This window comes from Polynucleobacter sp. AP-Kolm-20A-A1, from assembly GCF_018688315.1.
Classification (GTDB): domain Bacteria; phylum Pseudomonadota; class Gammaproteobacteria; order Burkholderiales; family Burkholderiaceae; genus Polynucleobacter.
The window spans coordinates 339,546-452,620 of the sequence record NZ_CP061315.1; the positions used below are offsets into that span (position 1 = coordinate 339,546).

Annotated in this window: 118 protein-coding genes, 2 tRNA genes and 1 pseudogene (2 of these 121 cut by a window edge); 74 read left to right on the forward strand and 47 right to left on the reverse strand. The window is 46.3% G+C overall.

The annotated features are described in order from the left end of the window. The 3 genes in view from C2745_RS01845 to C2745_RS01855 are tightly spaced (at most 30 nt apart) and all read left to right on the forward strand, a layout consistent with a single transcriptional unit that may run on beyond the window. Positions 1 to 65: the end of a branched-chain amino acid ABC transporter permease gene (locus tag C2745_RS01845; RefSeq protein ID WP_215384651.1), read on the forward strand. It extends 814 nt beyond the left edge of the window; the window shows 65 of its 879 coding nt (coding positions 815-879); the start codon falls outside the window, past its left edge; it ends in the stop codon at positions 63 to 65. Beyond that, positions 65 to 1,993 (forward strand): ATP-binding cassette domain-containing protein, encoded by a 1,929-nt coding sequence (locus C2745_RS01850; RefSeq protein WP_215384652.1) that lies wholly within the window; start codon positions 65 to 67, stop codon positions 1,991 to 1,993. The genes C2745_RS01845 and C2745_RS01850 overlap by 1 nt, the downstream gene beginning before the upstream one ends. A 30-nt stretch (positions 1,994 to 2,023) precedes the next feature. Beyond that, a complete protein-coding gene (locus tag C2745_RS01855) occupies positions 2,024 to 2,752 on the forward strand; it encodes an ABC transporter ATP-binding protein (RefSeq protein ID WP_215348454.1) in 729 nt (242 codons plus the stop codon). A gap of 64 nt (positions 2,753 to 2,816) precedes the next feature. Here C2745_RS01855 and C2745_RS01860 read toward each other — a convergent pair whose 3' ends face one another. The 3 genes from C2745_RS01860 to C2745_RS01870 all read right to left on the reverse strand — a co-directional run bounded on the left by C2745_RS01860 (position 2,817) and on the right by C2745_RS01870 (position 5,489). Continuing rightward, positions 2,817 to 3,317 (reverse strand): hypothetical protein, encoded by a 501-nt coding sequence (locus C2745_RS01860; RefSeq protein ID WP_215384653.1) that lies wholly within the window; start codon positions 3,315 to 3,317, stop codon positions 2,817 to 2,819. A 105-nt stretch (positions 3,318 to 3,422) separates the two neighbouring features. Then, complete coding sequence (locus C2745_RS01865) at positions 3,423 to 4,241, reverse strand: sulfite exporter TauE/SafE family protein (protein ID WP_215384654.1); 819 nt, start codon at positions 4,239 to 4,241, stop codon at positions 3,423 to 3,425. 3 nt (positions 4,242 to 4,244) lie between these two features. Next, a complete protein-coding gene (locus C2745_RS01870) occupies positions 4,245 to 5,489 on the reverse strand; it encodes an FAD/NAD(P)-binding oxidoreductase (RefSeq protein ID WP_215384655.1) in 1,245 nt (414 codons plus the stop codon). A 146-nt stretch (positions 5,490 to 5,635) separates the two neighbouring features. On the opposite strand from C2745_RS01870, the gene C2745_RS01875 reads away from it, so the two are divergent. Next, complete coding sequence (locus C2745_RS01875) at positions 5,636 to 6,496, forward strand: MBL fold metallo-hydrolase (protein WP_215384656.1); 861 nt, start codon at positions 5,636 to 5,638, stop codon at positions 6,494 to 6,496. Between the two features lie 5 nt (positions 6,497 to 6,501). Beyond that, positions 6,502 to 6,822: a metalloregulator ArsR/SmtB family transcription factor gene (locus C2745_RS01880; protein WP_251368350.1), complete on the forward strand. Its 321-nt coding sequence runs from the start codon at positions 6,502 to 6,504 to the stop codon at positions 6,820 to 6,822. Positions 6,823 to 6,857: 35 nt separating this feature from the next. Here the strand turns inward: C2745_RS01880 and C2745_RS01885 are convergent, their stop codons facing one another. From C2745_RS01885 to C2745_RS01900, 4 genes are all read right to left on the reverse strand, one after another. After that, positions 6,858 to 7,271 (reverse strand): hypothetical protein, encoded by a 414-nt coding sequence (locus C2745_RS01885; RefSeq protein WP_215384657.1) that lies wholly within the window; start codon positions 7,269 to 7,271, stop codon positions 6,858 to 6,860. Continuing rightward, on the reverse strand, positions 7,268 to 8,092 hold the full coding sequence (locus C2745_RS01890) for an FAD:protein FMN transferase (protein WP_215384658.1): 825 nt from the start codon (positions 8,090 to 8,092) through the stop codon (positions 7,268 to 7,270). Before C2745_RS01890 ends, C2745_RS01885 begins: the two co-directional genes overlap by 4 nt. Further along, positions 8,089 to 8,661: an FMN-binding protein gene (locus C2745_RS01895; protein WP_215384659.1), complete on the reverse strand. Its 573-nt coding sequence runs from the start codon at positions 8,659 to 8,661 to the stop codon at positions 8,089 to 8,091. The genes C2745_RS01890 and C2745_RS01895 overlap by 4 nt, the downstream gene beginning before the upstream one ends. 208 nt (positions 8,662 to 8,869) lie before the next feature. Beyond that, a complete protein-coding gene (locus C2745_RS01900; protein WP_215384660.1) occupies positions 8,870 to 9,784 on the reverse strand; it encodes a DUF6662 family protein in 915 nt (304 codons plus the stop codon). 148 nt (positions 9,785 to 9,932) lie between these two features. Between C2745_RS01900 and C2745_RS01905 the strand changes: the two genes are divergently transcribed. Continuing rightward, the gene (locus C2745_RS01905; protein WP_215384661.1) at positions 9,933 to 10,175 is read left to right on the forward strand and encodes a DUF3820 family protein; all 243 of its coding nucleotides are present in this window, start codon (positions 9,933 to 9,935) and stop codon (positions 10,173 to 10,175) included. Here C2745_RS01905 and C2745_RS01910 read toward each other — a convergent pair. Then, entirely contained in the window at positions 10,167 to 11,192 is a 1,026-nt protein-coding gene (locus tag C2745_RS01910; RefSeq protein WP_215384662.1) for a DNA/RNA non-specific endonuclease, read from the reverse strand. The genes C2745_RS01905 and C2745_RS01910 overlap by 9 nt on opposite strands. Before the next feature lie 540 nt (positions 11,193 to 11,732). Between C2745_RS01910 and C2745_RS01915 the strand changes: the two genes are divergently transcribed. Continuing rightward, positions 11,733 to 12,692, forward strand: a complete 960-nt coding sequence (locus C2745_RS01915) for a transglycosylase SLT domain-containing protein (RefSeq protein ID WP_251368417.1) — start codon at positions 11,733 to 11,735, stop codon at positions 12,690 to 12,692. Between the two features lie 79 nt (positions 12,693 to 12,771). On the opposite strand, the gene C2745_RS01920 is transcribed toward C2745_RS01915, so the two are convergent. After that, positions 12,772 to 13,119 (reverse strand): FKBP-type peptidyl-prolyl cis-trans isomerase, encoded by a 348-nt coding sequence (locus tag C2745_RS01920; RefSeq protein ID WP_215384664.1) that lies wholly within the window; start codon positions 13,117 to 13,119, stop codon positions 12,772 to 12,774. 85 nt (positions 13,120 to 13,204) lie between these two features. Between C2745_RS01920 and C2745_RS01925 the strand changes: the two genes are divergently transcribed. Continuing rightward, a complete protein-coding gene (locus C2745_RS01925; RefSeq protein WP_215384665.1) occupies positions 13,205 to 14,221 on the forward strand; it encodes a DUF6352 family protein in 1,017 nt (338 codons plus the stop codon). Here C2745_RS01925 and C2745_RS01930 read toward each other — a convergent pair. Beyond that, complete coding sequence (locus C2745_RS01930; RefSeq protein ID WP_215384666.1) at positions 14,218 to 15,414, reverse strand: MFS transporter; 1,197 nt, start codon at positions 15,412 to 15,414, stop codon at positions 14,218 to 14,220. The two genes, C2745_RS01925 and C2745_RS01930, sit on opposite strands and share 4 nt — an antisense overlap. A 236-nt stretch (positions 15,415 to 15,650) precedes the next feature. On the opposite strand from C2745_RS01930, the gene C2745_RS01935 reads away from it, so the two are divergent. The 6 genes from C2745_RS01935 (at position 15,651) to C2745_RS01960 (ending at position 21,749) form a co-directional block, all read left to right on the forward strand. Continuing rightward, positions 15,651 to 17,885 (forward strand): NADP-dependent isocitrate dehydrogenase, encoded by a 2,235-nt coding sequence (locus C2745_RS01935; RefSeq protein ID WP_215384667.1) that lies wholly within the window; start codon positions 15,651 to 15,653, stop codon positions 17,883 to 17,885. A gap of 109 nt (positions 17,886 to 17,994) precedes the next feature. Continuing rightward, positions 17,995 to 18,402, forward strand: a complete 408-nt coding sequence (locus tag C2745_RS01940) for a BLUF domain-containing protein (RefSeq protein ID WP_215384668.1) — start codon at positions 17,995 to 17,997, stop codon at positions 18,400 to 18,402. A gap of 75 nt (positions 18,403 to 18,477) precedes the next feature. Then, the gene (gene msrP, locus C2745_RS01945; protein WP_215384669.1) at positions 18,478 to 19,440 is read left to right on the forward strand and encodes a protein-methionine-sulfoxide reductase catalytic subunit MsrP; all 963 of its coding nucleotides are present in this window, start codon (positions 18,478 to 18,480) and stop codon (positions 19,438 to 19,440) included. A 13-nt stretch (positions 19,441 to 19,453) separates the two neighbouring features. Continuing rightward, the gene (locus C2745_RS01950) at positions 19,454 to 20,011 is read left to right on the forward strand and encodes a lipocalin family protein (RefSeq protein WP_215384670.1); all 558 of its coding nucleotides are present in this window, start codon (positions 19,454 to 19,456) and stop codon (positions 20,009 to 20,011) included. Positions 20,012 to 20,027: 16 nt separating this feature from the next. Beyond that, on the forward strand, positions 20,028 to 20,951 hold the full coding sequence (locus tag C2745_RS01955) for an MBL fold metallo-hydrolase (protein WP_251368352.1): 924 nt from the start codon (positions 20,028 to 20,030) through the stop codon (positions 20,949 to 20,951). Positions 20,952 to 20,978: 27 nt separating this feature from the next. Then, entirely contained in the window at positions 20,979 to 21,749 is a 771-nt protein-coding gene (locus C2745_RS01960) for an SDR family oxidoreductase (protein WP_215384671.1), read from the forward strand. Here the strand turns inward: C2745_RS01960 and C2745_RS01965 are convergent. Further along, positions 21,746 to 22,288 (reverse strand): DUF2889 domain-containing protein, encoded by a 543-nt coding sequence (locus tag C2745_RS01965; protein WP_215384672.1) that lies wholly within the window; start codon positions 22,286 to 22,288, stop codon positions 21,746 to 21,748. The two genes, C2745_RS01960 and C2745_RS01965, sit on opposite strands and share 4 nt — an antisense overlap. Before the next feature lie 83 nt (positions 22,289 to 22,371). Here C2745_RS01965 and C2745_RS01970 point away from each other — a divergent pair, with 83 nt between their 5' ends. Next, the gene (locus C2745_RS01970) at positions 22,372 to 23,097 is read left to right on the forward strand and encodes a pseudouridine synthase (RefSeq protein ID WP_215384673.1); all 726 of its coding nucleotides are present in this window, start codon (positions 22,372 to 22,374) and stop codon (positions 23,095 to 23,097) included. Beyond that, complete coding sequence (locus C2745_RS01975) at positions 23,098 to 23,397, forward strand: 4a-hydroxytetrahydrobiopterin dehydratase (protein WP_215384674.1); 300 nt, start codon at positions 23,098 to 23,100, stop codon at positions 23,395 to 23,397. A gap of 3 nt (positions 23,398 to 23,400) precedes the next feature. Here C2745_RS01975 and C2745_RS01980 read toward each other — a convergent pair whose 3' ends face one another. Further along, positions 23,401 to 23,616 carry a hypothetical protein gene (locus C2745_RS01980; protein WP_128113194.1) on the reverse strand — a complete coding sequence of 72 codons (216 nt, stop codon included), beginning with the start codon at positions 23,614 to 23,616 and terminating at the stop codon, positions 23,401 to 23,403. A 195-nt stretch (positions 23,617 to 23,811) separates the two neighbouring features. Here C2745_RS01980 and C2745_RS01985 point away from each other — a divergent pair, with 195 nt between their 5' ends. The 3 genes from C2745_RS01985 (at position 23,812) to msrQ (ending at position 27,233) form a co-directional block, all read left to right on the forward strand. Continuing rightward, positions 23,812 to 24,309: a (2Fe-2S)-binding protein gene (locus tag C2745_RS01985; RefSeq protein WP_215384675.1), complete on the forward strand. Its 498-nt coding sequence runs from the start codon at positions 23,812 to 23,814 to the stop codon at positions 24,307 to 24,309. A 10-nt stretch (positions 24,310 to 24,319) separates the two neighbouring features. Beyond that, entirely contained in the window at positions 24,320 to 26,527 is a 2,208-nt protein-coding gene (locus tag C2745_RS01990) for a xanthine dehydrogenase family protein molybdopterin-binding subunit (RefSeq protein ID WP_215384676.1), read from the forward strand. Between the two features lie 103 nt (positions 26,528 to 26,630). Beyond that, positions 26,631 to 27,233 carry a protein-methionine-sulfoxide reductase heme-binding subunit MsrQ gene (msrQ, locus tag C2745_RS01995; RefSeq protein WP_215384677.1) on the forward strand — a complete coding sequence of 201 codons (603 nt, stop codon included), beginning with the start codon at positions 26,631 to 26,633 and terminating at the stop codon, positions 27,231 to 27,233. A 23-nt stretch (positions 27,234 to 27,256) separates the two neighbouring features. Here the strand turns inward: msrQ and C2745_RS02000 are convergent, their stop codons facing one another. Beyond that, positions 27,257 to 28,147, reverse strand: coding sequence for a transporter (locus tag C2745_RS02000; RefSeq protein WP_215384678.1), 891 nt, complete (start codon positions 28,145 to 28,147; stop codon positions 27,257 to 27,259). A gap of 92 nt (positions 28,148 to 28,239) precedes the next feature. On the opposite strand from C2745_RS02000, the gene C2745_RS02005 reads away from it, so the two are divergent. Continuing rightward, on the forward strand, positions 28,240 to 28,563 hold the full coding sequence (locus tag C2745_RS02005; protein ID WP_251368353.1) for a hypothetical protein: 324 nt from the start codon (positions 28,240 to 28,242) through the stop codon (positions 28,561 to 28,563). 24 nt (positions 28,564 to 28,587) lie between these two features. Here C2745_RS02005 and C2745_RS02010 read toward each other — a convergent pair whose 3' ends face one another. Further along, complete coding sequence (locus tag C2745_RS02010; RefSeq protein WP_215384679.1) at positions 28,588 to 29,208, reverse strand: SOS response-associated peptidase; 621 nt, start codon at positions 29,206 to 29,208, stop codon at positions 28,588 to 28,590. Positions 29,209 to 29,289: 81 nt separating this feature from the next. Between C2745_RS02010 and C2745_RS02015 the strand changes: the two genes are divergently transcribed. Beyond that, positions 29,290 to 30,132, forward strand: coding sequence for a peptidyl-prolyl cis-trans isomerase (locus tag C2745_RS02015; RefSeq protein ID WP_215384680.1), 843 nt, complete (start codon positions 29,290 to 29,292; stop codon positions 30,130 to 30,132). Positions 30,133 to 30,198: 66 nt separating this feature from the next. Here the strand turns inward: C2745_RS02015 and C2745_RS02020 are convergent, their stop codons facing one another. From C2745_RS02020 to fdxA, 3 genes are all read right to left on the reverse strand, one after another. Next, positions 30,199 to 30,687, reverse strand: a complete 489-nt coding sequence (locus C2745_RS02020; RefSeq protein ID WP_215384681.1) for a dihydrofolate reductase — start codon at positions 30,685 to 30,687, stop codon at positions 30,199 to 30,201. A gap of 10 nt (positions 30,688 to 30,697) precedes the next feature. Then, entirely contained in the window at positions 30,698 to 31,492 is a 795-nt protein-coding gene (locus tag C2745_RS02025) for a thymidylate synthase (RefSeq protein WP_215384682.1), read from the reverse strand. Between the two features lie 100 nt (positions 31,493 to 31,592). After that, positions 31,593 to 31,916, reverse strand: a complete 324-nt coding sequence (gene fdxA / locus C2745_RS02030) for a ferredoxin FdxA (RefSeq protein ID WP_215384683.1) — start codon at positions 31,914 to 31,916, stop codon at positions 31,593 to 31,595. Positions 31,917 to 32,036: 120 nt separating this feature from the next. On the opposite strand from fdxA, the gene C2745_RS02035 reads away from it, so the two are divergent. Then, entirely contained in the window at positions 32,037 to 33,050 is a 1,014-nt protein-coding gene (locus C2745_RS02035) for a D-glycerate dehydrogenase (RefSeq protein WP_215384684.1), read from the forward strand. 68 nt (positions 33,051 to 33,118) lie between these two features. On the opposite strand, the gene C2745_RS02040 is transcribed toward C2745_RS02035, so the two are convergent. The 5 genes from C2745_RS02040 to C2745_RS02060 all read right to left on the reverse strand — a co-directional run bounded on the left by C2745_RS02040 (position 33,119) and on the right by C2745_RS02060 (position 39,212). Beyond that, complete coding sequence (locus tag C2745_RS02040; protein WP_215384686.1) at positions 33,119 to 33,412, reverse strand: hypothetical protein; 294 nt, start codon at positions 33,410 to 33,412, stop codon at positions 33,119 to 33,121. 12 nt (positions 33,413 to 33,424) lie between these two features. Then, a complete protein-coding gene (gene glp, locus C2745_RS02045) occupies positions 33,425 to 34,735 on the reverse strand; it encodes a gephyrin-like molybdotransferase Glp (protein WP_215384688.1) in 1,311 nt (436 codons plus the stop codon). Then, entirely contained in the window at positions 34,732 to 35,337 is a 606-nt protein-coding gene (mobA, locus tag C2745_RS02050) for a molybdenum cofactor guanylyltransferase MobA (RefSeq protein ID WP_215384690.1), read from the reverse strand. The genes glp (C2745_RS02045) and mobA overlap by 4 nt, the downstream gene beginning before the upstream one ends. After that, a complete protein-coding gene (moaA, locus tag C2745_RS02055) occupies positions 35,337 to 36,464 on the reverse strand; it encodes a GTP 3',8-cyclase MoaA (protein ID WP_215384692.1) in 1,128 nt (375 codons plus the stop codon). Before moaA ends, mobA begins: the two co-directional genes overlap by 1 nt. Positions 36,465 to 36,557: 93 nt before the next feature. Beyond that, a complete protein-coding gene (locus C2745_RS02060) occupies positions 36,558 to 39,212 on the reverse strand; it encodes an Rne/Rng family ribonuclease (RefSeq protein WP_215384694.1) in 2,655 nt (884 codons plus the stop codon). Positions 39,213 to 39,677: 465 nt separating this feature from the next. Here C2745_RS02060 and C2745_RS02065 point away from each other — a divergent pair, with 465 nt between their 5' ends. From C2745_RS02065 to sppA, 3 genes are read left to right on the forward strand one after another with little or no spacing between them, the layout of a single operon-like run. Continuing rightward, positions 39,678 to 40,709, forward strand: coding sequence for an RluA family pseudouridine synthase (locus tag C2745_RS02065; protein ID WP_215384696.1), 1,032 nt, complete (start codon positions 39,678 to 39,680; stop codon positions 40,707 to 40,709). After that, positions 40,693 to 41,367, forward strand: coding sequence for an HAD-IA family hydrolase (locus tag C2745_RS02070; protein ID WP_215384698.1), 675 nt, complete (start codon positions 40,693 to 40,695; stop codon positions 41,365 to 41,367). The genes C2745_RS02065 and C2745_RS02070 overlap by 17 nt, the downstream gene beginning before the upstream one ends. 56 nt (positions 41,368 to 41,423) lie before the next feature. After that, complete coding sequence (sppA, locus tag C2745_RS02075; protein WP_215384699.1) at positions 41,424 to 42,371, forward strand: signal peptide peptidase SppA; 948 nt, start codon at positions 41,424 to 41,426, stop codon at positions 42,369 to 42,371. Between the two features lie 36 nt (positions 42,372 to 42,407). On the opposite strand, the gene C2745_RS02080 is transcribed toward sppA, so the two are convergent. Together C2745_RS02080 and C2745_RS02085 are read right to left on the reverse strand one after the other, a co-directional pair. Further along, positions 42,408 to 43,178 (reverse strand): SAM-dependent methyltransferase, encoded by a 771-nt coding sequence (locus C2745_RS02080; RefSeq protein ID WP_215384701.1) that lies wholly within the window; start codon positions 43,176 to 43,178, stop codon positions 42,408 to 42,410. A gap of 27 nt (positions 43,179 to 43,205) precedes the next feature. Continuing rightward, entirely contained in the window at positions 43,206 to 43,823 is a 618-nt protein-coding gene (locus tag C2745_RS02085) for a Maf family nucleotide pyrophosphatase (RefSeq protein WP_215384702.1), read from the reverse strand. A gap of 43 nt (positions 43,824 to 43,866) precedes the next feature. Between C2745_RS02085 and C2745_RS02090 the strand changes: the two genes are divergently transcribed. The 17 genes from C2745_RS02090 to nagZ all read left to right on the forward strand — a co-directional run bounded on the left by C2745_RS02090 (position 43,867) and on the right by nagZ (position 59,188). Continuing rightward, positions 43,867 to 44,442, forward strand: coding sequence for a DUF177 domain-containing protein (locus C2745_RS02090; protein ID WP_215384704.1), 576 nt, complete (start codon positions 43,867 to 43,869; stop codon positions 44,440 to 44,442). Positions 44,443 to 44,547: 105 nt separating this feature from the next. Continuing rightward, positions 44,548 to 44,727 carry a 50S ribosomal protein L32 gene (rpmF, locus tag C2745_RS02095; RefSeq protein ID WP_011902241.1) on the forward strand — a complete coding sequence of 60 codons (180 nt, stop codon included), beginning with the start codon at positions 44,548 to 44,550 and terminating at the stop codon, positions 44,725 to 44,727. A gap of 83 nt (positions 44,728 to 44,810) precedes the next feature. Then, entirely contained in the window at positions 44,811 to 45,824 is a 1,014-nt protein-coding gene (gene plsX, locus C2745_RS02100) for a phosphate acyltransferase PlsX (protein WP_215385572.1), read from the forward strand. Further along, the gene (locus C2745_RS02105) at positions 45,821 to 46,807 is read left to right on the forward strand and encodes a beta-ketoacyl-ACP synthase III (RefSeq protein ID WP_215384706.1); all 987 of its coding nucleotides are present in this window, start codon (positions 45,821 to 45,823) and stop codon (positions 46,805 to 46,807) included. Before plsX ends, C2745_RS02105 begins: the two co-directional genes overlap by 4 nt. 55 nt (positions 46,808 to 46,862) lie before the next feature. Then, positions 46,863 to 47,798 (forward strand): ACP S-malonyltransferase, encoded by a 936-nt coding sequence (gene fabD, locus C2745_RS02110; protein WP_215384708.1) that lies wholly within the window; start codon positions 46,863 to 46,865, stop codon positions 47,796 to 47,798. Between the two features lie 51 nt (positions 47,799 to 47,849). Continuing rightward, positions 47,850 to 48,593, forward strand: coding sequence for a 3-oxoacyl-ACP reductase FabG (fabG, locus tag C2745_RS02115; RefSeq protein WP_215384710.1), 744 nt, complete (start codon positions 47,850 to 47,852; stop codon positions 48,591 to 48,593). Between the two features lie 102 nt (positions 48,594 to 48,695). Continuing rightward, positions 48,696 to 48,935: an acyl carrier protein gene (acpP, locus tag C2745_RS02120; RefSeq protein ID WP_062311190.1), complete on the forward strand. Its 240-nt coding sequence runs from the start codon at positions 48,696 to 48,698 to the stop codon at positions 48,933 to 48,935. Between the two features lie 21 nt (positions 48,936 to 48,956). Continuing rightward, a complete protein-coding gene (gene fabF, locus C2745_RS02125) occupies positions 48,957 to 50,204 on the forward strand; it encodes a beta-ketoacyl-ACP synthase II (protein ID WP_215384711.1) in 1,248 nt (415 codons plus the stop codon). A 50-nt stretch (positions 50,205 to 50,254) separates the two neighbouring features. Beyond that, on the forward strand, positions 50,255 to 51,703 hold the full coding sequence (locus C2745_RS02130; protein WP_215384713.1) for a DegQ family serine endoprotease: 1,449 nt from the start codon (positions 50,255 to 50,257) through the stop codon (positions 51,701 to 51,703). A gap of 136 nt (positions 51,704 to 51,839) precedes the next feature. After that, positions 51,840 to 53,645 (forward strand): translation elongation factor 4, encoded by a 1,806-nt coding sequence (lepA, locus tag C2745_RS02135; RefSeq protein WP_215384715.1) that lies wholly within the window; start codon positions 51,840 to 51,842, stop codon positions 53,643 to 53,645. Next, the gene (gene lepB, locus C2745_RS02140) at positions 53,645 to 54,451 is read left to right on the forward strand and encodes a signal peptidase I (RefSeq protein ID WP_215384717.1); all 807 of its coding nucleotides are present in this window, start codon (positions 53,645 to 53,647) and stop codon (positions 54,449 to 54,451) included. The genes lepA and lepB overlap by 1 nt, the downstream gene beginning before the upstream one ends. A gap of 5 nt (positions 54,452 to 54,456) precedes the next feature. Then, positions 54,457 to 55,248, forward strand: coding sequence for a ribonuclease III (gene rnc / locus C2745_RS02145; protein WP_215384719.1), 792 nt, complete (start codon positions 54,457 to 54,459; stop codon positions 55,246 to 55,248). Between the two features lie 44 nt (positions 55,249 to 55,292). Then, positions 55,293 to 56,186, forward strand: a complete 894-nt coding sequence (era, locus tag C2745_RS02150; protein WP_216861128.1) for a GTPase Era — start codon at positions 55,293 to 55,295, stop codon at positions 56,184 to 56,186. Positions 56,187 to 56,191: 5 nt separating this feature from the next. Next, complete coding sequence (gene recO, locus C2745_RS02155; protein ID WP_215384721.1) at positions 56,192 to 56,926, forward strand: DNA repair protein RecO; 735 nt, start codon at positions 56,192 to 56,194, stop codon at positions 56,924 to 56,926. Between the two features lie 12 nt (positions 56,927 to 56,938). Continuing rightward, the gene (pdxJ, locus tag C2745_RS02160; RefSeq protein ID WP_215384723.1) at positions 56,939 to 57,682 is read left to right on the forward strand and encodes a pyridoxine 5'-phosphate synthase; all 744 of its coding nucleotides are present in this window, start codon (positions 56,939 to 56,941) and stop codon (positions 57,680 to 57,682) included. 27 nt (positions 57,683 to 57,709) lie between these two features. Next, positions 57,710 to 58,102 (forward strand): holo-ACP synthase, encoded by a 393-nt coding sequence (acpS, locus tag C2745_RS02165; RefSeq protein ID WP_215384725.1) that lies wholly within the window; start codon positions 57,710 to 57,712, stop codon positions 58,100 to 58,102. 9 nt (positions 58,103 to 58,111) lie between these two features. Then, complete coding sequence (gene nagZ / locus C2745_RS02170; protein WP_215384727.1) at positions 58,112 to 59,188, forward strand: beta-N-acetylhexosaminidase; 1,077 nt, start codon at positions 58,112 to 58,114, stop codon at positions 59,186 to 59,188. Between the two features lie 63 nt (positions 59,189 to 59,251). On the opposite strand, the gene efp is transcribed toward nagZ, so the two are convergent. Next, entirely contained in the window at positions 59,252 to 59,812 is a 561-nt protein-coding gene (efp, locus tag C2745_RS02175) for an elongation factor P (protein WP_012357464.1), read from the reverse strand. 87 nt (positions 59,813 to 59,899) lie between these two features. Then, positions 59,900 to 60,970: an elongation factor P maturation arginine rhamnosyltransferase EarP gene (gene earP, locus C2745_RS02180; RefSeq protein WP_215384728.1), complete on the reverse strand. Its 1,071-nt coding sequence runs from the start codon at positions 60,968 to 60,970 to the stop codon at positions 59,900 to 59,902. On the opposite strand from earP, the gene uvrC reads away from it, so the two are divergent. The 5 genes from uvrC (at position 60,969) to C2745_RS02205 (ending at position 64,353) form a co-directional block, all read left to right on the forward strand. After that, positions 60,969 to 62,879, forward strand: a complete 1,911-nt coding sequence (uvrC, locus tag C2745_RS02185; protein WP_215384730.1) for an excinuclease ABC subunit UvrC — start codon at positions 60,969 to 60,971, stop codon at positions 62,877 to 62,879. The two genes, earP and uvrC, sit on opposite strands and share 2 nt — an antisense overlap. A 34-nt stretch (positions 62,880 to 62,913) precedes the next feature. After that, positions 62,914 to 63,489: a CDP-diacylglycerol--glycerol-3-phosphate 3-phosphatidyltransferase gene (gene pgsA / locus C2745_RS02190; RefSeq protein WP_215384732.1), complete on the forward strand. Its 576-nt coding sequence runs from the start codon at positions 62,914 to 62,916 to the stop codon at positions 63,487 to 63,489. A 118-nt stretch (positions 63,490 to 63,607) separates the two neighbouring features. Beyond that, positions 63,608 to 63,683, forward strand: a tRNA-Gly gene (locus C2745_RS02195). A 49-nt stretch (positions 63,684 to 63,732) separates the two neighbouring features. After that, positions 63,733 to 63,806, forward strand: a tRNA-Cys gene (locus C2745_RS02200). Positions 63,807 to 63,891: 85 nt separating this feature from the next. Continuing rightward, a complete protein-coding gene (locus C2745_RS02205) occupies positions 63,892 to 64,353 on the forward strand; it encodes a hypothetical protein (protein WP_215384734.1) in 462 nt (153 codons plus the stop codon). Between the two features lie 67 nt (positions 64,354 to 64,420). Here the strand turns inward: C2745_RS02205 and lexA are convergent, their stop codons facing one another. Beyond that, positions 64,421 to 65,140 (reverse strand): transcriptional repressor LexA, encoded by a 720-nt coding sequence (gene lexA / locus C2745_RS02210; protein ID WP_215384736.1) that lies wholly within the window; start codon positions 65,138 to 65,140, stop codon positions 64,421 to 64,423. 59 nt (positions 65,141 to 65,199) lie between these two features. Between lexA and C2745_RS02215 the strand changes: the two genes are divergently transcribed. From C2745_RS02215 to dnaB, 6 genes are all read left to right on the forward strand, one after another. Further along, positions 65,200 to 66,276, forward strand: a complete 1,077-nt coding sequence (locus C2745_RS02215) for an asparaginase (protein WP_215384738.1) — start codon at positions 65,200 to 65,202, stop codon at positions 66,274 to 66,276. A 125-nt stretch (positions 66,277 to 66,401) separates the two neighbouring features. Continuing rightward, positions 66,402 to 66,776 (forward strand): 30S ribosomal protein S6, encoded by a 375-nt coding sequence (gene rpsF / locus C2745_RS02220; RefSeq protein WP_068322189.1) that lies wholly within the window; start codon positions 66,402 to 66,404, stop codon positions 66,774 to 66,776. A gap of 59 nt (positions 66,777 to 66,835) precedes the next feature. Next, entirely contained in the window at positions 66,836 to 67,129 is a 294-nt protein-coding gene (priB, locus tag C2745_RS02225) for a primosomal replication protein N (RefSeq protein ID WP_072583120.1), read from the forward strand. Positions 67,130 to 67,142: 13 nt separating this feature from the next. Further along, positions 67,143 to 67,415 (forward strand): 30S ribosomal protein S18, encoded by a 273-nt coding sequence (rpsR, locus tag C2745_RS02230; protein ID WP_011902267.1) that lies wholly within the window; start codon positions 67,143 to 67,145, stop codon positions 67,413 to 67,415. A 13-nt stretch (positions 67,416 to 67,428) separates the two neighbouring features. Then, on the forward strand, positions 67,429 to 67,881 hold the full coding sequence (gene rplI, locus C2745_RS02235; RefSeq protein ID WP_215384740.1) for a 50S ribosomal protein L9: 453 nt from the start codon (positions 67,429 to 67,431) through the stop codon (positions 67,879 to 67,881). A 69-nt stretch (positions 67,882 to 67,950) separates the two neighbouring features. Beyond that, the gene (dnaB, locus tag C2745_RS02240; protein WP_371743001.1) at positions 67,951 to 70,401 is read left to right on the forward strand and encodes a replicative DNA helicase; all 2,451 of its coding nucleotides are present in this window, start codon (positions 67,951 to 67,953) and stop codon (positions 70,399 to 70,401) included. A gap of 87 nt (positions 70,402 to 70,488) precedes the next feature. Here the strand turns inward: dnaB and C2745_RS02245 are convergent, their stop codons facing one another. Beyond that, on the reverse strand, positions 70,489 to 70,752 hold the full coding sequence (locus C2745_RS02245; RefSeq protein ID WP_215384742.1) for a hypothetical protein: 264 nt from the start codon (positions 70,750 to 70,752) through the stop codon (positions 70,489 to 70,491). Between the two features lie 212 nt (positions 70,753 to 70,964). Here C2745_RS02245 and C2745_RS02250 point away from each other — a divergent pair, with 212 nt between their 5' ends. Next, positions 70,965 to 72,971 (forward strand): autotransporter domain-containing protein, encoded by a 2,007-nt coding sequence (locus tag C2745_RS02250; protein ID WP_215384744.1) that lies wholly within the window; start codon positions 70,965 to 70,967, stop codon positions 72,969 to 72,971. A gap of 11 nt (positions 72,972 to 72,982) precedes the next feature. Here the strand turns inward: C2745_RS02250 and C2745_RS02255 are convergent. The 10 genes and pseudogenes from C2745_RS02255 to C2745_RS02300 all read right to left on the reverse strand — a co-directional run. Then, positions 72,983 to 73,366: pseudogene (locus tag C2745_RS02255) on the reverse strand (C40 family peptidase); the annotation flags it as partial. Between the two features lie 127 nt (positions 73,367 to 73,493). Continuing rightward, positions 73,494 to 75,146: a PhoH family protein gene (locus tag C2745_RS02260; RefSeq protein WP_215384748.1), complete on the reverse strand. Its 1,653-nt coding sequence runs from the start codon at positions 75,144 to 75,146 to the stop codon at positions 73,494 to 73,496. Positions 75,147 to 75,378: 232 nt separating this feature from the next. Beyond that, on the reverse strand, positions 75,379 to 75,846 hold the full coding sequence (locus C2745_RS02265; RefSeq protein WP_215384750.1) for a peroxiredoxin: 468 nt from the start codon (positions 75,844 to 75,846) through the stop codon (positions 75,379 to 75,381). A gap of 41 nt (positions 75,847 to 75,887) precedes the next feature. After that, positions 75,888 to 76,805 carry a polysaccharide deacetylase family protein gene (locus C2745_RS02270; RefSeq protein WP_215384751.1) on the reverse strand — a complete coding sequence of 306 codons (918 nt, stop codon included), beginning with the start codon at positions 76,803 to 76,805 and terminating at the stop codon, positions 75,888 to 75,890. A gap of 22 nt (positions 76,806 to 76,827) precedes the next feature. Continuing rightward, positions 76,828 to 77,874: a bifunctional UDP-4-keto-pentose/UDP-xylose synthase gene (locus C2745_RS02275; protein ID WP_215384753.1), complete on the reverse strand. Its 1,047-nt coding sequence runs from the start codon at positions 77,872 to 77,874 to the stop codon at positions 76,828 to 76,830. Positions 77,875 to 77,899: 25 nt separating this feature from the next. Continuing rightward, positions 77,900 to 78,769, reverse strand: a complete 870-nt coding sequence (locus tag C2745_RS02280; RefSeq protein WP_215384755.1) for a formyltransferase — start codon at positions 78,767 to 78,769, stop codon at positions 77,900 to 77,902. Next, the gene (locus tag C2745_RS02285; RefSeq protein ID WP_215384757.1) at positions 78,770 to 79,732 is read right to left on the reverse strand and encodes a glycosyltransferase; all 963 of its coding nucleotides are present in this window, start codon (positions 79,730 to 79,732) and stop codon (positions 78,770 to 78,772) included. Positions 79,733 to 79,773: 41 nt separating this feature from the next. Beyond that, positions 79,774 to 80,937: a DegT/DnrJ/EryC1/StrS aminotransferase family protein gene (locus C2745_RS02290; protein WP_215384759.1), complete on the reverse strand. Its 1,164-nt coding sequence runs from the start codon at positions 80,935 to 80,937 to the stop codon at positions 79,774 to 79,776. A gap of 13 nt (positions 80,938 to 80,950) precedes the next feature. Next, positions 80,951 to 82,642 carry a glycosyltransferase family 39 protein gene (locus C2745_RS02295; protein ID WP_215384761.1) on the reverse strand — a complete coding sequence of 564 codons (1,692 nt, stop codon included), beginning with the start codon at positions 82,640 to 82,642 and terminating at the stop codon, positions 80,951 to 80,953. Continuing rightward, positions 82,642 to 83,019, reverse strand: a complete 378-nt coding sequence (locus C2745_RS02300) for an Mth938-like domain-containing protein (protein ID WP_215384763.1) — start codon at positions 83,017 to 83,019, stop codon at positions 82,642 to 82,644. Before C2745_RS02300 ends, C2745_RS02295 begins: the two co-directional genes overlap by 1 nt. A 79-nt stretch (positions 83,020 to 83,098) precedes the next feature. Here C2745_RS02300 and C2745_RS02305 point away from each other — a divergent pair, with 79 nt between their 5' ends. Genes C2745_RS02305 through moaE form a run of 6 tightly spaced genes read left to right on the forward strand, consistent with a single transcriptional unit; the run spans position 83,099 to position 89,134 of the window. Next, complete coding sequence (locus C2745_RS02305) at positions 83,099 to 84,355, forward strand: pyridoxal phosphate-dependent aminotransferase (protein WP_215384765.1); 1,257 nt, start codon at positions 83,099 to 83,101, stop codon at positions 84,353 to 84,355. Next, positions 84,352 to 85,662, forward strand: a complete 1,311-nt coding sequence (locus tag C2745_RS02310) for a homoserine dehydrogenase (RefSeq protein WP_215384767.1) — start codon at positions 84,352 to 84,354, stop codon at positions 85,660 to 85,662. The genes C2745_RS02305 and C2745_RS02310 overlap by 4 nt, the downstream gene beginning before the upstream one ends. A 19-nt stretch (positions 85,663 to 85,681) precedes the next feature. Further along, entirely contained in the window at positions 85,682 to 87,124 is a 1,443-nt protein-coding gene (thrC, locus tag C2745_RS02315; protein WP_215384769.1) for a threonine synthase, read from the forward strand. Positions 87,125 to 87,177: 53 nt separating this feature from the next. Next, complete coding sequence (glp, locus tag C2745_RS02320) at positions 87,178 to 88,401, forward strand: gephyrin-like molybdotransferase Glp (RefSeq protein WP_215385574.1); 1,224 nt, start codon at positions 87,178 to 87,180, stop codon at positions 88,399 to 88,401. 18 nt (positions 88,402 to 88,419) lie between these two features. Beyond that, a complete protein-coding gene (moaD, locus tag C2745_RS02325; RefSeq protein ID WP_215384771.1) occupies positions 88,420 to 88,677 on the forward strand; it encodes a molybdopterin converting factor subunit 1 in 258 nt (85 codons plus the stop codon). A gap of 1 nt (position 88,678) precedes the next feature. After that, on the forward strand, positions 88,679 to 89,134 hold the full coding sequence (gene moaE / locus C2745_RS02330; protein ID WP_215384773.1) for a molybdopterin synthase catalytic subunit MoaE: 456 nt from the start codon (positions 88,679 to 88,681) through the stop codon (positions 89,132 to 89,134). A 20-nt stretch (positions 89,135 to 89,154) separates the two neighbouring features. On the opposite strand, the gene C2745_RS02335 is transcribed toward moaE, so the two are convergent. Further along, entirely contained in the window at positions 89,155 to 89,400 is a 246-nt protein-coding gene (locus tag C2745_RS02335; protein ID WP_215384775.1) for a GIY-YIG nuclease family protein, read from the reverse strand. Between the two features lie 105 nt (positions 89,401 to 89,505). Between C2745_RS02335 and clpB the strand changes: the two genes are divergently transcribed. Further along, complete coding sequence (gene clpB / locus C2745_RS02340; protein ID WP_215384777.1) at positions 89,506 to 92,109, forward strand: ATP-dependent chaperone ClpB; 2,604 nt, start codon at positions 89,506 to 89,508, stop codon at positions 92,107 to 92,109. A 58-nt stretch (positions 92,110 to 92,167) separates the two neighbouring features. Continuing rightward, on the forward strand, positions 92,168 to 93,391 hold the full coding sequence (locus C2745_RS02345) for an MFS transporter (protein ID WP_215384779.1): 1,224 nt from the start codon (positions 92,168 to 92,170) through the stop codon (positions 93,389 to 93,391). Positions 93,392 to 93,396: 5 nt separating this feature from the next. On the opposite strand, the gene C2745_RS02350 is transcribed toward C2745_RS02345, so the two are convergent. Together C2745_RS02350 and C2745_RS02355 are read right to left on the reverse strand one after the other, a co-directional pair. Continuing rightward, positions 93,397 to 94,116 (reverse strand): 5-oxoprolinase subunit PxpA, encoded by a 720-nt coding sequence (locus C2745_RS02350; protein ID WP_215384781.1) that lies wholly within the window; start codon positions 94,114 to 94,116, stop codon positions 93,397 to 93,399. After that, positions 94,116 to 95,858 (reverse strand): 5-oxoprolinase/urea amidolyase family protein, encoded by a 1,743-nt coding sequence (locus tag C2745_RS02355; RefSeq protein WP_215384783.1) that lies wholly within the window; start codon positions 95,856 to 95,858, stop codon positions 94,116 to 94,118. The genes C2745_RS02350 and C2745_RS02355 overlap by 1 nt, the downstream gene beginning before the upstream one ends. Before the next feature lie 107 nt (positions 95,859 to 95,965). Between C2745_RS02355 and C2745_RS02360 the strand changes: the two genes are divergently transcribed. From C2745_RS02360 to C2745_RS02375, 4 genes are all read left to right on the forward strand, one after another. After that, positions 95,966 to 97,228: an MFS transporter gene (locus C2745_RS02360; RefSeq protein ID WP_215384784.1), complete on the forward strand. Its 1,263-nt coding sequence runs from the start codon at positions 95,966 to 95,968 to the stop codon at positions 97,226 to 97,228. Positions 97,229 to 97,237: 9 nt separating this feature from the next. After that, on the forward strand, positions 97,238 to 98,104 hold the full coding sequence (locus C2745_RS02365; protein ID WP_251368354.1) for an amidohydrolase: 867 nt from the start codon (positions 97,238 to 97,240) through the stop codon (positions 98,102 to 98,104). Positions 98,105 to 98,366: 262 nt separating this feature from the next. Continuing rightward, positions 98,367 to 99,665: an isocitrate lyase gene (aceA, locus tag C2745_RS02370; protein ID WP_215348597.1), complete on the forward strand. Its 1,299-nt coding sequence runs from the start codon at positions 98,367 to 98,369 to the stop codon at positions 99,663 to 99,665. A gap of 107 nt (positions 99,666 to 99,772) precedes the next feature. Beyond that, positions 99,773 to 100,213: an HIT family protein gene (locus C2745_RS02375; protein WP_215384785.1), complete on the forward strand. Its 441-nt coding sequence runs from the start codon at positions 99,773 to 99,775 to the stop codon at positions 100,211 to 100,213. Here C2745_RS02375 and C2745_RS02380 read toward each other — a convergent pair. Genes C2745_RS02380 through C2745_RS02400 form a run of 5 tightly spaced genes read right to left on the reverse strand, consistent with a single transcriptional unit; the run spans position 100,210 to position 104,536 of the window. Then, positions 100,210 to 100,635: a DUF1841 family protein gene (locus C2745_RS02380; protein WP_215385577.1), complete on the reverse strand. Its 426-nt coding sequence runs from the start codon at positions 100,633 to 100,635 to the stop codon at positions 100,210 to 100,212. The two genes, C2745_RS02375 and C2745_RS02380, sit on opposite strands and share 4 nt — an antisense overlap. Next, positions 100,628 to 101,284, reverse strand: coding sequence for an endonuclease III (nth, locus tag C2745_RS02385; protein WP_215385576.1), 657 nt, complete (start codon positions 101,282 to 101,284; stop codon positions 100,628 to 100,630). Before nth ends, C2745_RS02380 begins: the two co-directional genes overlap by 8 nt. Further along, a complete protein-coding gene (gene rsxB, locus C2745_RS02390) occupies positions 101,284 to 101,976 on the reverse strand; it encodes an electron transport complex subunit RsxB (protein WP_215384786.1) in 693 nt (230 codons plus the stop codon). Before rsxB ends, nth begins: the two co-directional genes overlap by 1 nt. A 48-nt stretch (positions 101,977 to 102,024) precedes the next feature. After that, complete coding sequence (locus tag C2745_RS02395) at positions 102,025 to 103,305, reverse strand: polyhydroxyalkanoate depolymerase (RefSeq protein ID WP_215384787.1); 1,281 nt, start codon at positions 103,303 to 103,305, stop codon at positions 102,025 to 102,027. 31 nt (positions 103,306 to 103,336) lie between these two features. Next, the gene (locus C2745_RS02400; RefSeq protein WP_215384788.1) at positions 103,337 to 104,536 is read right to left on the reverse strand and encodes an amino acid aminotransferase; all 1,200 of its coding nucleotides are present in this window, start codon (positions 104,534 to 104,536) and stop codon (positions 103,337 to 103,339) included. Positions 104,537 to 104,717: 181 nt separating this feature from the next. Here C2745_RS02400 and uvrB point away from each other — a divergent pair, with 181 nt between their 5' ends. The 8 genes from uvrB (at position 104,718) to fdx (ending at position 112,408) form a co-directional block, all read left to right on the forward strand. Further along, on the forward strand, positions 104,718 to 106,862 hold the full coding sequence (uvrB, locus tag C2745_RS02405; protein WP_371742993.1) for an excinuclease ABC subunit UvrB: 2,145 nt from the start codon (positions 104,718 to 104,720) through the stop codon (positions 106,860 to 106,862). Positions 106,863 to 106,999: 137 nt separating this feature from the next. Continuing rightward, positions 107,000 to 107,569, forward strand: a complete 570-nt coding sequence (locus C2745_RS02410; RefSeq protein WP_215384789.1) for a Fe-S cluster assembly transcription factor — start codon at positions 107,000 to 107,002, stop codon at positions 107,567 to 107,569. Positions 107,570 to 107,597: 28 nt separating this feature from the next. Next, entirely contained in the window at positions 107,598 to 108,857 is a 1,260-nt protein-coding gene (locus tag C2745_RS02415; protein ID WP_371742994.1) for an IscS subfamily cysteine desulfurase, read from the forward strand. Positions 108,858 to 108,889: 32 nt separating this feature from the next. Next, on the forward strand, positions 108,890 to 109,276 hold the full coding sequence (gene iscU / locus C2745_RS02420; protein WP_068322308.1) for a Fe-S cluster assembly scaffold IscU: 387 nt from the start codon (positions 108,890 to 108,892) through the stop codon (positions 109,274 to 109,276). Between the two features lie 32 nt (positions 109,277 to 109,308). After that, on the forward strand, positions 109,309 to 109,632 hold the full coding sequence (gene iscA, locus C2745_RS02425; protein ID WP_012357505.1) for an iron-sulfur cluster assembly protein IscA: 324 nt from the start codon (positions 109,309 to 109,311) through the stop codon (positions 109,630 to 109,632). Further along, positions 109,610 to 110,137, forward strand: a complete 528-nt coding sequence (gene hscB / locus C2745_RS02430) for a Fe-S protein assembly co-chaperone HscB (protein WP_371742995.1) — start codon at positions 109,610 to 109,612, stop codon at positions 110,135 to 110,137. The genes iscA and hscB overlap by 23 nt, the downstream gene beginning before the upstream one ends. A gap of 27 nt (positions 110,138 to 110,164) precedes the next feature. Beyond that, positions 110,165 to 112,030, forward strand: coding sequence for a Fe-S protein assembly chaperone HscA (gene hscA / locus C2745_RS02435; RefSeq protein WP_215384791.1), 1,866 nt, complete (start codon positions 110,165 to 110,167; stop codon positions 112,028 to 112,030). A 39-nt stretch (positions 112,031 to 112,069) separates the two neighbouring features. Further along, entirely contained in the window at positions 112,070 to 112,408 is a 339-nt protein-coding gene (gene fdx / locus C2745_RS02440; protein ID WP_215384793.1) for an ISC system 2Fe-2S type ferredoxin, read from the forward strand. Between the two features lie 152 nt (positions 112,409 to 112,560). Here fdx and C2745_RS02445 read toward each other — a convergent pair whose 3' ends face one another. Then, positions 112,561 to 113,075, reverse strand: partial view of a LysR substrate-binding domain-containing protein gene (locus C2745_RS02445; RefSeq protein ID WP_215384795.1) — the 3' portion only. It continues 373 nt past the right edge of the window; the window shows 515 of its 888 coding nt (coding positions 374-888); the start codon falls outside the window, past its right edge; its stop codon occupies positions 112,561 to 112,563.

A 113,075-nucleotide genomic window follows, 5' to 3' on the forward strand; every position in this document is an offset into this window, starting at 1 on the left:
TCTTGCTAGTGCTGGCATACAAACCATCAGGCCTCTTTGGTAAATCTGCAATTAAGAAAGTTTAATGATGAAGAAGTCTCTAATCCCTCTATTAATTGCAATTGCGGGGCTCTTTGTATTGCCCCTCTTTATTCACAATCCTTATTACATTCACTTGGTTGAAACCATTCTGATCTACACCATTCTGTTATTTGGTTTGGACATCGTGGTGGGTTATGTAGGTCAGGTTTCTTTAGGGCACGCAGCCCTATTTGGAATTGGTTCGTACACCGCTGGCGTTTTGTACTTCCACTTTGGATTGCCAATTTGGGTCAATATTCCGGCAGCTATTATTGTTACGGCAATCTTTGGCGGTATCTTGGCTTTGCCTGCTTTGAAGGTAATCGGACCATACCTGGCGATGGTGACTTTGGCATTTGGCACGATCGCACAGATTCTCATTAATGAGATGACTTGGTTGACTGAAGGCCCATTGGGCATCAAGATTCCAAAGCCTGAGTTGATGGGTGTTCCGATGACCAAGGCGGAGTACTTCTGGCTGGTTTCCGTTATCTTGATTCTTTCCATGATCGTTGTAGACCGTTTTGTAAAGTCACAAATTGGTCGCGCCTTTGAAGCCTTGCGTGATAGCCCGATTGCCTGTGACTGTATGGGCGTTTCCGTATATCGCTTTAAGGTGATCGCATTTGTGATCAGCGCTGCTTTTGCAGGTTTGGCTGGTTGCTTGTACGCCTACTCAGAGCAATATATTTCACCAAATACTTACAACAACGAACTTGCTGTTTTGTTCTTGCTCGGCATCATCATGGGTGGACGTAAGTCTCGCCTTGGTGCAGTCATTGGCGCCGCCATCATCGTATTGTTACCTAAGCTCTTGGACGATATTTTCTTGTTCCGTATTGTTGCTTCGATCATTGCGCTCGTAGTAGTAGCAGGTGCTGCAATGGCCTTGTCTAAGAAGGTGACTACTCCACGTCGTGTAGCGGTACCTATCGCTGGTGTGGTTGGTTTAGCTGCGTTCTCATTCTGGCTCAACAGCATCTCTGACTGGCGCTTGAGTATTTTCGGCTTCATGATTTTGTTGGTGGTGTACTACTTGCAAAACGGTATCGTTGGTTTTGCGAAAAGCTTCTACCAGTCAATTGTTGGTAAAGCTAAAACTACCCGCGGTGGTGATGCTGAAGCGGTGGATGATTCCATTAGCTTTATTAGCGCCGTTTCAAATACCAATACTGGCGCTGAGCTCTTGAAAGTTGACTCTGTATTGATGCAGTTCGGTGGCTTGAAGGCATTGAACAATGTTGATCTCAGTATCAAGCGCGGCACTATTCATGGTCTGATCGGCCCTAACGGTTCCGGTAAGAGCACGATGATGAACGTGTTGACGGGTATTTATGTGCCTACGGCAGGTAACGTGCTGTACGCTGGCGAAAGCGTTGTTGGTAAGACGTCTTCAGACATCGCTTTATCTGGTATTGCACGTACCTTCCAAAACGTTCAGCTTTTCGGTGAAATGACTGCTATCCAAAATATTTTGGTTGGTTTGCATCACACCTTCAAGTCAAACATGGTGGAAATTGCCTTGAATCTGCCACGCTATAAGCGTGAAGAGGCTGAAGCTCATGCTCGCGCAATGGCGCTCCTCAAGTTCGTTGGTTTGGATGACTTGGCGAATGAAGAAGCGCGCAACTTGCCATATGGTAAGCAGCGTTTGCTCGAGATTGCCCGTGCCTTGGCATTGGATCCTGAGTTGCTCTTGTTGGATGAGCCAGCAGCAGGCTTGACAGCTCCCGACATTAAAGAACTCTTGCGCATTATTCGTAAGATCCGCGATAGCGGTATTACCTTTATCCTGATTGAGCATCACATGGATGTGGTGATGTCAGTTTGCGATACCGTTTCTGTATTGGACTTCGGTCAGAAGATTGCAGAAGGTAAACCAGCTGAAGTTCAGGCAGACGAGAAGGTGATTCATGCCTACTTGGGTACTTAATCACTAGAACATATTGAATCGGTAAATACCATGCTATCTATTAAGAATCTTGAAGCAGGCTACGGCAAAGTCAAAGTCCTCCACGGCATCAATATTGATGTTCCAAAAGGACAAGTCATTACTTTGATTGGCTCAAACGGCGCCGGCAAAACAACAACGATGCGTGCCATCACTGGCATGATCAAACCAACAGCTGGTGAGGTCACTCTAGGCGGCGAAAAAATTGATGGTTACGACTCTCATAAGATCGCTCGCTTAGGTTTGGCTCACAGCCCTGAAGGTCGCCGTGTATTTACGACGATGTCAGTTACCGACAACTTATTGTTGGGCGCATTTCCACGCTTTACAGGTAGTCGTCCAAAAGGCGACATCAAGAATGACTTGGAAAAGTCTCTTGAAATGTTCCCGCGTTTGAAAGAGCGTCGCAATCAATTGGCTGGAACGCTATCTGGTGGTGAGCAACAAATGTTGGCCATGGCTCGTGCTGTGATGCTCAATCCAGAGATTATTCTCTTAGATGAGCCATCAATGGGTCTGGCACCAATTTTGGTTGAGGAAGTATTTAAGATCATTTCTAACTTGAAGTCACAGGGTGTGACCATGTTGTTGGTTGAGCAGTTTGCTGCTGCAGCCTTGAATGTGGCTGACTACGGTTATGTGCTTGAGAACGGTAAGATCGCTACTCACGGACCTGCTGCTAAGCTCAAGGATGATCCTGCTGTGAAAGCGGCTTACTTGGGTGGTGCTGGTGGCCACTAAGTAGCTAGTTAAATACCCAACTACCTCTAATAGAAAAGCCCTTAGTAATAAGGGCTTTTTCTTTTTAGTCAGCTAAGAGCTTTACCGCTTCCCGTATCAGCAGGGCGCGATAGCCCATATATATAGCAACTACAGTAAATCCAAACAAAAAGAGCTTGGGTATCAATGCGCCTTCAGCCACCAATTCACTATTGAGTAAGCCAATCGCTACGGCAAAAAAGAAGAGTGCTCCTAGTCCGAGGATGATCCAATTCTCATTGCTGCTGACTTGTTTGGTTTGGTTGCTATAAGCAAGAACCTGAAGAGACTCACCTTTTTGGTATCCAGCTACTCTGATTTGATCGCCATCAGCAATCTGCATTGGTGCGGAAAATTTGGCTTCGATTGTCTTATCTCCCAAATTAAATTTAGAGATAAAAAAGCGCTTGTAATAAACCGAAGAATGGTCGTGGGTAGGCTTTTCATGGTTTACGTATTCGAGCAATTCATTATTGAGATTGCTCACTGTGCCAGAAATCGAGCTAATAGAGCTTGAAAGCAAAGAGCTTGGTTTACTTGTGGACATCAGCAGGACTCCCAAAAGGCTAAAGCTGAGTATAAAGAGAAGAGATAGTAACGGTCTTTTGAGGTGCACTGAATGATTATTACTGCGATTGCCCAATTAGGGAGTTCAAATATGATTAATCGCCTTGATCATTAGACTTACGGCAATAATTAAAGTAAAGATCGCAAATATTTGCTGAATTCTGGGGCCACTTATCTTTCTTTCTAACGTTTTCCCTAAAAGAAGTCCCAATAATGAACCGCAGGCAAATGGAATGGCAATAGCCATGTTTAGGGTTCCGGATGCAAGTGAAATGAAGGCGCCTCCAGCAGAAACAATTGCAAGCACACCAAGTGATGTAGCCACAATTGATTTCATTGGTAGATCTGTAAATTTATTTAGTGCAGGCACCAAAATAAATCCTCCCCCAACCCCCAATAGACCCGATAGAAAGCCTGCTGTAGCACCAGAAATCATGAGTGCGCGTGCACATGGAGCCGTCCAAATTAGCTTGCCAATCGAAGAGTCTAATTGGCACGGTGGAGTTTTGGCTTGTTGATCTGACTTGCCGGAAAGGTTTTTTGCTACTTGCAGAAGCATGCGAACCGCAACATACATCAACACCAAACTAAATAGTATTGATAATGGAGTGTTAGGCACTTTCTGGGCTAGCCATAATCCAAGAGGGGAAAGTATTAAACCAAAGATTGCCATTAACATGGCCGCTTTATACCGAAGTGCCTTGGCTTTTAAGCCTATTGCTGCTCCTACAGCAGCGGATATGGTGATGGCTGTTAAGGCAATTGGACCTGCTTCAGAAATAGGCAGGTGTAGCAAAAAAACCAATAGCGGTACTGATAAGATGCCGCCACCAGCACCGGTGAGACCCATTAGGACGCCAACAAAGACGCCTATCGCTAAGGTTAGGTAGGGCAAAAAATCCATAAATTAGTTTTCAAATGGGCGAGCTAGCCACTCTTTCCCTTTAAGCATTGCATTCCAGTAAAGCCAAGGGAGAACATCTTTCTTCAGAATCCAGGCGAGTCTGGTTGCTTTGAGTGGATTAATGAGCCATGGGAAGGTTGGCAGGAGTTTTCCGCCAAAGCCAAACTCAGCTAAAACAATTTTTCCATTTTCTACCGTCAATGGGCAAGATCCATAGCCATCATATTTGGTTGGCAGTGGCTTGTTATGTTTTGCTGCGAGTAAATTTTCGGCAACCACCACAATTTGTTTTCTGGCTGCTGCTGCAGTTTTAGAATTTGGCGATGAACAACAATCTCCTAGTCCAAATATATTGGGGTAGCGAGTATGTTGAAGCGTAAATTGGTCTACCTCGACAAAGCCATCCGCATTGGAAACGGGACTTCCTTTGAGGCAATCTTGAGGTCCTTGTGGAGGCACGACATGCAGAATGTCAAAGGATTTTTCAACCTGTGTGACATTGCCATCCGCATCTTTCACTGCAAAGATAGCCTTTTTAGCTGGGCCATCCACCGAAATAAGGTTTGTGTTGAAATTGAGTTTGGCATTGTATTTTTTGACGTACTCCATGAGGGGTGGAACAAAGTCCGCCACGCCAAATAGGGCGGCTCCCGCATTATTTAATTCAACCTCAATATTGTTTAATCGACCTTGTTTTTGCCACTCATAGCAAGATAGATACATTGCTTTTTGAGGTGCGCCTGGGCACTTTATCGGCATTGGTGGTTGCGTGAAAATGGCTTTGCCAGACTTCAAGTTGCGCACCAGCTCCCAGGTGTATGGTGAGTAATCATAGCTGTAGTTGGAGGTCACCCCATTTTTGCCAAGCGTTTCTTTCAGCCCAGGAATCGCATCCCAGTTGGATTTAATGCCAGTTGCAATTGCCAACTGTTTGTATTTAACGGGAGCGCCATTGTGAACAAGAACTTCATTGGCATCTGGATTGAAGCCTGCAACCTTTTCCTTAATCCAACGAACACCTGACGGAATGAGGTCTTTGGTATGGCGACGACTTTTTTTGATATTAAATGCACCACCTCCTACAAGTGTCCAAGAGGGTTGGTAAAAATGCTCTTCAGAGGGTTCAATGATTGCAATGCTTAATGAGTGATCTCTGGCTTTAAGGCTGGCAGCCAGACCTATTCCGGCGGCGCCACCACCTGCAATTACCACGTCAAACACATCAGATTTTGAGCTTGCTAGAGTCATACTCCTTTTACCCCCATATTTTTTAGATTTAGATCATTAAAATAGCTCGAATTGACTCAATTGGCTATCAGGGTTTGTGATTAGTCTACAATTTTATATATTATTTATTATAAAATAAGCTATTCACAGCAAACTGGAATAAATACATGAAACCGATCGTTAAGGGCTTTTTTGACCCAGATACCTGGACCGTAACCTATGTGGTTTATGAAAAGCCAGGCTCACCATGCGTCATCATTGATTCGGTGCTGAATTATGACCACAAGTCAGGCCGTACCAATACGAAATCCGCTGATGAGGTAATCGAGTTTGTTAAGGCTAATAACCTGACTACGGAATGGATCTTAGAAACCCATGCCCACGCAGATCATGTTTCAGCGGCACCATATTTAAAAGCAAAGTTAGGTGGCAAGATTGCCATTGGTGACCATATTTCAGTGGTGCAAGGTGTCTTTAAGAAGGTCTTCAATTTAGAAGAGGCATTTCAGGTGGATGGCTCTCAGTTTGATTATTTGCTTAAAGATGGGGAAGAAATCCAGTTTGGAAACCTGAGCCTGAAATCTCTCTTTGTTCCTGGACATACTCCGGCCTGTATGGCATATCAAGTAGGTGATGCCGTTTTTGTAGGCGATACGATGTTTATGCCTGATGTCGGGACTGCGCGATGCGACTTTCCGGGCGGAGATGCGCACACACTCTATAAGTCTATGCAAAAGATTTTGAGTCTTCCCGGTGAGACTAGATTATTTATGTGTCACGACTATCCTCCAAATGGTCGTGCAGTAAATTATGAAACAACTGTGGCAGACCAAAAAAAATCTAATATACATATGCATGATGGCATTTCTGAAGATGAGTTCGTGCAAATGCGAAGCAAGCGAGATGCTACTTTGCAAATGCCGGTACTCATTCTGCCATCCATTCAAATGAACATCCGGGCTGGTGAAATGCCTCCCAAGGAAAGTAATGGCATCGCTTATCTAAAAATTCCACTGAACGCACTGTAATTCTGATGTTGAACGAAAAGAAGCGGGTTGCTGAGTTTAAAAAGATGCAGTCCTCTGCCTCCAAGGCTTGCGAGTTCTTAAAGGTGCTCTCAAACCCGAGTCGACTCATGCTGTTATGTGAAATCGCCGTTGAGGAGCGCTGTGTTGGGGATCTGGAGGAATCAACAGGAATACATCAGCCAACCTTATCGCAACAACTTACAGTGCTGCGAACTAAAAAGTTGGTTAAGACACGGCGAGAGGGTAAGCAAATTTACTACTCTCTTTCCAGCGATATAGCGCTATCAGTAATGAATTTGCTTTATAGCCATTACTGCAAAAAATAAGACTCCCTTGCTGCTCTAGGAATTTAAAGAATAATTTATTTTGACTTCCTCGGCACAAGTAGATGCAGCAGAAAGATGCCAATAAACATCAAGCCGATGATCCAATGAGTGCTAATCACTCCTTCGCGAAATTCTTCTGGTCCGTAATAAAGTAATGCTCCAGTAATTAATAGTGAAAATAGAAAGCTCAGCTGACTAAAGCCACTTAGCCACTTTCTTTTTGATAGGAAACCCGCCTTGATATGAAATGGCAGCACCGAACCAAGGGCTAAGGTTGCCAGCATAGCAGCAACACCATGGGCAGCTAGGATGCTATGAGTTCCAAGAGTGGTTCGCTGTATCTGAAATTGATGGCCTAGTAGATACATGAGGCCCGTAATAGAGCAAGTCATCATGCCGATAATCACAAACTTTCTTTGCCAGTTCGGCATTTTCCCAAGGCGGCTCATGCGGCAATTCTCAGGGCTTGCGCTGAAAAGCGGGTGAAACAGGGATGGTGCTCATTATTGGATAAGGCTAAGACTTTCGTGAGGGCGTCTGCATAGACGCACTCTTTAGCTAGAACTGAGAATGAGCCCAAAACCTCAGCGTGCACTTCAGAAAGGTTCTGGGCCAGGGGATTGATAATGTGACTTATCTGTTGATCTCTTTTTGCAAAGTAAAGACTGCTTGTTGCAATGGCGCCATCTTTCAAGGAGCCAATCTCAATCAGTTTTTCAGGAAGCCCTGGATCTCGGATCTGAATTGGCAGCGCAGTTTTACCAAATACCCGTAGGTCACCACCAGCATTTACAGATCCCGATGTTATTCCCTCGGAGATTAAAACTCTTACTGCCATATCAACCGCAAATCCTTTAGCAATGCCACCAAGGTCCAAACACACTGGTCGATCTGATTTGATGAGATCAGGCGCCAAAAACTGAATATCCTCAATGCCGCCAAGCTCATGGTTTGTGAAGGTGATGTGTCGCGGCAATAGGCCTGCAGCAACGAGGCGATGGCCAATGCCGCAATTGAATAGACCATCTGAAGCCAAATAAACTTCTTTAGCAATCTTGATTACTTGGGCTGTCCACGGATGAATTTCAACAGCTTCTTTATGGGCAAGTTGATTGATGAGGCTGAGCTCACTCTCAGGATTATGAAACCCCATGAGGTCGTGTACTTTCTGAATTGCATTGAAGGCGTTTTCAATCGCCTCTAATCCATCTTCATTTTCCCGAATGGAGATTTCCACAAAAGTACCCAGTAGGGGTTTGCAACGAATCATTTTGCTTTGATAGTTTGGGTTTGGGCGCCTGGCGAAGAGGTGTTCTTCAGGGCTAACTCATATAAAACGGCAACTCGCTTCACGCCATCAGTGAGATGCTTGCAAGAGAGGGTGGCTCCCCCAATATTTTGAATATCCTGATTAAGCTTAATGGGATCGCTTGCGGTCTTGCCCACAAATTGCTTGCGCCATTGCGCTTCCGCCACTTCATAACCATAAGACTCAACGTATTCCAAAACTTCAATACCGGCGATGCTGCCATTTGGATTGATAGCAACAGCATAGGTAATCATTTCATGTTTGCCTACCACTTCATCGATCACTAGCCAGCTTCCATCAGCGGCCTTCCATATCCTATCGCCCTGAAAGGGGTGGCGAATGCTGGAGGCAGAGCGCATTTTGTCTTGCAGGTCATCGGTAATGATGATGGGATTTTTTGTTAGCGTCTTATTGGGAAAGAGTATTTTCTGAGCTTGCTCTACAGAAACATAAATTTTTGCATGGGCAATGATCGGTGCACTAATCATCGCAATGCCAATAAGAGCTAAAGGGTTAGGTTTCCAAATCATTATTTCAATTTAAGCAGTAAGTAGTTCATTTGCTTCGTTACAAAGCGTTTGGATATCGTTGTTAATGCCTTTGAGATTGGAGAGTGTTTCAAACATCATTAGCGCTCTCTCCTTAGCTATTTGGCATTGGGTCGCTTGAAACTTCAACAAGTGAGTCAGAGCCGCAACTAATAGATTCTGAGTTTCCATAAGTTCTTTCGTTTGGTTTTTAGTTAAGAGGGAAGCCAACTTTGACAATGAATTCATTTACTGAGTGGCTATCCCAAACGCGGGCGTTAGAGCATTCAGCAGTACCGTCACCCATGCAGGTGTTGCCTTTCAGCTGGTAGCGCCAGGCACCAGTAATCCACCAGTCTTTGGCTGCATAGTGCACATTAGGGCCAACAAAAGTGGCTTTCTGAACCTGGTTTTGTAAGTTGTAGCTTGAGTAGTCATTATGGAAGCGCGCTTCTACGCCGGCTGACCATTTGGGGGCAAAACGATAGCTTGCACCCACTAAAAAATCCAGCATCGATTCTGGTACGTTGCCATTGCCAACAAATTTCAATTGCTCGTTTGCAACGACCACGTTTCCAGCCAGTATTAGGCGATCATCAATAAAATTTGATTGCAATAACAGACGAGCTTCAATTTCATTTTTATTGCGACCGAGTGTTGGCTCTAAGTAAAGTCCTACTCCAACTGGAGAGGTCACTGGATTAGTAATTCGATATATGGCCTCTAGAGAGCCGCCCTCAATACCGCTTTTGCGATATGGTGTCGCTGGATTGTGACTTTCAGGAACGGGTTGACCACCAGTACAGGTAGCCGCCTCACCGCATGCCTCTGGGTTTGTGTAGTTTTGGTTGGCATTTACGTAATACGCATTTAAATAGCCTGCGATTTGTAAATCATTAGTAAGGCCGTACTCAAGCTCTGTGCGTGATAGCCAGTTGTTATAAGAACCGCTTGCTTGTTGTTTGTTGAGTTGCAGGCGCTGTTCAAACTCTAGACTTCCTTTGGGCTGTAGATCCAGGGTGTAGATCCACCCAAAAGCGCCTTCCCCAGCATGGGCGAGAGAGAAGTGGAGGGCGGCTGCAAGAAAACAGGTAAAGGCGAGTAGTTTTTTGAGGTTGAATTTCATCTTTTTAGTGGGCCGGTTGTTAATCTAAATGAGAATTGTTCTCACTATAACACTAAATGAGAATGATTCTCAAGTGACTTAATAGCCATCAACTTAACAATGGTGAAATAAATGGCCCCTTCCTTATTTGCTTGTAAGATTTCTCCAAATGAACGCAGAGTCCTTGGAAAAGCTGGTTTTAATGAAGATGCCCTTTGGTAAATATGTAGGGCGTGCTTTGGCTGATTTGCCGGGAAACTATTTGGCGTGGTTTGCCCGCGAAGGCTTTCCTAAGAGTGAGCTTGGTCAGCTGCTAGAGTTAATGCACACACTAGATCACAATGGCTTGCGTGGACTATTGGCGCCTATACAGCGCGCACATGGATTGCAGGCTAAATCTAAATTACTTTGAACGAACAATCAGGGTGACACGATTTCGTTCGTAAGTCACGGTTGCTGAGTCAGGTGGGCTGCTTTGCAGCAGGCTGACTTGTAGATTGGTTTGGGACGTAATCTGTTTGGCGATCTGTTTTGCTAAATTCTCATTGCGGTCATATTGAATCTGAATGTTCTCCACCTTGCCTGCTTTGATGTTCTCAATGACCCCATTGAGCTTACTGGATGAATATTCGTCAAAAAATATGGGATACCATCCACCAAGCAATGGCTTCTGAGCCTTTGTTTTTAAAGGTTCTGTCGTTGCAAGGGGTTGCTGATTTGTATTGTTATCAACCGTCAAATGAAAATCAATGCCCGTTTTTTGCACCAATTCTTGATAAGAGATTGGCGGACGCATATTTGCCCCATTGATGTTTTCAATCCAGTAGGCCCAGGCACTATTTTTGCTCGGGTCGTAGACTAGCTTATAGAGGTGACTGGGAATCGTCACGCGACTTCGACCAATGCTGCCGCTATTGCCAACCGAGCCAGTGAACACATAAACATCACCCTCAGCTCTTTTGACATAGGCTCGAGTTGGCTCCTCAACGTTTTTAGCCCAGATGCCCTGATTATTCTGTCTTGCCTGGGGCATCATATTTGCTAGCGAGAACGATTGAGCCATGGAGCGTTCATTGCTCATATCTCCAGCTGGAGCATTGTGCCCACGGTCATAACCGCTACCGCGGTAGTCCGCTAGGAGTGAGCGCTCTGCGAAGGGGAGCCTGGCTTCTTCGTAAAACTGGTTGCTTCTTCGTGGGTGCGGGCCAGACAGTTGCTCTTTATTCAGTTTCTCAACTGTGTAGATGGGCTTTTTATCTTGTGGGGAGTAATAGATTGCAAAGCTATCAAAGCAGAGGTCTCGTCCAGCCTGGGCGGTTGTGGGTATCTGTTGGCCTGGAAAATGGTCTTTGCAGTCCTCAAAGGCTGCAAGCACATTGAGCGAAGCACACAGCGTTACGAGGGCAAGTAGGTTGCGAAACAATTTCATGGGCACTAAGTGTATGAGCTCTACTTCCAGTCTTCACACTTTTTTATCTTTAGCTAGCTTAAGAGCTAATAAGAATCAGGGCCCCATCAATGTTTTTCTGAGTATAAAAATCTATTTTTTAGATCGGGCGCCTTGGTAAGTAGTGCTACGCAATAACTTTCGGCTTGCTACTACCCCTAGAAAATAAGGGATGCGAAAACACTAGATGTATGGTTTTCGGGACTGAATTTTTGGCCAAAATCACAAAAAAGTCCTAATTAAGTCATTTTTTTACAGAGTGAAATTAGCGCCCCCTAACTTTTATAAGTAATTGATTTTATTGATTTATATATGCTTTTTAGGGTAATTATCAGTAATTCCCCGTATTTCTAGATCAATAAGTTATTGATTTGTACTTCCTTATTCTTGACTTGATATAAGAAACTTCTTAGGATGACCCATGTTTTTAAGATATTGCAATGCAGCATAAAACAGCAGTACAGTTTTTTGAGGTCTTGCAAACAATGAATGAGTAAATGTTTATCTAACAATTTGAGCGACATGCAGACTGTGCAGCCAACTATGTTGACTGCTAAAGAGCTGCTAGCGCACGCCATGGCTCCAGTCTATCGAGTCATTAATGGCTTACTCGTTGTTACTGTATTTATGGTGGTTGGTCTCTGGCTCTCAGGCAACGGTACAAACGCCGGTGCTTTTGACTTAGCTCGTATTCTGGTTCCAGACGAAGCGCGCCATATGGTTTGGAGCAATGGATTTGGCATGCTCAACCAATACAAAGAATCTAATGAAGTAGCTTCTGCTTCAGCTGCCGATACTGAAATCGCAGCAGTGATCTATAACAAGTCTAAGTTGCCAGCGACGACAGGCTTGGCTAGCGCTAAGCAGCAGACCGTTGCCTTGCTCATGCCTTCCGTAGCGCAAATGCAGGTGAAATCGATTTCTCATTTGTCAGATCGTATTCCGACATCGAGGATTGATCCCCAGGCTTTGGATAGCAACTTGATGGGCTCTATTCAGAATCAACGTGCTGTAGCAGACTTCTTTGAAAAGAAGTACAGCCTCGATCGTGCCAAGATTGAAGAGTATGTTTCTAATACCATCTTGATTGCTAAAGAAGTCAATATTGATCCAGTGCTTTTGTTGGCGGTGATTTCAGTCGAGTCCAACTTCAATCCAAACACGAAGAGTCATGCTGGCGCCGAAGGTTTGATGCAAGTAATGACTTCAGTGCATAAAGATAAGTACGCAATCTTTGGCGGAACTTCTGAGGCTGCTAAGCCGGAAGTGAATATCCGTGTTGGCGCTTACATCCTGAAGTACCTCATTGCTACAGCAGGCTCATTGCGCAATGGCTTGAAGTATTACGTTGGTGCTGCAAATGCTGAAGATGATGGCGGCTATGCCGACAAGGTAATGGCTGAAAGAAATCGCTTGATTGGTTTATGTCAGAACCGTTCATCTAATCGCTTGACACTAAACGGCAAGGATTTGCGCTCTTAAGCTATTGATCATTGCTTGATCGAAGAATATAAAAAAGCCACCCTAGGGTGGCTTTTGCTTTACTGCCTATCTAGCGCTATTAGTTAACGCCGTGCAATTCCACATCAAACACGAGAGTCGCATTCGGAGGAATCACACCGCCTGCACCGCGTGGTCCATAACCCATTTCAGAAGGGATGATGAGAGTGCGCTTGCCACCAATTTTCATACCAGCAACACCTTCGTCCCAGCCCTTAATTACATGGCCAGCACCTAATGGGAAGCTAAAGAGTTGTCCGCGATCTAAGGAGCTATCAAACTTCTGACCTTTGTGGTCAGCAGCTTTCTCGTCATACAGCCAGCCGGTGTAATGTACGTCCACATGATTGCCTTTTGTAGCTTCTTTGCCTTCGCCAACAACGGTATCGATTTTTTTGAGTTCACTCATGATGTTTTCCTATTTCACGCAAATTGATGGGCTAGTATATTCTGAGCTCTGTAAATTGACAGCAAGCCAACTTTAGTTAAAACGTATGACAAATTATTGGGCAAATTCTGCCTACAGCACTCTAGCAGCTAGTCCTGATCATCAGTTACTGGTGACAGATGATTTTTTGCGTACTTATATGGCCAGGCCGGAGCTCGCGCTAGTCCCTGAATCTTGCCCGAATGAGCGTGCTTTGCACCAGCGCTTGACCGATAACCCGCGTGTTGAAGTATCTGAGGCTGAAATCGCTGCAATGGCCGATGTGGACATCCAAGAGAACTATCGCGTTTGGTTGCGCTATCGGGCGCGCCTACTTTCAGCTAGCTCCCTAGAGAGTTTTTATATGAGCTTATTTAAAGGTGAGGGCGTAGATGTTCCACCTTTGTTTATTTCATTGCTGGCCCAAATTTTTGTAAGGCATATTCTGGGTGATGACGCTCATCCATTGGAAGTGCGGATGGGGGAGCTTTTCTTTAGGACTCAGAAAATCACTGTCATCGAAGATGGCATCGTGATGGGAGCGGATGAAGAGGTAGTGGCTCGCAATGCGCAAGCGGGCGAGACAGGCAACATCATGGATTTGCTCAAAGGTAAATCGATGAGTATGCGCTCGGCGGATCTGGATGTAATTCATGAAGACAATGCTGATGAGTATTGGCTGCGCAACGAAGACTTTGATTTGGCAGTTCAACTCAATTTTGGTCACGAGCCTATCAATCATTTTTGTCGCGTTTTAGAAAAATGGGTCAAGCATTTCTTAGGTGCCAGCGTTCGCATAACGCCTATGCAGCAAATTAGCGATCCCAAATGGTCATGGCATGTTGGCTTGGATGCGGCTGCAACTGAAGTTCTGAATAAGCTCTACAACAAAGAGTTGGTTGAGGCGGATGAGCTGCAAAAAGTCATTTGCTTATTCCGACTAGACTTTATTGACGAGGCTGCTGTAGCTAAGGCTCAAGCAGGCAAGCCGGTCTATATGGCCATTGCCATGAATGATCAGCAGCAGCTCAAGTTAAAACCTCAAAACCTACTATTTAATCTGCCGCTGGCAAAAGCTTCTTAAGCTGGGGTCTGTGACTTTTTACGTTGCTGAGCGAGCCAGTAAAGCGCAAGCCCAGTAATCGCTACGGGAATCAGTGATCCCCAATTCAGAATGCTCCACCCATGAGAAGTGACGAGGGCGCCTGAACCAAAAGAGGTGAAAGCCATGGTGCCAAAGACAAAGAAGTTAATTGCTGCTTGAGCTTTGTCTCGTTCGTTAGGTTGATATGCGGTCATTGCCAAAGAAGTGGCTCCGGTAAATAAAAAGTTCCAGCCGACACCTAGTAAAAATAAAGCAATAAAGAATTGATGCAGGTCAGTGCCGGTAAGCGCAATGGCGATACAGATGAAGTTCAGCAGCACTCCGACGCCCATAATCTTTAATGTCCCAAATCTCTGAATGAGGGAGCCCGTAAAAAATCCGGGTGCAAACATTCCAATCACATGCCACTCTAGAACTAAAGCGGTGTCCGAGAAAGGCAGTCCGCAGATCTGCATCGCTAAAGGCGTGGCGGCCATTAATAGATTCATCACCCCATAACCTAAAGCTGCACCAATGATGGCAACTACAAATACAGGCTGACGAAGAATCACGTTTAAGGGGCGCCCATCAGAGAGCGAATGTTGAGTCTTTAACTCTTGGGGGAAGTGAATGAACTGCATCACAAAGATGCCAATGAAGCCTGCGATAGAGAGGGTCAGGTAGGCACCCAGAAAAGCGGTATCAAAGAGGTCTCTTGTCCATGAGGCGAGGTTGGGTCCGATAACGGCGCCAAGGATGCCGCCAGCAAGCACCCAAGAAACCGCTTTGTCACGCTGCTTTAGGTCTGTCAGTTCTGCTGCAGCAAAGCGATAAAGCTGACCATTGGCGCTGTAGTAGCCGGCAATAAAGGTACCCATGACCAAAAGCCAAAAGTTTTTGCTCACAGCAGCGTAGGCGCATAAAAGTGCGGACAGCATTGCCACCAGCAGACCCAGCTGAAATGAAATCTTGCGCCCAAAATAGTTCTGGGATTTGGCTACGATGGAGGTGGAAAAGGCGCCTCCAACTACATAGCCCATAACAGGAAGGGTAGCCATCCAGCTTACTGGCGCCAAACTAAGACCCACTAGGCCATTAATGGCAATAAAAGTGACGTTATTGGTTAGAAATAGCCCCTGACAAATTATCAGCAGCACTAGGTTTCTGTTGAGTAAGGGATGTTTGCTGGTCATGACCTGCAGTTTACGGTTATTTTGCAGTATTGGTTAGCTCGGTGGATTCCCTTAAATTGCCCTTTATCAACGGTTTTCTGGGTCAAAACCACCATTTTTGCCAGGTCCAATGATTTAAAATGGAGGACTCGTCTCATTGGCAATTGGTGCGCTAAAAGCGACTTGCAAAATGGGGATTTGAGGGCGACAGGGTAAAAACCTGACTCTGTAATTTGTTCAATATTGAGGAAACATTCATGGCTTCAGATAAATCAAAGATTATTTATACGCTGACAGATGAGGCGCCACTTTTGGCCACCCGTTCATTTCTGCCAATCATTCGCACTTTTGCAGCCCCTGCTGGTGTTGAGGTTGCGACAAGCGATATTTCAGTTGCTGCTCGTATCTTGGCCGAGTTTCCTGAATGCCTTACCCCTGAACAGCAAGTCCCAAATAATTTGGCTGAGCTGGGGAAAATGACTTTATTGCCTGACACCAATATTATTAAATTACCAAATATTAGCGCCTCGGTTCCTCAGTTGCTTGCCGCAATTAAAGAGTTGCAATCCAAAGGCTACAAGATTCCCGATTTCCCTGAAGATCCAAAATCGGATGAGGAAAAATCTATTCGTGCCCGCTATTCAAAATGCTTGGGCAGCGCTGTAAATCCGGTGTTACGTGAAGGCAACTCTGATCGTCGTGCTCCCCCTGCTGTGAAGCGTTACGCTCGTAAGAATCCGCACTCGATGGGGGAGTGGAGTCAAGCTTCACGCACTCACGTTTCTCACATGCATGGCGGTGATTTCTACGCTGGTGAGAAGTCAATGACGATGACTAAGGCGTGTGATGTAAAGATGGACTTGGTAACCAAGAGCGGTAAGACCATTGTCCTCAAGCCAAAAGTCTCCCTATTGGCTGGCGAAATCATCGATAGCATGTATATGAGTAAAAAAGCGCTTTGTGAGTTCTACGAGAAAGAGATTGAAGATGCTTATAAGACTGGCATGATGTTGTCCTTGCACGTGAAGGCAACCATGATGAAAGTTTCGCACCCAATCGTATTCGGTCACGCTGTAAAGATTTTCTACAAAGATGCTTTTGCTAAACACGCTAAGTTGTTTGAAGAATTGGGTGTGAATGCCAATAATGGCATGAGTAGCCTATATGAAAAGATCAAAACTTTGCCGGAATCTAAGCGTGAAGAAATTATCAAAGACCTGCATGCCTGCCATGAGCATCGCCCTGCTTTAGCGATGGTTGACTCTGCGAAAGGTATTACGAATTTATTTTCACCTAGCGATGTGATCGTGGATGCTTCTATGCCAGCCATGATTCGCGCTGGCGGAAAAATGTGGGGCGCGGATGGTCGTTTGCATGATACGAAAGCGGTAATTCCAGAAAGTACCTTTGCGCGTATCTATCAAGAAATGATTAATTTCTGTAAGACACACGGTAACTTTGACCCAACAACCATGGGTACCGTTCCAAACGTGGGCTTGATGGCTCAACAGGCTGAAGAGTACGGCTCACATGACAAGACTTTTGAGATTCCAGAGGCTGGTGTAGCCCGCATTGTTGCTGACGACGGCACAGTATTGCTCGAGCAAAATGTAGAAGAGGGTGATATCTGGCGTATGTGTCAGGTTAAAGACGCCCCAATTCGTGACTGGGTCAAGTTAGCCGTTAATCGTGCACGTCTTTCTAATACTCCAGCAGTATTCTGGTTAGATGAATACCGTCCACACGAAGCTGAGTTGATCAAGAAGGTAAATACTTACCTTAAAGATTATGATCTCACAGGCGTTGACATTCAGATTATGTCTCAGACACGTGCCATGCGTTACACCTTAGAGCGTGTGATTCGTGGCAAGGACACCATCTCTGTAACAGGTAATATTTTGCGTGACTACCTTACAGACTTGTTCCCGATTATGGAATTGGGAACAAGTGCAAAGATGTTGTCCATCGTGCCTTTGATGGCTGGTGGCGGCTTGTTTGAAACTGGTGCAGGTGGTTCTGCGCCAAAGCATGTCCAACAGTTAGTGGAAGAAAATCACTTACGTTGGGATTCTCTTGGCGAGTTCATGGCTTTAGCGGTTTCTCTTGAGGATATTGGGGACAAGACTGGTAACTCAAAAGTGAAGCTTTTGGCACGCACTTTGGACGAGGCTACTGGTAAGTTATTGGACAACAATAAGTCACCTTCACCACGTACAGGCGAGCTTGACAATCGCGGTAGCCAGTTCTACTTGGCAATGTACTGGGCTGAAGCATTGGCCGCCCAAACCGAAGACAAGGAATTGCAAGCGTTCTTTGCACCTTTGGCAAAAGCGTTAATGGAGAATGAGCAAAAAATTACAGCTGAACTCAAGGCGGTTCAAGGTAAGCCAGCAGATATCGGCGGTTACTTTATGCCTGATGCCGAGAAGTTTGAAGCGGTGATGCGTCCTAGCTCTACTTTTAATGCAGTCCTAAAATCCGCAGGGATTTAATAGGTAGAAGCGCTAAGTATCTATTTTTTTAAATTAGTTTTAATATTTAAAGGCAAACCTTCGGGTTTGCCTTTTTAATTTATAAATTCCTATTTACTATTTTTGTGTGATGCCAAAACCAAAAGACCTGGTTGAATTGAGTTATCTGAGCGAAGCAGTCTCGGATATGTCATTTCTTGGCTTAATGCGTTTGCTGGAGTCAGCTCGCGCCTTTAATCAGGCAAATGGTATTTCTGGGATTCTCTTATATGACAACCAGCAGTTTGGTCAGATCATTGAAGGTGAGCGCGCAAGCGTGATGAAGGCCTGGAAACGCATTCAGGAAGACAAGCGTCATCATCGGGTTGAGCTGTTAGAAATTCGGGAGATTTCAGAGCGCAGTTTCCCAGATTGGTTGCTGCGCTTCTACGGTGGCGAAACGCTTACTCGAGACTATCCAGCTCTTGCTGAGATGGTTGGCGGCATGGATAAACATAGTATGGCCCTCATGAATAAGATGCGCGAAACCGAGCGCTAATACTTCTTTAGGCGTCTTCAGCAATAAAACAGTATCAGTAGCAAAATAGCCTCATTACATTCATTGAGGTGAGATATGCGTTTTATTGATAGAACCATCCTTCCGAGTGATATTACCCCTCAAGCAGTTTTTGAAAATCGCCGCTCCTTGATTAAGGCTGCCGCTGCAGGTAGCTTTGGTATGGCCCTGGCGCCTTGGTTTTCTAGGGAGGCGCTTGCGGCTAATCCTGAAAAGCTGAATGTACAACTCAATGCTACGTATTCCGCCGCAGATGAAACTACCCCCTATAAATACGCCACAACGTATAACAACTTTTATGAGTTTGGAACGGATAAAGCGGACCCCGCTGCAAATGCACACACCCTACAAACAAAGCCATGGTCTATTTCAATTGAGGGCTTAGTAAAGAAGCCCGTCACTCTTGATATTGACGCATTGCTCAAGCTAGCGCCAATGGAAGAGCGCATTTACAGAATGCGTTGTGTTGAGGGTTGGTCGATGGTCATTCCTTGGGATGGATTTTCTTTATCGAAGCTGATCAGTAAAGTCGAGCCGTTGGGATCTGCAAAGTTCGTCGAATTTATTTCCTTGGCAGATCGTAAGCAAATGCCGGGGGTCAAGAGCAATATTATTGATTGGCCTTATCGTGAGGGCTTGCGAATGGACGAGGCTATGAATCCTTTGACTCTACTGACATTTGGTATGTATGGTGAAACCCTACCAAAACAAAACGGAGCCCCGGTGCGCATTGTGGTGCCATGGAAGTATGGCTTTAAGAGCGCTAAATCAATTGTCAAAATCCGATTTACTGAAGAGATGCCAAAAACAAGCTGGAGTCAATTTGATGCACGGGAATACGGCTTTTATTCCAACGTAAACCCTCAGGTTGACCATCCGCGCTGGAGTCAGGCAACGGAACGCCGGATTGGCGATAGTAAAGGTGTATTTGCGCCTAAGATCAAAACCCAAATGTTTAATGGATATGCCGACCAAGTAGCAAGCATGTATGCAGGAATGGATCTCAAGAAATACTATTAAGTATGATTGGGTAATGACTAAACTTTATTCCGCGGTATTTGCCAGCATTTTCTGCTTTATTTCTTTGACTGCCTATGGCCAGTCAGATGAATCAGTTAAAACCATTTCATCTTTGGATGTTCCACGATATTTAGGTACGTGGTATGAAATAGCCAAGTTTCCGAACTGGTTTCAGAAAAAGTGCGTCGGCAATACAAAGGCCGTATATTCAGTTAGGCCGGATGGAAATCTGAAAGTGCTCAATAGCTGTAAAACAGCCGATGGCAGCATGTCTGATGCTGAAGGTACAGCACGCCAGCTTGGCGCAAAAGACTCCCCTAAGTTGGAGGTACGTTTTGCACCCGCATGGCTTTCTTTCTTGCCCATGGTGTGGGGGGATTACTGGGTGATTGATCTGGACCCGCAATATCAAGTTGCTGCCGTCAGTGATCCACGCCGAGAATATTTATGGGTTCTATCTAGAAGCCCTCAGTTGGATAAGAAAGTCTATGATGATTTGCTACAACGTTTACAGGCGCAGCAGTTTGACGTGCGCAAACTAGAGATGACTACTCAAGCTGTATCGAAATAACTGAAATAAGAAAATCGTGACCGCACATCTATTGCCGCCAGGTATTGAAGTTTTTGAGAGAGGCTGGCTATCAGCTAATAACATCCTGCATTATGGTGACACCGATGTATCTTTGGTGGACAGCGGTTTTCATGCTCATCAGAACCTGACCTTATCTTTAGTTAGACATGCATTAGAAAAAAATGGGTTAGGTCAGCTAAATAAAGTAGTTAATACTCATCTCCATTCAGATCACTGTGGTGGTAATGCTGCTCTAGAAAAAGCGTTTGATTGTGAAATTTATATTCCGGCTGCCGAAGCCTTGGCCGTCAAGACATGGGATATGAATTTACTTAGCTATGAAAACCTTGGGCAAGAGTGTCCCCGGTTTGCGCATCACAATGTATTGGTCCCAGGGCAGCAAATACAGTTGGGTCGATATCGATGGGATATCTTGGCAGCCCCTGGTCATGACCCGCATTCGGTGATGTTTTACCAGCCAGAGCATGAGATCTTGATTTCAGCTGATGCCTTGTGGGAAGAAGGATTTGGCGTCATCTTTCCGGAGCTTTGGGGTGAACCTGGATTTGAAGAAGTGGCGCAAACTTTAGACTTAATTGAATCACTGTCGATCAAGCTGGTGATTCCTGGTCATGGCAAACCTTTTGTGGATGTTGAAAAATCTTTATCTACAGCGCGCTCTCGATTGGATTATTTGGCCTCAGATCTTGATCGCAACGCTAGGCATGGTGCAAAGGTTTTATTGAAATACCGGCTATTGGAGTGGCGCAATCAAGAATTATCATCAATCAATGAGTGGATTGCTCAGACGCCTGCATTAATTAGTTCGGCCAAAATTCTGAATATGAGTATTGAAGAGTTTGTCGAATGGTTGCCAAAAGCTTTGGTGAAGTCAGGTGCAGCAAAGTTGGACGGCACTTGCCTGGTGGATCTAGCATAATCAATATAAATAAAGCAAAGAGGAAATATGGAACATACCGTTTTAGTAACTGGCGCAACCGCTGGATTTGGTGAAGCAACCGCAAGACGTTTTTTGGCTAATGGCCATAAAGTCATTGCTGTTGGCAGAAGATTAGAGCGCTTAGAAGCATTGAAAAACTCATTGCCTGCTGATCAACAGAAAAAACTCCTCACCATGGTGGTAGACGTTTGTGATAGCGCCAAGGTGGATGCTCTGGCTGCCGCTTTGCCTGCTGAGTTTTCGAAGGTTACGGTGCTTGTGAATAATGCTGGCCTGGCATTGGGCTTAGAGCCTGCGCATAAAGCGTACTTGAGTGATTGGGATCAAATGATTGATACCAATATCAAAGGCTTGGTACACATGAGCCGCGCATTTTTACCAGGTATGGTTGACCGCAAATGCGGGCATGTAATCAATTTAGGATCTGTAGCTGCAAACTATCCCTACCCAGGTGGAAATGTCTACGGTGGTACTAAGGCGTTTGTAAAGCAGTTTAGTTTGAACTTGCGCGCTGACTTGATCGGCACCCCAGTGCGAGTCACCTGTATTGAGCCAGGCATGTGCGCCGGAACAGAGTTCTCAAACGTTCGCTTTAAGGGTGATGATGAGAAAGCGGAGAAGGTTTATACCGGTGTTAAAGCCTTGAGCGCTGACGATGTTGCCGAAACGATCTACTGGTCAGCCACTTTGCCAAGTCACATGAATATTAATGTGCTTGAGGTGATGCCGGTGCAGCAAGCATTCAACGCATTTAACGTGCATCGTGGAGAGTTTTAAGCTCCAGGCTTTTTCCATTGGTAAAACTGGGGATAGACTCGCATCACAACGGGTCCATCAAAGTCCCAAGATTTACAGGTACCCAAATATTTAGGCGGTTCTTTACCTTCTGGATCAAAAAATGCGCCTGGAATGGATTGAAAGGCTGCTGTCGCTAGACTGTTGAGAAGTTCTCGCAAGTGAGTGCAGCCTTTAATTCCGCCTATATTCATATCAATTGTTTTTCGCCAACCTTTTCCAAGCTTTGCGCCAATGAGAGAGTGCATAGGGGGAACGGCAGCAGTACATTCAGCGTGTGGGTGTCCATCCATAACGGCTTCAATGTCTTGTACAACTAGATCGCTATTTAACGTGACACGTACCCACATGTCATGAAACGCCTCACCAGGCTGCCAGGTTTTAGCGCTCGTAACAAAAGGATTTGATTTGTAGTCCTTTAGATGACCTTCAATATCCCATAGTCCATCCTCCCTTGCATACCCCTGAAAGGTAATCTCTCTTGTATGAAGTGGTGAGCGAGGTTTTGGGGCTGAAAGCATGGTGATGGATAGGTATAAGGTGGATGCCTAATGATATCAACTGCTAGAAAATCAGGGGTGCTCTGTAGTATTCTCTGCAGCATATGGCAAAACCCATTTCCTTAGAAAAAATCCTCTTTAGCCAAGGCTTTGGTACACGTCGCTATTGCAGCGATTTGGTATATGCAGACCTCGTTAAAGTGAATGGGGTGCAGGCGGAAGATCCTGAGCAGCGCATTCCCACTGAAGGCTTAACGCTGAATGTTGAGGGTAAGGATTGGGAATATCACGAAAAGGCTTACATTGCCTTTAATAAGCCACCCAACTATGAGTGCTCGCATAAGACTACACATCATCCTAGCGTCTATAGCCTCTTACCCAGTCCTTTTGTAGAGCGAGGGCTGCAATGCGTTGGACGTCTAGACTATGACACTACGGGTCTATTATTAATTTCTGATGATGGTCAGTTTATCCATAAGATGACCACTCCAAAGAAAAATATCGGTAAGGTTTATGAGATCACCACACCTGATCCAATAACTCAAAGTCAAATAGATCATCTGCTCAATGGAGTGGTATTAGATGATGATCCTAAGCCTTGTTATGCCACTGCTTGCAAATTGATTTCTGAGAACGTATTGGCGATGACCATCGTTGAAGGTCGCTACCATCAGGTCAAGCGCATGATGGCTGCCGTGGGTAACCATGTTGCCAAACTGCATCGAGTTGAAATCGGTGCTTACGTCATGCCTGCCGATTTGGCTGAGGGTCAGTGGCGCTGGCTATACCCAGAAGATTTAAAGCAACTATCTCAAAGTGTTGCCTCTTAAATGAATAGCACTTTGCTACCTCTCGATTATGACTTTGAGGGTGGTGCGCCTTTATGGGAGAGAGATATTAATCGCAAGATGATCGGGCGCGAATTTATTTTTAAAGACTTTGAGCAGGCTTTTCAATTCATGACACTGAGCGCCCAATATGCTCAAGAGATTGACCATCATCCCGATTGGTCAAATTCTTGGAATCGGGTGATGGTGAGCTTAACAACGCATTCTGCTGGCGGACTTACTCAGCTGGATATTAAGATGGCTCAAGCAATGAATCAATTTGCCGAGCAAATCAATTCTTAGTAATTAGTGCTCATCACCTTCGTGATCTTCCTCGTTCATGCTCATGAGGATCGTAGCTAATAGACCATAGACCACTTCAGTGGAAATCATGCCGTCTTCATCAAGCTCATCAATTAAGTCATTCAAACGATCTTCAGTGGGCTCATTGAGCAAGGTCATTGCACATTCACACCCATAGTCAAAATCTTCATCGTTTTGGGTTTGATTTTCTTCGGTCATATATATCCTTAATTGAGGCTTCAGAATAGCAAATTACGACCAAATTCGATAGGAATAAATGAATCTTGTTCGGACTACCTTGGCCGTATATTGACTAACTGAGCTCGAAAGGTCAAATACTGTGCAAAAAATGTGCGCCTGCAAAAAGCCAATAATGATTTATAGTAATTTGAAAATAGAACTATAGGAGACAGCATGAAACTCAATGTAAATGGAAAAACCCATGATATTGATGTGGAGCCCGATATGCCCTTGTTGTGGGCAATACGCGAGGTAGTTGGTCTAACGGGTACTAAGTACGGTTGTGGCGTTGCTCAATGCGGCGCTTGTACTGTTTATTTAAATGGCGAACCAGTACGATCCTGCTCAATTCCGGTATCAGCCGTCGCAAATGCAAAAATCACAACGATTGAAGCGCTTTCTAAAAATAATACACATCCTGTGCAGCAAGCCTGGATTGCACTAGATGTTCCCCAGTGCGGATATTGCCAGTCAGGACAAGTGATGGCTGCTGCTGCGCTCCTCAAGAGAAATCCGAAGCCTACTGATGCAGATATTGATAGTGCTATGGGCAATCTTTGTCGCTGCGGCACATACCAAAAGATTCGGGATGGTATTCATGTGGCATCTGGCCAAAAGAAATTGGCAGACGTTCTAGCGCAATACGACGCAAGTCTAGCGACTCGCGGATAAGGGGAAGAATATGACATTAGAAAATACTTCCCGTCGCGAATTTATTATCAAGGGTACGATGCTGGGCGGAGGCTTGGTATTAGGTATTGGCGCAATACCGGATGCACTTGCGCAAGCAGGCGCTGCATATGACCCGAACACCCCAACTCAATATGGTGAGGCTGAAGTTAATGCTTGGGTCAGCATTAAGCCGGATGACACGGTATATATACGTATAGCGCGTTCAGAAATGGGGCAGGGCACTCGTACCGGTTTAGCTCAGCTAGTGACTGAAGAGCTTGAGTGCAACTGGAAAAAAGTCAAAACTCAGTCTGCAACCCCAGGGCAAAGTTTGGCGCGTAAACGTGTTTGGGGTGAGCATGGCACAGGTGGTAGCCGCGGTATTCGAATCTCCGAGGATTATGTGCGTCGCGGTGCTGCCGCTGCTCGAATCATGTTGCTTCAAGCAGCCGCCGATCAGTGGAAGGTCCCTGTAGGTGAGCTAAAAGTGGATAAGGGTGTGATCACGCATATTCCAACTGGGCGTAAAACTACTTACGGCAAAGTTGCTGAATTGGCATCCACCTTAACGCCGCCTGATCCTAAGTCGATTACCTTACGCAATCCTCGAGATTGGAAGGTTGCTGGGCAGCCTTACGCACGTCTTGATACTGCCAATAAGGTAAATGGTTCCAAGGTATACGGCTTGGATCTACAGCTCCCCGGAATGGTTTGCGCATCTATAAAGGCCTGCCCTGTATTTGGCGGCAAACTGGTGAGTTATGACGAAGCCAAGATCCAAAATATGCGCGGAGTTAAGGGGGTTGTCAAAATTAATGACAGTACTCTGGCCGTTGTAGCTGACACCTGGTGGCATGCCAATAACGCGTTAAAAGCTTTGCCAATTGTTTGGGATGAAGGTAAAGCTGCTAGCGTCTCACAAGATGGCATCGATAAGATGTTGCGTGAAGGCTTAGATGAGCAAGGAGACTTTTGGCAACGCAAAGTCGGCGATGCACCTCAGGCAATTAATAGTTCTGCCAAAAAGGTCGAGGCCATTTATTACACGCCATATCGCGCACACGTCACGATGGAGCCGATGAATGCCACCGTCAAAATCACTGGCGATCGTGCGGAAGCTTGGGTGCCAACTCAAAATGGCGAGGGCTCACTTGCAGCATTATCAGAAGCCACTGGGTTCCCGCTAGCCAATTGTGAAGTTTACAAATTAGATTCTGGTTGCGGCTTAGGGCGTCGTGGCTCAACACAAGACTTCACGACTTTTGCTGCCAAAGTGGCGCAAAAATTTCCGGGAGTTCCTGTGAAGGCTATCTGGAGTCGTGAGGAAGACATGACTCATGATTACTATCACCCGATTGCGATGGCGAAAATGACTGCCGGTATAGATGGCTCAGGCAATCTAACAGGTATGCATATTAAGGTTGCGGGCCAATCGATTAATGCCACATTAGCGCCGCAGAATATTAAAGATGGCAAGGATGAGCGTCAGCTTCAAGGCTTCTATGAAAAGGGTCCTGATGCGCAGCTCGGGTATACATTCCCAGCACTCCTGACTGAGTACGTCATGAAGAACACCCATGTTCCAGTGGGCCCATGGCGAGGTGTGAATACCAATCAAAATGGCATCTTCATGGAATGCTTCATGGATGAGTGCGCTAAAGCAGCTGGTAAGGATCCAGTCAAATTTAGACAGGCGCTGATGCAAAGTCATCCAAAGCATTTGGGTGTTCTTAATGCTGCCGCTAAAAAGGCGGAGTGGGACAAACCATTGCCTGCTGGAACCTATCGTGGCGTGGCTCAGTTCATGGGTTATGCAAGCTACTCAGCCTGCGTAGCTGAGGTGACTGTGCAAAATAATGTTGTAAAAGTCACCCGTTTAGTATTCGCTCTCAATTCTGGACATGTCGTTAATCCATACTTAACGCGTGAACAAATTGAAGGCTCTGTTGCCATGGCTTTGGGCGCTATTTTCTTGCCTGAGATTTCAGTTGAAAAAGGCCGGATCAAGCAGCAGAATCTGGACACTTATCCGCTCCTCAAGCTTTCAGCAACCCCTAGAATTGAAACTGTTCTGGTACCTACTTATGACTTCTGGGGCGGGGTAGGTGAGCCTACTATCTGCGTTGTGGGTCCTGCCGTAGCAAATGCAGTCTCTGCTGCGATTGGAAGGCCGGTCCGAAACTTCCCACTAAGCAAAGAAGGTTTAACTTTGGCTTAACTTTAGTGAAAGTTTTGCCAAGGCTTTACTTGGAATAAATAAAAAGGCCGCTGACGCGGCTTTTTTATTGCTTTGCGATTGTTTTGATCATCTAATATGGTTTATGAAATTGTTTAAGAGCTTTATCTTCATTGCCGGACTTGTACCATTGGCGCGCCTATTTTGGCTGGGCACGAATGACGGGCTTGGTGCAAATCCAATTGAATTCATTACGCGCTCCACTGGCACATGGGCCTTAGTTTTTTTGTGCATCACCTTGGCAATGACGCCACTGCGAATTTTCAGTGGATCGACATCTTGGATTAAGGTGCGACGTATGTTGGGTCTATTTAGCTTCTTCTATGCCTGCATTCATTTTTCAATCTGGTTTTGGCTTGATCAAAATCTAGATATTGGCGCGATGTGGGCGGATGTAATTAAGCGTCCCTTTATTACTATGGGTTTTCTGTCATTTGTTTTGCTCATTCCACTGGCTCTCACCTCCAATCAGTGGGCGGTTCGTCTATTGGGGAGGCGCTGGGCTTTATTACATAAACTCATTTATCTCATTGCTTGTACTGCCATTGCTCACTACTGGTGGCATAAGGCCGGCAAGAATGATGAGGGTGTTGTGATGATTTATGGGGCGGTAATTTTGGTGTTGTTGCTTTGTCGTTTGCCAATGATCAAAGCGTTTCTACAAAACAGAATAAAACCGAAGTCGTAAAAGGTGGCTTTAAGTTTTAAGCTTTAAAACTCTGTGGTGTAGCGCATGATGAAGCGACGTGTTTCTACAAAACCATTTTTGATTTCCATATCGCGGCCGTATTGAAGGCTGATGCGGCCAAAGGGATAGTAAGCCAACGCGCTCAATAAAAATCTTTGAGTATTGACTACATTATTTTGATAGGTATTGCCAATCGTTGTAGCGCCACCAGCTACATAGAAATACGAGGCACCAACGGTGTATGTCTGACTGATCTTGTAGATGGGACCAAGTTGCGTAGTCGTCAGCGACTTTTGCGTAAGAGAAGTGTTGGCTGTCGATAAGCAGGCTGCAGCGCACTGACTATTGCCGCCAAACCACATCGTATCGACCGCAATCATGCCATCTAAATCTCCAATAATGGGTTGTTGATAGCCCATCTGAATATCTGATTTATAGCGATTTTCTCCGGTGTTAAAAGGTTGCTGGCTGTTATAGCTTCCGGTTGGTGCGGTAAGGTATCCGGCAATACCTAAATATCTGCGATTGACTCGATCGGAGTATGGCCAGATAGCTGTAGCAAAGGTTAAATCACCAACCCCGGTATCCGTTGGATATGCTGCAAGAGAGCCTGCTGGTTTAATCGTTCCATAAGGTAATTGCAAATAGGATACTGCTGGTAGGTCACTTACTGAATATGATGTAAGTAAGCGTAGGATCGCGCTCTGAGTGCTGATATCCGGACTCTTGTATGGGCCTGTTGAGACTGCTGAACCATTTCTATAGAACGTACTGTTATCTGTATTGAGATAACTGATCATTGCATGATTTTTTCCTGGTATAGGAGCAACGATATCGTTCGGCTGCAAATCAATGGCCAGTGCAGTAAATGGCAGGGCCATCAGGGCAAAAGCAAGTGATCGTAAAAATTTCATGTGAATATTGTAATTAATATAAAAATTAGATGCTGAATAGACGGTAATGTAATGATATTGGGGGTGCTCCTGTATTCACCTACAATGAATTGATGAAACCACTCCATTTAAGCCTGTGCAGTGCCTCTTTCTTGTTGAGTGCTTCGGCATTGGCACAGACCCCAATAAATCAGGGGATGCAGACCTTCTCACCTTATTCTGCCGAGCAAATAAGCGAGTTCAATCATCAAGTGATATCGCCAGTAGAGGGCCCTTTTGGTCCGGTTGCTCCAAATACTCAAGGGATGAACTTAAGACAAAGACCTACTTTAGATTCTAAGTTGTACAACAATCCTGAAGGTGAGGATGAAGCTGAGGCACTCGAGACGCAGTCAGCTGAGCCCTATCAGCCTTCGAGTCCTGTTATGAGTTTTTAAGTCGAGAACTTATATAAAGCTGACTTAAGCAATTTCGAGATCCGGAATCGAATGGAGTTGTAGCAAGGATTGAGCAGTTTCTGGTGTTGCATTTAGCCAGTCATGAAATAACTCAGGCTTCAGTGGCACTATGGTGCGTTTTTCATCTTCTGGTTTATGAAAGCGTCTCATGATGGGATGCTCGCTGGCGTCAATCGTTAACATTGAAAACGACGCAATCAGCTCACCTGTTTCCGGTTCTGTCCAGGTATCCCATATGGATGCTATCGCCATGGGATCATTATTGGATTGTTTGATTCCTGTTCGCACTGCTTTACCGGTTTCGTAGTTGGGCTCATAAAACGTATCAGCCAGAGTGAGGGCGTAATGACGCTTTGACCATGCATTTCTATAAGAAGGTTTTTCGCTAACCGTTTCTGCTCTGGCGTTATAGGTCTTTCGACCAAACTCTTCATCTTTTGCCCAAGATGGAATTAGCCCAAAACGAGCCAGACCAATCGCGGTACGGCCGGTATTGTGGCTCTTAAGTATGATGGAGCCGGGATAGGTTGGAAACACATCATGGGATGCGGCAACAGGCAAATCTAGGTCAAAATGATTTTTGACCCAATCAATGTTGGCCGTGGTGAGGTATTGAACACACATGTTTTTATTCTACTGTGGCTAGGACTTGCTGACGACCCTCTCCTGTTACTATTGGGTCTACTTTTTAGAAAGACTTTATACATGAAACCCTTGATTTCCTGCCTTAAGCCCAAAATGATCAGCATGCTTGCTGGAGCAATTTTGTCAGGCATATTTGCCGCCCCCCTCTATGCACAGCAAAGTGGTTTGCCGATTAATGCGGCCGCTTCCGTAAATGGAGCCATCATTACCAATGACATGGTGGAACAGGGAATTAAGATGGCGCTATCTCAGGGTCAGAAAGATTCTCCTGAATTGCGCAAAGCGGTAGTTCAGAAATTTATCGAAGTGCTGCTCTTGTCCCAGCAGGCTGAAAAGGATGGATTAGCTAATTCTGAAAAAGCAAACAGTCAATTGACGCTCATTCGCCAAAATTATTTGGCTGACCTTGAGCTCTCTTCATATATGGCAAAGAATCCAATCTCTGATGCCGATGTTCAGGCTGAATACAACAAAGAGATTGCCTCTCTTGGTCCACAAGGCATGATTGTTGAATACAAGATCAGCGATATTGCTGTGGCAAGCGAAGCAGATGCCCAGGCTGCTTTAAACAGAATTAAAAAAGGCGAGGCGTTTGATAAGGTGGCCAGAAGCGTTTCTTTGGCTCCCAATAAGGCGCAAGGTGGTGCAGTTGGTTGGGTTCAGCCTGGACAAGTTGGCCCGCAGATTGGTGCGGTATTGATTAATCTAGCTAAAGGTCAGGTATCGCAAGCCCCCATTCAGGTTCAGCAGGGTTGGTATTTAATTAAATTGGAAGATAAAAAATCGAGCAAGCCGCCAAGCTTTGAGCAGGCTAAGCCAGCGATTCGTGCTGGAATGACGCAAAGAAAACAGCTTGAGTTTTTATCGCAAATTGCAAAAGATTCTAAGATTATTGTGCAGTAAGTAAAAAGGGCTCCTCGGAGCCCTTTTTAATGGATTCAACTGCAATGTTGAATCATATGCGGTTCTTTATTTTCGCTCTAGCGTTACAAAGTTGAAAGTAATCTCGCCTTCTGATCCTGGGGTGCGTTCAACCGCGTTCCAGTCTGATTCATTCGGAACTTCAAAAAAAGTATCGCCACCATCAACATCCATATCAATTTCAGTGATGTAGAGGCGATCAGCTTTATCAAAGGCTTGTTTAAAGAGCTGCTCTCCGCCAATTACAAATACACGCGGAAATTCATTAAGAGAGTTGAGAGCCTCATCCAGAGAGTGCACGACTTCGGCGCCTGTAAGTTCAAGATCTTTATTGCGAGTAACTACGATGTTGCGACGACCCGGCAAAGGGCGCCCAATAGATTCCCAGGTCTTGCGACCCATGATGACAGGGTGGCCGATGGTGACGCGCTTAAAGAATTGCAAATCTGCCGAGATTTTCCAGGGCATCTGGTTATCACGACCGATTACGTGATTGCGCGAACGCGCAACGATCATGGAGATGGCAGGCTGAGTCATGGTGGTGTTCTTAAATGGCTACAGGAGCCTTGATATGTGGGTGAGATTCATAGCCAACAATCTCAAAATCTTCGAACTCATAGTCAAAGATCGAGTCAGGCTTGCGCAAGATCTTCAACTTAGGTAGCGGGAAGAAGTCTCTGGAAAGCTGGAGGTCGACTTGTTCGAGATGGTTGCTATACAAGTGGCAATCACCACCAGTCCAAATAAAATCACCCACCTCTAAGTTGCACTGTTGCGCCATCATATGGGTAAGCAATGCATAGCTAGCGATATTAAAAGGAACGCCCAAGAAAATATCAGCACTACGCTGATAGAGCTGGCATGACAATTTGCCATCAGCTACATAAAACTGAAAGAAGGCATGACATGGAGCCAAAGCCATGCGAGGAATATCAGCAACGTTCCAGGCGGAAACAATAATGCGACGTGAGTCTGGATTTTTCTTGATGGTCTCAACGACTTCGGAGATTTGGTCGATATGCTTCCCGTTTGGGGCTGGCCAAGAGCGCCATTGATAGCCATAGATGGGGCCTAGATCGCCGTCTGGGGCAGCCCATTCGTTCCAAATAGAAACGCCGCGATCTTTAAGCCAGTTGTTATCAGTGCTACCTTTGAGAAACCAGAGTAATTCGTAAATGATCGATTTAAGGTGTAGCTTCTTGGTCGTCACCATCGGGAAACCATCTGCCAAGTTAAAGCGCATTTGATGGCCAAACACTGAGACAGTGCCAGTACCAGTCCTATCGGATTTATTGACGCCCTTAGCTAGGACTTCTTTCATGAGATCGTGATATTGGCGCATAGAGGTATTGGCTTATTTAGATTTCTAGAGACCTAGTTAAAAACTTCAACGGGGCTATCAAGATCGATGCAATAGGTCTTGCATCGATCAATGAAGACTCTTACTTTACTAACTGATCCAGTTTATTTTTAACATCTTTCCATTCTTCAGCTTCTGGTAGAGCAGCTTTAGATTTGGTGATGGATTTCCAGGAAGGCGATAGATCGGCATTGAGTTTGATAAACGCCTGTTGATCACCAGGAACATCATCTTCTGCATAAATTGCATTTACCGGGCACTCTGGAACGCAAACTGCACAATCAATACATTCATCTGGATCGATGACGAGAAAGTTAGGGCCTTCGCGGAAGCAGTCAACTGGGCAAACGTCAACGCAGTCAGTGTATTTGCAGCGGATGCAGGATTCGGTAACAACGTAAGTCATGGCGGTTTTATTTCAAGAGTCCCAAAATTCGGGCTTACTAAGTTATAAAACCTCAATTTTAGCCGAATTAGCCTAATTTTCAGGCTAAAGGGTTAATTTACTTGAGGTAAAGTTCCCCATATGAATACACAAGTTACCCCGCAATCTGGCGGCCAAAAGCCCAAAATTCTTGTGGCTAGGGCTATTTTTCCAGAAGCTTTGGCTAAATTAGAAGAGTCCTTTGATGTTCGGTCCAACCAAGAGGATCGGATTTTTACTCCTGAAGAACTCCAAAAAGAGTTATCTGGAGTCGTCGGTGCATTAGTTGCCGGCAGTGAAAGAATTGATGCTACCGCTTTGGCCAATGCAAAAGATTTAAAGGTGGTGGCCAATATCTCTGTGGGCTATAACAATTTTGATGTGCCTGCCATTACCGCAGCTGGTGTGATGGCAACCAATACGCCAGACGTATTGACTGACACAACTGCTGACTTTGGTTTTGCACTATTAATGGCTACTGCACGTCGCATTACAGAATCCGAGCACTGGGTAAGAGCGGGCAAGTGGGATAAGTGGTCGATTGTGAACAACCCATTGGGTATGGATTTGCATCACAGCACTGTTGGCATCATTGGTATGGGACGTATTGGTCAGGGTATTGCTAAACGCGCATTAGGTTTTGGCATGAATGTGATTTATCACAACCGTAGCCATCTATCGGATGCTGATGAAAAAGCTTGCGGCGCAAACTATGTTTCCAAGGAGGAGCTGCTGCGAACTGCTGATCACGTCGTTTTAGTTCTGCCTTACACAGCACAGAGCCATCACACCATTGGTGCAGCAGAAATTGCACTCATGAAACCTACTGCAACCCTGATAAACATTGCCCGCGGAGGAATTGTGGATGACGCAGCTCTAGCGCAAGCGCTGAAAGAAAAGAAGATTTTTGCTGCCGGTTTAGACGTATTTGAGGGTGAGCCTTCGGTTCATCCGGAATTGCTCAAATTGAGTAATGTTGTGCTGGCCCCCCATATTGCTAGCGCAACAGAAAAGACGCGTAGAGCGATGGTGGATTTGGCTATAGAAAACTTACGCACTGCATTGGATGGTAAAAAGCCGCCAAGCTTAATTAATGCTGAAGTACTGAAGACTTAAATAAGTTGGTGTGACGGATAAAAATAAAGCCGAGTCATGCTCGGCTTTATTGATTGAAGTATGTGAATTTACTCGGCTTCGATTTCTTCTGGAAGATCGCGTAGCGCTAATTCAATGCCACCGAATTTTCCAGCAACCCAGTTATAAACCTTGCAAGCAATCCACAGCAATCCAAAGCCTAGTAAGGCATTCAGAATTAAAGCGGAGAGCACTGTAAAACCAGGGATTGCGCCATCACGAATGAAGGCAACAAACAGGGCCAATAAAACGATTGGAACGGAGAAGCAGAGGTAAACCAACACTAAGGTTTTGGCAGTGTGTGCTGGATCTAGAAATACAAGTTCTTTTTTGCTAAGTTTCATAATGACGCAATCTTAAAGCAGTCCATCAAAAAGCGCTATATCTACCCAGTCTCCAGCGGCAATATTTTCTTGGTCATGGCCAAGAATGACAAAGCAGTTCGCCTCACTCATCGAGCGCAAAATGCCAGCTCCCTGGCTGCCAGTAATTTTGACTGTTGGCCTACCTTCCGCGTTGCGCCCCAAGATGGCGCGCTGAAACTCGGTACGCCCCGCTTTTTTCCGAATAGGCTCTACCGAGATGGCCTGCATCAGAGGAGGCTCTGTTTGGGCAGCCCCGTTGAGTTGCAAAAGGGCGGCGCGCACAAATTGATAGAAGGTGACCATTACGGCAACCGGGTTACCTGGTAAGCCAAAGAATAAGGTTGAACAAGATTTTCCTGGTACTGCTTTGAGTGTTCCAAAGGCCATAGGCCGTCCTGGACGCATCGCAATTTTCCAGAAGCCTACGTCTCCAAGTTCTTGCATGATTTGCTTGGTGAAGTCAGCCTCCCCAACAGATACGCCGCCAGAAGAAATCAATACATCTGCTTTAGTTGCGGCATCAATAAATGCTGCTTTCAGCGAGGAAGGGTCATCACGCACGATGCCGCAATCCACAATCTCCATATTGAGACGGTTGAGCAGTCCGGTGAGGCTATAGCGATTGCTGTCATAAATGCTGCCAGATACCAAAGGTTGACCGAGGGCGCAAAGTTCATCTCCTGATGACAGGATGGCAACCTTGAGTTTGTGCCTTACTGGAAGTGTTGCAATTCCGAGTGATGCCGCTAAACCAATATCAGAGGGACGCAATAAACGACCCGCAGCAATCGCGGACTTTCCCTTTTGTAGATCTTCGCCGCGCAAGCGACGGTTATTGCCCGGCTTTAATTGGTTTTGCTGAAATGTAATGTTGTGCTGATCTTGTGCACCAACGAGCTCTTGCGGAATGACGGTATCGCAACCAGTTGGCATGAGGGCGCCAGTCATGATTTTGAGGCATTCACCAGGGCCGATGCTGCCTTCATAGGGTTTGCCAGCCAGAGCAGTGCCAACTAGCTTAAGTGAAACTTCAGGCTCTTTGGTGTCAAGGCATTTACCGTTAAAAGCAAAGCCGTCCATGGCAGAGTTATCTGCTGCAGGAACGTCTATCGGCGAAAGTAGGTCTGTAGCCAGAATGCGATTGATTGCTTGATCTAAAGAGACTGTTTCAATCTCAGTGATGCCGCCAATTGAAATTGATGTTTTGATGAGCTCATCGACGAGTTTGGCAATCGCTTTGCGCGCTTCATCAACGTGAAGTGATGAAGTTAGGAGAATGGGATCGTTTGGTGAAAGACTCATACGAAGGTTTCTTCCAAATGCTTTAACTCTTCTGGCGTGTTGACGTTTGCAAAAGCGTTGGCATCTTCAAATATCACTGTGCTGTTGCGCAACTCTTTAAACCAACGATCAATTTTAAGATCTCCTTTTGCAAGGAAGGTTTCCAGCGAGGGTAATACATCGGCGCGCATCAAGCAAAACACAGGCTGCGCCCATACCTTGCCATCCGATTCTTTGGTAGATGCGTAAACAATTTGAAAGTCGCCTCGCTCCATTTCCTGGGCTAGCTTGGTCGCCAGATCTTTAGGGAGTAGTGGCGAATCACAAGGCGTTGTAAGGAGATAGCGGGTTTTGCAAGCTTTGAGACCTACCGAGAAGCCGGCTAATGGTCCTGAAAAGTCAGGAGTCTCATCCATGATCACAGCGTAGCCATAGGCTGCGTACTTAGTGATATTGCGATTGGCATTTATGAGAATTGGGCCAACCTGAGGTTTGAGGCGAGTAATCGTAGATTCGATCAAAGGCTTTTGCAGGAAAGGGATTAAGCCCTTATCAATACCACCCATTCTTTGGGCGCGGCCACCTGCCAAGATAAGACCGGTTATGTGCTCAGCCTGAATCATTAGCCGCCAATGTAAGACATTTCGACCTTGCGATTGCCAGTCGATGAGTTTGCTGTCTGAGATCCTCGGATCTCAGAGTAATGGTCATTGCGCTGTGCCCAGGTACTCATGATGGCATTAGCAATTTCTAAATCGCTTTTTCCTGAGCGTAGTAAGGTTTTGAAATCAAACCCTTCGTTCGCAAATAAGCAGAGATACATTTGGCCGTCAGTGGAAATACGAGCGCGCGTGCATTCGTGACAGAAGGTTTGCGTCACGCTAGAGATCACGCCAACCTCACCGGAGCCATCCACGTAGCGCCAGCGTTGAGCAACTTCGCCTGTGTAATTCGCTTCAATGGGTTCTAGCGGGAAGCGCTCATGAATTCTGGCGATCACTTCTTTAGAGGGAAGTACCTGCTCCATATTCCAGCCGTTAGAGCTGCCAACGTCCATGAATTCAATGAAGCGCAGAATGACACCGCTACCTTTAAAGTGCTTGGCCATAGCAACGATCTCATGATCATTAGTGCCTTTTTTCACGACCATATTCACTTTGATATTTTTAAAGCCAACCTCTTGTGCGGCTTTAATTCCATCCAATACATCGCTGACTGGAAAATCGACATCATTCATTTTTTTGAAGATGTCATCATTTAGACCATCAAGACTGACGGTTAATCTTTGTAGGCCGGCTGCTTTTAGGGCAGCAGCCTTCTTGCGCAAGATGCTGCCATTCGTAGTTAAGGTGAGATCTAGTGGTTTGCTTTCTAAAGAGCGAACCTTGGCTAACATCTCAATCAGAATCTCTAGGTTTTTACGAAGTAGCGGCTCTCCACCAGTGAGGCGAATCTTTTCAACACCTAATGTGGCAAAAATTGAGGTGAGACGAGTAATTTCTTCGAAGCTGAGTAATTCTTTTTGAGAGAGGTATGGGTAGTTTTGATCAAATACTTCTTTAGGCATGCAATAGGTACAGCGGAAATTGCAGCGGTCCGTTACGGAGATGCGTAAGTCACGTAAAACCCTGCCGCGAGTGTCTGTTGTCCGGCCATGAGGCTCGATAAGCTGAGTGCCAATAGACGGCACAAGCCCTTTGCCTTCATCAATGCGAATGGGGATTACTTTTGGGATTGCCTTTTCAACCATGATCTCAATTATGGCTGTGAAACGGGGTTTCTGCCAAACCGCCAAATATCCTTGTGGGATAAATGACGGTCTGGAGAAAAAGCTTTAGATGGCTTAAACCGTTTTTTCTTGGCCGCCGGTTTCAACTAAAACCATAGGGCCATCAGGAAGGCTGGCAGCAGGCTTAGGCGCTCTGCCTAAGTTGTGAGCAGCTGGTTCCGCCTGAATCTGACTTTGTGCTTCAGCATGTTTGGATGAATCAGTAGCTACCCAGATCATTCCGGCAGACTGTACAACGCTATGCAAAGGCGTTTCTTCAAGTGCCTGGAAGGCAACTTTTGGAAGTTCGGGTGCAGGCTTAGCAATGACTTCTACCGGAGCTGCAACTGCCGCAACTGGCGCTGGAGTTGATGCAGCAGGAGTAGATTCTTGTGCAGGACGATTTGATTGACGTGGAGCACGCGGCGCACGCTCTTGTCGCTCATGCTTTTCTGCAGCAGGTTTTGCATTGCCAAAACTGTTGGCAATGTTCTGAATCGGCATTGATGCAGACACACCAGCCATGCCAACAGGAGGGCCTGTAAATGGACTGGCTGATACAGTTGTTGAAGTGTTAGCTGATGCAGGCGCTACATTGTTATTTGCTTCGCCATTCTCAGTGCGCTCACCACGTTGTCCACGACCACGACCGCGACGATTGCGACCACGACCGCGACGCTCTTCGCCTTCGGCGCCAGGAGTGGCTTCACTGCCTGGAGCTGCTTCAGTAGCTGGAGTTACAGCGGCTGGGTTAGCTTGGTTGCGATTGCCTTCTTGACGCTCTGGTTTAGGACCATTTTGGTTGCGATTGCCGTTACGGTTATTACGATTGCCGTTACGGTTGTTATTGCCGCCTTCAGTAGCTGCACCTTCGGCTGCATTTGCTGCCGGACGCTCAGCGCGATCACCGTTGCGCTCACCGCGACGATTGCGACCGCGGTTGCGATCACCACCATTGCGGCCTTGATTACGACCACGATTATTACTTGGTGCTGGTTTCTCTTCTACCGCTGGAGATGAGGAGAAAAGCTTCTTGATAAAGCCAAAGAAACCACCAGAGCTTTCGGTCGCCGCTTTTTCAGCGCGCGCAGGGCGTGGCTGGCTAATTGGTGCGGGTTGAGTTGGTGTAATGCCTTTTACTGCAGCTTCAGGACGCACTTTAACGTCAGCATCTTTTTTGCTAACCGTTGTGTCTGTCTCGAGTTCGCGAGCAGCTTCTTCAGCCATGACGTAGCTGGCTTTTTGATCATCCAGACGTGGGTCATCGTGACGCAAACGCTCTAACTTGTAATGCGGTGTTTCTAGGTGCTTGTTTGGAACCATCAAGACGTTCACTTTGAAGCGAGTCTCGATCTTAATAACTTCAGCACGTTTTTCATTCAAGAGGAACGCAGCCACTTCGACTGGAACCTGAGTATGAATAGCTGCTGTGTTCTCTTTCATTGCCTCTTCTTGGATGATGCGCAGAACTTGCAGTGCAGAGGATTCGGTATCACGGATGTGGCCAGTGCCGTTACAACGTGGACAGGTTACATGGCTGCCTTCAGACAGGGCTGGGCGCAAACGTTGGCGGGACATTTCCATCAAACCAAATTTGGAGATCTTGCCCATCTGAACGCGTGCACGGTCATGGCGCAGCGCATCGCGCAAACGATTCTCAACATCTTTCTGTGCTTTGCTCGATTCCATATCAATGAAGTCGATCACGATCAGGCCACCCAAGTCACGTAAACGTGCTTGACGGGCGATTTCATCAGCAGCTTCTAAGTTGGTGCGAGTAGCAGTCTCTTCAATATCAGAGCCACGGGTTGCGCGTGCAGAGTTGACGTCTACAGAAACCAAAGCTTCAGTGTGGTCGATCACGATTGCGCCGCCAGATGGCAATGGCACAGTACGTGAGTACGCAGTTTCAATTTGGTGCTCAATTTGGAAGCGTGAGAACAAAGGCACATCATCGTGATAGCGCTTTACTCTTGGCAAATTGTCAGGCATCACCACAGACATAAATGCTGCAGCTTGTTCGTAGATGTCATCGGTATCGATGAGGATCTCGCCAATATCTGGCTGGAAGTAATCGCGAATAGCACGAATTACTAAGCTAGATTCGAGGTAGATCAATAGCGGCGCTGAGTTGCCTTTGGCGGCTTCATCAATCGCTTTCCACAATTGCATGAGGTAACTTAAGTCCCATTGCAATTCAGTAGCATCGCGACCAATACCTGCGGTACGAGCGATGATGCTCATACCATCAGCTACTTCTAATTGAGACATGGCTTCACGGAGTTCTTGACGATCTTCACCCTCAATACGGCGGGATACGCCACCTCCACGTGGGTTATTTGGCATCAATACCAAATAACGGCCTGCCAGGGAGATAAAGGAGGTGAGGGCGGCGCCTTTTTGGCCGCGCTCTTCTTTTTCTACCTGAACAATGATTTCTTGACCTTCGCGTAAGGCATCCTTAATGGATGCATTGCGGACGTCGATGCCCTCTTTAAAGTAACTACGGGCTACTTCCTTGAATGGTAAAAAGCCGTGGCGTTCTTCACCGTAATTGACAAAGCAAGCCTCCAGGGAGGGTTCAATGCGGGTAATAACACCTTTGTAGATATTGCCTTTGCGTTGTTCACGACCGGCAGCTTCGATATCAATATCAATGAGTTTTTGACCATCAACGATGGCAACTCGCAACTCTTCTTGTTGAGTTGCATTAAACAACATGCGTTTCATAACACTCTCCTATGGGGGAGGGCGTCGTTGCGCGCTAGCGTTAGGGGACAAGTTAAGAACCACTTAGGACTGAGCCTAAGGCGGTTTATGAGTGTGGATCATGCAAATCTAAGCATTTTTTGCTTAGTTCACCAAGTTAACGCTTGGTTAATTCGGTGCCACACTTGACGATCGCCGCAGAGACCTCCTTTAGGTCATCAATGCAGGCGCGCGCCTGAAAACTGTCTTCTAATCGCGGGTCGCGGCATACGGCACACCAACCCTGCGCCTCATTACAACGGGGGAGGGGCAACCCCGGGAGTCTATTAAAGGGCGACTCCAAGCTCCACGATTCAAACCTGACTTCAGGTTGGTCTCGGGCCAATAAATTGGCTAGAGCGTTGATTATACGGCACAAGTTGAATGACAATGGGGTATCGTTGAGTCCCTTGTCATCCTCTGTCGAGGTGGCCAGAGAGATAAATCATGAAACCCGACCCAGTATCCAAGCCAAAAGCAGCCCTAACTAAAGCCCCAGCCGCAGTCCATTTGCAGACTATTGGCCCGGAAGAGGCTGGCCAGCGCTTAGATAACTATCTATTGCGTTGGGCCAAAGGGGTTCCTAAAAGCCATGTTTACCGAATTATTCGGTCTGGCGAGGTGCGGGTGAATAAAAAACGGGCAGAACCCACAACTCGCCTCATTGAGGGTGATGTGGTCCGTTTGCCCCCAGTCCGGATTGCTGAGCCATCCCAAATGGCGGCCGTTAATACCGCCCAAACCAAATCTCGGGCGCGAGGCTATTCTGACAAAATGCCTATCCTTTTTGAGGACGAGGCACTCTTAATAGTAGATAAACCTGCCGGATTAGCTGTGCATGGTGGTTCCGGAATTGCGCTGGGTGTTATTGAAACTTTGCGGATTACCCGTCCTGAGCTCAAGTTCTTGGAGTTAGTGCATCGCTTGGATCGAGATACCTCTGGTGTTTTGTTGTTGGCAAAAAAGCGTAGCGCCTTGGTGGAGTTGCATCGCCAAATTCGTGAAGGTCAAACTGATAAGCGTTATTACTTGCTTGCACATGGTGAAATTGTGCAAGGTGCGCAGGTTATGCAACTCAAATACCCATTGCATAAATATCTGCTGCCCAATGGAGAGCGCCGTGTTCGTGTCGACCCAGATGGGTTGCCAAGCCATACTGCTTTGCGCGTCATCAAGTCCATGAAGCGAGAAGATGCAGCTATTACATTGGCTGAGGCGCAATTAAAGACTGGTCGTACCCATCAGATTCGGGTGCATCTACAAAAGTTAGGGCACGCCATTTTGGGTGACGATAAATACGGCTTTGAAGACTTAGACAAATTGATTAAATCAAAGCGTTTGTATCTGCATGCCCATCTTGCCGGCTTTACTCATCCACGCACTGGTGAAAAGATGCGTATTGAGTCGCCGCTGCCATCAGAGTTTGCGGCCATGATGAAAAACTTCCCACCATCAACTCAAGATGTCTCCAGTGAATAAAGCAGATCGCCGCTATGACCTGATTGTGTGGGACTGGGATGGAACCATTATGGATTCCACGCCAACCATCGTGCATTGTATTCAGCAAGCATGCCGTGATTTAGGGTTCAAGGCGCCAGACGATACTTTGGCGAGCTCGGTGATTGGTTTGGGTATTCAGGATTCCTTGCGAAGAGCGGTGCCGTGGATTGAGCCGATTCATTTTCAAAAACTCACCGATCGTTTTCGCTATCACTACTTGGCAAAAGATCATGAGTTGGATCTCTTTGTTGGCATTCGTGAATTACTAGAAAAACTCCGCGATGATCAGTATTTATTGGGAGTAGCAACTGGCAAATCTCGCGTGGGTCTAGATCGCTCTTTGAAGCACCATCAAATTGGGCATCTTTTTCATGAAACACGCACGGCAGACGAATCATTTTCTAAGCCGCATCCCGGGATGCTGTTGGAGTTATCAGATGTCACGCAGGTTCCTACCCGTCGCATGCTCATGATTGGCGATACCACTCATGACTTGGATATGGCAGCTAATGCTGGTGTCGATGCGGTAGCGGTTACCTATGGGGCGCATCCACCTGAAACGCTCAAGACCTCGCAGTCATTGGCGCACGTCAATGATGTTGCTGAACTTGCGCAATGGCTTAAACAGAATTTGTAATGTAGTAATTGAATTAGCAAGTAAGCAGGTAAGCAAAGGAAACAAAGGAAACAAAGATGGAAAACAACCCAAATCCGAATTGGGAGCGTCAAGCTCTTGAGCATTTGTTATTAGAGAATTTAAAGGAGACACGCAAAGCGCGTCGCTGGAGGGTGGTATTGCGCATCCTCACTTTGTTAGTGATTGTCGCTGTCCTGCTGTCTGTATTTGATTTTCATTTGCCAGGTCGTGGCATGAATATGGAAAAGCACACTGCTTTGGTAACGCTAGAGGGTGAGATTTCATCTAGTTCAATGGCTAATGCCATGGACATCAATTCCTCATTGGTAGCTGCATTTGAAAACGAGCATAGTGCTGGTGTTGTCATGAGAATCAATAGTCCTGGCGGCTCTCCAGTTCAGGCTGGAATGATCAATGATGAAATTCACCGCTTGCGTAAGTTGTATCCCAATAAGCCGTTCTATGTCGTAGTTGAAGATATTTGCGCCTCGGGTGGTTATTACGTTGCTGTTGCTGCCGATCAAATCTTGGTGGATAAAGCGAGCCTGGTTGGATCTATCGGCGTCATCATGGAGGGCTTTGGCTTTACCGGTTTAATGGATAAGTTGGGCGTCACACGTCGCATGATTACTGCGGGCTCGAACAAGGGCATGATGGATCCATTTAGCAAAGAAGATCCCAAGCAAGTTGAAATGGTCAAAACCATGATTGATGAAATTCATCAGCAATTTATTGCGGTAGTGAAAGAAGGACGTGGTGCTCGCTTAAAAGAATCTGCTGATTTATTCTCTGGCCGCATTTGGAACGGCGAGCAAGCGGTGAAGATTGGTTTAGTGGATGGCTACGGCACAGTGGATACAGTGGCGCGTGATGTTTTCAAGGCGCCAGATGTGCTTGACTACACCATGAAAGAAAACTTTGCGGAGCGTGTTGCTAAGCGCTTTGGTGCGGAGGCTGGTGCTGCGGCTGGTAAGGCTTTAGTAAAAACACCAGACCTCAAGTAAGCCAGTAAAAATCAGAGCTCAACAGAGTCCATCAAGTTAGGCCAACAGTAGAAATACAGTTGGCCTATTTTGTAATGAGGCGCATGCAGCTTCATTCGGATAGCGCTTGCGCCAGTCCGCAATCGACAGCGTTGTAATCATTTCAGATTTCAGACTCAGATCTACGCCAAGACAAAGCAAGCTTTGTGGCGCTAAAGAATTTAAACAGGCCATCAGCATCGCAGTATTGCGATAGGGCGTCTCAATCCAAATTTGAGTTTGCTGTAATTTACGAGATTCAATCTCAAGCTGTTTTAGTTTAGTTGTGCGCTCATGGGTGTCGTGCGGTAAGTAACCCTGAAATGCAAAACGTTGCCCATTTAAACCGCTCGCCATCAGACCGAGCAAGATGGAGCTGGGGCCAACCAGCGGTTTAACTTGTGCACCAAGTTTATGTGCCGCTAACACTAGCTCTGCGCCAGGATCTGCCACGCCGGGTACGCCAGCCTCAGACATGAGGCCCATATCATTGCCAGCAAGCAATGGTTTGAGTAAGTCCGCTGGCTTTACTGCATCTCCATACTTTGCATTTCGTGCGGCACCGCGCCACTCACTCATTTGCATTTCTTGAATAGTGCAGGCTAATGGAGAAACGCTATCAATTGCTTTTAACAATGCACGCGCTGTTTTTGCGTCTTCCACAATCCAGTGTTTTAGCTTCGCTGATTGCGCAATAGTTTCGCTGGGAAGCACCCATGGCAATTGCTCGACACGTGCATCATCACCTAAGGTGTTAGGAATCAAATATAGGGTGCCAAGCTTTGTCATGAATGATGTTTTCTGTTGATTGCTTTTTTACTGCTGAGTATTTTTTGGCGGGATTGCAAAACCTGCATCACGCAATAAGCCGGTTAAAGCAATAAGCGGTAAGCCAATTAACGCAGTGGGGTCGTCACTCTTAATAGACTCGAGCAGGCTGACTCCAAGGCCTTCTGACTTAGCGCTACCTGCGCAATCATAAGGTTCTTCTGCAAGCAAGTAGGATTCCAAAACACTATCGGGAAGTTTGCGAAAAGTTACTTCAGTAGGAACGCACAATGTAGTTTGCGTATCACCCTTCATTAGGCACAGCGCTGTTTGGAAAATCACTGTTTGACCACGCATCAGTTGTAGTTGGGCTAATGCCCTTTCAAAATTTCCTGGTTTGCCAATAGCGGCACCACAAAGATCTGCCACTTGATCGGAGCCAATCACCCAGGCATGTGGATGATCTTTTGCAACAGCCGCTGCTTTAGCTTGTGCGAGACGAAGCGCTAAATCAAGAGTGCTTTCGCCGGTGAGCGGTGTCTCATCTACCTTTGGTGAAATCACTTCAAATGGAATGCGCAGACGCTCTAAAAGTTCGCGACGATATTTGGATGTAGAAGCCAAGATGAGGCTTGGGTTTTGGGACGCATTGGTGGAGGTACTCATGTTTAGCTGTGCTTTCTAGTGCGCCTTCATTTAGACTGATGCTATGAATCGTAATCAAGTTTTACCTCAAGTCGAACTATCTGCCGAGCCCAGCGCTTTAAAAAAGGTGGATTTTTGCGCCCCCCAATCCTACACAGGGTCTGGTTTTTTAAGCATCCCAGATTTGCCAAGGGTGGCTGAGGAGGCTTCTGCCATCAACCCTGGGGACGGCTTTGATTGGTCCGTAAGAACCCATTTTGAGGATTCTCCAGGTAGTGAGCCACGCCAAATACTGGATTTGGGTCTAAAAGGACGCCTTCACCTAGTTTGCCAGCGCTGTTTGCAGGATTGCGCGGTAGATTTTGACGAAAGTCGCCGATTTATCCTGGTCGCTACAGAAGAGGAGGCTGATTCCCATCCCCTGGAGGATGAGGAGCAAGAGCCGCTGGTCGTTAGTCAGCATTTCAACCTCCTAGAAACTATAGAGGATGAGATTTTGCTGTCTTTACCCTTGATTCCTAAGCACCCAGATGGATTTTGTGAGCCTCACGCCTCAACCTTTGGCGATGAGGGGGTGGAAGAGGCTTCAAATGAGCGTGAAAATCCCTTTAACATATTGAAAAATATGAAGAAAAACTGAAATCAGGAGTTCTGTTTTAGCTGTTGTTTTGAGTGCGGTTTGTCGATAAATCAAGCATTTACATGCTTTTCCATGCTAGAATGTCGCCTTGCTTAGGAGTTCAATATGGCCGTTCAACAAAACAAAAAATCACCTTCCAAACGTGGCATGCATCGTGCGCACGACTTTTTGACCGCACCTGCTACGGCTGTTGAAGCCACAACTGGTGAGGCTCATTTGCGCCACCACATTTCACCAAACGGCTACTATCGTGGTCGTAAAGTTGTTAAAACCAAAAACGACTAATTTTTTAGTCAAAACAGATAGAAGCGGCTCCAGTAAAAGCCGCTTTTTTCTTGGATAAATCACTTGCAGCAATCAATGAGTTTATGAGCGTTACTCTTGCTATTGATGCCATGGGCGGAGATCATGGAGTTGTCGTGACGGTTCCAGCTGCCTGCGATTTTTTAGAAAAACATTCTGATGTGAAGATTGCCTTGGTGGGTGATCCCGATTTAATCAAGCAAGTCTTGAGTAAATCCCCAAAAGCTCCGATGGAGCGAATTCAAATTATTCCCGCGAGTGAAGTTGTGTTGATGGATGATCCCATCGAGGTGGCTTTGCGTCGTAAAAAAGATTCTTCAATGCGCGTTGCGATTGAGCAAGTGAAAGAGGGCGCTGCTGATGCAGTGATCTCTTCCGGCAATACCGGTGCGTTGATGGCGATTTCTCGCTACATCCTGAAAACCCTTGAGGGCGTTGATCGTCCGGCCATTGCTACTGCCATTCCTAATGAGTTGGGGCGCGGTACCACTATGTTGGATCTCGGTGCAAATGCAGACTGTGAGCCAATGCACTTGGTTCAATTTGCTCAGATGGCAAACGTCATGGTGCAAGTTGTTGATGGCAAACAGAATCCTTCAATTGGCCTCCTGAATATTGGCGAAGAAGTCATTAAAGGCAATGAAGTTGTTAAGCAGACTAGCGAACTTTTACGTCAAACCAATTTAAACTTTTACGGCAACGTAGAAGGCAACGATATTTTTAAAGGTACAACCGATATTGTGGTGTGCGACGGGTTTGTTGGTAACGTCGTTCTCAAGGCAAGCGAAGGTTTAGCAAAAATGATGAGCGGCATGATTCGTGAAGAATTTAATCGTTCGTTGCTAACTAAATTGATGGCTATTTGCGCAATGGTGCCTTTGCTTAGAGTGCGCAAGCGTGTTGATCATCGTCGTTATAACGGTGCGGTATTGTTGGGTTTACGTGGCTGCGTCATTAAGAGCCATGGATCTGCTGATCGCTTTGCGTTTGGTTTTGCCTTAGATCGCGCTTATGAGGCGGCTAAAAATCGCATGGTGGAACGTATTGCTGCAGCCTTTGTGGTGGAGACAAAAGTATGAGCATCTTTGCAAGAATCGCCGGAACTGGAAGCTATCTTCCGGAAATGCGTTTAACAAACCAGGATTTGGTTGAACGCTTAGCTAAGACAGGTTTGGAAACCAGTGATGAGTGGATTACCACTCGTAGCGGTATCTCTGCGCGTCACTTTGCTGCTGAAAATGAACTCACTAGCGATCTCGCTGTGAAAGCTGCGCAAGCTGCTTTGGTGAGCGCCGGCATTACTTCTGAAGATTTGGACCTCATTATTTTGGCTACTTCTACGCCAGATCATTTGGGCGGCTTTCCAAGTACTGCTTGTGTAGTGCAAGATAAGTTGGGCGCACACACTTCTTGCGCTGCTTTTGATGTCCAGGCGGTATGTGCTGGTTTCACATATGCACTCGCTATTGCTGATGCGTTTATTCGTTCTGCAACCTATAAAAAAGTATTAGTCATTGGTGCAGAAACTTTTTCGCGCATCCTAGATTTCCAAGATCGTGGCACTTGTGTTTTATTTGGCGATGGCGCTGGCGCAGTGGTGCTTGAGGCTTCAAAAGAAGCTGGCATTCTGTCTACTGCATTGCATGCTGATGGAAGTCAGCGGGATATCTTGTGTGTCCCAGGACGATCTGGTAATGGCAAGGTACATGGTTCCCCATTTATGACCATGGATGGTCAGGCGGTATTTAAATTGGCTGTGAAGGTATTGGAACAAGTAGCGCACGAAGCACTTGAGAAGGCCAACCTTAAGCCAGAGCAAATCGATTGGTTGGTGCCACACCAAGCCAATATCCGCATCATGGAAGGGACTGCTAAGAAGATGGGTATGTCCATGGATAAAGTCATTGTGACAGTCCATGAGCATGGCAACACTTCTGCGGCATCCATCCCATTGGCGCTAGATGCTGGCGTGCGTTCTGGCCAAATTCAACGTGGTCAACATCTCTTATTAGAGGGTGTTGGCGGCGGATTTGCTTGGGGCGCGGTTGCACTCAAGTATTAAGAACTTATTATTTCTTTTATTCATTTATTAGTTTCTTATTTAGCGAATTAATCTCATGACATTTGCATTTGTATTCCCAGGCCAAGGTTCCCAATCAGTGGGCATGCTCAATTCGATTTCTGAGCGCCCAGAAGTGCGCGCAACATTACAAGAAGCTTCTGAAGCCTTGGGTGAAGACGTTGCTAAATTAATTGCTGAAGGTCCTGCTGAGGCTTTGTCCTTGACTACCAATACTCAGCCAGTTATGTTGACTGCTGCTGTAGCGTTTTATCGTGCTTGGTTAGCTGCTGGTGGTTCTGCCCCTAAGGTCATGGCTGGTCATAGTCTTGGCGAGTACTCAGCATTAGTAGCATCAGGCGTAATTTCATTTAAGGATGCCGTGCCATTGGTGCGCTTTCGTGCAGAGGCAATGCAAACTGCGGTGCCGGTTGGTACTGGCGGTATGGCTGCCATTTTGGGTTTAGATGATGCAACTGTCATTAAAGTTTGTGCTGAAGCTAGTGCTGCCTCTGGTGGTGTTGTAGAGGCGGTAAATTTCAATGCACCAGGACAAGTGGTGATTGCAGGTGCTAGTGATGCTGTTGCTAAAGCGTGTGAGCTATTAAAAGCTGCTGGCGCTAAGCGAGCTTTGCCTTTACCAGTTTCTGCGCCGTTCCATTCATCTCTATTGCAACCAGCCTCTGAAAAACTCAAAGGCTACTTGGCAAATATCGAATTTAAAGCCCCAATTATTCCCGTGATCAATAACGTAGATGTAGAAATCTTGAATGATCCTGCTGCGATTAAAGATGCATTGGTGCGCCAAGCTGCGAAACCAGTGCGTTGGCAAGAAACCATCCAGGCTATGGCTGGGCAAGGTATCACGCAGGTAGTGGAGTGCGGTCCTGGCAAAGTATTGGCTGGCTTAACTAAGCGCATTAATGATCAAGTTACCGGTGTGCCAGTATTTGATGAAGCTAGCTTGATTGAAGTTCTAGCAAGTCTTAAATAAAATCTAGATAAAAGAAATCTAAAGAAACAAAAAGAACAGCGGAAGACAAATATGAATCTCGACTTAAGTGGACAAATTGCCTTGGTAACTGGCGCCTCACGGGGTATCGGGCAGGCGATTGCGGATGAGTTAGTAAAGTGCGGCGCAAAAGTGATTGGTACTGCTACCTCCGAAAGTGGAGCAAAAGCAATTGATGAGCGCTTAAAAGCATCGGGCGGTGCCGGCAAAGTATTGAATGTGACTGCGCCGAACGCTTGCGAAGAAATTATTGATTTAATTGTTAAAGAGTATGGCGGCATCAATATTTTGGTTAACAACGCTGGCATCACTCGCGATAACTTAGCAATGCGCATGAAGGGTGATGAGTGGACGGATGTAATCGACACCAACTTAAGTTCAGTTTTCCGCCTGTCACAAGCGGTTATGCGTCCAATGATGAAGGCTCGTGGTGGCCGCATTATTAATATCACTTCAATTGTGGGTCATATGGGCAATCCTGGCCAAGCCAACTACGCTGCTGCAAAAGCGGGTGTTTCTGGTATGACCCGTGCTTTAGCTCGTGAAATTGGCAGTCGGAATATCACCGTGAACTGCGTTGCCCCTGGATTTATTGATACCGATATGACACGCGCCCTGAGCGAAGAGCAGCAAAACGCCCTAAAAGTGAACATTCCGTTAGCTAGACTGGGTAGTCCTGAGGATGTGGCCCAAGCGGTGGCATTTTTAGCCTCTCCAGCCGCTGGATACATTACGGGGAATACCCTACACGTCAATGGCGGGCTCTATTTAGCCTAACGGCAAAGCGAGGATTTGGTCATTTTTCGGCGAATTTGCTAATTCGGTCCGCCAAACTGATAAAATCCTTTTCATCGTTTTTTACAACCCCTGGGGAAATTAATGGACAACATCGAACAACGCGTTAAGAAAATCGTCGCTGAGCAATTAGGCGTCGCAGAAGCAGAGATCAAAAATGAATCTTCTTTTGTGAACGACTTGGGCGCTGACTCTCTTGACACTGTTGAGCTGGTTATGGCTTTGGAAGATGAATTCGGCATCGAAATTCCTGATGAGGAAGCTGAAAAGATCACTACAGTTCAGCTCGCGATCGACTTCGCTAAATCAAAAGCTCAGGGTTAATTCCCTAGCCTAGGTATTACTGTGTCAGCATCAAATGGCCGACGCCGGGTAGTAGTTACCGGCCTTGGTCTCATCTCACCTGTTGGTAATTCAGTTGATGTAGCTTGGTCTAATTTGCTCGCGGGCAAATCAGGCATCGCTACCATCACGAAGTTTGACCACACTCCGCTTAGCGTTCATTTCGCTGGAGAGGTGAAAGATTTCAATGTTGAAGAATATGTTTCTGCTAAAGAAGCGCGCCATATGGATACCTTTATCCATTACGGCATTGCTGCTGGTACGCAAGCTATTCGCGACAGCGGTCTAGAGATTACCGAGCAAAACGCCGAGCGTGTTGGCGTAATGGTTGGCTCTGGCATTGGCGGCTTGCCAATGATTGAGGAGACCGGTGCAGAGCTTTTAGCTCGTGGCCCTCGTCGCATCTCGCCATTCTTTGTTCCGGGCTCAATCATTAATATGATTTCTGGCCACCTCAGTATTTTGTTTGGCCTTAAAGGTCCGAACGTAGCTGCAGTGACTGCCTGTACTACTGGTTTACACAGCATCGGATTAGCTGCGCGTTTAATTCAGTATGGTGATGCTGACGTCATGGTTGCTGGTGGCGCTGAATCAACTATTTCTGCCTTAGGTGTTGGCGGCTTTGCTTCTGCAAGAGCCTTATCAACACGTAATGATGATCCTGCAACTGCATCACGTCCTTGGGATAAAGATCGCGATGGTTTTGTTCTTGGCGAAGGTGCTGGTGTAGTGGTACTCGAAGAGTATGAGCATGCCAAGGCACGTGGCGCAAAAATTTATTGCGAACTGCTTGGCTTTGGCATGAGTGGCGATGCGTATCACATGACTGCACCAAATATGGATGGCCCACGCCGTTGCATGGTTAATGCAATGCGTGACGCTAAATTGAATCCAGATCAAATTCAGTATTTAAATGCTCACGGAACTTCTACACCGCTTGGTGACAAGAATGAAACCGAAGCAATCAAAGCAGCTTTGGGTGATCACGCTAAAAAGGCTTTAATCAACTCCACCAAGTCCATGACGGGCCACCTTTTGGGCGGCGCTGGCGGCTTGGAGTCTGTTTTCACAATTCTGGCTCTTCATAACCAGAAATCACCGCCTACTATCAACATCTTCAATCAAGATCCTGAGTGTGACTTGGACTACTGCGCCAATACTGCTAGGGACGTGAAGATTGACCATGCAGTCAAAAACAATTTTGGCTTTGGGGGTACTAACGGTACCTTGATTTTCGGCAAATTGACCTAATATTCTCTTTATCTTCATCGTTGGTTTTCACCAAGTAGGTCTATAGCATTATGAAAAAGCACTTTATTGCGCTCTTGGCTATTTTGAGTCTGGGGCAAGTCACATTTATTCCAACTGCATCTGCACAAAATCCTCGGGTAACAATTCCTGATTTTGCCGATTTGGTTGAGCGCGCCAGTCCAGCGGTAGTAAATATTCGGACCACTGAAAAAGTTGCAGTACAACAGACTCAAGGCGGCATCCCAGGAATGCCTGAAGACCAAGCTGAATTCTTTCGTCGTTTCTTTGGTGTTCCGATTCCAGGAATTCCAAATGGACCAAAGCAAGCGCAACCAAGCCCAGGCAAACCACAAGAAGCAGATCGTGGCGTAGGCTCAGGTTTCATTATTGAATCGAATGGTTTGATTTTGACGAATGCACACGTAGTTGAAAGTGCTACTACCATCTACGTGACCTTAACAGACAAGCGCGAATTTAAAGCGAAGTTGTTGGGTATGGATAAGCGTACTGACGTAGCAGTTCTCAAAATTGAAGCACGCGATTTACCAAGATTGCCGCTGGGAGATTCTTCTAGAGTGCGTGTTGGTGAATGGGTTCTTGCGATTGGTTCTCCATTTGGCCTTGAGAATACGGTGACTGCAGGCATTGTCTCTGCAAAGAGCCGCGACACAGGTGACTACTTACCCTTCATACAAACTGACGTTGCAGTCAACCCAGGAAACTCTGGAGGCCCACTGTTAAATACCGCAGGTCAAGTCATTGGCATCAACTCACAAATCTTTAGTCGCTCTGGCGGCTACATGGGGATTTCATTTGCGATTCCAATTGATGAGGCAATGCGAGTTGCAGATCAATTGCGTACTAACGGAAAAATGACTCGTGGTCGCATTGGTGTTGCTTTAGGTGAAATGACAAAAGAAGTGGCCGAGAGTTTGGGTTTGGGTAAACCTCGCGGCGCCTATGTGCGCAATGTTGAACCAGGTGGTCCTGCTGCCGTAGGTGGCATTGAGTCTGGCGATGTCATTTTGAGTTTTAGCGGGCGCGATATTTCTAAGTCAACTGATTTGCCTCGGGTGGTTGGAGAGACTAAGCCAGGCACAACTGCCAACGTTCAAATTTGGCGTAAAGGTTCGACTCGTGATTTATCGGTGACGGTCATCGATACAGATGCTTCTGCATCAGCCAGTAAAAAACCAGATGCATCCCCAAGTAATGGCGCTAGCGTCAATGCTTTTGGAGTGGCAGTGAGCGATGTCTCGGACGCCAAAAAGAAGGATTTGAATATCAAGGGTGGGGTTGAGGTCACCGGCTTGGGTGATGGGCCCTTGGCTAGGGCTGGTATTCGTCCTGGGGACGTCATTATTCGGATTGCAGATGCCGATATTACGGGCGTGAAGCAGTTTGAGTCCCTGGTGAAGGGTTTGGACGCCAACAAGGCCGTTCCGGTCTTTATCCGCCGCGCAGATAGCACCTTGGTCATCCCGGTCAGGCCGAAATAACCCTAATTTGGGCTTAAAAATGGGGTTAGGCGTCTTTTGGGCGCCACCCATTACAATCACTTTAAGACGACTTTTTGCAGCGCATCATTGTGGTGCGTTCTGACAAGGCGTTTTTTGAATGACCTATTAAGACGCTATGGATTTAATCCGCAATTTTTCTATCATCGCCCATATCGATCACGGCAAATCCACGCTTGCTGATCGCATTATTCAACTTTGTGGCGGTCTTTCTGATCGCGAAATGGAAGCTCAAGTTCTCGACTCAATGGATATTGAGCGTGAGCGTGGTATCACCATTAAAGCGCAGACTGCAGCTTTAAATTACAAAGCCAAAGACGGCAAGATTTACAACATTAATCTGATTGATACCCCGGGGCACGTCGACTTTTCTTATGAAGTGAGTCGCTCTTTGTCTGCTTGTGAAGGCGCATTGCTGGTGGTGGATGCAAGCCAAGGTGTTGAAGCTCAAACCGTCGCTAACTGTTACATGGCCCTTGAGCTTGGTGTCGAAGTTGTGCCGGTCCTCAATAAGATTGACTTGCCGCAAGCTGATCCTGATCGCGCCAAAAAAGAAATTGAAGATGTGATCGGCATTGATGCCTCGGAAGCGGTAACCTGCTCAGCCAAAACGGGCCTGGGTGTTGAGGATGTCATCGAAGAAATGATTGCTAAGGTGCCGCCACCGCAAGGCAGCGCGACAGATCCATTGCAAGCATTGATTATTGATTCCTGGTTTGACAACTACGTTGGCGTTGTCATGCTGATACGTGTAGTTAATGGCACCTTGAAGCCAAAAGAAAAAATTACCTTAATGGCAAATGGTTCAAGCCATTTGGTCGAGCACGTCGGCGTGTTTAGTCCGAAGTCGGTGGATCGTCCAGAGTTGTCTGCCGGTCAAGTAGGCTTTGTGATTGCTGGTATTAAAGAATTAAAAGCTGCTAAGGTGGGTGATACGGTTACGCATTCTCCTGGGCAACAAGGTCGTGTGCCTGCTGCTGAACCTTTGCCAGGTTTTAAAGAAGTGAAGCCTCAAGTTTTTGCTGGTTTGTATCCAGTGGAGTCGAGTGAATACGATCAGCTGCGCGAATCATTAGAAAAGTTGCAGCTAAACGATGCTTCACTCTTGTATGAGCCAGAGGTATCTCAGGCTCTTGGTTTTGGATTCCGCTGCGGTTTCTTGGGTTTGCTGCACATGGAGATTGTGCAAGAGCGCTTAGAACGTCAGTACGGCATGAATCTCATTACTACCGCGCCAACGGTGGTGTACCAAGTAGAGCAATCCGATGGCACGATTGTGTCCGTCGATAATCCGTCAAAGATGCCAGAGGCCAGCAAGATCAATACGATTCTTGAGCCTATCGTGACGGTCAATTTGTATATGCCCCAAGAGTATGTGGGTGCAATCATCACCTTGTGCGTGGGTAAGCGCGGCATTCAGATGGATATGAATTACCTCGGTCGTCAGGTCAAGCTCACTTATGAGCTGCCAATGGCGGAGATTGTTTTGGACTTCTTTGACAAGATGAAATCCATCTCACGTGGTTATGCCTCAATGGACTACGAGTTCAAAGAATATCGTCCAGCAGATGTAGTGAAGGTCGACATCCTCATTAATAGTGAGCGGGTAGATGCCCTCTCAGTGATCGTACATAGAAGCAACAGCCAGCATCGTGGTCGTGAGGTAGTTGCTAAGATGCGCGGCATTATTCCTCGTCAAATGTTTGATGTCGCTATTCAGGCTGCAATCGGCAGCAATATCGTTGCACGTGAAAACGTCAAGGCTTTACGTAAAAACGTCTTGGCCAAGTGTTATGGCGGTGACATCTCCCGTAAGCGCAAATTGCTAGAGAAACAAAAAGAAGGTAAGAAGCGCATGAAGCAGGTTGGTAACGTGGAGATTCCACAAGAAGCCTTCTTGGCTATTTTGCAGGTGGAGGATTAATGAACTTCGCCCTCATCCTTTTTATTCTGGTAATTCTTTCTGGTATTGCTTGGGTTGCTGACAAGCTGGTCTTTGCGCCTAAGAGACGTTTAGCGGGCATCGACCGTATGCCTTTGTGGCTCGAATACACGGCCGGCTTCTTCCCAGTGATTTGCGCAGTATTTGTATTGCGCTCTTTTATTGTGGAGCCGTTCAAGATTCCGTCTGGCTCGATGATTCCGACATTGCAAATTGGCGACTTTATTCTGGTGAACAAATTCACTTATGGAATTCGTTTGCCAGTGATTAATCAAAAAGTAGTCGATCTTGGCTCACCCAAACGCGGTGATGTTGTTGTGTTCCGTTACCCACGCGATGAGTCCGTTGATTACATTAAGCGTGTAGTAGCTCTGCCTGGTGATGAAATCACGTATGAAAATAAACGCCTCACCATCAATGGGCAGGCCTTGCAATATAGCGGTGGAGAGCCTTACCTCGATCCCGAAAATATGCGCTATGCCAAGCGCTTCACTGAAACTTTCCCTGCGGACTTGGGCGGCAATCGCCATGAGATTTTGAATGATCCAGATCGTCCAGCTACCGTGTTTCCAACTGAGCGTTTTCCAGGGGCTGAGTTCTGTCAGTACCAGCCATCCGGATTAACCTGCAAGGTTCCTGCTGGCCATTACTTTGCCATGGGCGATAACCGGGATAACAGTGCAGACTCGCGTTATTGGGGCTTTGTGCCCGACAAGAACATTGTTGGTAAAGCCTTCTTTGTATGGCTGAACCTGGGTAATTTGCGTCGCATTGGCGGATTCGAATAAACATTATGAACGCGCGCGCTGTCATTGATACCGCACCACTGCAAGAGCGCCTTGGCTATGTCTTTAAAAAGCCAGAGTTGCTTAATCAGGCGCTAACTCATCGTAGTCATAGTAAAAAGAATAATGAGCGCCTTGAGTTTTTAGGCGACTCTATTTTGAATTGCGTTGTTGCTGAAATGCTCTACGAGCGTTACTCAGATTTGGACGAGGGTGACCTCTCCAGGGTGCGCGCTAATTTGGTAAAGCAGCAAGCCTTATATGAAATCGCTCAAACTTTATCTTTATCAGATTACCTACGCTTAGGCGAAGGTGAACTCAAGAGCGGTGGCTTTCGTCGCCCTTCGATTTTGGCTGATACTTTAGAGGCTGTTACTGGCGCCATCTTTATGGACGGTGGCTTTGAGGCTGCCAAGATTTGCTTGCGCAAGTTGTATTCAATTATTTTGGCCAATGTTGATCCTAAGACTTTAGGTAAAGATGACAAAACGCTATTGCAAGAGTGTTTGCAAAGTTATCAATTGCCGCTGCCGGCTTATAACGTTACCGGCACCACTGGAGCCGCACACAATCAGCAGTTTGAAGTGGAGTGTTTGATTCCAAGTCATAAAGTGGCTGTAAAAGGTGAGGGTGCTTCACGCCGCGCTGCAGAGCAAGCAGCAGCAAAACTGGCTTTGATTGCCATGCTAAAAGCATTGCCACAAGAATCTCGCAAACCCAAGAAGACTCGGTCAGCCAAAAAGAAAGCGGCTAAAAAAGAAGTAACCGAAGAGCAGTTCAATCTTAAGCTGAAGGGCTAATCGTGTTTAGATGCGGCACTATCGCCATTGTTGGGCGTCCTAATATGGGTAAATCAACACTCTTAAATGCGTTGGTTGGCCAGAAGATCAGCATTACTTCTCGCAAGGCGCAAACTACCCGTCATCGTATTTTGGGTATTCAGAATCGTGAAGAAGCCCAGTTCATCTTTATCGATACACCGGGTTTTCAGACGCGCCTTATGAATACCTTGAACAAGGCACTGAATCGTACTGTAACCACTGCTTTGCAAGATGTGAATGTGGCGTGCTTTGTGGTTGAGGCGGGTTACTTTGGTGAAGATGATAAAAAAGTATTGAAGCTACTTCCGGACGACTTGCCTGTTGTGCTGGTGCTCAATAAGCTGGACTTGTTTAATAGCCGTTTTCAGACTCCATCAGAGCGTGACCAAGCTTTGTTGAACTTTATTAAAGATATGGCCCGTCCTTGGTGTGAATTGGGCGGCCACGAAGATCAAAAATGTGAGTTTGCTGAAATCGTGCCGATGAGCGCTAAAAGTCCTGGCGATATCGAAAGATTGCTAGATGTGCTTGAGGGCTATCTTCCTGAGGCGCCAGCTGTCTACGATGGCGATACTATTACCGACCGCAGTGAACGCTTCTTAGCCGCTGAAATTCTGCGTGAAAAAGTATTCCGCTTTACCGGTGAAGAGTTGCCTTACACCAGCACCGTAGTGATTGATCAGTTCAAGATGGACGGCAAAATGCGTCGCATTGCGGCAACGATTTTGGTGGATCGCGATAGTCACAAAGCCATGATCATTGGTCAAAAAGGTGAGCGATTAAAGAAGATCTCCACGGATGCGCGTATTGATATGGAAAAGCTCTTTGATGGCAAAGTCTTTTTAGAGACTTGGGTCAAAGTGAAGCGTGGCTGGGCAGATGATCGCGCTGAATTGCGGGCTCAGGGTCTGGAATAAATTTAATGGCCTCGATTCGTGTTGCTGACGAACCTGCTTTTGTATTGCATAGCATTCCCTATAAAGAGACCAGCTTAATTCTGGATGTCTTTACTCGGCAATATGGCCGTATGGCTTTAATTGCTAAGGGTGCAAAGCGTCCACATTCCACATTGCGTCCAGTCCTGCAGCGCTTTCAGCCTTTGCTAGTTTCTTGGAGTGGTAAATCTGAGCTGCGCACATTAACAAAATCCGAATGGGTGGGTGGTATGCCATCCCTAGTGGGCGATGCCCTTCTGTGCGGTTTTTATCTCAATGAGCTATTAGTCAAGTTTTTGGCGCGCGAGGATGATTATGAAAAACTCTACGATCGCTATGCAGAAACAATTAATGCTTTATCGAATCTAGAATTTGAATCTAAGGGCTTAGAAGAAATTCTGCGGCCATTTGAGTTGTCTTTATTACAAGAGACAGGTTATGCCGCTGCCTTGGATCGCTGTGTTGAGACCAACGAAGCTCCGGAAGCTCAGCAGCAGTATGTCTATCAGCCTGAGCGTGGCGTACGTCCTGTACAGGTGGATGATCCAGGACATTGGCCTGTATTAACTGGAAAGTCGCTCCTGGCCATTGCTGTCGGTGATTTTTCTGATCCAGAGACACTTTCTGAGAGTAAGCAATTGATGCGATTTCTCCTTGGTCTGCATTTGCAAGATCAGGTGTTGACTACCCGTCAAATTTTGATTGATTTGAAGAAAATCTAGTAATCTACACAGATGACATCCCCGCACGCTTTAGAACTTGGCATCAATATCGACCACGTCGCTACCTTGCGCAATGCAAGGGGAACGATTTATCCCGATCCATTGAAGGCTGCAAGATTGGCTGAAGAGGCTGGCGCAGATCTGATCACTCTGCATTTGCGGGAAGATCGTCGCCATATTAAGGATGCCGATTTATTAGCTTTGCGTCCGCTCATTAAAACCCGTATGAATCTTGAATGCGCAGTCACCCCTGAGATGATTGATATCGCATGCCAAGTAAAACCTCATGATGTCTGCTTGGTCCCCGAGAAGCGTGAAGAGGTAACAACAGAAGGTGGCCTAGATGTCTTGGGTCACTTCGAGGCGGTTAAAGCCGCCACTAAGAAATTAATTGATGCTGGTATTCGGGTGTCTTTGTTTATTGATCCAGAAGAAAAGCAAATTCAGGCTGCAAAAGATGTAGGCGCAACCGTAGTGGAGTTGCATACTGGGCGTTATGCAGATTTATCTGGCGTCGATCAAGTCAAGGAGCTAGAGCGCATTCGTAAGGCGACAATATTTGGAAAAAGTATTGGCATGAGAGTGAATGCTGGCCATGGTTTGCATGAGGGTAATGTAAAACCTATTGCTGCCATTGCTGAATTATCCGAGCTCAATATTGGTCATGCCATCGTTGCTGAGGCTTTGTTTAAAGGTTGGCAAAAAGCGATTGTTGACATGAAAGCCCTGATGGCTCAGGGAAGAGCAAACTCTTAAGAACGCTAAATAGTTACAAAATCAAAAATGATCATCGGTATCGGCACAGACATTCTGCAGATTGAGCGCTTACAAGCTGCTTACGATCGCACCAATGGCCGACTTGCTGAAAAGATTCTAGGGCCTGATGAGATGTTGGTGTTCAAGCATCGCCTTGCTAGAAATCACAAACGGGGCATCGCCTTTTTGGCAACCCGTTTTGCTGCCAAAGAAGCATTTTCAAAAGCAATTGGATTGGGGATGAGAATGCCGATGACTTGGCGCTCCCTTCAAACCTTAAATGAATCCAGCGGTAAACCAGTTACTTCGTACCTGGGTGCTTTAGCCGACTTCATGCAGGAGAAGGATTGGGAAGCTCATGTCACAGTGAGTGATGAGCAGGATATGGCAATTGCGCACGTCATTGTTACGCAAAAATAAGAGGAAGAGATGAGTAAGTCAAAGATGGCCCCAGGCCCGGTTACCTTAGATGTGGTTGGTCATGAGCTTAATGCTGAAGATCGTCGTCGGATCTTGCATCCGCTTACTGGTGGCATCATCTTGTTTGGTAGAAATTTTGCCAATCGAAAACAGCTCACAAAATTAACGGCTGACATCAAGAAGCTACGCCCGGATGTATTGATCTCGATTGATCATGAGGGTGGGCGTGTACAGCGTGCTAAGACAGATGGCTTTACTCACCTACCAGCTATGCGCAAGCTTGGAGAGCTCTGGTTATCTAAAACCAAATCCACTCATGCCGCTGAATCTGCTGCATTGGCAATGGCAGCGGCGACGGCCTGTGGTTATGTGCTTGCAGCCGAATTGCGTGCTTGCGGCGTTGACTTTAGCTTCACGCCAGTACTCGATCTCGATTTTGGCCGAAGCGGTGTGATTGGAGATCGTTCTTTTAGTCGCGATCCTCAAATGGTATTTGCATTAGCCAAGAGTCTTAATGAGGGTTTGCGTTTAGCTGGCATGGCTAACTGTGGAAAGCATTTTCCGGGGCATGGCTGGGCGGAGGCAGATTCTCATGTGGCAATACCAGTCGATGAACGCTCTTTGCAAGAAATTTTGAATGATGATGCCAAGCCATATGAGTGGCTAGATCTTAGTTTGGCGTCAGTGATGCCAGCCCATGTGATCTACCCTAAAGTGGATAAGAACCCAGCGGGCTTTTCGAAGATCTGGTTACATTCCATTCTGCGTCAAGAGTTGGGATTTGAGGGTGTAATCTTTAGTGATGACCTTTCGATGGAGGGCGCTAGCGTAGCGGGCTCAGTAGTGAAGGGTGCTGAGATGGCTTTAGAGGCAGGTTGTGATGCAGTATTAATTTGCAATCGCCCTGACTTAGCTGATCAGTTGCTCTCTAAGCTAAAGGTATCCAAAGCAAAATTAAGCGAGTCTGCAACGCGCTTAAACCGTTTGATGCCCACTGCATCGGCCCTTAACTGGCAAGACCTTCAGGGTGAAGTTGAGTATCAACATGCAAAGGGTTTGCTGCAGCAGTTAAAGCTGATTGCCTAAGCAAATACTGTGACAATAAAAAAGCCCGGCATGCCGGGCTTTTTAACTACTGTAGTGTGCTGATTAGTTAGCGCGGCTACGGTATTCACCGGTGCGAGTATCGATTTCGATCTTGTCGCCAGTGTTGCAGAACAATGGAACTTGTAATTCATAGCCAGTTGCCAATTTTGCGTTCTTCAATACTTTACCTGAGCTAGTATCACCTTTAACTGCTGGTTCTGTGTAAATGATTTCACGAACCAAAGAGTTAGGCATTGCTACGGAGAGTGCTTTACCTTCGTAGAACACTACTTCACATGGCATACTTTCTTCGAGGTAGTTCAATGCATCACCCATGAACTCGGCTTCAACTTCGTATTGGTTGTAGTCGCCATCCATAAATACATACATTGGATCTGCGAAGTAAGAATAGGTGCATTCTTTCTTGTCGAGAATCACCACATCAAACTTGTCATCGGCCTTGTAAACACCTTCGTTTGGTGCGCCAGTTAACAAGTTCTTGAATTTCATTTTTACAACTGAAGAGTTGCGGCCAGAGCGGCTGTATTCGGCTTTTAAAACGACCTGGGCATCGGTGCCGATCATCACTACGTTACCAACGCGGAGTTCTTGTGCTGTTTTCATCTTGCTGTTCCTGGGGGCAGAGCTATTTTTCTGCGGTTTTTATCAAAAACAAGATTGTAACCGCCCGCAAGCCTTTATTGCTTGGGATTAGGTGGCAAAGCTCACCAGACGTGCTGGCAGGCCTCCATCCCCCTGTTTTTCCAGTAATTGGGTGCGCCAGAGCTTGGCATGATCACTCCAGACCTCTAAGTTGCTAAACCATTCGCTAGGCATTGCCCAGGTCATTGCGCCAATGGTGGCTAGACGTAGCGCTTGATTAGCCTCCTCCAGATATAGATCTAGAAAAGCCGCTAACTTCACCTCATGTGCTCGATCTTCTTGTGGGTAGATATGCCAGATGAATGGCTTACCCGCTAACTGGGCGCGAATAAAAGAATCCTCTCCGCGAACGATATTGAAGTCGCATTGCGAGAGTACCCAGTCATAGTCATCCTGTGAAACAAAGGGTATTGATAGTAATCGCAGATTGTCTGGTAGCGAGAGCGGCTGTTCGCCGTACAGATTTAATTGTTCAGCATGGCCATGGGCCAGCAAGACATCAACTTCTTCATCAAGGCTGCCTAAATTTTCCAACCATTTTTTTAGGGGAGCACCAGGGTAGCAAAAAACACTGATGCGTTTGGCACCAGGTCGCAGCTGTGACCACACTGTTTGTAGATCGCCCGGGATATTCTCTTTGACTAATTGACCCTCTGGCGGGATCGGATCTAGCAACAGTCCGCCCACCTCATCCTGAAATCCTGGAAAGAAAAAGTACTTTGGTATACCGTGCGATTGAGGGGAGGCTTTACCGTGAAACTCAATCACCCAGGGCTCAGCACTCAAATACTCTAAGTTGATGATGATGGGTTTAATGGGGGCGATAAATAAGCCTGCGAGGTAGCGCTCTGGTAAGTCGCAGCCAAATGCCTCAATCACTACATCGGGAGTCTCAACGGGGTGACGTGCGTTGTTACAGCTTGCCTCCCAAGGAAGAAATTCAATTTTTTGCTTAACGGATGGATCTACTCCAGAAGCGAGTAAATTAAGGGTTGGCAGATCATCGCAAAAAATACGGACCTCTTGGCCATGAATGCTTGATAAGCTTCGGGCTAGACGCCAGCAAACACCGGCATCACCATAGTTATCGACGATTTGGCAGAAAATATCCCAACGCATGAGCAATTCGCTTTTTGAAACCCTTCAGCAGGATGTTAAACGGCTACCCGGATTGCCGGGGGTATATCGCTTCTTTGATGAGGCGGGGCATATTCTGTATGTAGGCAAAGCACGTAACCTCAAAAAACGGGTGTCTAGTTATTTTCAGCGCACCCAGTTGTCACCACGTATTGAATTGATGGTGGGCAAAATTGCGCGCTATGAAACAACAGTAACACGGACCGAGACTGAAGCTCTTATTCTAGAGAACAATCTGATTAAAGAGTTAGCGCCGCCATTCAATATTCTCTTTAGAGACGATAAGTCATACCCATATGTCATGCTTACTGGGCACCAGTTTCCTCGGTTGGCTTCTTATCGTGGCAAGGTGGACAAGCGCAACCATTACTTTGGCCCATTCCCCAATAGCTGGGCTGTGCGTAATAGCGTACAAATTCTGCAGAAGGTTTTCCGCCTGCGTACCTGTGAGGACTCTGTATTCAAGAATCGCAGTCGTCCTTGTCTCTTGCATCAAATTCATCGCTGTAGCGCCCCATGCGTAGGCCGTCTGAGCGTAGAGCAGTATGGGCAAGATGTAGCTCAGGCCACCCGTTTTTTAGAGGGTGATCACACTCGCGTTTTGTCAGAGCTTGAAAAAGAAATGCATGCGCACAGCGAAGCAATGGAATTTGAAATGGCTGCAGTGCTGCGTGATCGTATTACTGATCTTTCAAGCGTCTTGCAGCAACAGGCAATGGATACGGTTGCCGAGGGTGAAGGTGATGTCGATATTATTGCGGTCGCTCGGATGGAGGGAATGGTTTGCGTGAACCTGGCCATGGTGCGTGGCGGCCGTCACTTAGGTGATAGGGCGTACTTCCCTAAAGGGTTGCGCACAACATCTGGTGAGTTGCCATCCCCAGCAGAAATATTGGAAGCTTTTATTGCTCAGCATTATTTAGAGGAAAACGCTGAAGATGCTACGACCAATCTAATTCCACCGGTCTTGGTTTTGAATCACCCCTTGCAATCTGCGAGTGATGATGTGACCAAGTTAAGCGAGTCGCCACCTGAAGATTTGCATGAACTATTAAATGTGCAGGCCGGTAGAAAAATCACATTCTTGCACCAGCCTCAAGGCCAAAGACGCCACTGGCTGGCTATGGCTGAAGGCAACGCCAAGATTGCTTTGACAAAGCGCCTAGTGGAGACTGGTGGTCAATTGGCTAGAGCGCGTGCGTTAGCTGATATTTTGGGTCTTGAGTTGGAAAGTCTTGAGCAGTTGCGAATCGAATGTTTTGACATCAGTCATACGTCGGGAGAAGCAACTCAAGCCTCTTGTGTGGTGTATGCCAAGAATGCGATGCAATCGAGCGAGTATCGTCGTTTCAATATCAATGACATCACTCCAGGTGATGATTACGCAGCTATGCGCCAGGTACTGCAAAGACGCTATGCAAACTTTCAGGAACTACCAGTAGAAAAAATACCGCAAGTGATTTTGATTGATGGCGGCAAAGGTCAGGTCGAAATGGCAAGACAGGTTCTATCTGAATTTGGTATGGATATTGGCCTCATTGTGGGAGTTGCAAAAGGAGAGGGTCGCAAGGTTGGCTTGGAGACTTTAATTTTTGCCGATGGCCGCAAGGCGCTTGAACTTGGTATTGATAGTGCGGCACTATTGCTGGTTGCGCAGATTCGTGATGAGGCGCATCGCTTTGCCATTACAGGCATGCGTGCAAAGCGCGCTAAGGCCAGGGTGGTTTCGAGGCTCGAAGAGATTGAAGGTATTGGCGCCAAGCGCCGGCAGAAGCTGTTGGCACGCTTTGGAGGTTTAAAAGGGGTGGCCAACGCCAGTATTGAAGAGATTGCTAGTGTTGAGGGGGTCTCCATTACGCTTGCAGAGCAGATTTATCGTCAACTTCATTAGTCAGTAAGCGGGACATTTGGTTTATGCTTAGCAAATGCCATTCAATCTACCAATCGCCTTAACCTGGTTGCGTGTAGCAGCAATTCCGCTGCTGGTAGCTGTCTTTTATCTCCCTGGCCAATGGCTAACCCCGTTTGAGAAAAATTTCATTGCAGCACTGATTTTTACGCTTGCTGCAGTAACAGACTGGTTGGATGGATTTTTGGCGCGCCGCTTAAAACAAGAATCTGCGTTCGGACAATTCTTAGACCCTGTTGCGGATAAATTAATTGTTGCCGCAGCTTTATTGGTACTTCTCAATATGGACCGTGTTCAGGTCTGGGTAGCACTGATTATTATTGGTCGCGAAATCACGATTTCCGCTTTGCGCGAATGGATGGCCCTCTTAGGAGCCGGCAAAAGCGTCGCAGTGCACATGGTTGGCAAGCTCAAAACTACGGCTCAACTGATTGCAATTCCATTTTTATTGTTGAATGACGCCTTATTTGGCTGGTTAGATTGCGCCAGAATCGGAACCTGGTTAATTTGGATTGCCTCCTTTTTAACGCTTTGGTCGATGTTTTATTACCTCAAGAAAGCGTTGCCGCAACTTGTCGGCAAAGTGGATTAAATCCCCTAAAACTCAAGACGGGCGGGGTTGAGCGCCCTTAATCAATGCCGTACTTTGATGCCTTCGAGCGGAAATAATGCTTTCTTTCAGATTGTTTGTTAAACTACTGCCCTGTTATGCGGGAATAGCTCAGCTGGTAGAGCGATACCTTGCCAAGGTATAGGTCGGGAGTTCGAACCTCCTTTCCCGCTCCAAGTTCGATGGGAAGCCCTCAAAAGCTTCCCATTTTTGATTTAAGTATCTGGCGCGTTGGCCGAGTGGTTAGGCAGGAGCCTGCAAAGCTTCGTACGGGGGTTCGATTCCCTCACGCGCCTCCAGTAATTTGCCTTGACGAAATGGGCGCATCACCTAAAATGCTTTTAAATAAGCTAAGTAAATTTCGCCAATCACCTAAAGCAAAACATGATTAAAACCAATACTCTTAAAGTTAGTGCAATAGCATTGTTCTTGTCTGCTTTATTGGGCGCTTGTGCTAGTTCAGGTGACTCTCCTTCAGGCTCTCCACAGGAAGTTCAAGAAGTCCAAACTCAGTTGCTGGGTGACATGTTATTGCCACAGGGTGCGCGCTTAAATGGCACTGAGTCGATCATCATTGGTCGCGGTAATGAATGGGTTGGTAGAGCGATTGTGAATGCATTGCAAGGCTCTACAGATGTTTATGCTTTCTTCCAATCCGAATATCCGAAGAATGGTTGGACAACAGTGACTGCTGTTAAAGCGAAAACAAGTATCTTGGTTTTCACAAAGGGCGACAGAACTGCAACGATTGAAATAGTCGATGGTTCATTTGGCGGTCCTAAGTCAGTAATTGTGATTACATCGTCACCTAAGAATGCAAACGTACTAGCACCTGCTCGTAAATAATTTAGTTGCTGCAGCAGGAAACAAAAAAGGCCTCTTCACAGAGGCCTTTTGCTTTAGGGGTTGTAGCTTAGAGCCCTTCAGCCCTTATTAAGCCAACGGCTTGCCCTTCAATAGCAAAGTTCGGTTGACGGCTGTCTACCAAGATATTTTTGAAGTCCGGGTTTTCTGCTTGCAACTCAATGACCATGCCATCGGCAGTTTTCTTTTGTTGCCAGCGTTTCACAGTGACTTCATCATCGAGGCGTGCAACGACAATATCACCGTTACGCACTTCAGTTGTTTTTCTAACAGCCAAATAATCACCATCCAAAATTCCAGCATCGCGCATGCTCATACCTTTTACTTTCAGCAAGTAATCGGCACCTTTGCTAAATAAGCTTGGATCAATTGGAACTTGTTTTTCAATATGCTCAACAGCCATGATTGGTGAGCCGGCAGCAACTCGTCCAATCAATGGCAGTGTGAGTTGTTGTAGCGCGCCAGATGGTAAAGACATCTGACGATATTTATTGCTGTGATGGGTTTGATTGAATCGCTGTGGAATGCGAATGCCGCGTGACGTACCTGGCGTTAATTCGATATAACCTTTTTTTGCTAGTGCGCGAAGATGTTCTTCGGCAGCATTTGCAGAGGCAAATCCCAGTTGCGTGGCAATCTCTGCACGAGTCGGTGGTAAACCGCTCTCATCGATGGCTTTAGTGATCAACTCCAAAATCTCATTCTGACGTGGAGTGAGCTTGGGGAGGGCAGTCAGCTCCTCCGGAAAATCGACTGTATTTATGTCCATACTGGGATTGTATACAGCAGTTTTTGATAATTCAAGCTATTTAAGGGGGATAATGGGGTATGAGCTCACAAGAAAACACCTCTGAAAATTCACCTCATATCCTAGTCTTAGGCATGGGGGGGACGATTGCCGGCTTGGCCTCTAGACCAGAGGATAAGCCTTTGGAATATGTGGCAGGACAGGTTGAGGTGGGTTCTTTGCTGGCTCATATTCAGTCTGCAGTGCCTGAGGGTATTCAGCTGGTTTCCAGGCAATTGGCGAACATCAATAGCTGCAACCTAACGGAGGCCTTACTCACCCAACTGGGAGAGGCTGTCAGGGAAGCGCTTGCTAATGCCTTGGTTACAGGCGTAGTGCTTACTCACGGAACCGACACAATTGAGGAGACTGGCGTCTTCTTGCAGCTGACTTGTGGCAAATATGCTGAAAATTTAGGCAAAAGAGTAATCTTGACTGGCGCCATGTTGCCGGCCAATGCGCCTAAGGCTGATGGACCCTCCAATTTGTTGGATGCCATTCGCTGGGCCTCAACCCCAATTGATGACTGCCCTGGTGGTATCTATGCCGTCATGGACGGTCGAGGTTGTATGGCCATGGATCTATCAAAACGGCACGGTAGCGCGCTCAATGCGCCTATTCAAGCCTCACCTAGTAGCTCGGTGGGCTTGATTAATCCTTCCTGGTTATCCGGAGTCAAGGCGGTTCAAGCTCTCTGGACCGAGGATTGGCCTATCCCTAAGGAGGGTGAATGGCCTTGGGTGGAGATTTTGACCAGCCATGCGGGCGCGCGTCCGGAAACTATCACACACTGGCTGAACTCCAAGGTGAAGGGCTTGGTCTTGGCGGGAACGGGCATGGGTAGCCTTCATGATGCCTGGCGTGAATCTTTGGTAGCCGCTGTAAAACATGGGATTGCACTGGTCAGAACCAGTAGAACTGGGGCGGGAGAAGCGCAAGCCAATTTGCCAGAAAAAGATATTCCCGGTTGCCTGGCCTCGGGCAGTCTTTCTGCCCCAAGAGCTCGGATTGCGCTGCAATTAGCCTTGAATGCTGAAAAACAGGCTCAAACCGCTGGTAAATCCCTGACTTGGCAGGATTTTTTTGCTAGAATAGCGGTCTTGCCTGTAATCAGGTGAGAGCTGTAAAAGTGTTGTAAGCAGTACCTACAATTTGTTACTACCTTGTCACACTGGCGCTAACTTTAATAAACCATCGAAAGTTAGCAAGACGCCCAGGTGACTTTATCCTTAAGGAGTGTTTGATGCGTCATTATGAAATCGTCTTTATCGTCCATCCGGACCAAAGCGAGCAAGTACCAGCGATGATCGATCGTTACAAAGCTACATTAGCAGCTGCGGGCGGAAAAATTCATCGCATGGAAGACTGGGGTCGTCGTCAGATGGCTTACATGATCGACAAACTTGCTAAAGCCCACTACGTTTGCATGAACATTGAGTGCGACCAGAAAACTCTGGAAGAGCTTGAGCATGCGTTCAAATTTAACGATGCTGTTTTGCGTCACCTCATCATCAAGACTAAGAAAGCTGAAACAGAGCCTTCCATCATGATGAAAGAAGTGCAACGTGAAGAAGCGCGCAAATCAGCTCAATCTGACGCTCCTGTAGCGGCAGCCTAAGTTAGAAATTTGAAGAGGAATACACAGGCTAGAAAACGTATCAGAGAAGCGGAGCGGCGTTGAATCATTTCACCCTAACTGCAATCTTGGTATCTAAAGACGCGATTCGATTTACACCAGCAGGAATACCGGTGATGCATTGCCAGCTAGAACATAGCGGCCAAGCAAACGAGGTAGGAGTGGCAAGGAAAATTCAGATGAACGTTGAAGCCATCACGATCGGTCCGATACAAAAGGATTTAGAGCGAATGGATTTAGGAACTGAGGCAGTGTTTGAGGGATTCTTAGCACCCAAGACTCTACGTAATCAAAGACTTGTTTTCCATATTACCCATATTCAATTGAAAAATTAAAGAGGAAATCATCATGGCGTTTGGAAAGAAACCCGATTTCAAAAAGAAACCAGCTCAGAACCCATTGTTCAAGCGTAAGCGTTATTGCCGTTTCACTGTTGCTGGCGTAGAACAGATTGACTACAAAGATGTAGATACATTGAAGGACTTCATTGGCGAAAACGCTAAGATCACTCCTGCTCGTTTGACAGGCACAAAAGCTAAATATCAGCGTCAGTTAGACACTGCTATCAAGCGTGCTCGTTACTTGGCTTTGTTGCCATTCTCCGATCAACACAAGAAATAATTAGGAGCCCTCAATGCAAATCATTCTTTTAGAAAAAGTAACAAACCTGGGCAACCTCGGCGACATCGTTCGCGTTAAAGACGGTTTCGCTCGTAACTTCTTAATCCCACAACGTAAAGCTCGTCGTGCAACTGAAGCAGCTATCGCTGACTTTGCAGTGCGTCGTGCTGAGTTGGAGAAATTGGCTGCTGAGAAATTGGCTGCCGCTGAAGCAGTTGGCATCAAGCTCAAAGACTTGGTTCTCGAAATCGGTCAAAAAGCAGGTGTTGACGGTCGTTTGTTTGGTTCTGTAACCAATCACGATATCGCTGATGCGTTGAAAGCTAAAGGCTTCACAATTGAGAAGTCTTCAGTTCGTTTGCCTACTGGCCCATTGAAAATGGTTGGTGATCACCCTGTAGCGGTTGCTGTTCATACCGACGTAGTTGCAGACATCACTATTCGTGTAGTTGGTGAGCAAGCTTAAGTTTTAGAACTGTAAATAAGCCACATGGCTGAATCCCGTTCACGTTCCGTTACGCTGAATCCCGGCATGATGGGTCCTGGGGATGCAGTCGTGCAGGCTTTAAAAGTTCCGCCGCATTCTGTAGAAGCCGAGCAATCTTTGCTCGGCGGTCTACTAATCGATAACTCCTCATGGGATAACCTTGGCGGAGTATTAAACGATAAAGATTTCTATCGCCCTGAACATGCTTTGATCTACAAGGTCATTGCTCGTTTGGTTGGCGACAATCATCCTGCCGACGTCATCACTGTTTACGATGCCGTTAAATCTGAGCAGGGTGGTGATTTGATCAGCATTGACTACCTCAACTCTTTAGCTCAAAACACCCCAAGCGCTGCAAACATTAAAGGCTACGCCGACATTGTTCGTGATCGTAGTATTTTGCGTCGCTTGATTGAGGTTTCTGACAGTATTGTTAATTCTGCGTTTGTGCCTGAAGGCCGAACAGTGAGAACGCTGTTGGATGAAGCGGAGTCTCGTATTTTGCAAATTGGCGAAGAAGGTAGTCGTAAGGCTGACTATCTTGAGATTGAGCCTTTGCTTCGTTCCGTGGTTGCCCGTATTGATGAGCTATACAACCGCCAAGGCGGTAGCGACATTACAGGTATTGCAACTGGATTTTTAGATTTAGACAAACAAACAAGTGGCCTGCAAAAAGGCGACCTGGTGATTGTTGCAGGCCGTCCTTCTATGGGAAAAGCACAACCTCTGGATGCAAAAGTGAAGACGGTTGATGGCTGGAAGTTAATGGGTGACTTGCGTTTCGGAGATCGTCTTGCTTCTGTAGATGGTCAACATTCGATGGTTACTGGTATTTATCCGCAGGGCATGAAGCAGATATATAAAGTGACTTTTTCTGATGGTCGTCAAGCCGAGTGTTGTGATGAACATCTATGGCGTGTCATGTATCGAGAATGGTCTGAGCCTCGCGTCATCAACACTGTCCGCTTAATGGAAATGCTGCAATGTGTTCGATATAAAAATAGACTATGGATTGATCCAGTCTCGGGCGATTTTGGCCACTCGAATGCATTGCCAATTCATCCGTGGGTTTTGGGTGCATTGCTGGGCGACGGAACATTGGCGCTATCTCATAGTAGTGTGATGTTTTCGACTAAATCACCTGAGCTAGTTGAGCGTATCAATATGCTTGCGGGTTATGAGATGGAGCTAGTGCATGCGAATGCATACGACTGGAGACTCGTCTCGAAAGAAAGAATTGCTGCTAATGGTCAAAGAGCTGCTGTAAAGACAAATCACTTTAGGGCTGCTCTTGATGAGTTAGGCGTACTAGGTTGCAGAAGTTTTGATAAATATATTCCTGCCACTTATCTTGAGGCCAATAAAACTTCTCGTCTCGCATTATTTCAAGGTTTGATGGATACGGATGGCTGGATTGAGAAGTGGGGTTCCATTCGCTTCTGTACGGCAAGTAAGCAATTGTCTGAAGATGTGGCAACTCTAGCCAGATCTTTGGGCGGCTTTTGCTCAATAACGCAGAAGCAATCTAGCTACACCTATAAAGGTGAAAAGAAGCAAGGTCGCTTATCTTATGTTTTAAATATGAGTTTTGGCCCTGGTTTTGAGGCTTTCACTTTGCCTGAAAAGAACGAAAGACTGAGGGTAAGCTGGGATCGTCAGCGCAGACTTTCATTTCAGAGTATTGAGCCTTCCAGGATGTCTGAGGCGCAATGTATTTCAGTTAGCCACCCCCAAAGAACTTATGTAACGAATGATTATGTCGTTACTCATAACACTGCATTTGCTTTAAACATTGCCGAGAACGTTGCATTGGCAGAAGGTTTGCCTGTTGTCGTGTTCTCGATGGAGATGTCAGGCGAGCAATTGGCTGCCCGTTTATTGGGTTCAGTAGGGCGCGTAGACCAGGGTCGTATGCGTACTGGTAAGCTGCAAGACGATGAGTGGCCGCGCGTTACTGATGCGATTGCCCGTTTGAGTAATACCCAAATTTTGATTGATGAGACTGGCTCTTTATCTAGTCTTGAGTTGCGTGCCCGTGCACGTCGAATTGCCAGAAACTTTGGTGGCACACTTGGTCTCGTAGTAATTGACTACTTGCAGTTGATGAGTGGTTCTGGCTCTGAGAACCGTGCAACAGAGATTTCTGAAATCTCTCGCTCGCTCAAGTCACTTGCAAAAGAATTGCAGTGCCCAGTAGTTGCACTCTCTCAGTTAAACCGTGGCCTTGAGCAACGTCCTAACAAACGTCCAATCATGTCTGACTTGCGTGAATCCGGCGCTATTGAGCAAGATGCCGACTTAATTATGTTTATCTATCGTGATGAGGTTTATCACCCTGATACCACCACCGATAAAGGTGTTGCTGAAATTATCATTGGTAAGCAACGTAACGGCCCAATCGGCACAGTGCGCTTAAGTTGGCAAGGCCCGTATACCAAGTTTGATAACTTAGCGATGGGATCCATCGGATACTCTTCTGGTGGTTACGAACCGTTCTGAGAAAAAAAGAAATATAAAAACAGATCAATAAAAAGCCTCGCAACGCGAGGCTTTTTTAATGCTTAAAATAAATTTACTCAAACGAATTTATTTCTCGCCTTCACACTTTTTGATAGATGCGGCTTTTGCTGCGCCATAGAGTGGCTTGCCGTCTTTGCTAACTGCTTTTGCTTCGCAATCGTTAGGCTTGGCATCACCCATACATTTCTTCACGGAGGCATCTTTAGCGGCGCCATAAATTGGCTTACCGTCTTTACTAACTGCTTTTGCTTCGCATTCTGCCTGAGAGAGCGCAAATGCTGGGGCTGTAAAGCTAAGGGCAAGACCTAAAGCAATAATGATTTTTTTCATCTGAATTCTCCTTGGTTGAATGATTTAACTATATCTATTTATAAGTCTTAAAACGATTATTTATGAACAATCGATAGGTTGATATTAGCCTAAGGGTTAATAGATATTAACTCCATGGGGAATTATGATTTGATTAAATTAACATTAAATAAAGACTAGATATGACTCTATTCAGCCGGCTTGTATTTGTACGGTTTCTTGCAAGCTCGTTTTTGGCATTTATTTTTTTTATTCCCAGTCTTTCCATCGCGGCGAATGGGAGCTGTCTTGTAACAGCCCCGACCCCCGTTCCGGTTGGTGCTAATCCTTATGTACCAGTAAATGGACAAACTGTTGAATGCTCGCCCGGTGGAGCAGCAGCCACTGCTGGCGTGATATCCGCGCCAAATACTACGACGCAAGGAAATGGGGTAAATGTATTAATTAATGCAACCACACAGCTCACTATTGATGGTTCAACTGTGGGTCTGGGAAGTGGTGCTGTTGTCAATAACAATGGCTCATTGGATACCAGTTCTTTTTATAACGGTTATGGTATTTCGGCTGGCGCTAATGGTCGCTCTCAGGCTGGTGGTAATGAGTTGAATAACAACGGAAGTATTGTTACAAAGGGTGGAAATGCTGCGGGTATTTACATTAGTGCCACAAATGCTACTTCCATTGGAAACAGCATCTTAAATGCAGGATCTATCAACACGTCAGGCGCAAATGCTGCTGGCATTCGCCTTAATTCCGGATCTAAAACTGGCGTTAATTCGATTGTCAATTCGGGAACCATTTCTACAGCGGGCGCATCTGCGAATGGCATTGATATTTTGGGCTCAGCACAAGTAACCGTTGAAAATACGAATACGATTACGGCTTCCGGCGCCAATTCGTTTGGTATTTACAACCTTGGAAACCTTACCACTTTAAATAATTCCCAGGGAGGCTCTACTCCTCTGACATATTCTGGGGTGCTGCCATTAAATTACAACGTTATCGTCACCAATCCAACAACTTACGGCAAGTTAGATGCGTCGGCTGGAACGGTTTCAGGTGTTATGAATTTCGGTATTAAATCTGGCTCAACTTTAACTAGTGGCACAACGTATTCCACAGTTTTATCCGGCATCAAGATTAATAACCTTGGCAATTCTTATGGTACTTTTGGAGCTTATCAGTGGGCGTTAGTGCATCGTGTAGGCGCCTCTGCAAATCAAACAGACTTGGTGATTCTCAATACACCGCAGCCAACATTGGCCGCCTTAGAGACTGTCTTGGCAGCCAACTCTTATTTGATTGCTCCAATTTATTACGATACTCAAACATCATTGGTTTCGCTGGGTAATACGCTACAAGGCTTATTTGCAATGCAGTCAGCAGGCGTTGTGAATGGGATGTCCTATGACTGTTCGCTATTTGGCGCCAATAATTTTTGCGTTTCTGCGGGCGGTCGCTATACCAACGTAAGCACTTATCCAGATAACACTACAAGTGCATTGTTGATCGGAGCTTATCGTTTCTCATCAAGCTTGCGAGTCGGTGGCTATCTTGATCAAAATCTTTCACAGAGCACTCCTGGTGGAGTTGCTCAGTTAGGTAATGCCACTCCGATGGTTGGTGTATTTGGCGTGTGGTCACAAAACCCAGATGGCACGGGTGTTGAGGCAAAAGTTTCAGCAGGTTATGCCACCAAGGGTGCCACATTAACTCGTCCAGTAGTCGGCGTATCTGAGGCAGGCTCTGGATCGACCAATTTGACTGCACAAGGCGTTCAAGCTCAGCTGAAGTATGGATTTGCCGTAGGGAATAAATCAGTAGTGTCACCTTATGCAGGTATGCGCTATATGGTTGGTGGAATGGGTGGTTACAGTGAGGCTCAATCAAGCACAGTTTCTAGTCCGCTAACCTATAGCTCTATTAGTAATTACACAACTACTGCATTAGCTGGATTAATTGCTAATCATCGCTTAAGTGAAAAAGTCATGTTGGTTGGTAGTGCTGGCGCCGAAAAAGATGTCAATGCCAATGTTGGAAATTTAATCACTAGTGGCAATGGTGATTTTAATATTGCCATGAATAATAACTATCGCAGCTTACGTCCAACAGCTAGTCTCGCAGCGTTTTATGATTTAAGCGCAAAAGAAAGACTTGGGTTAACTGGCATTTATCGCCAAGAGTCTTATCAAGCTGTGACATCAACTACAGTGTTGGCTACCTACACAGTAGGTCTCTAGTCGTCTTATTGGGGCGTGAAACGTCGCGCCTCAGTGAACTTCGCCGCCCAGTATGGTGAGGTAATGTAGTCAAGGCGCACCGTTCCGCCAGCGCTAGGTGCGTGCACAAATCTGCCTTGCCCCACATAGATTCCTGCATGAGAGTATTTTTCTCCAGTGGTGTTAAAGAACACTAAATCACCAGGCGCAGGAGGTTGGCCTTCGATGCTTACACCTTTGGTGCTCATCAATTGAATCGTGCGCGGTAGTTTGATCCCTGCCGCTTTGTTATAGACGTAAACAATGAGGCCACTACAGTCAAAACCGCCTTTAGGGGTATTGCCACCATAGCGGTAAGGTACATCTACCAAACCCACTGCCGCAATAGAAATATCCTCGGTGCCAACACTGGTGTCTTGCTTGAATTGAGAAACTCTAGAGGAGGATCCTGATTTGCCGCCGAATGTGCTGCATCCACTTAGGATGAGTAAGCTACAAATAAAAATGCCGCACCCCAGGAGAGTGCGGCATGAGAGAGGTTGCTTAGAGTGCGTCAGCAGCATGATCCGCAAGACGTGAGCGCTCACCGCGTGCCAGGGTCACATGACCACCATGACGCCAGCCTTTGAAGCGATCCACTACATAAGTGAGTCCAGAAGAGCCTTCGGTTAAGTAAGGCGTATCAATCTGGGCAATATTACCTAAGCAGACAATTTTAGTTCCTGGGCCTGCACGCGTTACCAGGGTTTTCATTTGCTTTGGAGTTAAGTTTTGTGCTTCATCAATAATCACAAACTTACTAACAAAAGTTCTGCCGCGCATGAAGTTCATACTCTTTACTTTGATGCGTGAGCGAATGAGCTCCTGTGTGGCGGCACGACCCCATTCACCGGCTCCGCCATCTTCATTGCGCTGAAGCACTTCAAGGTTGTCATCAAACGCACCCATCCAAGGCTGCATTTTTTCTTCTTCAGTTCCTGGTAGGAAGCCAATGTCTTCACCAACCGGGACGGTTGCACGGGTGATGATGATTTCGTTATAGCGTTTGCTATCCAATACTTGCTCAAGACCAGCGGCCAAAGCGAGTAAGGTCTTCCCGGTGCCGGCTTGGCCTAGTAGGGTTACAAAATCAACATCTGGATTCATGAGGAGATTCATGGCAAAGTTCTGCTCGCGGTTGCGTGCAGTAACGCTCCATACATTGTTCTTCTGATGAGAGAAGTCTCTTAACGTCTGCAGGAGAGCGGTCTTGCCATTGATTTCTCTTACCTGTGCATAGAAGGGTGTTGAGCCATCAGGATTTTCTTGGTAGACAAACTGATTCACCAGCATGCTTTGCACGGCTGGACCCGTAACTCTGTAGAACATCGTTCCAGATTTAGAGTCTGCCCAGCTTTCCATATCTTTGCCATGCTTAGGCCAGAAATCTGCGTTCAGCTGCATAACACCGGCATACATCAAGTCACGATCTTCTAGTACTTGATCGTTGAAGTAATCTTCTGCAGGCAAACCTAATGCACGCGCTTTAATGCGCATATTGATATCTTTTGATACCAGCACTACCTCTTGGCCTTTGCGAGTTTTCTGTAACTCGCTAACTACTGCCAAAATCAGGTTGTCACCTTTGCCTTCAGGTAGACCCTCTGGCAAAGCTTGAATGGCTAATTTGGTTTGAAAAAACAGGCGACCAGTTACGTCTGTATTGCCTAGTTTGTTGAGTGGGATACCTTCATCTAATGTGCCGCTAGTACCAGCAATGAGTTGATCCAGGGATCTGCTGACAGTACGGGCATTGCGGGCTACTTCAGTCATACCCTTCTTATGGTTATCTAACTCCTCAAGAGTGGTCATCGGTAGATACAGGTCATGCTCCGAGAAGCGGAATAAGGAGCTTGGATCATGCATCAATACATTGGTGTCTAAAACGAATAGGCTAGGGGGTCCAGTGCGAATTACACGTTTTGGCTTTGCTGGTGCAGTCACTTTCTGTTCATTGCGAACTGGACTACGATCAGCTTTAATTTTTTCGAGAGCAACTTCTGCTGCTGATAAATCTTCTTCGGCTTCACTGGTCCAATCGGAGGCTTCTACCACCACTGGTTTTGCTGGAGCGGGGCGTTTCTTTAAATCAGGAGTATCTTTGCGACTGAGTTTCACTTGATCAGCAATTTGAGTGGGGATTGGGGGCAGTGGCATGGACTCTCCTAAAAGAAAAAACCGCCAAGCGGAGTGCATTGACGGTTTATTACGAAACTAGTTGCAACGATGTTCAAAAAACGGCGGGGGTTGCTCTCCAAACCTGTTCTGAAATATTCAGGTTTCTGATTCAAACGGATTGTCAGACTTTCCCGTCGTTTACGGTGCATATGAATCACTTTACCCCAAATTTTGGGGTTTGCAAGCACCTCAGAACAAATTGTTGTAAAAATTATTTAGCGTCTTGGGCTGCTTGTAATACTTCTGTCACATGCCCCGGAACCTTGAGTCCGCGCCACTCTTTGACAAGCTTGCCGGATGAGTCGAATAGGAAGGTGCTGCGCTCGACCCCACGGACTTGTTTGCCATACATATTCTTCATCTTCATAACGCCAAAGATCTGACAAAGCTTTTCTTCGGTATCGGCCACTAACTCAAAAGGGAGTTGTAATTTGCTACGGAAGTTGTCATGTGATTTGAGGCTATCTCGGGAAACCCCTACCACCAAGGCATTGGCTTTTGTGAAGGCTTCAATGTTGTCCCTGAATTCACCTGACTCGGCAGTGCAACCAGGCGTCATATCTTTAGGATAAAAATAGAGAATCAGTTTTTTGCCTTTTGCAGACGCTGGTGAAAACGTTAGTCCAGAAGTTGCTGGAATGGCGCACTGTGGCATCGGTTTACCAATTGCTACTGTCATGATGATCCTTCTTTAGTTATTTTGTCTCTAGTTTTGTTGGATTAATTATTCTGAATAATTAAATCGCCGCTGCGATTAGGGATTTCACCCCAAGTAAGTGGTAGTAAAGCTATTTTATCGAGTTGCTTGGTAGCTTCCCAGGATTTATGAAGTTCGCCCATCGTTACCAAATCATGGCCTTGATTTAGCCATCCGGCTAATAGCTGCTCAAATGCCGGCAGAAGCTTTTGGCCTTCAAGCTCGGCATGCAAGGTAAAGACCTGATCATTGGGATTACTTTGGGTGATTTCCAGCAGCTTTTTAACTGCACCAAACTCATCAGCGCCATCAATGCCAATCAGCTCATCAAAGGTGGGCAGTGTCGTTGGGTATTGCACGTGCTTGGCTTTGCCTGAGGGTAGAGCAAGGCGATAGGGCATTAAATTAGGTTCTGCTCTACCGTCAGAAGAATAAGTAATGCCCCATTGATCGAGTTGCTCAAATGCAGCTTCGTTCATCTGCCAACCAGCGGCACCATAGGTCACTGGCGCGTGACCAAAAATTTCTACAAAACGATCCCAACTTTTTTGCATCATTGCTTTGGTCCAGGATGCATCCTGATTACGCACTGCATCCTGCCAGGCAACATGATCCCAAGTGTGGATGCCAGTCTCGTGACCAGCTTGATCAATAGCGCGCATTTCTGCGGTAGCTTTTTTGCCAATATCGGGACCGGGAATTAGAACGCCATAGAGCAGGGTTTTAATGCCATAGTGTTCGACAACGGAAGTTCGACTCACTTTTTTCAAAAAGCCCGGGCGAAAGACTCGCTTTAATGCCCAGCCAGTATGGTCAGGCCCAAGACTAAAGAGGAAGGTTGCCTTAAGTCCAAAGCGCTCCAGAGTGCGAGCTAGATTCGGTGCACCTTCTTTGGTGCCGCGTAAGGTATCAACATCAACCTTGAGAGCAATCTTAGCCATGAACCTTGAGGTTTACTTTCTCTTACTCTTTATCGACCAAGCTACGCGCTTTTTCTACATCTTCGCGATAGGCTTCAAAAATATTCTTGAGCGCATCAGACATCGTAGTGGTTGGCTTCCAACCTAGTTCGCTCATCGTGTTATCAATTGCTGGCACGCGATTTTGTACGTCTTGATAGCCTTCACCATAGTAGGCGCCAGAAGTGGTTTCTACAATCTTCACTTCATTAGCGGTCTTTGCATATTCAGGAATGCTGCGAGCAATTTCTAGCATCTGATTGGCGAGCTCACGAATTGAGTGATTGTTCTTTGGGTTACCAATGTTGTAGATTTTGCCGTTAGCAATACCATCTTTGTTATCAATGATGCGCATTAACGCATCGATGCCGTCGTCAACATAGGTAAAGGCGCGTTTCTGGGCGCCACCATCAACGACGTTGATAGACTCGCCGCGAACAATGTGACCCAAGAACTGAGTGACCACGCGTGAAGAACCTTCTTTTGGTGTGTAGATACTATCTAAGCCAGGGCCAATCCAGTTAAATGGGCGGAAGAGGGTGAAGCGCAAGCCTTCCATGCCATAGCCCCAGATCACACGGTCCATTAGCTGCTTGGAGCAAGCGTAGATCCAACGCGGTTTGTTGATTGGGCCATAAACCATATTAGATTTAGCAGGATCAAATTCGCTGTCTTCACACATTCCATAAACTTCGGAAGTTGATGGAAACACCAAATGCTTTTTATATTTCACTGCAGAACGTACGATTGGAAGATTTGCTTCGAAGTCGAGTTCAAATACTTTGAGTGGTTGCTGCACATAAGTTGCAGGAGTTGCGATTGCAACTAAAGGTAGGATGACATCGCATTTGCGAATGTGATATTCAACCCATTCTTTATTGATGGTGATGTCACCCTCAAAGAAGTGCATGCGAGGATGATTAACTAAGTCACCAAGGCGATCATTTTGCATGTCCATGCCATAGACGTCCCAATCGGTTGTCTCTAGAATGCGCTTTGAAAGGTGGTGGCCAATAAAACCGTTAACACCAAGAATGAGTACTTTTTTCATCTTTACTGCCTCGTTTTAATCTAATTTATTTGCTTGCTGGAAACCATTCCAAAACTTCAACAACTTGATGGTCACCACAAATGCCGAATACCCGATTATCAACCACTTGGATGCCGCAAACCCCAAGATCGAGATTGGCTGGAAATGGCCCTTTTAGGCTTGTGCGGGCCACAATCATGGCAAGACCCTCATGATCAGTAAATGCGCCTGGATATGGGGGTGCAACGGCTCTAACCAGGTCATGAACCTGTTTAGCTGTCTGATTCCAGTGAATTTGGCCATCCGCAGGCTTTCTGCCCCCGAAATAACTCCCTTTTTGGAGTTCATTGGGCTGGCGGGGAACATTTCCCTGGATCAGGCTTGGCAAAACCTGGTGGATGACGCTTACAGCAGCCTGATTAACTTTTCCAAATACATCGGTGGCTGTCTCGTCGGGGCCAATGCTGACTGCTACTTGTCCAACAATATCTCCGGCATCAGGTTTTGCTTCCATGATGTGCAAGGTGGCGCCAGTTTCAGTTTCCCCATGAAGGATGGCCCAATTTACTGGTGCGCGTCCTCGATACTTGGGGAGCAACGAGCCATGCATATTGAGTGCAGCAATCTTGGCGCATGCCAAAATCTGCTCCGGAATCATAAAGCGATAGTAGAAAGAAAAAATGTAATCAGGTGCCATTGCCTGAAGCTTCGGAATTAAATTCGCAAGTTCTTTGACATTGGGTGTGATGTAGGGAATATTTTTTTCGGTACAGAGTTTGGCTACGCTACCAAACCACACATTTTCATTGGGATCATCTTGATGGGTAACTACAAGATCGACTTGTATGCCGGCATCAAGAAGTGCTTTCAGGCAATTAACGCCTACATCGTGATAAGCAAAGACGACTGCGTGCAATTATTTTTTCTCTAAAACAGTTTGCACAACATAACGTGGACGTTTACGAATCTGTTGATAGATACGACCAATATATTCGCCTAAAAGTCCAAGTCCAAAGAGCATGACGCCAATTAGGAAGAAGGTGAGTGCGAAGAGGGTAAATACTCCTTCAACCTCAGCGCCTAGAACAAAGCGGCGCACCAGCAGATAGGCGAATAGGCTGCCAGCAGCAAGGGATAGCAGCATGCCGAGGATCGAAAAGATCTGCAGCGGCATGATAGAAAAGCCGGTGACCAAATCAAAGTTGAGACGAATTAATTGATACAAGGTGTACTTGGACTCACCAGCAAAGCGCTCTTCATGTTTGACGGAGATCTCAACTGGATTTGCAGAAAAGGTATACGCCAAGGCTGGAATAAAGGTATTACTTTCATCGCATTGACGAACCAAATCAACAATACGACGGCTGTAGCCGCGCAACATGCAGCCTTGATCGGTCATCGTGATGCGAGTAATATTTTCGCGCAATCGATTCATGGCGCGTGATGCAAATTTTCTAAAGAAGCTATCCTGACGATCAGCGCGAATCGTGCCGACGTAGTCATGACCTTTTAAAAGTTGCTCTGTGAGCGCATCAATCTCTTCCGGTGGATTTTGTAAGTCCGCATCCAAGGTGATGATGTATTCACCTTTAGCATATTCAAAGCCAGCCATGATCGCCATATGCTGACCAAAGTTGCTATGAAATAAAACAGCACGGGTGACATCGGGTCGCAACTCAACTTGCTTGGAAAGGATGCCGGCAGAGCGATCTTTGCTACCGTCATTAACAAAAACGATTTCGTAGGCAATCTTCCGTTTAGTAGCGAGCGCATCAAGCGCCGGATAGAGACGATCAAATAGCGCTTGGAGACCATCTTCCTCGTTGTAAACGGGAATAACAATGCTGAGTGTTGGGTTGGCAACTAGATTTGCAGTCATGCCGCAATTTTGCCTGATTCTGTGGGTCTAGCCTAAGAACACTAGTTTTTGAGGTATTTCTGCAAAATTCCGACTAATCCCTTGGCTATACGGCCAATATCCTCATCCGCCATTGCAGGAAACAAAGGGAGCGTTAGGATGGATTTGCCAATGCGCTCGGCAATGGGCGTGTCAGAGGTTTTGTAACCCTGGTTTTGATAAAGCGTAAAGCCAGTGATAGCAGGGTAATGAACGCCGGTACCAATACCAAGATCCTTTAACTCGGCCATGATTTGGGCGCGATCTGTATTTAATTGATCAAGCGGCAAAACCACTTGGAACATGTGCCAGTTGCTATCAGTAAAGTTTTCAACTGGAAGCTCTAATTTCAAATCATCTAATGAGGCAGCTTTTAATTCAGCACGAATGACATCAAAGTATTGGCGCGCTAAGTCGGCGCGACGCGCTTGATATGCGGGGAGCTGTTTGAGCTGCTCAAGACCGATGGCTGCATTGACATCCGTCAAATTATCTTTTCCACCCAATACGTCAACATCCATTCCGTCCATACCTTGACGGGTTAATCCTTGGAGACGGAATTTCTCAGCAAGCTTTGCTTCATCGACATTGTTTAAAACAAGACAGCCACCTTCAACGGTCGTCAGATTTTTGTTGGCCTGAAAGCTAAAGCTTACTAAGTCGCCAAAGCTGCCAATCTTCTTGCCTTGCCATTGAGATCCAAAGGCTTGGGCTGCATCTTCAATGACGCGCAGATTGTGTTGCTTAGCCAATGCGTAGAGTTGATCCATGTTTACCGGTAGGCCTGCCAAATAGACTGGCATGATGGCGCGGGTCTTTGATGTAATAGCGCTCGCAACTTTAATAAGATCAATGTTGCGTGTTACTGGATCAATATCTGCAAATACCGGTTTTGCGCCAACACTCAAGATGACATTTGAGGTTGCTACCCAAGAGATGGGGGTTGTGATGACTTCATCGCCTGCTCCAATGCCTGCAACCTGCAATGCAATTTTCATTGTGGCGGTGCCATTAGCAAAGCAACGCACTGGACGACCACCAAAGTACTCACTTAGAGTCGCTTCAAACTCTGCCAACTTAGGGCCTGATGTCACCCATCCAGAGCGCAATACTTCTGATACAGCGTCAATCGTTTCTTGATTAAAGCTCGGACGCGTAAAAGGGATGAATGTTTGGTTGTTTGACATGATGGTTTAGATATTACTGCGTCAGACTTGATGTGTCAGGATGTTTCACAATAACTCTGCGCGAGTCCCGGCCGATTTCTACCATTGGGAAATTTTGAGCCTGAAGAGCGTCAAATTGCTCTGGAACCATGATGGCATAGGCAGTCTGATCTTCTTTCCAGCGGCTAATAAATGCATCGAGAGTTGGCATCCAGAGCTCGGGCTCTTGTTTGACGCCAAACTCGAGCTCATCTGGAGACTCCACCATGATCATGGTTCTGCCTAAATAGAAAGGCACTGTGTGATCTAGCAGGCGAACAGAATAGAAGTTCACTTTTTCTGGAATAGATGTTTTAACACTTTTCACAAGATCAACGCCGGATACTGCGCGTCCTAAAGTTTCGTGACCTGTTCCCGCAATGATCGCGCAGAGAAAAAATCCACATGCAAAACTCACAATGCTTTGTATGCCATTGCGTTTGCTTTGCCATGCTGCATAGGCACTAAAGATAACTAGCGCCGCCAAAGCGGCGATCACCCAGTAAACATATTGTGCATAGGCTTCAATTTCATCAGGTCTTGCTTGTTTGCCAATAGCATCTAGAAAGAAAAAGCCAAAACATCCGAGCAAAGAAAATCCAAGCACTTGTAATTTCCATGGCAATGTCATGGTGTTGGTATGCCCAAGCAAGCGGTCAAGACGATTGCCAATAATTAATGCAAGTGCAGGAAAAATAGGGATGATGTAGCCAGGCAACTTTGAACGCGAGACGCTAAAGAATGCAAAGATCACCACAAACCAGCACACTAATAACCAGCCAGCAGAGAATTCGCGACGACGCTCACTCCAGGCTTGCGTAATGGCACCAGGAATTTGCAAGACCCATGGAAGCAGGCCAATTAATAGCAGGGGTACAAAGTAATAAATTGGCCCTGTTCTACTGTGTGCATCTTGCGTAAAGCGCTGCAGATGCTCGTGAATAAAGAAGAACTCTAGAAACTCTGGATTGCGCTGCGCAACCAGAACAAACCAAGGGGCGGTGATTGCTAAGAACAAAATGGTGCCGCTAAATAAACGTAGGCGAGTCCAGATCTTCCAATCCCAAGTGCTAATCGAGTAGGCGATAAATACCATTGCAGGAATCGCTGCGCCAATAACACCCTTGGATAAAGTTGCGAGCGCCATAAAAATCCAGCAAGCCCACATCCAGTTGCGACAACTACTTTTGTTGTGAGAAGTTTGTGCAATCAATAGACTGCACAGTGCCGCTACTAAAAAAGAAGATAGACCCATGTCGAGTGAGTTGAAGTGTCCGCTGATGACCCACATCGGACTCGAAGCCAATGTCACTGCAGCCAACCATCCCGCTCTCGCGTTATAAATCCGTGCGCCAGTAAATCCGACTAAAAGAATAGTTAGGAAACCGGTGAGCGCAGTCCAAAGACGTGCTTGCCAATCACCAACCCCAAACACTTGAAATGCTGCAGCAGTTGCCCAAGCTTGCAATGGTGGTTTTTCAAAATACTTGTAACCGTTGTAGCGCGGTGTGACCCAGTCACCCGTAACCAACATCTCGCGGGCGATCTCTGCGTAACGTCCCTCATCAGATGGAATCAAGTGGCGGTAATTGAGGGTGCCAAACCACAATAAGCCGTAAATGATGACCAATAGCAAAATCTTGCCTGGGTGCAGGGCTGATGACTGCCGAATTTGGCCAAATTGCATTAGGCGGGCTCCACCATCAGGGCTAGCAGGACTTGGCGTCCTTCGCCTACCAAGATGTTGTAAGTGCGGCAGGCGGCTTGAGAATCCATGATTTCAAAGCCGATTTTGGCCTCAATAAGAGATTTGAGGAGTTCCGGCCTAGGGAAATGCTGGCGGCTACCAGTCCCAATGAGGATTAATTCTGGTTTTAAATCAATGAGTTGCGAGAAATGACCCGCTTCCAAATCAGCAAATGTCTGAGGTGGCCAATTTGAGATGGCGCCATCCGAACTAAGGACAACGGCATGGGCGTAAGGCGTCTTATTGATCTCTACATAGCCATCGCCGTAGCCAGTGATCGTATTCGCTCCGGAATGGGGGTCAGATTGAAGCTTCAAGTGGACTCTCTGTCATAATTATGTGGATTATAGCTAGCTGTTTTTTCTCATATTTCAAGAACTTACCCTTAAATTTATTGTGAAACCGATCCGAAAGTCCCAAAAGCTCGATAACGTCTGTTATGACATACGTGGGCCGGTGCTCGAGCTTGCTCAGCGCATGGAGGAAGAGGGTCACAAAATTATCAAATTAAACATTGGAAACGTAGGGGTTTTCGGTTTTGATCCTCCTGAAGAGATTCAGTTGGACATGATTCGCAATTTGAGTAATGCATCGGCATATTCCGACTCCAAAGGAATCTTCTCTGCTCGCAAAGCCATCATGCAGTACTGCCAAGAAAAAGGCATTCAAGGCGTGACCTTGGATGATGTGTATACCGGTAATGGCGTTTCCGAACTCATCGTTCTTTCGATGAACGCGCTCTTGAATGATGGCGATGAAGTATTGGTGCCAACACCAGATTACCCGCTGTGGACTGCAGCAGTGAGTTTGTCTAGCGGCACACCTGTTCACTATCTTTGTGATGAATCCAAGGATTGGGCTCCAGACTTAAATGATTTGCGTAAAAAAATTACGCCACGCACAAAAGCGATTGTGGTGATTAACCCAAACAATCCTACTGGTGCAATTTATTCAAAAGAAGTTTTGCTTGAGTTAACTCAAATTGCCCGCGAACATGGTTTGATTTTGTTTGCCGATGAGATTTACGACAAGATGTTGTATGACGGTGAGAAACATATCTCTCTCGCGTCTTTATCGACCGACGTAGTTACCATTACCTTTAACGGCCTTTCTAAGAATTACCGTTCATGTGGTTACCGTGCTGGTTGGATGATCGTTTCAGGTGATAAAGAAATGGTTCGTGATTACATCGAGGGTTTAAATATGCTGGCCTCGATGCGTCTGTGTGCAAACGTTCCTGGCCAATACGCGATTCAAACTGCCCTTGGCGGATACCAGAGTATTAATGACTTGGTTGGTGAGGGCGGTCGTCTTGCAAAGCAGCGTGATCTTGCATGGAAACTTATTACAGATATTCCGGGTGTTACTTGCGTCAAGCCAAAATCTGCTCTGTATTTATTTCCAAGGTTGGATCCAGAGGTTTATCCAATTGAAGATGACCAGCAATTTGTTGCCGATCTTCTAAAAGAAGAAAAAGTATTGTTAGTGCAGGGCTCTGGTTTTAACTGGGGCAAACCTGATCACTTCCGCGTAGTGTTCTTGCCTCATGAAGATGTGCTTAAGGAAGCTATTGGCCGCCTTGCACGTTTTCTGGAGCGTTATCGTAATAAGCACAGCCGTAAGGCTTCTTCAACTGCAGCAAAGGCATCATGAAACCGATTCAAGTAGGTCTATTAGGTATTGGCACTGTTGGTGGTGGCGTATTCACTGTTCTCGAGCGCAACCAAGATGAGATTCAGCGTCGTGCTGGACGTGGTATTCGCATTAATACCGTTGCCGATTTAAATGTAGAACGCGCTAAAGAATTGGTTAAAGATCGCGCCCAAGTGGTGAGTGACGCTCGTGCGGTTATTAATAATCCTGAGATCGATATTGTTATTGAGCTCATTGGTGGTTACGGTATTGCTAAGGACTTGGTTCTTGAGGCAATCGCCGCCGGTAAGCACGTTGTAACAGCTAATAAAGCATTAATTGCCGTTCACGGTAACGAGATTTTTAAAGCCGCCCATGCCAAAGGTGTGATGGTTGCATTTGAAGCTGCAGTTGCTGGCGGCATTCCAATTATTAAAGCTTTGCGTGAAGGCTTAACAGCTAACCGTATTGAATGGATTGCCGGCATTATTAACGGCACAACCAATTTCATCTTGTCAGAAATGCGCGATAAAGGTTTGGATTTCGCAACAGTACTTAAAGAAGCCCAACGTTTAGGCTATGCAGAAGCAGATCCTACTTTCGATATCGAAGGAGTTGATGCTGCGCATAAAGCGACCATCATGAGTGCGATTGCATTTGGTATTCCAATGCAGTTTGAAAAAGCGCACATTGAAGGCATTACTAAATTAGATGCCATTGACATCAAATATGCTGAGCAGTTGGGCTATCGCATTAAGTTACTTGGTATTGCCAAGAAAACTTCCACAGGTGTTGAGTTGCGCGTTCACCCAACCTTAATTCCTTCTAAGCGTTTGATTGCAAACGTTGAAGGTGCAATGAATGCCGTTCAAGTTTTTGGCGATGCCGTTGGCACTACTTTGTATTACGGTAAGGGTGCTGGCTCTGAGCCAACAGCGTCCGCGGTGATTGCTGACTTAGTGGACATTACACGCTTATTGAGTGCCGATGCTGAGCATCGCGTTCCTTACTTAGCCTTCCAGCCTGATTCTGTACAAGATACGCCAGTATTACCAATTGGCGAGATCACTACAAGCTACTACCTGCGTCTACGTGTTGCTGATCAAGCTGGCGTGCTAGCCGATATCACTCGTATCCTCGCTTCGCATGGCGTATCAATCGATGCACTTTTGCAAAAAGAGGCTGATGAGGGTGAGAGCCAAACCGACTTAGTTGCTTTGACTCATGAAACTAAAGAAAAGAACATGCTTGCTGCAATCAAAGAGATCCAAGATCTCAAGACGGTTGCTGGCGAAGTGGTGAAGATCCGTTTAGAAAATCTGTCCTAAGTAAAATTCAGCAAAATACATGCGTTACCAATCTACTCGTGGCAATAGTCCACAGCAAACCTTCCTAGAAATTTTGTTAGGTGGATTAGCGCCTGATGGCGGCTTGTATTTGCCTACCCAGTATCCGCAAGTAACTGCCGCACAGTTGGATGCTTGGCGTGGCTTGTCTTATGCTGATTTGGCTTATGAAGTATTGAGCCTGTATTGCGACGATATTCCTGAAGCAGATTTACGCGCACTCTTGCGGAAAACCTATACCGAGCAGGTGTATTGCAATGGACGTCCGCAAGATAACGCGAGAGACATTACGCCACTGCATTGGCTAGGCGAAGAGCGGGGAACACGCATCGGTCTCTTGAGTCTCTCCAATGGACCAACGCTCGCCTTTAAAGATATGGCGATGCAATTGCTCGGCAACCTCTTTGAATACGCTCTCAAGAAAAAAGGTCAGAAGCTCAATATTTTGGGCGCGACCTCTGGTGATACTGGCAGCGCTGCTGAATATGCAATGCGTGGCAAAGAGGGCGTAAAAGTATTTATGCTTTCACCACGCGGCAAGATGAGTGCATTCCAGTCTGCGCAAATGTATTCCTTGCAAGACCCCAATATTTTTAATTTAGCAGTATCTGGTGTCTTTGATGATTGCCAGGACATTGTTAAGGCAGTAAGCAATGATCATGCATTTAAAGCAAAGAACCAAATCGGCACCGTGAACTCCATTAACTGGGGTCGTGTAGTTGCTCAGGTGGTGTATTACTTCCAAGGTTATTTGTTAGCAACAAAATCAAGCTCTGAAAAAGTATCTTTCACTGTACCTTCTGGAAACTTTGGAAACGTCTGCGCGGGCCACATTGCTCGTATGATGGGCTTGCCTATCGAACACCTGATTGTTGCCACCAATGAGAATGACGTGCTGGATGAGTTCTTTCGTACTGGCATCTATCGTGCGCGCAAGTCTGCGGAAACATTGCATACCTCCAGTCCCTCAATGGACATTTCTAAAGCAAGCAACTTTGAGCGCTTTGTATTTGATTTCATGGGGCGTGACGGTAAAGCTACTGCGGGCATGTTCAAGCAAGTCGATGAAGCCGGTGGTTTTGATATTTCCAAAGATGCGGTATTTAAAGAGCTTGGTCAGTACGGCTTCCAATCCGGTCGCAGTACCCATGAGAATCGCCTAGAAACCATTCGTGATGTTGATCAACGCTATGGCGTCATGATTGATACTCATACGGCCGATGGCGTGAAAGTGGCTCGTGAGCATTTGCAAGCAGGCATTCCAATGATTGTTCTGGAGACGGCGCTACCAATTAAGTTTGAAGAAACGATTGAAGTGGCTTTGGGGCGCCCTGCAGAATGCCCGCCTGCATTTAGAGACATCAAGTCCAAGCCGCAGCGTGTAGAAAATATTGATGCTGATGTGAATCAGGTTAAAGCTTTCATCACAACACATCTAGATTAATTTTTAATCTAGAAAATTCAAGTAATACTAATTACTCCATGACTAAGCCACCAATGTTGACTGCGCAGCAGGCTTTAGACCATTTACTTTCTCATGCTCAGCCTGTTAGCCAGAATGAGAAGGTTGCAATGCAAGCTGCCTTAGGTCGCGTTCTTGCTGAGAACGTGAATAGTCTGGTAGACGTGCCGCCGTTAGATAACACCTCAATGGATGGTTATGCCGTTCGTTGTGCTGATACCGCAACACCAGGACAAGTATTAAGAATTGCTCAGCGTATTCCAGCCGGCTCCATTGGAACCCAATTAGAACCAGGCACTGCTGCCAGAATTTTTACCGGCGCCCCTGTGCCTCCGGGCGCTGATGCTGTGATCATGCAGGAGGATTGCACAGTTGAAGGTCAATCCGACCGGGTAGCGATCAATATTGCTCCAACATCGGGTCAGTGGATTCGTCGTAGAGGTGAAGATTTAACTGCGGGCAAGACTTGTTTGACTGCTGGTACATTTTTGCGTCCTCAAGAGTTGGGTGTCGCGGCTTCAGCTGGACTGACGCATCTGAATGTAAAGCGTCGTGTAAAGGTCGCCGCGTTCTTTACGGGTGATGAATTAGCGCTTCCGGGTGAGCCACTAAAACCAGGCGGCATTTATAACTCCAACCGCGATACCTTACTGGCATGTCTCAGATCTTTAGGCTGTGATGCAACCGATTTAGGTATTGTTCCGGATCGTTTAGATGCTACGCGTGAGGCTTTACGCAAAGCCAGCAAAGATCACGATTTGATTATTACCTCTGGTGGTGTTTCGGTAGGTGAGGAGGATCACATCAAGCCGGCCGTGACTGCTGAGGGTAGATTGGATCTGTGGCAAATCGCAATTAAGCCTGGGAAACCCTTGGCATTTGGCGCAGTTCGTAAATCGAGCGAGCCGAAAGATGGAGAGGCTTGGTTTATTGGTTTGCCTGGCAATCCAGTGTCGAGCTTCGTGACATTCTTATTATTTGTACGCCCCTTTATATTGAAGCTGCAAGGGCGTGAAGCAAAGCAAGCTCAGTCTTATTTGATGCGAGCAGACTTCGATTGGTTAAGAGCCGATCGACGCAATGAATTCTTGCGCGTCAGGATTAATGAGCAGGGCGGCCTCGATTTATTCCCCAACCAAAGCTCTGGGGTGCTCACTAGTGCCTCATGGGGTGATGGCTTAGTAGATTGCCCTCCAAATCAAGCGATCAAAGCTGGTGATCTTGTGAAGTACATCCCCTTTGATGCGCTCCTCAAATAATCGGTTTACGATTAGCGTATGAAACTTGAATTACGATTCTTTGCCTCATTGCGTGAAGCTCTTGGCGTCTCGCAAGAGAGCGTTAGCACTCCTGATAGCGTAAAAACAATTGCTGAACTCAGGGCTTATCTGGTCCAGCGTGGTAATCCTTGGTCTGAAGTATTGGCTGACGGTAAAGTATTGCGCTGCGCTCTCAATCAACATATGGTTGATGCCAGTACTGCGTTGCAAGATGGTGCTGAGGTAGCGTTCTTCCCCCCAGTCACCGGAGGCTAATGTGCTGATCAAGATTCAAGAAAGTGATTTTGATGTCAGCGCTGAGTTAGCAGCGCTTCGCAAGGGCGATCCTCGTGTTGGAGCGGTGGTTACCTTTTTGGGCACTGTGCGAGATATGAATGATGGTGCTCAAGTAAAGGGTATGACGCTTGAGCATTATCCGGGCATGACCGAAAAGGCTTTGGAAGAGATTCTTGATCAAGCTAAAGCGCGCTGGGATATCTATAACACCCTGGTGATTCATCGTGTTGGCCCCTTACTGCCTGAAGATCAAATTGTTTTGGTAGCTGTTACGAGTGCACATAGGGGCGAGGCCTTTGCTGCCTGCGAGTTCATCATGGACTACCTTAAAACAGCCGCCCCATTTTGGAAAAAAGAAGACACTCCTGAGGGTGCGCGCTGGGTGGATGCCCGCGTGACCGACGAAGCTGCAATGGCGCGTTGGGAAAAGAAGTAATCTAAGCAATCACCCCCGTTTTACCTCGTTTTAAAAAACGCCAATTTCTCGCTTCTGGGAAGTTGTTTTAATTTGATCTCTGCCTTAGATGCCTCAGATCGATCTGGGTGCTCTTGAGTAGCCAAAAGGATGACTGGTCGACGAGACCTCGTATACCTAGCGCCTTGCCCTGAATTATGGGCTTCCAAGCGATGTTCAAGACGGTTCGTAATGCCGGCATAGTAAGTGCCGTCAGCGCATTCAAGAAGGTAAACAAGCCAGGTCAAAATAAGAGGAAATTAGGTTCAAAAAGGGCTGTAATACCCTTGAAATTGGCAATATTGCCCTTATATTCTATAGATAGATATACATGGAGTTGATGGGATATAAAAATGAGAATCGATAAATTAACAACCAAATTTCAAGAGGCCTTAAGTGAGGCCCAGAGTATCGCTTTGGCCAAGGATAACCAATACATTGAACCGGCGCATGTGTTGCTGGCAATGCTGCGTGATTCTGATGGCGGCGCAAAAAGTCTATTGACTCGGGCTGGCGTCAATGTGTCCGGTCTCGAAAAGGGCTTGGAAAAGATTATTGCTAACTTTCCGGAGGTTCAGGGCACCAGTGGTGAAGTACAAGTTGGTCGTGATTTAAGTAATTGGCTGAACTTGTGTGAAAAAGAGGCTAATAAACGCAATGATCAATTTATTGCTGGCGAGTTGTTCTTGCTAGTGGTGGCTGATGACAAGGGTGAGCTCGGAAAAGTCGCCCGTGAAAATGGCTTAAATCGTAAATCGTTAGAAGCGGCTATTGATTTAGTGCGCGGAGGAGAATCAGTGAATAGTGCAGATGCTGAAGGTCAACGTGAAGCCCTCAAAAAATACACGGTAGATTTAACTGAGCGCGCTCGTATGGGCAAGCTTGATCCAGTGATTGGTCGCGATGATGAGATTCGTCGCACTATTCAGATTTTGCAGCGTCGTGGCAAGAACAACCCAGTGCTTATTGGTGAGCCTGGTGTGGGTAAAACTGCCATTGTTGAAGGTTTGGCGCAACGTATCGTCAATGGTGAGGTGCCTGAGACACTAAAGAACAAGCGCGTATTGGTATTGGATATGGCCTTGCTGTTGGCTGGCGCGAAGTATCGCGGTGAGTTCGAAGAGCGCTTAAAGGCTGTTCTTAGTGATGTTGCTAAAGATGAAGGTCAAACCATTATCTTTATCGATGAGATTCACACGATGGTTGGCGCTGGCAAGGGTGATGGCGCGATGGATGCCGGCAATATGCTTAAGCCTGCCTTGGCACGTGGCGAGTTGCATTGCATCGGCGCGACAACTTTAGATGAGTATCGCAAGTACATCGAGAAAGATCCTGCGCTTGAGCGTCGCTTCCAAAAAGTGATGGTCGAAGAGCCTAGTGTTGAGGCAACCATTGCGATCTTGCGCGGCTTACAAGAGCGTTATGAGCTTCACCATGGTATTGAGATTACTGATCCAGCGATTGTGGCTGCAGCAGAGTTATCGCATCGTTACATTACCGATCGCTTCTTGCCAGACAAGGCTATCGATTTAATCGATGAGGCTGGTTCACGTATTCGCATGGAAATTGACTCTAAACCTGAAGTCATGGATAAGCTTGAGCGTCGCCTCATTCAACTGAAGATCGAGCGTGAGGCAGTGAAGAAGGAGAAAGACGAAGCTTCTCAAAAACGCCTAGGTCTCATTGAAGAAGAGATTAAGCGCCTTGGAGCCGAGTACGCCGATTTAGAAGAAATCTGGAAAGCAGAGAAGGGCGCTGTTTTAGGCGCCGCGAATCTGAAGGAAGAAATCGAGAAAGTCAAAGCGGATATCGCTAAGTTACAACGTGATGGCAAGTTAGAGCAGGTTGCTGAGTTGCAATACGGCAAGTTGCCAGAGTTAGAGGCTAAGCTCAAATCTGCGGCCGCTGCTGAAGCTAAGGGCGATAAAGATGGTGTGGTGAAGAATAAGTTATTACGTACTCAAGTTGGTGCAGAAGAGATTGCGGAAGTAGTTTCTCGCGCCACCGGTATTCCTGTATCGAAGATGATGCAGGGTGAGCGCGATAAGCTACTGAAGATGGAAGAGTTATTGCATAAGCGTGTGGTTGGCCAAGAAGAGGCTATTCGTGCGGTATCGGATGCTATCCGTCGTTCCCGTGCTGGTTTAGCTGAAGAGAATCGCCCATATGGATCATTCTTATTCCTCGGACCAACTGGTGTTGGTAAGACTGAGCTTTGCAAAGCATTGGCTGGATTCTTATTTGATAGTGAAGATCACCTGATTCGTATTGATATGAGTGAGTTCATGGAGAAGCATAGTGTTGCGCGTTTAATCGGTGCGCCTCCAGGCTATGTTGGTTACGAAGAGGGCGGCTATTTAACTGAGCAAGTTCGTCGTCATCCATATAGCGTGATTTTGTTCGATGAAATCGAGAAGGCTCATCCTGATGTCTTTAACGTGCTCCTACAAGTGCTTGATGATGGCCGCTTGACAGATGGTCAAGGCCGCACTGTGGACTTTAAGAATACGGTAATTGTGATGACTAGCAATATTGGTTCGCACTTAATTCAGTCAATGACCGATAAAAAGCAATCTGAAATTAAAGAAGCTGTATTTGAGGAGTTGAAGAATCATTTCCGCCCTGAGTTCTTGAATCGTATTGATGAGATTGTGGTCTTCCATGGTTTGGATAAAGGCAATATCGCCAACATTGCGAAGATCTTGCTGAAAAACTTGTCAGATCGCTTGGCAAAAGTCGATATGCAGCTTGAGGTCAGTGATGCTGCTTTGAATAAGATTGCTGAGGTAGGTTTTGATCCAGTCTTTGGAGCAAGACCATTGAAGCGCGCTATTCAGCAGCACATTGAGAACCCGGTCTCCAAGATGATTTTGGAAGGCAAGTTCGGTCCTAAGGATGTGGTGCCTGTAGATGTCGATAAAGCGGGTGAATTTAGCTTTAGCCGTCAGGTTCACTAGTAGTAAGTAGTAAATACGTAGTTCAGCAGGATTTTCCCTGCGCCAGTAAACTCGGTACATGACTGTTGCGCTTAGTAGGCGTGCCAGTGATGTCCGGGTTATTGGTCTCATTAGCCTAGCTCACGGCAGCTCTCACTTCTTTCATTTAATTTTGCCTCCCATGTTTCCATGGCTGAGGGATGCCTTTGCATTGAGTTATGCCGAACTTGGTTTACTCATGTCTGTCTTTTTTGTAATTTCTTGCGTGGCACAAGCTAGCTCGGGATTTTTGGTTGATCGTATTGGGGCGAGACCCGTGTTATTTGGCGGCGTTGGATTATTGGTCCTCGCAGCTCTGATTTATTCTCAGAGCAATGGTTATGCCATGCTTTTGTTGGGGGCGGTCATTGCTGGTTGCGGTAACGGTATTTTTCATCCGGTCGATTACACGCTGATTAATCACAAAGTATCACCGCCCAATCTTCCATATGCTTATTCAATGCATGGTGTGACAGGATATTTGGGGTGGGCTGCAGCGCCAGCCTTCATGGTAGGCATTGCGCAACTGGCAGATTGGCGTATTGCCTTTATGTCGGCAGCAGTCCTGGAGGCATTTATTCTATTGGTTCTCTGGCTGAATAAAAATCAACTGATTGACAATGTCAAGGAGCGTCACGAAAGCAGTCATGCGAGCGCTCAGGCCGCCAATCCTAATAGCACCCCAGAAAGTGCATTTGCATTTCTGAGGTTGCCAGCAGTTTGGCTATGTTGGGTTTTCTTCTTCTTTAGCATGGCATCAACCTCCAGCTTGCAGTCATTTGCACCAAGCGCACTCTTTAGTATTTATGAGGTACCTCTTAATGTGGGTAGCTACTACATTACTCTTTTGGCGCTAGGGAGTGCAGGGGGAGTTTTGTTTGGTGGCTATTTGGCTGCTAAGTTGCAAGCGCCAGAAAGAATCGTTTCGATCTGTTTGTCTATTACGGTAGTGATGTGCTTGCTGTTAGCTACTGGCATTATGTCGATTGACCTTATACCGATTATTTTCTTTGCACTAGGTTTTGGTTATGGGGTAGTTGCGCCTTCACGAGACTTATTAGTTAAAAAAGCAACCCCACAAGGTGTGGCTGGGCGTGTTTACGGCATCGTGTATTCAGGAATTGATTTGGGCGCAGCAGTTGGGCCTTTCATCTTTGGCTTCTTTATGGATGCTGGATTGCCCAAGGCACTATTCCTTGGAATCGTCGTATTCCAGCTCATGATCATTCCAACCGTCTTTAAGGTAAGCTCAACAAGTCGGTAAGCCGTTTAAGCTAAAGCTGCCTTAATTCTTTTGGCAAACTCAACCGCATGTGGGTTGTCGCCATGAATACATAAGGTGTCAGCTTGTAGTTTGATTTCACTACCATCAATTGCAATCACTTTTCCATCTTTTGACATGCCGATTACTTGATTGAGTGCTACGGCTTCATCTTCAATAACTGCGCCTACTTGCGAACGCGGGACCAGAAAACCCTCTTTGGTGTATCTGCGGTCTGCGAAAACTTCTTGCCACACCGGCACATTGAATTCCTTTGCCGCATCGATTATGCAGCTTCCTGCAAGACCATACAAAATAACTTCAGGCCCTAAATCTTTTACAGCTCGTGCTATGCCTCGTGCGAGCTTCATATCCTTAGCGGCTTGGTTGTATAAAGCGCCATGGGGCTTGACGTGATGTAATGTATTTCCGGCGGCATCAATAAAAGCTTTTAAGGCGCCGGCTTGGTAGAGCACATAGTTGTATGCGTCTTGTTCGGTGATGGCCATCTCACGTCGTCCAAACCCCTCTAAATCTGGAAGGCCCGGGTGCGCTCCGATAAGCACCCCTTTTTGAGTTGCCATTTCAACCAGTTTTTTCATGCGAGATGGATCGCCAGCATGCCACCCGCAGGCAATGTTGGTGGATGTAATGTAGTTGAGTAATAAGGCATCGTTACCCATTTCCCAGGCGCCAAAGCCTTCGCCCATATCGCTATTAATATCCATTATGTATTTCCGCTGGTTTGAATCATTGTTTGAATCGAGTTAATCGTTGATTCTTGTAACTTTAATGCTTCTGCATTTATGCGATCTGCTTCCTGAATATCAATAGGAATAAATCGTATTTTTTCACCAGGTTTGACTTGTGCCAATTTAACCAAATCAGCGCGAATAATCTCGGCTAGGCGCGGATATCCGCCAGTAGTTTGGTGCTCTGCCAGCATCACGATAGGTTCATGGGATGGCGGAAACTGTACAGTCCCAAACGTAATCGCTTGTGACGGGATATTGGGTAAATCTTTTTTGACTTTAAATTCACCCTGAAGGCGCAGGCCCATGCGATTACTTTGATTACTCACAGTCCAGATAGTTGACCAAAATAATTCTCGCTCTTTAACGGAGACGAAAGCTAGGTGTGGACCAGCCAAACAATAGATTGGCGTAATGACTTCGAGCGGAACAAAAGGTGATCTGACATGCCATTTTGCATAGCGTGGCAAAGCATCTTCTTTAAAGAGTGATTTTAAAAAGACGGACTTTAGCGGCGCTAGAGGATTTGTCAGTGATATGACCTGCCCTTTTTCTATGCGCTTTGGTCCGATATCTGCGCTGATGTGTGAGCCTGAGCGGCCGAGGATCTCCGGTAGCTGAAGTCCACCACCGATTGCCAATAGTGCTCGAAATCCAGGATTGAGTGGCGAGAACTTCAGAGTACTTCCTTTTGCTAGCCACACAGGGCGGTTTCCAGGGATACGTTGACCATTTACAATGCCATCGCAATGCCCTCCTACCCAGGCTACACAAGTTGCCTGATGAAATAAAAGTGTGGGTCCACTAGAAGTCATTTCTATAGCAGCCATCTCCAACAGATTACCAACTAAAGCGTTTGCAAGGTGCAGTGAAGATAAATCGCATGCGCCTCCTGGCCCAACGGCCCAATGCGAAAGGCCTGATCTTGGTTCATCTTGAATACTTGTAAAAGTTCCCGACTGCAAAACCTCTATTGATCCTAGGCCTTTGCTTTTATCTAATGACCTAATAATTTCTTCTCGTGAATTTTTTTGATCTAATTTTTGAAACTCATCCAATGTAATTTCTTCAATTTGCATTTGATCGCCGGCCATGAATAATCCTGGCGGATGATTTTGGATGTCAAACATTTGATTGGGTGATCTACCAATCAAATTCCATCCGCCGGGTGTAGTTCGTGGATATATTGCGGTTTGTAGCTCGGCAATCGCAACACTACCTTTTGGTACTGCAGGCCGAGGTGAGGATAGGCGAGGTAGGCGCAGCTTAGGGTTAAGGCCGCTGAAGTATGCAAAACCAGGCATAAAGCCCAGGATATCGGCCGTGTAGAGGCTGGTTTTATGAAGATGAATTGTCTCTTCAACGGACAGCTTGCAGGCCTTAGCAATAGCGTGTAGATCCAATGCAACATCTGGGTGGTAGCAAACTTGAATGCGGTGAATCTTAGCCGGATAAGTTGAGCGCTTCTTTTGTTTCTCTCGTTGCTTATTAATTTTTTCCAGTTCTGCAAAAGCGTGTTGGCGCGTAAGACTCGGCTCATCAACTCCGCTCTGCAATTGGATAACCAATGAGTCTAATCCGGGCACGATTTCAGCGGCCCATAAGGGTTTGTCGGCCAATAGCAGTTTGCTCAGCTCGTGAATATCTTTCAAAGCTTGCGTTGATTTTGAGAAATCAATCAATATGCTGTGGTCACCAATTAGTGTGCAATGCATCATGATGGAGTGTTAGGGGTTTTCTCTAATTTGCCCTGCGGCAGGAATAATTGGGTTATAAAGATGGTACTCATTCATTAATTTAAAGCCTAAAAAATAAAGGAGACAAAATGAGTCAACAACTGGACACCAGTCTGACTGGTTTTTATAAGGTCATGAACCCCAAGGAAAAGAAAACCTTTTGGGGATGTTTCTTGGGCTGGGCATTAGACGGCATGGACTTCATGATTTACCCCTTAGTAATTGGAACCATTATTGCAGTATGGCAGGTTGATCGCGGCATGGCTGGTCTTGCAGTAACTGGAACTCTTTTGGCCTCAGCTTTTGGTGGATGGTTTGCAGGTTACTTGGCCGATCGAATCGGTCGCGTTCGCACACTTCAGTTCACGATTCTTTGGTTCTCTAGCTTTAGTTTAATTTGCGCATTCACACAAGACTTTAATCAACTCATGGTTGCTCGCGCACTCTTGGGTTTTGGTTTTGGTGGTGAGTGGGCTGCTGGTGCGGTTTTGATGGGCGAAACTATTCGCGCTGAATATCGTGGTCGTGCTGTAGGTACTGTTCAGTCAGCATGGGCGGTAGGTTGGGGCGCTGCAGTTCTCCTGCAAGCCATTATGTTTAGCTTGTTGCCAGCAGATATGGCTTGGCGCGCAATGTTTGTTGTGGGCTTCTTCCCAGCATTGCTTTTGCTCTACATTCGTCGTCACGTAGATGAGCCTGAGATTGCTAAGATTGCTCGCGAAAAAGTTGCAGCAGCTGGCGATTCACCATCCATTTTTGAAATCTTCAAACCTGGCATTCTGAAAACAACCATCTTGGCTTCTTTGTTGACCATGGGTGCACAAGGTGGTTACTACGCAATTACTACTTGGGTGCCAACCTTTCTAAAAGCTGAACGTAAATTGACTGTGGTTGGTTCCACTGGCTACTTGGCGTTCTTAATTGTCGGTAGTTTTGTTGGTTATCTAGTTGGAGCTTGGATGGCCGATCGCTTTGGTCGTCGGAAACTCTTTATGACTTTCTCATTGGGTGCGATTGTTTTGGTGTTGGCATATACCCAGTTAGAAATCACGAACGAGATGATGATGTGGCTTGGTTTCCCTCTCGGATTTTTTGCCAGTGGCTATTTCTCAGGCATGGGTGCATTCTTAACTGAACTCTTCCCAACGCGTTTGCGTGGATCTGGTCAGGGCTTTTGCTATAACTTTGGCCGCGGTATCGGTGCTTTGTTCCCTGCTTTGGTTGGTTACTTCTCAGCCCAATATGGATTGGCTATGGCAATTGCGATCTTTGCAGTGATTGCTTACGGCGTTTTCTTTGTGGCCGCAGTAATCCTTCCGGAAACTAAAGGACGCGAATTGCAGGCTAACTAACGATTTTTTGTGTCAAAAAAAGATATTCCGTTTTGTCCAGGACCGCCCGATCATCAGGGTGGTCCTTTTCCTTTTAAGATGCCTATCGGTGCGGTAGATACGCATGCGCATGTGATTAGCGCAGCCAGTTTTGTTCCTGATCGTTCCTATACTTCTCCTGAGGCAACAGAAGAGCAATACATTCGGATGCTTGATGAAGTCGGCATGACCTATGGCGTGCTGATTCAAGTGAGTGTGAATGGCCAAGATAATGAGCCAATGCTGAAGGTTCTAAAAAATCATCCGCAGCGCTTGCGTGGGGTCGCTGTGCCACTCCTTGGTCAAGCAGATACTTATTACCAAAGAATGAAAGATGCCGGTGTAGTTGGTATTCGCATGAACCTCATGTTTTCTGGTGGTGGCTTAGATATTTCGAAGCTTGAAGAGTGCGATGCTCTAGCAAGAGATTGGGGATGGCATATTCAGTTTCTATTGGATGCAAATGATCTTCCGGTACTCATGCCGCGTATGCAGAAGTTGAAGTCCACGCTCGTGATTGATCATATGGGTTACCTAAGAACCGCTGTCGGCTTAGCTTCACCTGGATTTAAAGCGCTTGTTGACTTGGTGAGAGAGAGGGCGTGGGTAAAGGTATCGGGTGCATATCGGTTAACGGATCAAGCGCCCCCTTATGAAGATGTGGTGTCCTATGCAAAGGCATTAATCGAAGCCGCGCCTGATCGTTGTGTCTGGGGTTCTGATTGGCCCCACGTAGCTAATTGGGGTGTGATGCCAACGGTAGCGCAGATGCTTGAAAGCCTTGCTTTGTATGCGCCAGACGAAGGGTTACGCAATCGAATCCTCTGCACTAACCCACAGAAGCTTTATTTTTCATAATGTGAAATCTCATTACACTGCGTAAAATGCAGTGCAGCAGGACTCAAGCAATCTCGTTGCAAGAGGTGGATTCATATTCCACATTACAAAATATTTAATATAAGTTATTGAATTTAAATAACTAAATATTTTCAAAAAAATCTCATATTTCCCTTGCTTGGTTTTTTGAACTGTCTAAACTCTTATATAAGACATAAGACTTGAAGTGGTCTTAAAGGTCCTCAAATTTATTGAATTACTTGTTTAACTTAGGGAGAAAAACATGGCAGATCGCAAAGCAGAAATTGCAGCACTACAAAAAGACTGGGATACCAATCCACGTTGGAAAGGTATTACACGTGGTTATACAGCTGAGGACGTAATCCGTCTTCGTGGCTCTTTGAAGATTGAGCACACATTGGCTAAGCATGGTGCAGAGCGCCTTTGGGAATTGGTCAATAACGAAGCTTACGTTAACTGTTTAGGTGCTTTGACTGGTGGTCAAGCAATGCAACAAGTTAAAGCTGGCGTACAGGCTATCTATTTGTCAGGCTGGCAGGTTGCTGCTGACGGTAACTCATACGCGGCAATGTATCCAGACCAATCTTTGTACCCAGTAGATTCAGTGCCTAAGATGGTTGAGCGTATCAATAACTCATTCCAACGCGCTGATGAAATCCAAACTGCTAAAGGCATTAACAAGGGTGATGCAGGTTACATCGAGTACTTCGCTCCAATCGTTGCTGACGCTGAAGCTGGTTTCGGTGGTGTATTGAACGCGTTTGAATTGAGCAAAGCATTGATCAAGCAAGGTGCTGCTGGCGTTCACTTCGAAGATCAATTGTCTTCTGTTAAGAAGTGCGGTCACTTGGGTGGAAAAGTATTGTTACCTACAACTGAATCTGTACAAAAATTGATCTCTGCACGTTTGGCTGCTGACGTTATGGGTGTTCCAACCATTATCTTGGCTCGTACTGATGCTGAAGCTGCTGACTTGTTGACATCTGACTACGATGCAAATGACAAGCCATTCTTGACTGGTGAGCGTACGGCCGAAGGCTTCTACAAAACACGTAAAGGCTTAGATCAAGCGATCTCCCGTGGTTTGGCTTACGCTGCTTACGCTGATATGGTTTGGTGTGAAACTGGTACCCCTGATCTCGAGTTTGCTCGTCAGTTCGCTGAAGCAATTCGTGCGAAGTTCCCAGGCAAGATGTTGGCTTACAACTGCTCACCATCTTTCAACTGGAAGAAAAACTTGGATGACGCAACAATCGCTAAGTTCCAACGTGAATTAGGCGCAATGGGTTACAAATATCAGTTCATCACATTGGCTGGTATCCACTCTATGTGGTACAACATGTTCGACTTGGCTCAAGACTACATGCAGCGCGGTATGACTGCATACATCGAGAAAGTACAAGAGCCAGAATTTGCTGCTCGTGACCGTGGTTACACCTTCGTTTCACATCAGCAAGAAGTTGGTACAGGCTACTTTGATGATGTAACTACTGTTATCCAAGGTGGCAAGTCTTCTGTAACAGCGTTGACTGGTTCTACTGAAGAAGAGCAGTTCCACTAAGAAATCCCTAAGTAGTACGTAGCAAGCAGTAACACACCAATACTGCCGCGGCATCTAAATTACCCCACAAGGGTGACTTAGATGCCGTTTTCGTTTACATTCTTCCCATGACCAATTGCGTACTTTGTAAAGACGAACTCAAGCCCGAGGAAGGGCAACTGATTTGGCGCGGAGACGATTGCCGCATCATCCTAGTTAATGACTCGGATCTACCTGGCTTCTGTCGAGTGATTTGGAATCGCCATGCAGCAGAGATGACTGATCTTACTTACGGGGAGCGTGAGCACTTAATGACTTTGGTGTTTGCGGTTGAAGAGGCAGTGCGCCACGTAATGCATCCAGATAAGGTCAATATTGCCGCCTTGGGCAATATGGTTCCGCATATTCATTGGCATGTCATCCCAAGATTTAAGGATGATGCTTTTTATCCAGGGTCAGCTTGGTCGAGCAGAGCGCAAGAAACTCCAAAATCAATTCTAGAGTCTAGAAAGCAAAAAGCTCAGCAGTTACCAGCCGCCATCAAGGCTGCGATTGCTAGCCTTGCTTAAACGAGCTTTTTAAGCGCCTCCAAATAATTCTCGGGGTTGAGTGGTTGACCTTCACGTTGCGCTTCCCACATCACTTGCCCTAGACATTCCATCATCACGTGTTGAGCTTCATGCATTGAGCCTAACTTTTGGGATAACTTGTCAGCAATCTCTTTAATGCCAGGCGGCTGATTGATTGAAATTTGTTCGCTGATGGAGAGATGCATAGATAAATGCAGGAATGGATTAGTTTCGCCACGTTCAGGTGTGTAGTCTTGCGCTAGGGCGCCTTCAGGATCAGCAAGTAAGTTGTGATATTCAGGGTGCTCCACCATCCAATCACTAGCTAGCGTTTGCATCGGATCCAGAATCTGATTTTCTGTCTTTTTCTTCCAGGTATCGCAGAAGAAGCGTCGTACTTCTTCACGAGTTGGATTAAATATCGCCACGAACTTTTCCTTTGCCTGTTTTTTGCTTGAAGCTGCACAACGGTTCAACAATACATTGTTGACATTCTGGGTTACGCGCCTTGCAAGTATATCGGCCGTGCAAAATCAACCAGTGGTGAGCGTCCAATAAGTATTCTTTTGGCACGCGCTTGAGTAATTGCTCCTCAACCTTCAACACATCCTTGCCTGGCGCAAGACCTGTGCGGTTGGAGACTCTGAATATATGGGTGTCGACAGCAATAGTGGGTTGACCAAAAGCAGTATTCAAAATGACATTGGCAGTTTTTCTGCCGACACCAGGAAGTGCTTCCAGCTCTTCGCGTGTTTGCGGAACTTCTCCGCCATGCTTTTCCAAAAGCAGTCGACACGTCTCTTGAATATGCTTGCCCTTGGAGTTAAAGAGTCCGATATGTTGAATATAGGGCCTAACACCTTCCTCGCCAAGATCTAAGAGGGCCTGCGGGGTATTGGCAACCTTATAGAGCTTGCGAGTGCCTTTATTGACCGATACATCCGTGGCCTGCGCAGATAGCAGAACGGCAATGAGTAGTTCAAAAGGAGAGCTGTATTCAAGCTCGGTTTCTGGCTTGGGGTTATTGGCTTTGAGCTGTTCAAAAAAAGCGCGACGCTTTTCTAGATTCATCATTTCTTTTCTTGCGCGCGTGCAATAGCAGCAGCAATGATGGCCCGCTTACGCTCTTGTTCTTTCTTTTCTTCTTCTGATGGGGGGTCCTCTGCATTGACTGCAGCCAGCTTAGCGGCAGCCTTCTTGGCTAGGCGATCATCATTATCCTTTTGTTCCCGCTCAAGGCGTTCATCGCGATTGTGGTAACGCTTACGAGAAACATCCGCTTGCTCCACAGACCATGCATCCCAGCCAGTTTTATTGCTGGTGACATCAATCATGCTGATGCAGTCAACTGGACATGGTGGAACGCAGAGGTCACATCCAGTGCACCAATCAGTGAGAACCACATGCATTTGCTTGGATGCGCCAACGATCGCATCCACTGGACATGCTTGAATGCATAGGGTGCAGCCGATACATCTCTGTGGATCTATGAATGCAACTGGCCTTGGTCTTTCCACTCCGCACACAGGATCAATCGTTGGGTGCAATTCAAACGCATCTTGTGGGTAGATAGGGATCAGAATCTTGCTAAGCCGCTTGATTCCTTCTACGCCTCCAGGAGGGCAGCGGTTAGGCAGAGCTTCGCCGCTCGCCATCGCTTCTGCATATCCACGGCAATCTGGGTAGCCGCATTTAGTACATTGAGTTTGAGGGAGGGCATCCTCCAGGCGATCAGTAAGTTCGTTCGCCTGGTTGATTTTCATTCTATTGAAAAGTTCTTTAGAAATTAAAGACTCCGAAGAGCCTTTAATTTATGCAGATTTAGTGGTGCGAGTTGCTGTTTTTTTGGAGTTCTGGTGATCGCGAATAAAGGCTTTAATTTTTGGATACACCTTTTCACGCCAGCGACGACCAGCAAAGATGCCGTAGTGACCAGCACCAGCAACTTCATAGTGGTCTTTATTTTCTTTTGGAATGCCAGAACACAATCCGTGTGCTGAACGCGTTTGACCACTTCCAGAAATATCATCAAGCTCGCCTTCAACGGTAAGAAGAGCAGTCTTTTTAATATCTTGTGGTTTGACCAACTCACCAGCTACCTCCCAAGTGCCATTTGGCAATGAGTAGTCTTGGAAAACAGTCTTGATTGTGTCGAGGTAGAACTTGGCATCCAAATCCAATACTGCGTTGTATTCGTCATAGAAGCGAATATGGGATTCGGCATCTTGCTCGTCACCACGCACTAAGTTTTGGAAATAATCCCAATGAGATTGCAGATGGTTCTGCGGGTTCATGGCAATAAAGCCGGTGTGCTGCAAGAAGCCTGGATACACCTTACGACCAGCAGCTGGGTAAGTAGGTGGCACGCTATAAATTACATGACTCTCGAACCATTCATAGGACTTCTGGTCTGCAAGATTGTTTACTGCAGTCGGTGATTTACGTGCATCAATTGGGCCACCCATCATGATCATGGATGCTGGGGTTGCTTCGCCAGCAGTAGCCATTAATGAGATTGCACCTAAGGTTGGAACGGTTGGTTGGCATACAGAAATCACATGCAAATCTTTAGCGCCGATGGTGCGAATAAATTCTTGAACGTAATGTACGTAGTCATCTAAGCCAAAGTCGCCATCTTCCAATGGAACAAGGCGTGCATCGATCCAGTCGGTGATGTAAACCTTATGGTCTTGCAAAAGAGTGCGTACAGTATCGCGCAACAAAGTGGAGTGGTGCCCTGATAAAGGAGCCACTACCAACACCACTGGATCTTCTTTGAGTTTCTTAATAACTTCTACATCATCGGAGAAGCGTTTGAAGCGTACTAGATTGCAAAAAGGTTTTGCAACAGCAGTTCTTTCGTGAATAGCAACTTCACGACCATGTGCCATGACTGAGCGAATGCCAAATTCTGGTTTCTTATAGTCTTTACCAAGACGATAAAGAAGTTCATAGCTAGCGGCTAAGCGATCGGATCCTGGAACTTTGGACGCTGGATTTGAGGCATTAATAAACGCTTCAGAAGCAGCGCGCGCCCATGAGCTAACGGGTTGAAGTAAGGCTTTTTGAAATTCGTGTAACTGATATAGCATGTTGCCTCCGGTAATTCAGGATATCCGCTTGTTACGCTAAGACGCGGGCGATTGCTTTAGCCACTTTATCAATATTTTTAGTATTGAGGGCTGCCACACAAATGCGTCCAGTAGAAAGGGCATAAATGCCATCTTCTTTCTGTAAGCGTTCTACTTGCTCGGCCGTTAAGCCTGAGTAAGAAAACATTCCGCGCTGCTTCTCGATAAAAGCAAAATCTTGCTTTACACCAGCAGCAGCGAGTTTTTCAACGAGACCATGACGCATTGCTTTAATGCGATCACGCATTTCTGCCAACTCATCTTCCCAGAGCTTACGTAATTCTGGTGAATTTAAAACAGCGGCAGCAATTGCAGCACCGTGAGTAGGAGGGTTGGAATAGTTTGTACGAATTACGCGCTTTAGTTGTGAAAGTACACGAGTAGATTCATCTTTGCTTTGTGTCACGATTGACAGCGCGCCAACACGCTCACCATAGAGTGAGAATGATTTGGAGAAAGAGCTGGATACAAAGAAAGACATGCCTGATTCAGCAAAGAGGCGAACAGCGATGCCGTCCTGTTCAATGCCAGCCGCAAAGCCTTGGTAGGCCATATCCAAGAAGGGGATGAGGCCCTTGTTCTTGCAGATGTCAATTACTTGACGCCATTGCGCTTCAGTAATATCTGCACCTGTTGGGTTGTGGCAGCAAGCGTGCAACAACACGGTGGTGTTTTTTGGGAAAGACTCTAAAGACTTCACCATGCCATCAAAATCTACGCCACGTGTTTTGCCGTCGAAGTAGGTGTACTCAACTACTTCAAAGCCAGCGGATTCAAAAATGCCGCGGTGGTTTTCCCAAGTTGGGTTACTGATTGCACATGGTGCGTTTACGTTCAGGCGTTTTATGAAGTCAGCACCAACGCGCAATGCACCTGTGCCACCGAGACATTCAGCAGTCACTACGCGACCATCTTTAATTAAAGCCGAGTCAGCGCCAAACAATAAATTTTGTACGGCGCTGTTGTATGGGTTTGGTCCTTCGATGGGGATGTAGCTGCGTGGAGAGTGCTTTGCAACAATTGCCTCTTCCGCTTTGATCACTGCCTTTAAAAGTGGAACCTTGCCATCATCCGTGTAATACACGCCAACACCTAAGTTCACTTTGTCAGCACGTTGGTCTGCAACGTAGGCTTCTGTGAGGCCAAAAATAGGATCTTTAGGGGCTAATTGAACTGAGGCAAACAGGGTCATTTGAGGTCGGAATCGGTGGTTAGAGGGTAAATGGAGGTGGTTTTGTTCGTAATTGACGTTAAATTCAGCTTAATTGTCGGTTTTTGAGGCCAGAATCAACTATTTCCAAAGAAAAACGGCAAAATCAATGTTTGTACAAAATTCTCTGTGAAGAAATCTCACAGATGAAATGATAGCCGAGATGCCCCCTAAGTTACCCAAAACTGGATCAAAATCTGAAGTAAAAGAAGTGAGCAAAAGCCAGGCTGCTGATCCATTGGGCGAGGTCGGGCACGACCTTGATCCGGCTAAATTTGTGACCTTCCCAGACTCTCCGTATCAGCTTTACCAGCCTTTCCCCCCGGCGGGAGACCAGCCCCAGGCTATTGATGCCCTAGTGGAGGGTGTTGAGGACGGATTGACCTTCCAGACGCTTTTAGGGGTTACAGGGTCCGGAAAGACCTTTACGATGGCCAATGTCATCGCTAGAACGGGTCGTCCAGCCATCATTTTTGCCCCAAATAAGACCTTGGCGGCTCAGCTTTATAGTGAATTTAGGGAGTTTTTCCCAAGAAACGCCGTTGAGTACTTTGTCAGTTACTACGACTATTACCAGCCAGAGGCTTACGTTCCTCAGCGCGATCTCTTTATTGAGAAGGATTCCTCGATTAATGAACACATCGAGCAGATGCGCTTGTCGGCAACCAAGAGTCTTCTAGAGCGACGAGACGTCATCATCGTTGCCACTGTTTCGGCAATTTACGGTATTGGTAATCCGGGTGACTATCACAGCATGGTGATGACATTGCGTCCTGGCGACAAGATGAGCCAGCGCGATATTTTGATGCGCTTGATCGCTATGCAGTACGACCGCAATGAAACCGATTTTAAGCGCGGCGTATTTAGGGTGCGCGGCGATACCATTGATATTTTCCCTGCTGAGCATAATGAGCTCGCAGTGCGTGTTGAGTTATTTGATGATGTGGTTGAGAGTTTGCAGTTCTTTGATCCGTTGACTGGAAAAATTCGCCAAAAGATTCCGCGCTTTACTGTTTACCCAAGCTCGCATTATGTGACACCACGTGACACCGTTTTAAAAGCAATTGAAACCATCAAAACAGAATTACGTAATCGCTTAGATGAGTTTGTTAAGGATGGAAAATTAGTTGAGGCGCAACGACTTGAGCAACGCACTCGTTTTGATTTAGAGATGCTCAATGAATTAGGTTTCTGCAAAGGGATTGAGAACTACTCCCGCCATCTCTCCGGGGCAGCCCCGGGCGAGGCCCCGCCTACGCTAGTGGACTATCTACCCAATGATGCTTTGATGTTCCTTGACGAGAGCCATGTCTTGATTGGGCAACTCAATGCAATGTACAACGGCGATAAATCTCGTAAACATACTTTGGTGGAATTCGGTTTCCGTTTGCCATCGGCTATGGATAACCGCCCGCTAAAATTTACTGAATTTGAAACTAAGATGCGTCAAACCATTTTTGTTTCAGCAACACCCGCCGATTACGAGATTGCACACCAAGGACAAGTAGTTGAGCAAGTGGCTAGACCAACAGGATTGGTAGATCCAGAAATTGAAGTATTGCCAGCCAGCACTCAGGTTGATGATTTGTTAGATCAAATTCATGCACGCGTCAAAGTGGGCGAGCGCGTATTGGTGACTGTATTAACTAAACGTATGGCCGAGCAATTAACCGACTATCTTTCGGATAACGGCGTGAAGGTGCGTTACGTTCACTCTGATATCGATACGGTAGAGCGCGTAGAAATTTTGCGCGATTTACGTTTGGGTGTCTTCGATGTTCTTGTTGGTATTAACTTGCTACGTGAAGGTTTGGATATTCCCGAAGTTTCATTAGTTGCCATTTTGGATGCAGACAAAGAGGGCTTCTTGCGCTCTGAACGCAGCTTGATTCAGACGATTGGTCGAGCAGCTCGAAACGTGCGCGGCAAAGCTATTTTGTATGCTGACCGCATCACCGACTCTATGAAGCGGGCGATGGGCGAGACCGAAAGGCGTCGTACCAAGCAAATCGCCTTCAACAAGCTTCATGGCATTGAGCCTAAAGGAGTTCAAAAGCGCATTAAGGACATTATTGATGGCGTTTATGACGTCAAAGAGAAGCGTCAGGAGATGCAAGTCGAGCAGGAGCGGGCTCGCTATGAGGATATGGGTGAGAAGGACCTGGCGGCAGAAATCAAGCGTTTAGAGAAGCAAATGAACGCTGAAGCCAAGAATTTGGAGTTTGAGAAGGCTGCCAGCACCCGAGATAGGCTTACCAAGGTCAAAGAAATGGCCTTCGGAGCTCGGTCTAGAGACTCTATCGGCTAGATTCCTCGCTTTCAATAGGGATTTTTGGGATAATTCCCGAGCAGTTTGCTGGGTCTTATGGTAAAGTTGAGTGGAATGGTCGGGTATTACCCGCCCGACTGTTAGCTGTCCATAACAATCCATTACCAAGGTGACATATGAGACTTACAACCAAAGGTCGTTTTGCAGTAACCGCAATGATTGATTTAGCCCTGCGTGAAACGCATGGCCCCGTAACTTTGGCCGGAATTAGCCAAAGACAAAAGATTTCCCTTTCCTACCTCGAGCAATTGTTCGGCAAGCTACGCCGTTTCAATATTGTTGAAAGTACTCGTGGCCCAGGCGGTGGTTACACCCTGGCGCGACCATCCTCTGAAGTGAGTGTTGCTGACATCATCGTCGCGGTAGATGAGCCCCTTGATGCAACTCAGTGTGGTGGCAAAGGCAACTGCCATACCGATGAAGAAAATCATGGCCGTTGTATGACGCATGATCTGTGGAGCAATCTCAATTCAAAAATGGTTGAGTACCTCAGTTCGGTGAGCTTGAAAGATTTGGTTCAGCAACAAGAAGGGCGCGGCATTGTCATTCAAGATATGCGCCAAAAGAAAATCAAAGTTGAAAGTACTAAAGCAGATAAACCTGCTCCAGCGCTTGCAGCCAAAAAAGAAGCAGCCCCTAAAGCGCCATTAGTGAATTCCGTATTCAATTTGGCGCGACAAAGTTAATAACGCATTACCTACTGATAGATAAACCATGAACGCCCCAAAAGATCTGCCACAACAACCGGTTCCGATGTTTAGCCCTAAACACTTTCCTGTGTATATGGACTACTCAGCTACAACACCGATTGATCCCCGTGTGGTCGATAAGATGTTGCCTTATTTGCGTGAGCAATTTGGTAATGCCGCATCACGAAGCCATGCTTATGGCTGGGCTGCAGAAGAGGCGGTGGAGTGGGCGCGTTCAGAGGTTGCCCAATTAGTACACGCTGACCCAAGAGAGATTGTTTTTACCAGTGGCGCCACTGAAAGTATTAACTTGGCACTCAAGGGCGCGGCGCATTTTTATAAAGAGCGTGGCAATCACATCATTACCGTGAAGACTGAGCACAAAGCAACTTTAGATACCTGCCGTGAATTAGAGCGTGAAGGTTTTGAGGTTACTTACTTAGATGTTTTGCCGAATGGTTTGATCGATTTTGCGCAGTTAGAGACTGCGATGAAGCCAGGAACAATTTTGGCTTCAGTGATGTATGTCAATAATGAGATCGGTGTAGTGCAAGACATTCCCGCTATTGGTGAGTTGTGTCGTTCACGTGGTGTGATTTTCCATGTGGATGCTGCGCAAGCCACTGGCAAGGTAGAAATCGATTTAGATAAGATCAAAGTTGATCTCATGAGTTTTTCTGCCCATAAGACTTATGGGCCTAAAGGTATTGGCGCTTTGTTTGTCCGTCGTAAGCCGCGTATTCGTATTGAGGCTCAGATTCATGGCGGTGGTCATGAGCGTGGCATGCGTTCTGGTACCTTGGCGGTTCACCAAATCGTAGGCATGGGTGAGGCTTTCCGTATTGCCCGTGTTGAGATGGCTGAAGAAAACAAGCGTATCCGTGCATTGCGTGATCGTTTGTTAAATGGCCTCAAAGATATTGAAGAGGTTTATGTCAATGGCGACATGGATGATCGTGTTCCGCACAACCTGAACATTAGCTTTAACTATGTTGAAGGCGAATCTATGTTGATGGCCTTGAAGGATCTCGCGATCTCTTCTGGTTCAGCATGTACCTCTGCCTCTTTAGAGCCTTCATACGTTTTGCGCGCATTAGGCCGTAATGACGAGTTGGCACATAGCTCAATTCGCTTCACTTTGGGTCGCTTTACTACCGAAGAGGAAGTGGATTTCACTATCAAGTTGGTGAAAGAAAAGATTGCCAAGTTGCGTGAGTTATCGCCGCTTTGGGAAATGTACAAAGACGGAATCGACATCAGCACGATTCAATGGGCAGCACACTAAAAAGAATATAGAGAGATAAAAGAGGAAATACCATGGCATATAGCGAAAAGGTCATCGACCATTATGAAAATCCCCGTAATGTTGGATCATTTGAAAAAGGTGATGACAGCGTAGGCACTGGCATGGTTGGCGCACCTGCATGTGGCGATGTCATGAAGTTGCAGATTCGTGTGAATGATCAAGGTGTAATCGAAGATGCTAAGTTCAAGACTTATGGCTGCGGCTCTGCGATTGCTTCATCTTCATTGGTAACCGAATGGGTTAAAGGCAAGACTTTGGATCAAGCATTAGAGATCAAGAACTCATTGATCGCTGAAGAGTTGGCGTTGCCACCAGTAAAGATTCACTGCTCTATTTTGGCGGAAGATGCTATTAAGGCGGCGGTTGCTGACTACAAAGAGAAGCATCCAGCGAAATAAAGCAAACGAAGCAAACAAGAAGAATCAAAACTATGGCAATTACCTTAACTGATAAAGCAGCTGCACATGTCAACCGCAATCTAGAAAAGCGCGGTAAAGGGTGTGGCTTACGCTTGGGTGTCCGCACAACCGGTTGCTCTGGCTTGGCCTATCAACTTGAGTATGTTGATGAGCCGGCAGCAGAAGATCAGGTATTTGAATCTAATGGCATTAAGGTCTTTGTTGACCCAAAGAGCTTGGCTTATTTGGATGGTACAGAGCTAGACTTTGTGCGTGAGGGTTTGAACGAAGGGTTTAAGTTTCAAAATCCAAACGTAAAAGATGAGTGTGGTTGTGGCGAATCCTTCCGCGTCTGACGATTACTTTCGCTTCTTTGGTTTAAATCAGCAATTCAAAATCGATTTGCCTGCGCTAGATCAGGCATACCTGGCGATTCAAAAGGAAGTGCACCCTGATCGCCATGCTCGCGGTAGTGATGCAGAACAGCGCCTTGCGATGCAAATGGCCACCTTAGCCAATACCGCACTTCAAACCCTTAAGAATCCTATCCAACGCGGTCTTTATATATGCCAACTCCATGGCGTAGATGCGAAGTTGGAGACCAATACTGCTATGCCTGCTGCATTTTTGATGAAGCAGATGGAATGGCGCGAGAATTTAGATGAGCAAGTAGAGGATCTACCAGCTTTAGAAGCCCTCATGTCTGAGGTGGAGCAGTCCAAGGAAGATACTGTTGCCGAAATCGCCCAAGCCATTGATGGTGCCAAGAATTATGAGCGTGCAGCAGAACTGCTACGCGGTTTACTTTTTATTGATAAGTTCGCCGCAGAGCTTGATGATGCTATTTCCGCATTGGTATAGCTCGACCTAAATTAAACTTAATCATCTATGGCCTTATTACAAATCTCTGAACCCGGTAAATCGCTAGCGCCTCATCAGCGCCGCATTGCGGTGGGTATTGATTTGGGAACCACCAATTCTTTAGTAGCCATTGTTCGTGATGCATTGCCTAAAGTGCTGGCTGATGCTCAAGGGCGCGAGCTATTACCTTCAGTCATTCGCTATTTGCCAAACGGCAGAACACAAGCAGGCTTCGAGGCGCTTGAGAGCCTGGTAATTGACCCTAAAAATACGATTGTTTCGGTAAAGCGTTTCATGGGTCGCGGTTTGTTGGATGTGGAACATATTGAAAGTGCTCCATATGATTTTGTCGATCAGCCTGGCATGCTTAAGCTGCGAACAGTTGCTGGTGATAAGAGTCCGATTGAGGTCTCTGCAGAAATTCTCGCGCGCTTGCGTCAGTTGGCTGAAGATTCGGTCAATGATGAAATCGTTGGCGCAGTGATTACTGTTCCAGCTTACTTTGATGATGCGCAACGTCAAGCAACAAAAGATGCTGCTAAGTTAGCGGGTGTTGAAGTGCTTCGTTTATTAAATGAGCCAACTGCCGCTGCGATTGCCTATGGTTTGGATAATGCCTCGGAAGGCGTCTACGCCGTATATGACTTAGGTGGTGGTACCTTTGATATCTCCATACTGCGTATGAGTAGAGGGGTATTTGAAGTTCTTTCTACTGGCGGTGACTCTGCTCTTGGCGGCGATGACTTCGATCACCGCTTGTACTGCTGGGTGATTGAGCAAGCTAAGCTGCCACCACTGTCTATTCATGACCACAGAACACTCTTGCAGGCTTGTAAGCATGCCAAAGAGCAGTTGAGTCATAACCCGTTGGCGCGCGTCCATGAGACGCTTGCCGATGGCACGGTAGTTAATGTTGGCGTAAGCCAGGCACAGTTCTTTGAGATTACCCAGAATTTAGTAACCAAGACTTTGATGGCTTGTAAAAAAGCCTTACGTGACGCAGGTTTAAAAGCGGATGACGTTAAAGGTGTTGTCATGGTGGGTGGCTCCACTCGTATGCCTAATGTGCAGCGAGCCGTTGGCGAACTCTTTGGTACTCAACCTTTAAATAACCTCAACCCTGATCAAGTGGTTGCACTCGGTGCGGCGATGCAGGCTGATTTATTAGCTGGAAATCAAAGCAAGGATGACGAATGGCTTCTGTTAGACGTCATTCCACTATCTCTTGGTATTGAAACCATGGGCGGTTTGGTAGAAAAAATCATTCCACGTAATACGCCGATTCCGGTTGCTAGAGCGCAAGATTTCACGACCTTTAAAGATGGTCAAACTGCTTTAGCAGTTCAGGTGGTGCAGGGTGAGCGTGAGCTTGCACAAGACTGCCGTTCATTGGGTAAGTTTGAGTTGCGCGGGATACCAGCTATGGCTGCAGGTGCAGCGCGTATTCGAGTTACCTTCCAAGTGGATGCAGATGGTTTGTTGTCTGTAAGCGCTATAGAGCAAGGCTCTGGTGTTCAAGCATCGATTGATATCAAGCCGTCTTATGGCCTAACAGATGCAGAAATTACCCGCATGTTACAAGATGGTTTTGCATCTGCAAAAGAGGATCTTCTCTCTAGATCATTGCGTGAGGAGCAAGTGAATGCCCAGCGCCTACTTGATGCAGTACAAACTGCTTTGGATAGCGATCGCAATCTTCTCAATGAAAACGAGCAAGCTGCAATTGATCGTGAGATGGCAGTGCTGCAAAAGATTTTGAATGAAGAGGCTGATAGTGCTATTGTGCGCAAAGCAGTTGATCATGCCGCAAAAGCAACCGATGAATTTGCACAAAAGCGAATGAACGCAAGTATTCAAAAAGCTTTATCTGGCAAGAATGTTGCCGAAATCTAAGAAAACAAAAAACCTAAAACGAATTAATAGAAAAGAATCATGACTCAAATCGTCGTACTACCGCATAGTGAGTATTGCCCTGAAGGCGCTGTTGTAGAGGTTGCTCCAGGCACTTCGATTTGCGAAGCTTTGCTAGACAATGACATTCCTATTGAGCATGCCTGCGATATGGTCTGCGCATGCACTACCTGTCACGTAGTCATAAAGGAGGGGTTTCAAAGTCTTAACCCGCCCGATGAAAATGAAGAGGATATGCTCGATCGCGCCTGGGGTCTGAACCCTCAATCGCGCTTGTCCTGCCAAGCCATTGTGGCGAAAGAGGATCTGGTGATTGAAATCCCTAAATATTCAATCAATCACGCCAAAGAAAACCATTAATGCACTAAATCGGGGCATTTGGCTCTGAAATCATGCAATTGTTCAAAAGCACAATCTACATGGTCATTAGTATGAAGTTGTAGTTCATTCTTTAGGTGGCACCTCCAAAAAATCTTTTAAGCCATCCCTCGGGGTGGCTTTTCTTTTAAGGGTTAGGTGCTTTTAGTAGTGCCCAATAAAAATTGTTGCTTGATGAGTTGGGTGACGTTTTGTCGGCTGTGCTTCTTGCGTTCTAGTAAGCCCACTTTCCGGTAAATTGTTTTTCCTGATAACTCTTTAATCGATAGTTGTCGATCTTTTTCCCAGGCGATATTGGCAAGCTGCGGAACTATTGAATAGCCAAGTCCTTGTCTCACTAGCTCAATAATTGCCTCAACAGAATTAAGCTCCATACCCTCTTCAATCATTAGCTTATTAGCTTTAATTGTTTGATCAACTAAGTGTCCAGTCCACGTATTTCTCTCAAATCTAATAAAGGGTAACCGAGCATCAGCGTAGGCTGAGTTTGGCTGTCTCTTTGATTGAGGGGCTGGTGCGATCAAAATCATCGGCTCTTTGTATAGCTCTGTCCATTGGACATTTTGAGGTAGCGCATATGGTGACTCTGTAACAATTGCCGCATCAAGGCTGCCGTCTAGGACTTGATCAAGAAAATTGCTCGATAAGC

Bases quoted from the DNA above. Each gene is read 5' to 3' on its own strand.
- C2745_RS01850 (WP_215384652.1), top strand. From the start codon at position 65: ATGATGAAGAAGTCTCTAATCCCTCTATTAATTGCAATTGCGGGGCTC.
- C2745_RS01855 (WP_215348454.1), top strand. From the start codon at position 2,024: ATGCTATCTATTAAGAATCTTGAAGCAGGCTACGGCAAAGTCAAAGTC.
- C2745_RS01860 (WP_215384653.1), bottom strand. From the start codon at position 3,317: ATGTCCACAAGTAAACCAAGCTCTTTGCTTTCAAGCTCTATTAGCTCG.
- C2745_RS01865 (WP_215384654.1), bottom strand. From the start codon at position 4,241: ATGGATTTTTTGCCCTACCTAACCTTAGCGATAGGCGTCTTTGTTGGC.
- C2745_RS01870 (WP_215384655.1), bottom strand. From the start codon at position 5,489: ATGACTCTAGCAAGCTCAAAATCTGATGTGTTTGACGTGGTAATTGCA.
- C2745_RS01875 (WP_215384656.1), top strand. From the start codon at position 5,636: ATGAAACCGATCGTTAAGGGCTTTTTTGACCCAGATACCTGGACCGTA.
- C2745_RS01880 (WP_251368350.1), top strand. From the start codon at position 6,502: ATGTTGAACGAAAAGAAGCGGGTTGCTGAGTTTAAAAAGATGCAGTCC.
- C2745_RS01885 (WP_215384657.1), bottom strand. From the start codon at position 7,271: ATGAGCCGCCTTGGGAAAATGCCGAACTGGCAAAGAAAGTTTGTGATT.
- C2745_RS01890 (WP_215384658.1), bottom strand. From the start codon at position 8,092: ATGATTCGTTGCAAACCCCTACTGGGTACTTTTGTGGAAATCTCCATT.
- C2745_RS01895 (WP_215384659.1), bottom strand. From the start codon at position 8,661: ATGATTTGGAAACCTAACCCTTTAGCTCTTATTGGCATTGCGATGATT.
- C2745_RS01900 (WP_215384660.1), bottom strand. From the start codon at position 9,784: ATGAAATTCAACCTCAAAAAACTACTCGCCTTTACCTGTTTTCTTGCA.
- C2745_RS01905 (WP_215384661.1), top strand. From the start codon at position 9,933: ATGAACGCAGAGTCCTTGGAAAAGCTGGTTTTAATGAAGATGCCCTTT.
- C2745_RS01910 (WP_215384662.1), bottom strand. From the start codon at position 11,192: ATGAAATTGTTTCGCAACCTACTTGCCCTCGTAACGCTGTGTGCTTCG.
- C2745_RS01915 (WP_251368417.1), top strand. From the start codon at position 11,733: ATGCAGACTGTGCAGCCAACTATGTTGACTGCTAAAGAGCTGCTAGCG.
- C2745_RS01920 (WP_215384664.1), bottom strand. From the start codon at position 13,119: ATGAGTGAACTCAAAAAAATCGATACCGTTGTTGGCGAAGGCAAAGAA.
- C2745_RS01925 (WP_215384665.1), top strand. From the start codon at position 13,205: ATGACAAATTATTGGGCAAATTCTGCCTACAGCACTCTAGCAGCTAGT.
- C2745_RS01930 (WP_215384666.1), bottom strand. From the start codon at position 15,414: ATGACCAGCAAACATCCCTTACTCAACAGAAACCTAGTGCTGCTGATA.
- C2745_RS01935 (WP_215384667.1), top strand. From the start codon at position 15,651: ATGGCTTCAGATAAATCAAAGATTATTTATACGCTGACAGATGAGGCG.
- C2745_RS01940 (WP_215384668.1), top strand. From the start codon at position 17,995: ATGCCAAAACCAAAAGACCTGGTTGAATTGAGTTATCTGAGCGAAGCA.
- msrP (WP_215384669.1), top strand. From the start codon at position 18,478: ATGCGTTTTATTGATAGAACCATCCTTCCGAGTGATATTACCCCTCAA.
- C2745_RS01950 (WP_215384670.1), top strand. From the start codon at position 19,454: ATGACTAAACTTTATTCCGCGGTATTTGCCAGCATTTTCTGCTTTATT.
- C2745_RS01960 (WP_215384671.1), top strand. From the start codon at position 20,979: ATGGAACATACCGTTTTAGTAACTGGCGCAACCGCTGGATTTGGTGAA.
- C2745_RS01965 (WP_215384672.1), bottom strand. From the start codon at position 22,288: ATGCTTTCAGCCCCAAAACCTCGCTCACCACTTCATACAAGAGAGATT.
- C2745_RS01970 (WP_215384673.1), top strand. From the start codon at position 22,372: ATGGCAAAACCCATTTCCTTAGAAAAAATCCTCTTTAGCCAAGGCTTT.
- C2745_RS01975 (WP_215384674.1), top strand. From the start codon at position 23,098: ATGAATAGCACTTTGCTACCTCTCGATTATGACTTTGAGGGTGGTGCG.
- C2745_RS01980 (WP_128113194.1), bottom strand. From the start codon at position 23,616: ATGACCGAAGAAAATCAAACCCAAAACGATGAAGATTTTGACTATGGG.
- C2745_RS01985 (WP_215384675.1), top strand. From the start codon at position 23,812: ATGAAACTCAATGTAAATGGAAAAACCCATGATATTGATGTGGAGCCC.
- C2745_RS01990 (WP_215384676.1), top strand. From the start codon at position 24,320: ATGACATTAGAAAATACTTCCCGTCGCGAATTTATTATCAAGGGTACG.
- msrQ (WP_215384677.1), top strand. From the start codon at position 26,631: ATGAAATTGTTTAAGAGCTTTATCTTCATTGCCGGACTTGTACCATTG.
- C2745_RS02000 (WP_215384678.1), bottom strand. From the start codon at position 28,147: ATGAAATTTTTACGATCACTTGCTTTTGCCCTGATGGCCCTGCCATTT.
- C2745_RS02005 (WP_251368353.1), top strand. From the start codon at position 28,240: ATGAAACCACTCCATTTAAGCCTGTGCAGTGCCTCTTTCTTGTTGAGT.
- C2745_RS02010 (WP_215384679.1), bottom strand. From the start codon at position 29,208: ATGTGTGTTCAATACCTCACCACGGCCAACATTGATTGGGTCAAAAAT.
- C2745_RS02015 (WP_215384680.1), top strand. From the start codon at position 29,290: ATGAAACCCTTGATTTCCTGCCTTAAGCCCAAAATGATCAGCATGCTT.
- C2745_RS02020 (WP_215384681.1), bottom strand. From the start codon at position 30,687: ATGACTCAGCCTGCCATCTCCATGATCGTTGCGCGTTCGCGCAATCAC.
- C2745_RS02025 (WP_215384682.1), bottom strand. From the start codon at position 31,492: ATGCGCCAATATCACGATCTCATGAAAGAAGTCCTAGCTAAGGGCGTC.
- fdxA (WP_215384683.1), bottom strand. From the start codon at position 31,916: ATGACTTACGTTGTTACCGAATCCTGCATCCGCTGCAAATACACTGAC.
- C2745_RS02035 (WP_215384684.1), top strand. From the start codon at position 32,037: ATGAATACACAAGTTACCCCGCAATCTGGCGGCCAAAAGCCCAAAATT.
- C2745_RS02040 (WP_215384686.1), bottom strand. From the start codon at position 33,412: ATGAAACTTAGCAAAAAAGAACTTGTATTTCTAGATCCAGCACACACT.
- glp (WP_215384688.1), bottom strand. From the start codon at position 34,735: ATGAGTCTTTCACCAAACGATCCCATTCTCCTAACTTCATCACTTCAC.
- mobA (WP_215384690.1), bottom strand. From the start codon at position 35,337: ATGATTCAGGCTGAGCACATAACCGGTCTTATCTTGGCAGGTGGCCGC.
- moaA (WP_215384692.1), bottom strand. From the start codon at position 36,464: ATGGTTGAAAAGGCAATCCCAAAAGTAATCCCCATTCGCATTGATGAA.
- C2745_RS02060 (WP_215384694.1), bottom strand. From the start codon at position 39,212: ATGAAACGCATGTTGTTTAATGCAACTCAACAAGAAGAGTTGCGAGTT.
- C2745_RS02065 (WP_215384696.1), top strand. From the start codon at position 39,678: ATGAAACCCGACCCAGTATCCAAGCCAAAAGCAGCCCTAACTAAAGCC.
- C2745_RS02070 (WP_215384698.1), top strand. From the start codon at position 40,693: ATGTCTCCAGTGAATAAAGCAGATCGCCGCTATGACCTGATTGTGTGG.
- sppA (WP_215384699.1), top strand. From the start codon at position 41,424: ATGGAAAACAACCCAAATCCGAATTGGGAGCGTCAAGCTCTTGAGCAT.
- C2745_RS02080 (WP_215384701.1), bottom strand. From the start codon at position 43,178: ATGACAAAGCTTGGCACCCTATATTTGATTCCTAACACCTTAGGTGAT.
- C2745_RS02085 (WP_215384702.1), bottom strand. From the start codon at position 43,823: ATGAGTACCTCCACCAATGCGTCCCAAAACCCAAGCCTCATCTTGGCT.
- C2745_RS02090 (WP_215384704.1), top strand. From the start codon at position 43,867: ATGAATCGTAATCAAGTTTTACCTCAAGTCGAACTATCTGCCGAGCCC.
- rpmF (WP_011902241.1), top strand. From the start codon at position 44,548: ATGGCCGTTCAACAAAACAAAAAATCACCTTCCAAACGTGGCATGCAT.
- plsX (WP_215385572.1), top strand. From the start codon at position 44,811: ATGAGCGTTACTCTTGCTATTGATGCCATGGGCGGAGATCATGGAGTT.
- C2745_RS02105 (WP_215384706.1), top strand. From the start codon at position 45,821: ATGAGCATCTTTGCAAGAATCGCCGGAACTGGAAGCTATCTTCCGGAA.
- fabD (WP_215384708.1), top strand. From the start codon at position 46,863: ATGACATTTGCATTTGTATTCCCAGGCCAAGGTTCCCAATCAGTGGGC.
- fabG (WP_215384710.1), top strand. From the start codon at position 47,850: ATGAATCTCGACTTAAGTGGACAAATTGCCTTGGTAACTGGCGCCTCA.
- acpP (WP_062311190.1), top strand. From the start codon at position 48,696: ATGGACAACATCGAACAACGCGTTAAGAAAATCGTCGCTGAGCAATTA.
- C2745_RS02130 (WP_215384713.1), top strand. From the start codon at position 50,255: ATGAAAAAGCACTTTATTGCGCTCTTGGCTATTTTGAGTCTGGGGCAA.
- lepA (WP_215384715.1), top strand. From the start codon at position 51,840: ATGGATTTAATCCGCAATTTTTCTATCATCGCCCATATCGATCACGGC.
- lepB (WP_215384717.1), top strand. From the start codon at position 53,645: ATGAACTTCGCCCTCATCCTTTTTATTCTGGTAATTCTTTCTGGTATT.
- rnc (WP_215384719.1), top strand. From the start codon at position 54,457: ATGAACGCGCGCGCTGTCATTGATACCGCACCACTGCAAGAGCGCCTT.
- era (WP_216861128.1), top strand. From the start codon at position 55,293: ATGGGTAAATCAACACTCTTAAATGCGTTGGTTGGCCAGAAGATCAGC.
- recO (WP_215384721.1), top strand. From the start codon at position 56,192: ATGGCCTCGATTCGTGTTGCTGACGAACCTGCTTTTGTATTGCATAGC.
- pdxJ (WP_215384723.1), top strand. From the start codon at position 56,939: ATGACATCCCCGCACGCTTTAGAACTTGGCATCAATATCGACCACGTC.
- acpS (WP_215384725.1), top strand. From the start codon at position 57,710: ATGATCATCGGTATCGGCACAGACATTCTGCAGATTGAGCGCTTACAA.
- nagZ (WP_215384727.1), top strand. From the start codon at position 58,112: ATGAGTAAGTCAAAGATGGCCCCAGGCCCGGTTACCTTAGATGTGGTT.
- efp (WP_012357464.1), bottom strand. From the start codon at position 59,812: ATGAAAACAGCACAAGAACTCCGCGTTGGTAACGTAGTGATGATCGGC.
- uvrC (WP_215384730.1), top strand. From the start codon at position 60,969: ATGAGCAATTCGCTTTTTGAAACCCTTCAGCAGGATGTTAAACGGCTA.
- earP (WP_215384728.1), bottom strand. From the start codon at position 60,970: ATGCGTTGGGATATTTTCTGCCAAATCGTCGATAACTATGGTGATGCC.
- pgsA (WP_215384732.1), top strand. From the start codon at position 62,914: ATGCCATTCAATCTACCAATCGCCTTAACCTGGTTGCGTGTAGCAGCA.
- C2745_RS02205 (WP_215384734.1), top strand. From the start codon at position 63,892: ATGATTAAAACCAATACTCTTAAAGTTAGTGCAATAGCATTGTTCTTG.
- lexA (WP_215384736.1), bottom strand. From the start codon at position 65,140: ATGGACATAAATACAGTCGATTTTCCGGAGGAGCTGACTGCCCTCCCC.
- C2745_RS02215 (WP_215384738.1), top strand. From the start codon at position 65,200: ATGAGCTCACAAGAAAACACCTCTGAAAATTCACCTCATATCCTAGTC.
- rpsF (WP_068322189.1), top strand. From the start codon at position 66,402: ATGCGTCATTATGAAATCGTCTTTATCGTCCATCCGGACCAAAGCGAG.
- rpsR (WP_011902267.1), top strand. From the start codon at position 67,143: ATGGCGTTTGGAAAGAAACCCGATTTCAAAAAGAAACCAGCTCAGAAC.
- rplI (WP_215384740.1), top strand. From the start codon at position 67,429: ATGCAAATCATTCTTTTAGAAAAAGTAACAAACCTGGGCAACCTCGGC.
- dnaB (WP_371743001.1), top strand. From the start codon at position 67,951: ATGGGTCCTGGGGATGCAGTCGTGCAGGCTTTAAAAGTTCCGCCGCAT.
- C2745_RS02245 (WP_215384742.1), bottom strand. From the start codon at position 70,752: ATGAAAAAAATCATTATTGCTTTAGGTCTTGCCCTTAGCTTTACAGCC.
- C2745_RS02260 (WP_215384748.1), bottom strand. From the start codon at position 75,146: ATGCCACTGCCCCCAATCCCCACTCAAATTGCTGATCAAGTGAAACTC.
- C2745_RS02265 (WP_215384750.1), bottom strand. From the start codon at position 75,846: ATGACAGTAGCAATTGGTAAACCGATGCCACAGTGCGCCATTCCAGCA.
- C2745_RS02270 (WP_215384751.1), bottom strand. From the start codon at position 76,805: ATGGCTAAGATTGCTCTCAAGGTTGATGTTGATACCTTACGCGGCACC.
- C2745_RS02275 (WP_215384753.1), bottom strand. From the start codon at position 77,874: ATGAAAAAAGTACTCATTCTTGGTGTTAACGGTTTTATTGGCCACCAC.
- C2745_RS02285 (WP_215384757.1), bottom strand. From the start codon at position 79,732: ATGACTGCAAATCTAGTTGCCAACCCAACACTCAGCATTGTTATTCCC.
- C2745_RS02290 (WP_215384759.1), bottom strand. From the start codon at position 80,937: ATGTCAAACAACCAAACATTCATCCCTTTTACGCGTCCGAGCTTTAAT.
- C2745_RS02295 (WP_215384761.1), bottom strand. From the start codon at position 82,642: ATGCAATTTGGCCAAATTCGGCAGTCATCAGCCCTGCACCCAGGCAAG.
- C2745_RS02310 (WP_215384767.1), top strand. From the start codon at position 84,352: ATGAAACCGATTCAAGTAGGTCTATTAGGTATTGGCACTGTTGGTGGT.
- thrC (WP_215384769.1), top strand. From the start codon at position 85,682: ATGCGTTACCAATCTACTCGTGGCAATAGTCCACAGCAAACCTTCCTA.
- glp (WP_215385574.1), top strand. From the start codon at position 87,178: ATGTTGACTGCGCAGCAGGCTTTAGACCATTTACTTTCTCATGCTCAG.
- moaD (WP_215384771.1), top strand. From the start codon at position 88,420: ATGAAACTTGAATTACGATTCTTTGCCTCATTGCGTGAAGCTCTTGGC.
- clpB (WP_215384777.1), top strand. From the start codon at position 89,506: ATGAGAATCGATAAATTAACAACCAAATTTCAAGAGGCCTTAAGTGAG.
- C2745_RS02345 (WP_215384779.1), top strand. From the start codon at position 92,168: ATGACTGTTGCGCTTAGTAGGCGTGCCAGTGATGTCCGGGTTATTGGT.
- C2745_RS02350 (WP_215384781.1), bottom strand. From the start codon at position 94,116: ATGGATATTAATAGCGATATGGGCGAAGGCTTTGGCGCCTGGGAAATG.
- C2745_RS02355 (WP_215384783.1), bottom strand. From the start codon at position 95,858: ATGATGCATTGCACACTAATTGGTGACCACAGCATATTGATTGATTTC.
- C2745_RS02360 (WP_215384784.1), top strand. From the start codon at position 95,966: ATGAGTCAACAACTGGACACCAGTCTGACTGGTTTTTATAAGGTCATG.
- aceA (WP_215348597.1), top strand. From the start codon at position 98,367: ATGGCAGATCGCAAAGCAGAAATTGCAGCACTACAAAAAGACTGGGAT.
- C2745_RS02375 (WP_215384785.1), top strand. From the start codon at position 99,773: ATGACCAATTGCGTACTTTGTAAAGACGAACTCAAGCCCGAGGAAGGG.
- nth (WP_215385576.1), bottom strand. From the start codon at position 101,284: ATGAATCTAGAAAAGCGTCGCGCTTTTTTTGAACAGCTCAAAGCCAAT.
- rsxB (WP_215384786.1), bottom strand. From the start codon at position 101,976: ATGAAAATCAACCAGGCGAACGAACTTACTGATCGCCTGGAGGATGCC.
- C2745_RS02395 (WP_215384787.1), bottom strand. From the start codon at position 103,305: ATGCTATATCAGTTACACGAATTTCAAAAAGCCTTACTTCAACCCGTT.
- C2745_RS02400 (WP_215384788.1), bottom strand. From the start codon at position 104,536: ATGACCCTGTTTGCCTCAGTTCAATTAGCCCCTAAAGATCCTATTTTT.
- uvrB (WP_371742993.1), top strand. From the start codon at position 104,718: ATGCCCCCTAAGTTACCCAAAACTGGATCAAAATCTGAAGTAAAAGAA.
- C2745_RS02410 (WP_215384789.1), top strand. From the start codon at position 107,000: ATGAGACTTACAACCAAAGGTCGTTTTGCAGTAACCGCAATGATTGAT.
- C2745_RS02415 (WP_371742994.1), top strand. From the start codon at position 107,598: ATGAACGCCCCAAAAGATCTGCCACAACAACCGGTTCCGATGTTTAGC.
- iscU (WP_068322308.1), top strand. From the start codon at position 108,890: ATGGCATATAGCGAAAAGGTCATCGACCATTATGAAAATCCCCGTAAT.
- iscA (WP_012357505.1), top strand. From the start codon at position 109,309: ATGGCAATTACCTTAACTGATAAAGCAGCTGCACATGTCAACCGCAAT.
- hscA (WP_215384791.1), top strand. From the start codon at position 110,165: ATGGCCTTATTACAAATCTCTGAACCCGGTAAATCGCTAGCGCCTCAT.
- fdx (WP_215384793.1), top strand. From the start codon at position 112,070: ATGACTCAAATCGTCGTACTACCGCATAGTGAGTATTGCCCTGAAGGC.